This window comes from Streptomyces roseolus, from assembly GCF_014649855.1.
In the GTDB taxonomy this organism is placed as follows: domain Bacteria; phylum Actinomycetota; class Actinomycetes; order Streptomycetales; family Streptomycetaceae; genus Streptomyces; species Streptomyces roseolus.
In genome coordinates, this window is sequence record NZ_BMTV01000010.1 from 1 (window position 1) to 111,252 (window position 111,252).

Annotated in this window: 112 protein-coding genes, 1 pseudogene and 1 riboswitch (1 of these 114 only partly in view); of the genes and pseudogenes, 58 read left to right on the forward strand and 55 right to left on the reverse strand. The window is 73.9% G+C overall.

Annotated elements, in window-relative coordinates:
* Positions 1-278 precede the first annotated feature (278 nt).
* The 8 genes from IE245_RS13725 (at position 279) to IE245_RS13760 (ending at position 9,205) form a co-directional block, all read left to right on the forward strand.
* Positions 279-2,831, forward strand: a complete 2,553-nt coding sequence (locus IE245_RS13725; protein WP_189947113.1) for an alpha-L-arabinofuranosidase family protein — start codon at positions 279-281, stop codon at positions 2,829-2,831.
* A 376-nt stretch (positions 2,832-3,207) separates the two neighbouring features.
* Positions 3,208-4,047: a HipA family kinase gene (locus IE245_RS13730; protein WP_373305323.1), complete on the forward strand. Its 840-nt coding sequence runs from the start codon at positions 3,208-3,210 to the stop codon at positions 4,045-4,047.
* Positions 4,044-4,427, forward strand: a complete 384-nt coding sequence (locus IE245_RS13735) for a DUF3037 domain-containing protein (protein ID WP_189947115.1) — start codon at positions 4,044-4,046, stop codon at positions 4,425-4,427. Before IE245_RS13730 ends, IE245_RS13735 begins: the two co-directional genes overlap by 4 nt.
* Positions 4,428-4,596: 169 nt before the next feature.
* Positions 4,597-5,358 carry a 3-oxoacyl-ACP reductase FabG gene (gene fabG / locus IE245_RS13740; protein ID WP_189947116.1) on the forward strand — a complete coding sequence of 254 codons (762 nt, stop codon included), beginning with the start codon at positions 4,597-4,599 and terminating at the stop codon, positions 5,356-5,358.
* Between the two features lie 29 nt (positions 5,359-5,387).
* A complete protein-coding gene (locus IE245_RS13745) occupies positions 5,388-6,155 on the forward strand; it encodes an SDR family oxidoreductase (protein ID WP_189947117.1) in 768 nt (255 codons plus the stop codon).
* Positions 6,156-6,304: 149 nt separating this feature from the next.
* Positions 6,305-7,885, forward strand: a complete 1,581-nt coding sequence (locus IE245_RS13750) for an ABC transporter substrate-binding protein (protein ID WP_189947118.1) — start codon at positions 6,305-6,307, stop codon at positions 7,883-7,885.
* 91 nt (positions 7,886-7,976) lie between these two features.
* Positions 7,977-8,660 carry a uracil-DNA glycosylase gene (ung, locus tag IE245_RS13755; protein ID WP_189947119.1) on the forward strand — a complete coding sequence of 228 codons (684 nt, stop codon included), beginning with the start codon at positions 7,977-7,979 and terminating at the stop codon, positions 8,658-8,660.
* 71 nt (positions 8,661-8,731) lie between these two features.
* Complete coding sequence (locus IE245_RS13760) at positions 8,732-9,205, forward strand: hypothetical protein (RefSeq protein ID WP_189947120.1); 474 nt, start codon at positions 8,732-8,734, stop codon at positions 9,203-9,205.
* Between the two features lie 21 nt (positions 9,206-9,226).
* Here IE245_RS13760 and IE245_RS13765 read toward each other — a convergent pair whose 3' ends face one another.
* The 3 genes from IE245_RS13765 to IE245_RS13775 form a co-directional block, all read right to left on the reverse strand.
* Entirely contained in the window at positions 9,227-9,763 is a 537-nt protein-coding gene (locus IE245_RS13765) for a hypothetical protein (RefSeq protein ID WP_229851262.1), read from the reverse strand.
* 99 nt (positions 9,764-9,862) lie between these two features.
* On the reverse strand, positions 9,863-10,375 hold the full coding sequence (locus tag IE245_RS13770; RefSeq protein ID WP_189947480.1) for a DinB family protein: 513 nt from the start codon (positions 10,373-10,375) through the stop codon (positions 9,863-9,865).
* Positions 10,376-10,432: 57 nt separating this feature from the next.
* The gene (locus IE245_RS13775) at positions 10,433-11,056 is read right to left on the reverse strand and encodes a TetR/AcrR family transcriptional regulator (RefSeq protein WP_189947121.1); all 624 of its coding nucleotides are present in this window, start codon (positions 11,054-11,056) and stop codon (positions 10,433-10,435) included.
* Between the two features lie 139 nt (positions 11,057-11,195).
* Here IE245_RS13775 and IE245_RS13780 point away from each other — a divergent pair, with 139 nt between their 5' ends.
* Entirely contained in the window at positions 11,196-12,386 is a 1,191-nt protein-coding gene (locus tag IE245_RS13780; protein ID WP_189947122.1) for an FAD-dependent monooxygenase, read from the forward strand.
* A 58-nt stretch (positions 12,387-12,444) separates the two neighbouring features.
* Positions 12,445-13,350 (forward strand): Gfo/Idh/MocA family protein, encoded by a 906-nt coding sequence (locus IE245_RS13785; protein ID WP_189947123.1) that lies wholly within the window; start codon positions 12,445-12,447, stop codon positions 13,348-13,350.
* Here IE245_RS13785 and lnt read toward each other — a convergent pair.
* A complete protein-coding gene (gene lnt, locus IE245_RS13790; protein ID WP_189947124.1) occupies positions 13,295-14,842 on the reverse strand; it encodes an apolipoprotein N-acyltransferase in 1,548 nt (515 codons plus the stop codon). The two genes, IE245_RS13785 and lnt, sit on opposite strands and share 56 nt — an antisense overlap.
* 38 nt (positions 14,843-14,880) lie before the next feature.
* The gene (locus IE245_RS13795; RefSeq protein WP_189947125.1) at positions 14,881-15,327 is read right to left on the reverse strand and encodes a nuclear transport factor 2 family protein; all 447 of its coding nucleotides are present in this window, start codon (positions 15,325-15,327) and stop codon (positions 14,881-14,883) included.
* A 78-nt stretch (positions 15,328-15,405) separates the two neighbouring features.
* Here IE245_RS13795 and IE245_RS13800 point away from each other — a divergent pair, with 78 nt between their 5' ends.
* Positions 15,406-15,999, forward strand: a complete 594-nt coding sequence (locus IE245_RS13800; RefSeq protein ID WP_189947126.1) for a flavin reductase family protein — start codon at positions 15,406-15,408, stop codon at positions 15,997-15,999.
* Between the two features lie 69 nt (positions 16,000-16,068).
* On the opposite strand, the gene IE245_RS13805 is transcribed toward IE245_RS13800, so the two are convergent.
* The gene (locus tag IE245_RS13805; protein ID WP_189947127.1) at positions 16,069-16,944 is read right to left on the reverse strand and encodes an undecaprenyl-diphosphate phosphatase; all 876 of its coding nucleotides are present in this window, start codon (positions 16,942-16,944) and stop codon (positions 16,069-16,071) included.
* Between the two features lie 80 nt (positions 16,945-17,024).
* Positions 17,025-17,753, reverse strand: coding sequence for a TVP38/TMEM64 family protein (locus IE245_RS13810; protein WP_189947128.1), 729 nt, complete (start codon positions 17,751-17,753; stop codon positions 17,025-17,027).
* Positions 17,754-17,779: 26 nt separating this feature from the next.
* Here IE245_RS13810 and IE245_RS13815 point away from each other — a divergent pair, with 26 nt between their 5' ends.
* Both IE245_RS13815 and IE245_RS13820 read left to right on the forward strand, forming a co-directional pair.
* A complete protein-coding gene (locus IE245_RS13815; protein WP_229851263.1) occupies positions 17,780-18,577 on the forward strand; it encodes a patatin-like phospholipase family protein in 798 nt (265 codons plus the stop codon).
* An 89-nt stretch (positions 18,578-18,666) separates the two neighbouring features.
* Complete coding sequence (locus tag IE245_RS13820) at positions 18,667-19,512, forward strand: spermidine synthase (protein WP_189947129.1); 846 nt, start codon at positions 18,667-18,669, stop codon at positions 19,510-19,512.
* Here IE245_RS13820 and IE245_RS13825 read toward each other — a convergent pair.
* Positions 19,474-20,811 carry an MFS transporter gene (locus IE245_RS13825; protein ID WP_189947130.1) on the reverse strand — a complete coding sequence of 446 codons (1,338 nt, stop codon included), beginning with the start codon at positions 20,809-20,811 and terminating at the stop codon, positions 19,474-19,476. The genes IE245_RS13820 and IE245_RS13825 overlap by 39 nt on opposite strands.
* Before the next feature lie 145 nt (positions 20,812-20,956).
* Entirely contained in the window at positions 20,957-22,027 is a 1,071-nt protein-coding gene (locus IE245_RS13830; RefSeq protein WP_189947131.1) for a DUF8017 domain-containing protein, read from the reverse strand.
* Positions 22,028-22,146: 119 nt separating this feature from the next.
* Between IE245_RS13830 and IE245_RS13835 the strand changes: the two genes are divergently transcribed.
* Together IE245_RS13835 and IE245_RS13840 are read left to right on the forward strand one after the other, a co-directional pair.
* Positions 22,147-22,608, forward strand: coding sequence for a DUF4442 domain-containing protein (locus IE245_RS13835; protein ID WP_189947132.1), 462 nt, complete (start codon positions 22,147-22,149; stop codon positions 22,606-22,608).
* 280 nt (positions 22,609-22,888) lie between these two features.
* Positions 22,889-23,551: a DedA family protein gene (locus IE245_RS13840; protein WP_189947133.1), complete on the forward strand. Its 663-nt coding sequence runs from the start codon at positions 22,889-22,891 to the stop codon at positions 23,549-23,551.
* A gap of 93 nt (positions 23,552-23,644) precedes the next feature.
* Here the strand turns inward: IE245_RS13840 and IE245_RS13845 are convergent, their stop codons facing one another.
* Positions 23,645-24,172: a gamma carbonic anhydrase family protein gene (locus IE245_RS13845; RefSeq protein WP_189947134.1), complete on the reverse strand. Its 528-nt coding sequence runs from the start codon at positions 24,170-24,172 to the stop codon at positions 23,645-23,647.
* A 148-nt stretch (positions 24,173-24,320) separates the two neighbouring features.
* On the opposite strand from IE245_RS13845, the gene IE245_RS13850 reads away from it, so the two are divergent.
* A complete protein-coding gene (locus IE245_RS13850; RefSeq protein WP_189947135.1) occupies positions 24,321-25,085 on the forward strand; it encodes an acyltransferase in 765 nt (254 codons plus the stop codon).
* Positions 25,086-25,095: 10 nt separating this feature from the next.
* Here IE245_RS13850 and IE245_RS13855 read toward each other — a convergent pair whose 3' ends face one another.
* Positions 25,096-25,959, reverse strand: a complete 864-nt coding sequence (locus IE245_RS13855; protein ID WP_189947136.1) for a DMT family transporter — start codon at positions 25,957-25,959, stop codon at positions 25,096-25,098.
* A gap of 117 nt (positions 25,960-26,076) precedes the next feature.
* Here IE245_RS13855 and IE245_RS13860 point away from each other — a divergent pair, with 117 nt between their 5' ends.
* On the forward strand, positions 26,077-26,649 hold the full coding sequence (locus tag IE245_RS13860; RefSeq protein WP_189947137.1) for a helix-turn-helix domain-containing protein: 573 nt from the start codon (positions 26,077-26,079) through the stop codon (positions 26,647-26,649).
* Between the two features lie 44 nt (positions 26,650-26,693).
* The gene (locus IE245_RS13865) at positions 26,694-27,257 is read left to right on the forward strand and encodes a YbaK/EbsC family protein (protein WP_189947138.1); all 564 of its coding nucleotides are present in this window, start codon (positions 26,694-26,696) and stop codon (positions 27,255-27,257) included.
* Positions 27,258-27,302: 45 nt separating this feature from the next.
* Here the strand turns inward: IE245_RS13865 and IE245_RS13870 are convergent, their stop codons facing one another.
* Complete coding sequence (locus IE245_RS13870; protein WP_189947139.1) at positions 27,303-27,743, reverse strand: CoA-binding protein; 441 nt, start codon at positions 27,741-27,743, stop codon at positions 27,303-27,305.
* A 218-nt stretch (positions 27,744-27,961) separates the two neighbouring features.
* On the opposite strand from IE245_RS13870, the gene IE245_RS13875 reads away from it, so the two are divergent.
* The 3 genes from IE245_RS13875 (at position 27,962) to IE245_RS13885 (ending at position 33,052) form a co-directional block, all read left to right on the forward strand.
* Positions 27,962-28,588 (forward strand): YigZ family protein, encoded by a 627-nt coding sequence (locus tag IE245_RS13875; protein ID WP_189947140.1) that lies wholly within the window; start codon positions 27,962-27,964, stop codon positions 28,586-28,588.
* A gap of 250 nt (positions 28,589-28,838) precedes the next feature.
* Positions 28,839-30,011, forward strand: a complete 1,173-nt coding sequence (locus IE245_RS13880) for an exonuclease SbcCD subunit D (RefSeq protein ID WP_189947141.1) — start codon at positions 28,839-28,841, stop codon at positions 30,009-30,011.
* Positions 30,008-33,052 (forward strand): AAA family ATPase, encoded by a 3,045-nt coding sequence (locus tag IE245_RS13885; RefSeq protein ID WP_189947142.1) that lies wholly within the window; start codon positions 30,008-30,010, stop codon positions 33,050-33,052. Before IE245_RS13880 ends, IE245_RS13885 begins: the two co-directional genes overlap by 4 nt.
* On the opposite strand, the gene IE245_RS13890 is transcribed toward IE245_RS13885, so the two are convergent.
* The 3 genes from IE245_RS13890 to IE245_RS13900 all read right to left on the reverse strand — a co-directional run bounded on the left by IE245_RS13890 (position 33,042) and on the right by IE245_RS13900 (position 35,818).
* Positions 33,042-33,488, reverse strand: a complete 447-nt coding sequence (locus tag IE245_RS13890; RefSeq protein ID WP_189947484.1) for an Lrp/AsnC family transcriptional regulator — start codon at positions 33,486-33,488, stop codon at positions 33,042-33,044. The genes IE245_RS13885 and IE245_RS13890 overlap by 11 nt on opposite strands.
* A gap of 82 nt (positions 33,489-33,570) precedes the next feature.
* A complete protein-coding gene (locus tag IE245_RS13895; protein WP_373305324.1) occupies positions 33,571-35,271 on the reverse strand; it encodes a DUF885 domain-containing protein in 1,701 nt (566 codons plus the stop codon).
* A 49-nt stretch (positions 35,272-35,320) separates the two neighbouring features.
* The gene (locus IE245_RS13900) at positions 35,321-35,818 is read right to left on the reverse strand and encodes an Lrp/AsnC family transcriptional regulator (RefSeq protein WP_189947144.1); all 498 of its coding nucleotides are present in this window, start codon (positions 35,816-35,818) and stop codon (positions 35,321-35,323) included.
* A 60-nt stretch (positions 35,819-35,878) separates the two neighbouring features.
* Here IE245_RS13900 and IE245_RS13905 point away from each other — a divergent pair, with 60 nt between their 5' ends.
* The gene (locus IE245_RS13905; RefSeq protein WP_189947145.1) at positions 35,879-37,090 is read left to right on the forward strand and encodes a trans-sulfuration enzyme family protein; all 1,212 of its coding nucleotides are present in this window, start codon (positions 35,879-35,881) and stop codon (positions 37,088-37,090) included.
* Here IE245_RS13905 and IE245_RS13910 read toward each other — a convergent pair.
* The 4 genes from IE245_RS13910 to IE245_RS13925 form a co-directional block, all read right to left on the reverse strand.
* Complete coding sequence (locus IE245_RS13910) at positions 37,017-38,402, reverse strand: GNAT family N-acetyltransferase (protein ID WP_189947146.1); 1,386 nt, start codon at positions 38,400-38,402, stop codon at positions 37,017-37,019. The two genes, IE245_RS13905 and IE245_RS13910, sit on opposite strands and share 74 nt — an antisense overlap.
* A gap of 145 nt (positions 38,403-38,547) precedes the next feature.
* A complete protein-coding gene (locus tag IE245_RS13915; RefSeq protein ID WP_189947486.1) occupies positions 38,548-40,182 on the reverse strand; it encodes an alkaline phosphatase D family protein in 1,635 nt (544 codons plus the stop codon).
* Between the two features lie 163 nt (positions 40,183-40,345).
* A complete protein-coding gene (gene pdxR / locus IE245_RS13920; RefSeq protein WP_373305325.1) occupies positions 40,346-41,809 on the reverse strand; it encodes a MocR-like pyridoxine biosynthesis transcription factor PdxR in 1,464 nt (487 codons plus the stop codon).
* Positions 41,810-42,771: 962 nt separating this feature from the next.
* On the reverse strand, positions 42,772-43,608 hold the full coding sequence (locus tag IE245_RS13925; RefSeq protein WP_189947148.1) for an alpha/beta fold hydrolase: 837 nt from the start codon (positions 43,606-43,608) through the stop codon (positions 42,772-42,774).
* A 321-nt stretch (positions 43,609-43,929) separates the two neighbouring features.
* Here IE245_RS13925 and IE245_RS13930 point away from each other — a divergent pair, with 321 nt between their 5' ends.
* Complete coding sequence (locus IE245_RS13930; RefSeq protein ID WP_189947149.1) at positions 43,930-44,664, forward strand: GntR family transcriptional regulator; 735 nt, start codon at positions 43,930-43,932, stop codon at positions 44,662-44,664.
* A gap of 98 nt (positions 44,665-44,762) precedes the next feature.
* Here IE245_RS13930 and IE245_RS13935 read toward each other — a convergent pair whose 3' ends face one another.
* Positions 44,763-45,920, reverse strand: a complete 1,158-nt coding sequence (locus IE245_RS13935; RefSeq protein WP_189947150.1) for an ROK family transcriptional regulator — start codon at positions 45,918-45,920, stop codon at positions 44,763-44,765.
* A 174-nt stretch (positions 45,921-46,094) separates the two neighbouring features.
* On the opposite strand from IE245_RS13935, the gene IE245_RS13940 reads away from it, so the two are divergent.
* Positions 46,095-46,532: a hypothetical protein gene (locus tag IE245_RS13940; protein WP_189947151.1), complete on the forward strand. Its 438-nt coding sequence runs from the start codon at positions 46,095-46,097 to the stop codon at positions 46,530-46,532.
* Here IE245_RS13940 and mug read toward each other — a convergent pair.
* The 3 genes from mug to IE245_RS13955 all read right to left on the reverse strand — a co-directional run bounded on the left by mug (position 46,510) and on the right by IE245_RS13955 (position 49,417).
* Positions 46,510-47,031 carry a G/U mismatch-specific DNA glycosylase gene (gene mug / locus IE245_RS13945; RefSeq protein ID WP_189947152.1) on the reverse strand — a complete coding sequence of 174 codons (522 nt, stop codon included), beginning with the start codon at positions 47,029-47,031 and terminating at the stop codon, positions 46,510-46,512. The genes IE245_RS13940 and mug overlap by 23 nt on opposite strands.
* 62 nt (positions 47,032-47,093) lie before the next feature.
* Positions 47,094-48,536, reverse strand: a complete 1,443-nt coding sequence (gene purB, locus IE245_RS13950; RefSeq protein ID WP_189947153.1) for an adenylosuccinate lyase — start codon at positions 48,534-48,536, stop codon at positions 47,094-47,096.
* A gap of 98 nt (positions 48,537-48,634) precedes the next feature.
* Positions 48,635-49,417 carry an SGNH/GDSL hydrolase family protein gene (locus tag IE245_RS13955; RefSeq protein WP_189947154.1) on the reverse strand — a complete coding sequence of 261 codons (783 nt, stop codon included), beginning with the start codon at positions 49,415-49,417 and terminating at the stop codon, positions 48,635-48,637.
* A gap of 64 nt (positions 49,418-49,481) precedes the next feature.
* Between IE245_RS13955 and IE245_RS13960 the strand changes: the two genes are divergently transcribed.
* Positions 49,482-50,501, forward strand: a complete 1,020-nt coding sequence (locus tag IE245_RS13960; RefSeq protein ID WP_189947155.1) for a maleylpyruvate isomerase N-terminal domain-containing protein — start codon at positions 49,482-49,484, stop codon at positions 50,499-50,501.
* Positions 50,502-50,575: 74 nt separating this feature from the next.
* Here IE245_RS13960 and IE245_RS13965 read toward each other — a convergent pair whose 3' ends face one another.
* From IE245_RS13965 to bioB, 7 genes are all read right to left on the reverse strand, one after another.
* Positions 50,576-51,595, reverse strand: a complete 1,020-nt coding sequence (locus tag IE245_RS13965; protein WP_189947156.1) for a hemolysin family protein — start codon at positions 51,593-51,595, stop codon at positions 50,576-50,578.
* The gene (locus tag IE245_RS13970; RefSeq protein ID WP_189947157.1) at positions 51,592-52,932 is read right to left on the reverse strand and encodes a hemolysin family protein; all 1,341 of its coding nucleotides are present in this window, start codon (positions 52,930-52,932) and stop codon (positions 51,592-51,594) included. The genes IE245_RS13965 and IE245_RS13970 overlap by 4 nt, the downstream gene beginning before the upstream one ends.
* Positions 52,933-53,133: 201 nt before the next feature.
* A complete protein-coding gene (locus IE245_RS13975) occupies positions 53,134-53,559 on the reverse strand; it encodes a GNAT family N-acetyltransferase (protein ID WP_189947158.1) in 426 nt (141 codons plus the stop codon).
* A gap of 67 nt (positions 53,560-53,626) precedes the next feature.
* Positions 53,627-53,971 (reverse strand): VOC family protein, encoded by a 345-nt coding sequence (locus tag IE245_RS13980; RefSeq protein ID WP_189947159.1) that lies wholly within the window; start codon positions 53,969-53,971, stop codon positions 53,627-53,629.
* Positions 53,972-54,020: 49 nt separating this feature from the next.
* Positions 54,021-54,737, reverse strand: coding sequence for a dethiobiotin synthase (bioD, locus tag IE245_RS13985; RefSeq protein ID WP_189947160.1), 717 nt, complete (start codon positions 54,735-54,737; stop codon positions 54,021-54,023).
* A 19-nt stretch (positions 54,738-54,756) separates the two neighbouring features.
* Positions 54,757-56,037, reverse strand: a complete 1,281-nt coding sequence (locus IE245_RS13990; RefSeq protein WP_189947161.1) for an adenosylmethionine--8-amino-7-oxononanoate transaminase — start codon at positions 56,035-56,037, stop codon at positions 54,757-54,759.
* A 9-nt stretch (positions 56,038-56,046) separates the two neighbouring features.
* A complete protein-coding gene (bioB, locus tag IE245_RS13995; protein WP_189947162.1) occupies positions 56,047-57,297 on the reverse strand; it encodes a biotin synthase BioB in 1,251 nt (416 codons plus the stop codon).
* Positions 57,298-57,503: 206 nt separating this feature from the next.
* On the opposite strand from bioB, the gene IE245_RS14000 reads away from it, so the two are divergent.
* Positions 57,504-58,682 carry an 8-amino-7-oxononanoate synthase gene (locus tag IE245_RS14000; protein WP_189947163.1) on the forward strand — a complete coding sequence of 393 codons (1,179 nt, stop codon included), beginning with the start codon at positions 57,504-57,506 and terminating at the stop codon, positions 58,680-58,682.
* Between the two features lie 186 nt (positions 58,683-58,868).
* Complete coding sequence (locus IE245_RS14005) at positions 58,869-59,306, forward strand: ATP-binding protein (protein WP_189947164.1); 438 nt, start codon at positions 58,869-58,871, stop codon at positions 59,304-59,306.
* Positions 59,307-59,330: 24 nt separating this feature from the next.
* Here the strand turns inward: IE245_RS14005 and IE245_RS14010 are convergent, their stop codons facing one another.
* From IE245_RS14010 to IE245_RS14025, 4 genes are all read right to left on the reverse strand, one after another.
* Positions 59,331-59,774 (reverse strand): cytidine deaminase, encoded by a 444-nt coding sequence (locus IE245_RS14010; protein WP_189947165.1) that lies wholly within the window; start codon positions 59,772-59,774, stop codon positions 59,331-59,333.
* A gap of 107 nt (positions 59,775-59,881) precedes the next feature.
* On the reverse strand, positions 59,882-60,358 hold the full coding sequence (locus IE245_RS14015) for a C40 family peptidase (RefSeq protein WP_189947166.1): 477 nt from the start codon (positions 60,356-60,358) through the stop codon (positions 59,882-59,884).
* A gap of 3 nt (positions 60,359-60,361) precedes the next feature.
* Positions 60,362-60,483: riboswitch (cyclic di-AMP (ydaO/yuaA leader) on the reverse strand.
* Between the two features lie 398 nt (positions 60,484-60,881).
* Positions 60,882-61,187: a hypothetical protein gene (locus IE245_RS14020; RefSeq protein WP_189947167.1), complete on the reverse strand. Its 306-nt coding sequence runs from the start codon at positions 61,185-61,187 to the stop codon at positions 60,882-60,884.
* Positions 61,188-61,194: 7 nt separating this feature from the next.
* Positions 61,195-61,821, reverse strand: a complete 627-nt coding sequence (locus IE245_RS14025) for an ATP-dependent Clp protease proteolytic subunit (protein ID WP_189947168.1) — start codon at positions 61,819-61,821, stop codon at positions 61,195-61,197.
* Positions 61,822-61,875: 54 nt separating this feature from the next.
* Here IE245_RS14025 and IE245_RS14030 point away from each other — a divergent pair, with 54 nt between their 5' ends.
* The 8 genes and pseudogenes from IE245_RS14030 (at position 61,876) to IE245_RS14065 (ending at position 68,705) form a co-directional block, all read left to right on the forward strand.
* Positions 61,876-62,175: a type II toxin-antitoxin system Phd/YefM family antitoxin gene (locus tag IE245_RS14030; protein ID WP_189947169.1), complete on the forward strand. Its 300-nt coding sequence runs from the start codon at positions 61,876-61,878 to the stop codon at positions 62,173-62,175.
* Between the two features lie 239 nt (positions 62,176-62,414).
* Positions 62,415-62,717 carry an urease subunit gamma gene (locus tag IE245_RS14035; protein ID WP_189947170.1) on the forward strand — a complete coding sequence of 101 codons (303 nt, stop codon included), beginning with the start codon at positions 62,415-62,417 and terminating at the stop codon, positions 62,715-62,717.
* A gap of 12 nt (positions 62,718-62,729) precedes the next feature.
* Positions 62,730-63,038, forward strand: a pseudogene (locus tag IE245_RS14040) (urease subunit beta); the annotation flags it as partial.
* Positions 63,039-63,141: 103 nt separating this feature from the next.
* Positions 63,142-64,863: an urease subunit alpha gene (locus IE245_RS14045; RefSeq protein WP_189947171.1), complete on the forward strand. Its 1,722-nt coding sequence runs from the start codon at positions 63,142-63,144 to the stop codon at positions 64,861-64,863.
* Entirely contained in the window at positions 64,863-65,525 is a 663-nt protein-coding gene (locus IE245_RS14050; RefSeq protein ID WP_189947172.1) for an urease accessory protein UreF, read from the forward strand. Before IE245_RS14045 ends, IE245_RS14050 begins: the two co-directional genes overlap by 1 nt.
* A gap of 15 nt (positions 65,526-65,540) precedes the next feature.
* A complete protein-coding gene (gene ureG / locus IE245_RS14055) occupies positions 65,541-66,236 on the forward strand; it encodes an urease accessory protein UreG (protein WP_189947173.1) in 696 nt (231 codons plus the stop codon).
* Positions 66,233-66,979, forward strand: a complete 747-nt coding sequence (locus tag IE245_RS14060; protein ID WP_189947174.1) for an urease accessory protein UreD — start codon at positions 66,233-66,235, stop codon at positions 66,977-66,979. Before ureG ends, IE245_RS14060 begins: the two co-directional genes overlap by 4 nt.
* A 139-nt stretch (positions 66,980-67,118) precedes the next feature.
* Positions 67,119-68,705 carry an alpha/beta hydrolase gene (locus IE245_RS14065; RefSeq protein ID WP_189947175.1) on the forward strand — a complete coding sequence of 529 codons (1,587 nt, stop codon included), beginning with the start codon at positions 67,119-67,121 and terminating at the stop codon, positions 68,703-68,705.
* 57 nt (positions 68,706-68,762) lie between these two features.
* Here the strand turns inward: IE245_RS14065 and IE245_RS14070 are convergent, their stop codons facing one another.
* Complete coding sequence (locus IE245_RS14070; protein WP_189947176.1) at positions 68,763-69,440, reverse strand: lysophospholipid acyltransferase family protein; 678 nt, start codon at positions 69,438-69,440, stop codon at positions 68,763-68,765.
* A 98-nt stretch (positions 69,441-69,538) separates the two neighbouring features.
* On the opposite strand from IE245_RS14070, the gene IE245_RS14075 reads away from it, so the two are divergent.
* Both IE245_RS14075 and IE245_RS14080 read left to right on the forward strand, forming a co-directional pair.
* Positions 69,539-70,519: a DUF3048 domain-containing protein gene (locus tag IE245_RS14075; protein WP_189947177.1), complete on the forward strand. Its 981-nt coding sequence runs from the start codon at positions 69,539-69,541 to the stop codon at positions 70,517-70,519.
* Positions 70,520-70,590: 71 nt separating this feature from the next.
* Complete coding sequence (locus IE245_RS14080) at positions 70,591-70,941, forward strand: PRC-barrel domain containing protein (protein WP_189947178.1); 351 nt, start codon at positions 70,591-70,593, stop codon at positions 70,939-70,941.
* Positions 70,942-70,956: 15 nt separating this feature from the next.
* Here IE245_RS14080 and IE245_RS14085 read toward each other — a convergent pair whose 3' ends face one another.
* The 5 genes from IE245_RS14085 to IE245_RS14105 all read right to left on the reverse strand — a co-directional run bounded on the left by IE245_RS14085 (position 70,957) and on the right by IE245_RS14105 (position 75,576).
* Complete coding sequence (locus IE245_RS14085) at positions 70,957-71,169, reverse strand: hypothetical protein (RefSeq protein WP_189947179.1); 213 nt, start codon at positions 71,167-71,169, stop codon at positions 70,957-70,959.
* A 103-nt stretch (positions 71,170-71,272) separates the two neighbouring features.
* Complete coding sequence (locus IE245_RS14090) at positions 71,273-72,223, reverse strand: cytochrome c oxidase assembly protein (protein WP_189947180.1); 951 nt, start codon at positions 72,221-72,223, stop codon at positions 71,273-71,275.
* Positions 72,224-72,351: 128 nt separating this feature from the next.
* Complete coding sequence (locus IE245_RS14095; RefSeq protein WP_189947181.1) at positions 72,352-73,380, reverse strand: 6-phosphofructokinase; 1,029 nt, start codon at positions 73,378-73,380, stop codon at positions 72,352-72,354.
* Positions 73,381-73,568: 188 nt separating this feature from the next.
* Positions 73,569-74,297, reverse strand: coding sequence for a type 1 glutamine amidotransferase (locus IE245_RS14100; protein ID WP_189947182.1), 729 nt, complete (start codon positions 74,295-74,297; stop codon positions 73,569-73,571).
* Positions 74,298-74,328: 31 nt separating this feature from the next.
* Positions 74,329-75,576 (reverse strand): Mur ligase family protein, encoded by a 1,248-nt coding sequence (locus IE245_RS14105; protein WP_189947183.1) that lies wholly within the window; start codon positions 75,574-75,576, stop codon positions 74,329-74,331.
* 124 nt (positions 75,577-75,700) lie between these two features.
* Here IE245_RS14105 and def point away from each other — a divergent pair, with 124 nt between their 5' ends.
* Positions 75,701-76,261: a peptide deformylase gene (gene def / locus IE245_RS14110; protein WP_189947184.1), complete on the forward strand. Its 561-nt coding sequence runs from the start codon at positions 75,701-75,703 to the stop codon at positions 76,259-76,261.
* Positions 76,262-76,408: 147 nt separating this feature from the next.
* Here the strand turns inward: def and IE245_RS14115 are convergent, their stop codons facing one another.
* A complete protein-coding gene (locus IE245_RS14115) occupies positions 76,409-77,056 on the reverse strand; it encodes a TetR/AcrR family transcriptional regulator (protein WP_189947185.1) in 648 nt (215 codons plus the stop codon).
* Between the two features lie 175 nt (positions 77,057-77,231).
* Here IE245_RS14115 and IE245_RS14120 point away from each other — a divergent pair, with 175 nt between their 5' ends.
* The gene (locus tag IE245_RS14120) at positions 77,232-78,446 is read left to right on the forward strand and encodes an acyl-CoA dehydrogenase family protein (RefSeq protein WP_189947186.1); all 1,215 of its coding nucleotides are present in this window, start codon (positions 77,232-77,234) and stop codon (positions 78,444-78,446) included.
* Between the two features lie 3 nt (positions 78,447-78,449).
* On the opposite strand, the gene IE245_RS14125 is transcribed toward IE245_RS14120, so the two are convergent.
* Positions 78,450-79,049 carry a hypothetical protein gene (locus IE245_RS14125; RefSeq protein ID WP_189947187.1) on the reverse strand — a complete coding sequence of 200 codons (600 nt, stop codon included), beginning with the start codon at positions 79,047-79,049 and terminating at the stop codon, positions 78,450-78,452.
* A gap of 117 nt (positions 79,050-79,166) precedes the next feature.
* On the opposite strand from IE245_RS14125, the gene IE245_RS14130 reads away from it, so the two are divergent.
* A complete protein-coding gene (locus tag IE245_RS14130) occupies positions 79,167-80,486 on the forward strand; it encodes a phytase (protein WP_189947188.1) in 1,320 nt (439 codons plus the stop codon).
* Positions 80,487-80,494: 8 nt separating this feature from the next.
* Here IE245_RS14130 and IE245_RS14135 read toward each other — a convergent pair whose 3' ends face one another.
* On the reverse strand, positions 80,495-80,992 hold the full coding sequence (locus tag IE245_RS14135) for a VOC family protein (protein ID WP_189947189.1): 498 nt from the start codon (positions 80,990-80,992) through the stop codon (positions 80,495-80,497).
* Positions 80,993-81,116: 124 nt separating this feature from the next.
* Here IE245_RS14135 and IE245_RS14140 point away from each other — a divergent pair, with 124 nt between their 5' ends.
* Positions 81,117-82,478, forward strand: a complete 1,362-nt coding sequence (locus IE245_RS14140; RefSeq protein WP_189947190.1) for a cytochrome P450 — start codon at positions 81,117-81,119, stop codon at positions 82,476-82,478.
* Positions 82,479-82,488: 10 nt separating this feature from the next.
* Here IE245_RS14140 and IE245_RS14145 read toward each other — a convergent pair whose 3' ends face one another.
* From IE245_RS14145 to IE245_RS14165, 5 genes are all read right to left on the reverse strand, one after another.
* Complete coding sequence (locus IE245_RS14145; RefSeq protein WP_189947191.1) at positions 82,489-83,700, reverse strand: PucR family transcriptional regulator; 1,212 nt, start codon at positions 83,698-83,700, stop codon at positions 82,489-82,491.
* Between the two features lie 218 nt (positions 83,701-83,918).
* On the reverse strand, positions 83,919-84,863 hold the full coding sequence (locus tag IE245_RS14150) for a hypothetical protein (protein ID WP_189947192.1): 945 nt from the start codon (positions 84,861-84,863) through the stop codon (positions 83,919-83,921).
* 34 nt (positions 84,864-84,897) lie between these two features.
* A complete protein-coding gene (locus tag IE245_RS14155) occupies positions 84,898-86,490 on the reverse strand; it encodes a DUF6801 domain-containing protein (protein WP_308436610.1) in 1,593 nt (530 codons plus the stop codon).
* 65 nt (positions 86,491-86,555) lie between these two features.
* Entirely contained in the window at positions 86,556-87,209 is a 654-nt protein-coding gene (locus tag IE245_RS14160) for a hypothetical protein (protein WP_189947194.1), read from the reverse strand.
* Between the two features lie 86 nt (positions 87,210-87,295).
* On the reverse strand, positions 87,296-87,919 hold the full coding sequence (locus IE245_RS14165; RefSeq protein WP_189947195.1) for a hypothetical protein: 624 nt from the start codon (positions 87,917-87,919) through the stop codon (positions 87,296-87,298).
* A 614-nt stretch (positions 87,920-88,533) separates the two neighbouring features.
* Here IE245_RS14165 and IE245_RS14170 point away from each other — a divergent pair.
* The 13 genes from IE245_RS14170 to IE245_RS14230 are packed head-to-tail and all read left to right on the forward strand — an operon-like array spanning position 88,534 to position 100,447.
* A complete protein-coding gene (locus tag IE245_RS14170; protein ID WP_189947196.1) occupies positions 88,534-89,544 on the forward strand; it encodes an ABC transporter ATP-binding protein in 1,011 nt (336 codons plus the stop codon).
* Positions 89,541-90,305, forward strand: a complete 765-nt coding sequence (locus IE245_RS14175; protein ID WP_189947197.1) for an MlaE family ABC transporter permease — start codon at positions 89,541-89,543, stop codon at positions 90,303-90,305. Before IE245_RS14170 ends, IE245_RS14175 begins: the two co-directional genes overlap by 4 nt.
* Before the next feature lie 2 nt (positions 90,306-90,307).
* A complete protein-coding gene (locus IE245_RS14180; RefSeq protein ID WP_189947198.1) occupies positions 90,308-91,114 on the forward strand; it encodes an MlaE family ABC transporter permease in 807 nt (268 codons plus the stop codon).
* A gap of 1 nt (position 91,115) precedes the next feature.
* The gene (locus IE245_RS14185; protein ID WP_189947199.1) at positions 91,116-92,369 is read left to right on the forward strand and encodes an MCE family protein; all 1,254 of its coding nucleotides are present in this window, start codon (positions 91,116-91,118) and stop codon (positions 92,367-92,369) included.
* Entirely contained in the window at positions 92,366-93,424 is a 1,059-nt protein-coding gene (locus IE245_RS14190; protein ID WP_189947200.1) for an MCE family protein, read from the forward strand. The genes IE245_RS14185 and IE245_RS14190 overlap by 4 nt, the downstream gene beginning before the upstream one ends.
* A complete protein-coding gene (locus IE245_RS14195) occupies positions 93,421-94,470 on the forward strand; it encodes an MCE family protein (RefSeq protein ID WP_189947201.1) in 1,050 nt (349 codons plus the stop codon). Before IE245_RS14190 ends, IE245_RS14195 begins: the two co-directional genes overlap by 4 nt.
* Entirely contained in the window at positions 94,467-95,507 is a 1,041-nt protein-coding gene (locus IE245_RS14200; RefSeq protein WP_189947203.1) for an MCE family protein, read from the forward strand. The genes IE245_RS14195 and IE245_RS14200 overlap by 4 nt, the downstream gene beginning before the upstream one ends.
* Positions 95,504-96,736 carry an MCE family protein gene (locus tag IE245_RS14205; protein WP_189947205.1) on the forward strand — a complete coding sequence of 411 codons (1,233 nt, stop codon included), beginning with the start codon at positions 95,504-95,506 and terminating at the stop codon, positions 96,734-96,736. Before IE245_RS14200 ends, IE245_RS14205 begins: the two co-directional genes overlap by 4 nt.
* Entirely contained in the window at positions 96,733-98,004 is a 1,272-nt protein-coding gene (locus IE245_RS14210; RefSeq protein ID WP_189947207.1) for an MCE family protein, read from the forward strand. Before IE245_RS14205 ends, IE245_RS14210 begins: the two co-directional genes overlap by 4 nt.
* Entirely contained in the window at positions 98,001-98,513 is a 513-nt protein-coding gene (locus IE245_RS14215) for a hypothetical protein (RefSeq protein WP_189947209.1), read from the forward strand. The genes IE245_RS14210 and IE245_RS14215 overlap by 4 nt, the downstream gene beginning before the upstream one ends.
* Entirely contained in the window at positions 98,510-99,079 is a 570-nt protein-coding gene (locus IE245_RS14220) for a hypothetical protein (protein ID WP_229851266.1), read from the forward strand. The genes IE245_RS14215 and IE245_RS14220 overlap by 4 nt, the downstream gene beginning before the upstream one ends.
* 26 nt (positions 99,080-99,105) lie before the next feature.
* On the forward strand, positions 99,106-99,648 hold the full coding sequence (locus IE245_RS14225) for an Rv1363c family protein (RefSeq protein ID WP_189947211.1): 543 nt from the start codon (positions 99,106-99,108) through the stop codon (positions 99,646-99,648).
* Between the two features lie 58 nt (positions 99,649-99,706).
* Positions 99,707-100,447: a hypothetical protein gene (locus IE245_RS14230; RefSeq protein ID WP_189947213.1), complete on the forward strand. Its 741-nt coding sequence runs from the start codon at positions 99,707-99,709 to the stop codon at positions 100,445-100,447.
* A gap of 19 nt (positions 100,448-100,466) precedes the next feature.
* Here the strand turns inward: IE245_RS14230 and IE245_RS14235 are convergent, their stop codons facing one another.
* Both IE245_RS14235 and IE245_RS14240 read right to left on the reverse strand, forming a co-directional pair.
* On the reverse strand, positions 100,467-101,258 hold the full coding sequence (locus IE245_RS14235) for a putative protein N(5)-glutamine methyltransferase (RefSeq protein ID WP_189947214.1): 792 nt from the start codon (positions 101,256-101,258) through the stop codon (positions 100,467-100,469).
* A gap of 196 nt (positions 101,259-101,454) precedes the next feature.
* Positions 101,455-101,937, reverse strand: coding sequence for a glutathione peroxidase (locus IE245_RS14240; protein ID WP_189947216.1), 483 nt, complete (start codon positions 101,935-101,937; stop codon positions 101,455-101,457).
* Positions 101,938-101,975: 38 nt separating this feature from the next.
* On the opposite strand from IE245_RS14240, the gene IE245_RS14245 reads away from it, so the two are divergent.
* Positions 101,976-102,194, forward strand: coding sequence for a DUF6011 domain-containing protein (locus IE245_RS14245; protein WP_189947226.1), 219 nt, complete (start codon positions 101,976-101,978; stop codon positions 102,192-102,194).
* On the opposite strand, the gene IE245_RS14250 is transcribed toward IE245_RS14245, so the two are convergent.
* Positions 102,191-102,928, reverse strand: a complete 738-nt coding sequence (locus tag IE245_RS14250) for a hypothetical protein (protein ID WP_189947228.1) — start codon at positions 102,926-102,928, stop codon at positions 102,191-102,193. The genes IE245_RS14245 and IE245_RS14250 overlap by 4 nt on opposite strands.
* Positions 102,929-103,073: 145 nt before the next feature.
* Between IE245_RS14250 and IE245_RS14255 the strand changes: the two genes are divergently transcribed.
* Positions 103,074-104,144 carry an RNA ligase (ATP) gene (locus IE245_RS14255; protein WP_189947230.1) on the forward strand — a complete coding sequence of 357 codons (1,071 nt, stop codon included), beginning with the start codon at positions 103,074-103,076 and terminating at the stop codon, positions 104,142-104,144.
* A gap of 4 nt (positions 104,145-104,148) precedes the next feature.
* Here the strand turns inward: IE245_RS14255 and IE245_RS14260 are convergent, their stop codons facing one another.
* Positions 104,149-105,015, reverse strand: a complete 867-nt coding sequence (locus tag IE245_RS14260; protein ID WP_189947232.1) for an acyl-CoA thioesterase — start codon at positions 105,013-105,015, stop codon at positions 104,149-104,151.
* Positions 105,016-105,027: 12 nt separating this feature from the next.
* Positions 105,028-107,541, reverse strand: a complete 2,514-nt coding sequence (locus IE245_RS14265) for a DEAD/DEAH box helicase (RefSeq protein ID WP_189947234.1) — start codon at positions 107,539-107,541, stop codon at positions 105,028-105,030.
* Between the two features lie 132 nt (positions 107,542-107,673).
* On the opposite strand from IE245_RS14265, the gene IE245_RS14270 reads away from it, so the two are divergent.
* Together IE245_RS14270 and IE245_RS14275 are read left to right on the forward strand one after the other, a co-directional pair.
* Positions 107,674-108,465, forward strand: a complete 792-nt coding sequence (locus IE245_RS14270) for a metal-dependent hydrolase (protein ID WP_189947236.1) — start codon at positions 107,674-107,676, stop codon at positions 108,463-108,465.
* 139 nt (positions 108,466-108,604) lie between these two features.
* Positions 108,605-109,330, forward strand: coding sequence for a S1 family peptidase (locus IE245_RS14275; RefSeq protein WP_189947239.1), 726 nt, complete (start codon positions 108,605-108,607; stop codon positions 109,328-109,330).
* 72 nt (positions 109,331-109,402) lie between these two features.
* Here the strand turns inward: IE245_RS14275 and IE245_RS14280 are convergent, their stop codons facing one another.
* Both IE245_RS14280 and IE245_RS14285 read right to left on the reverse strand, forming a co-directional pair.
* On the reverse strand, positions 109,403-111,184 hold the full coding sequence (locus tag IE245_RS14280; protein WP_189947240.1) for an ABC transporter ATP-binding protein: 1,782 nt from the start codon (positions 111,182-111,184) through the stop codon (positions 109,403-109,405).
* Positions 111,181-111,252, reverse strand: partial view of an ABC transporter transmembrane domain-containing protein gene (locus tag IE245_RS14285; protein ID WP_189947243.1) — the final stretch only. Its footprint extends 1,776 nt past the window's final position; 72 of the gene's 1,848 nt are visible here — the last part of the coding sequence; the start codon falls outside the window, past its right edge; it ends in the stop codon at positions 111,181-111,183. Before IE245_RS14285 ends, IE245_RS14280 begins: the two co-directional genes overlap by 4 nt.

Below are 111,252 nucleotides of genomic sequence, written 5' to 3' on the forward strand. Positions count from 1 at the left end.
CACCCCCATCTCCCCGCCCCGCACCTTTCGGACCGCTCCTTCGCACGCGAGCACGGCCCGACGCCCGCCACGGCCCGTCGGCCACCGCGTGACCACGACGGCGCGGCCGCGGCGCGCCCCCCTACCGGCGTGCCGCGCCGCGACGGCCCGGCGGCGGCGCACACCCGCCCCCGGGCCGCGGGAGCCCGAGCACCGACGAGCGCCCCGGGTCCCGCCCTTACCGCACCGCGCACAGAGAGCACGACGCCCCCGCACCTCCCGTCTCAAGGAGAGCCGCCTTGCGCCCACGCAACCGCACCACCGGAAAGGCCGGTGTCCTCACCGGCGGCCTGCTGGCCACCTCACTGGCAGCCGGCCTCCTCACCCAGACCCCGGCGGCGGCGGACCCCGCCGTGACCGACTACACCCTCTCCGTCGACGCCGCCGGCACGGGGCCGGCGATCGACCCCACCCTGTACGGCGTCTTCTTCGAAGACATCAACAACGCGGCCGACGGCGGCCTCTACGCCGAGCTCGTGCAGAACCGCTCCTTCGAGTTCGGCCCCGCCGACAACCGGTCCTACACCCCGCTGACCTCCTGGCAGCAGACCGCGTCCGGCGGCGCCACCGGCACCCTCGAGGTCGTCGACGACGCCGAGCGGCTGAACGAGCGCAACCGCAACCACCTGCGCGTCGACCTCGCCGGCACGGGCGGCACCACCGGCCGCTTCGGCGTCGTCAACAGCGGCTACGGCGCGGGCATCGCCCTCAAGGAGGGCAGGCGGTACGACTTCTCCGTCTGGGCGCGCACGGACGCCCCGGCCGGCACCCGTCTCACGGCCGACCTGCGCACCGCCGACGGCACCGTCCTGACCGCGCCGCTCGGCGTCACCGTGCGCGGCGACCGGTGGACCAAGTACACCGGCACGCTCGTCCCCAAGGTGACCACCACCGCGGGACGGCTCGCGGTGACGGCCGCCGGCTCCGGGACCCTCCGCCTCGACATGGTCTCGCTCTTCCCCCGCGACACCTACAAGGGCCGCGCGAACGGGCTGCGCAAGGACCTCGCCGAGAAGATCGCCGCGCTGAACCCCGGCTTCCTGCGCTTCCCCGGCGGGTGCCTGGTCAACACCGGCAGCCACCACGCCTACGAGGCCCCGGACTGGGAACGCCGCCGCTCCTACCAGTGGAAGGACACGATCGGCCCGGTCGAGCAGCGGGCCGTCAACGCCAACTTCTGGGGCTACCACCAGAGCTACGGCCTCGGCTACTACGAGTACTTCCAGTTCGCCGAGGACATCGGCGCGATGCCGCTGCCCGTGGTGCCCGCCCTGGTCACCGGCTGCGGACAGAACCAGGCCACCGACGACCCGGCCCTGCTGAAGCGGCACGTCCAGGACACCCTGGACCTGATCGAGTTCGCCAACGGCCCCGTCACCTCCACCTGGGGCCGCAAGCGCGCCGAGATGGGCCACCCGAAGCCCTTCGGCCTGACCCACCTGGGCGTCGGCAACGAGGAGAACCTGCCCGACGCCTTCTTCGTCCGCTTCACCGAGTTCCGCCAGGCCATCGAGGCCGAGCACCCCGAGATCACGATCGTCTCCAACTCCGGCCCCGCCTCCGAGGGCGCCACCTTCGACCGGCTGTGGGACCTCAACCGCCGGGCCGGCGTCGACATGGTCGACGAGCACTACTACAACTCCCCGCAGTGGTTCCTGGAGAACAACGACCGCTACGACTCCTACGACCGCAACGGCCCCAAGGTCTTCCTCGGCGAGTACGCCTCCCGCGACAACCTCTTCGCCAACGCCCTGTCCGAGGCGGCGTTCATGACCGGACTGGAGCGCAACGCCGACGTCGTCAAGCTCGCCTCGTACGCGCCGCTGCTCGCCGACGTGGACAAGAACCAGTGGCGGCCGGACATGATCTGGTTCGACAACGACCGCTCCTGGGGCTCCACCAGCTACGAGGTCCAGAAGCTGTTCATGAACAACACCGGCGACCGGGTCGTGCCGAGCCGCGCCTCCGCCACCCCGTCCGTCTCCGGCCCGATCACCGGCGCGGTCGGCCTGTCGACCTGGGCCACCAGCGCCGCCTACGACGACGTCGAGGTCACCGCGGCGAACGGCGCCACCCTGCTGAAGGACGACTTCTCCGCCGGGGACTCCCGATGGACGCCGGCGGCCGGGCGCGGCACCTGGGCCGTCCGGGACGGGGCGTACGTCCAGACCGACGAGGCCGCCGAGGACACCCTGGTCACCGCGGGCGACCCGGGCTGGCAGGACTACGACCTGAAGGTCAAGGCCACCAAGAAGTCCGGCAAGGAAGGGTTCCTGGTCGCCTTCGGCGTGCGCGACACCGGAAACCACTACTGGTGGAATCTCGGCGGCTGGGCCAACACCCGCTCCGCCGTCGAGAAGGCCGTCGACGGGGGCAAGCAGACCCTGCTGGAGCACCCCACCACCATCGAGACGGGCCGTACCTACGACATCCGCGTCCAGGTGCGGGGCCGCCAGGTCACCCTCTACCTCGACGGGCGGAAGTGGGGCTCCTTCACCGACGACAAGGCCGCCGAGCCCTTCCGCCAGGTGGTGACCCGGGACAAGGGCGACCTCGTCGTCAAGGTCGTCAACGCCCAGGCCGCCGCGGCCCGCACGAGCATCGACCTCGGTACCTCCCGGGTCGCCCCGACGGCCCGGCTGACCGTCCTCGAAGGCGCGCCGGACGCGGTGAACAGCGCCGACGCCCAGCCGATCCGGCCGCGGACGACGACGCTGGAAGGCATCGGCCGGACCTTCACCCACACCTTCCCCGCCCACTCGGTCACCTTCCTGCGCGTCAGGACCAGGTAGGAGAACAGGCGGCGCGCCGCGCCGCCGCCCCGCGCCCCGGTCGGGAAAGGCCCCCCTTTCCCGACCGGGGCGCACGCGCGGGCGGCCGCGAGCGGCGAACGGGCCGGGCCGGCACCGGAGCGCGGGCGCACCGCGCCGGCCGCTCCTCGCCGAAGATCACCCTCGGTTACTATGCTCCCTTCATGCCGGAAACCGGCAGCAAGGGGCACGGCACCATCGGCGGTCTTCACCGGCGGCCTTCCGGGGGAGCGGGGAGACCGGCTCGCCGGCCGGACCCCCGGACTCTCCCAGCGCCGTCGACCGGTGACTCCCGCCCCCACGCTCCGGAGAAGTCGGCCGCGGATTGCAAGGCTGAAGAGATGGGTGGCCTGGAGAAGTGTTGGAAGAGGTCGTAGCGACCCGCTATGTCACGCCCCTGCGTGAAGGCGGCTCGCTCCCCGGGATCGTCGAGGCCGACGACCTCGGCACGTACGTCATGAAGTTCACCGGCGCCGGACAGGGGCGCAAGACCCTCGTCGCGGAGGTGATCTGCGGGCAGCTCGCCCGGCGGCTCGGGCTGCGGGTGCCCGAGCTGGTCACCCTCCAGCTCGACCCGGTCATCGGGCTCTCCGAGCCCGACCAGGAGGTGCAGGAGCTGCTCAAGGCGAGCGGCGGGCTCAACCTCGGGATGGACTTCCTGCCCGGCTCGCTGGGCTTCGACCCGCTGGCGTACGAGGTCGATCCGGCGGAGGCCGGGAAGGTCGTCTGGTTCGACGCGGTGATCAACAACGTCGACCGGTCCTGGCGCAATCCGAACATGCTCGTCTGGCACGGCGAGCTCTGGCTCATTGACCACGGCGCCACCATGATCTGGCACCACAACTGGCCGGGCGCCGCCGCCTCGGCCGCCAAGCCGTACGACGCCTCCGACCACGCCCTCGCCCCCTTCGGCCCGGACGTGGCCGCGGCCGCCGCCGAGCTCGCGCCGCTCGTCACCCGGGAGCTGCTCGACGAGGTGGCCGCCGACGTGCCCGACGAGTGGCTGGTCGACGAGCCCGGCTTCGACTCCACCGACGCCCTGCGCGCCGCGTACGTCGAGGCGCTGCTGCCGCGCGCCGCGACCATCCACGAGCGGATCACCCTCGGCCCGCGCACCGACCGCCGCCCGCAGCAGCCGCCCGGCTGGCTCGCCGAGCGCCTCGCCCCCCGCCCCGCCCAGAAGGACACCACCCCGTGACCGACCGCGATGTCTTCGAGTACGCGCTGCTGCGCGTGGTGCCGCGCGTCGAGCGCGGCGAGTGCTTCAACGCGGGCGTGGTCGTCTACTGCCGCGCCCGGTCCTTCGTCGCCGCCCGCACCCACCTGGACGAGGCCAAGCTGGCCGCGCTCGACCCGGCGGCGGACGTCACCGGCGTCCGCGCCGCCCTGCGGGCCGTCGAGGGAGTCTGCCTCGGCGGCGACGCGGCGGGCCAGGCTTCGGGGGACGACGCCGGGCGGCGCTTCCGGTGGCTGATCGCGCCGCGCTCCACGGTGGTGCAGCCGGGCCCGGTGCACACCGGCCTCACCGGGGACCCCGAGGCCGAGGTGGAACGCCTGCTCGACGTCCTCGTCCGTTAGGGCCTGTCTGACCGTTCCCGCCGGGTGACGGCGGAGTGACGGGGTGCACCCGGTGGGCCGTTGACACCGGGTGCCAGGGCTTCTAGCGTCTCGTCCAGCGGTCGTACTAAGCGGTCGCTCATGTCCCGGGGGAGAGCCCGGGACCCCCTGAGGGCGAGGAGAAGCAACCATGTCCACCACCGAGCAGCGCGTAGCCGTCGTCACCGGTGCCGCACGGGGCATCGGCGCCGCCACCGCGATCCGCCTCGCGGCCGAGGGCCGCGCCGTCGCCGTCCTCGACCTGGACGAGGCGGCCTGCAAGGACACCGTCGAGAAGATCACCGCCGCCGGCGGCCGCGCCCTCGCGGTCGGCTGCGACGTCTCCGACGGCGCCCAGGTGGAGGCCGCGGTCGCCCGTGTCGCCGCCGAGCTCGGCGCGCCCACGATCCTCGTCAACAACGCCGGCGTGCTCCGCGACAACCTGCTGTTCAAAATGTCCGAGGCCGACTGGGACCTGGTCATGAACGTGCACCTCAAGGGTGCCTTCCTGATGGCGAAGGCCTGTCAGAAGCACATGGTGGACGCGGGCTTCGGCCGGATCGTCTCGCTCTCCTCCTCCTCGGCGCTCGGCAACCGCGGCCAGGCCAACTACGCGGCGGTCAAGGCCGGCCTCCAGGGCTTCACCAAGACCCTCGCCAAGGAGCTCGGCAAGTTCGGCATCACCGCCAACGCGGTCGCCCCCGGCTTCATCGTCACCGAGATGACCGCCCAGACCGCCGAGCGCGTCGGCATGGGCTTCGAGGACTTCCAGGCCGCCGCCGCCTCCATGATCCCGGTCCAGCGCGTCGGCCGCCCCGAGGACGTCGCCAACGCCATCGCCTTCTTCGCGGGCGACGACGCCGGCTTCGTCTCCGGCCAGGTCATGTACGTGGCCGGCGGCCCGCTCAACTGACCACGGCGACGAGAGAGAAGGAGAGCGGGATGACCGCACAGGAGCCGCCGGAGCTCTCCGGCAAGGTCGCGCTCGTCACCGGCGCCAGCCGGGGCATCGGCTTCGGCATCGCCCAGGCGCTCGTCGCCCGGGGCGACCGGGTCGTCATCACCGGACGCGGCGAGGAGGCCCTCAAGGAGGCCGTGGAGCGCCTCGGCACCGACCGCGCCGTCGGTGTCGCGGGCAAGGCCCACGACACCGCCCACCAGGCCGCCGCCGTCGAGGCCGCGATGGACGCCTTCGGCCGGATCGACCACCTGGTGAACAACGCCGGCACGAACCCGGTCTTCGGCCCCCTCGCCGATCTGGACCTGGACGTGGCCCGGAAGGTCTTCGAGACGAACGTGGTCTCGGCGCTCGGATTCGCGCAGCGGACCTGGCACGCGTGGCAGAAGGAGAACGGCGGCACGATCGTGAACATCGCCTCCGTCGCCGGAATCTCCGCCTCGCCCTTCATCGGAGCCTATGGCGTCAGCAAGGCCGCGATGATCAACCTGACCCAGCAGCTGGCGCACGAATTCGCGCCGGTGGTCCGGGTGAACGCCATCGCCCCGGCCGTGGTGAAGACGAAATTCGCGCAGGCGCTGTACGAGGGCCGTGAGGCCGAGGCCGCCGCCGCGTACCCCATGGGCAGGCTCGGCGTGCCCGAGGACATCGGCGGCGCCACCGCCTTCCTGACCTCGGACCAGTCCGGATGGATCACGGGCCAGACCCTGGTCGTCGACGGCGGCATTTTCCTGAACGCCGGAGTCGGGTGACCGATTATCGGACACTTTCCGGAATTTCCTGTCCGGATTGGCCCCGGTTGCGTCTCGATCGTCTCAAGTGCCCCGCCGGGCTCGCCCATTGACCTGGCGGGGTACTGCGGTATCGTCGGCCGACCCCAGGCTGAACGAGGAGCGTGCACGTGTTCAACCGGACGAGTCTGCAGGCCGCTGCAGCCCTTGCGTCCATATCCCTGGTATCCGGATGCGGTGTTTTCTCGGATACCGAGTCCGCCGGGGAGCAGAGGATCACCATCGGGACGACGAGTTCCCCCACGACGCTCGATCCCGCGGCTTCCTGGGACAATTCCTGGGAGATCTTCCGGAACGTCTACCAGACCCTGGTGAGCTTCCCCACGGGATCCAATGTACCGAAGCCCGACGCGGCCGAATGCAAATTCACCGACGCGTCCAGCCGGGTCTTCGAGTGCACGCTCTTCGAGGGTCTCAAGTTCTCCAACGGCCACAAGCTCGACGCCGAGGCCGTGCGCCACTCCATCGAGCGCATCCGCACCATCGACGCCGAGGGCGGCCCCAACGGCATGCTCGGCTCGCTCTCCTCCGTCGAGACGGTCGGCGAGCGCACCGTCGTCTTCAAGCTGAACAAGGCCGACGCGACCTTCCCCTTCGTCCTCGCCACCCCCGCGATGTCGATCGTGGACCCGGCCGAGTACCCGGCCGACAAGCTGCGCCCGAAGGACGGCAAGATCGCCGGCTCCGGCCCGTACGTCCTCAACGCCTACGAGGTGGGCAAGCAGGCCGAGCTGACCCGCAACCCGAACTACAAGGGCTTCGCCGACCCCAAGAACGGCGGCGTGACCATCAAGTACTTCGACGAGTCGGAGGCGATGGTCAAGGCCCTGCGCGACGAGGAGATCGACGCCACCTACCGCGGTCTGACCGCGGAGGAGGTGACCTCCCTGGAGTCGGACAGCGAGGAGAACAAGGGTCTCCAGCTCGTCGAGTCCACCGGCGCCGACATCCGCTACCTGGTCTTCAACACCCAGGACGAGTCGGTGGCGAACCCGGCCGTCCGCCGCGCCATCGCCCAGCTCGTCGACCGCGACCAGCTGGTCAGCAAGGTCTACCGCGGGACCGCCGAGCCGCTGTACTCGATGGTGCCCAAGGGCATCGCCGCCCACACCACCAAGTACTTCGACACCTACGGCCACCCGGACAAGAAGAAGGCCGCGAAGATCCTGGAGAAGGCCGGGATCACCAAGAAGGTCGAACTGAACTTCTGGTACACGACCGACCGGTACGGCTCCGCCACGGCCGCCGAGTTCGCCGAGCTGAAGCGCCAGCTGGAGGAGTCCGGCCTCTTCAAGGTGACCATCCAGGGCAAGCCGTGGACCGAGTACCAGGCTGCCTACCAGCAGGGCGAGTACGCCGTCTTCGGACGCGGCTGGTTCCCCGACTTCCCGGACCCGGACAACTTCATCGCCCCCTTCCTGGGCAAGAAGAACGTGCTCGGCACCCCCTACCTGAGCCCGCGCATCACCGACGAGCTGCTGCCCAAGTCCCGCCGCGAGAGCGACCGGGGGGCCGTCACCGACGAGTTCGAGGAGGCGCAGGAGATCATGGTCGAGGACGTCCGGCTGCTGCCGCTGTGGCAGGGCAAGCTGTACATCGCCGCCCGCGAGGACATCGGCGGCGGCGAGCGCGCGCTCGACCCGCAGACGGTCATGCAGCTGTGGGAGCTGCACCGCCGCGCCAGCTGGTAGCCGGCGCCGCGGAGGGCTGCCGGGGCCCGTTGTCAGTGGGCCCCGGTAGGTTCCGTATCCGGAACTGCCGAACCACCGGAGGTTGTGGACCGTGACCGACATCAACATGCTGCCCGAGTCCTGGCGAGGCGTCCTCGGCGAGGAGCTGGACAAGCCGTACTTCGCCCGGCTCGTCGAGTTCGTCGAGCAGGAGCGGGCCGCCGGGCCGGTCTACCCGCCGAAGGACGAGGTCTTCGCGGCGCTGTCCGCCACTCCGTACGACAAGGTGAAGGTCCTGATCCTCGGTCAGGACCCGTACCACGGCGAGGGCCAGGGCCACGGCCTGTGCTTCTCCGTCCGCCCCGGCGTGAAGACCCCGCCGTCGCTGCGGAACATCTACAAGGAGATGCACGCCGAGCTCGGCCACCCGATCCCGGACAACGGCTATCTGATGCCGTGGGCCGAGCAGGGCGTCCTGCTGCTCAACGCGGTCCTCACGGTCCGCGCCGGCGAGGCGAACTCGCACAAGAACAAGGGCTGGGAGAAGTTCACCGACGCCGTCATCACGGCCGTCGCCTCCCGCCCGGACCCGGCCGTCTTCGTCCTGTGGGGCAACTACGCCCAGAAGAAGCTGCCGCTCATCGACGAGGAGCGGCACGTCGTGGTGAAGGGCGCCCACCCCTCGCCGCTGTCGGCGAAGAAGTTCTTCGGCTCCCGGCCGTTCACCCAGATCGACGCGGCCGTCGCCGCCCAGGGCCACGAGCCGATCGACTGGCGCATCCCGGACCTCGGCTGAGCCTCGGCGCGATCGGGGCCGTCGCCGGTTAGCGTCGGATCTCCACGCAGGGTGAGCGCCGGGAGGCCGCGGTGACCGAGCAGCAGCGGACGTCGGACGAGGGAGTCCTGACCAGGATCGGCCAGGCCAGGATGCTCCTCCACGGCGGCGACCGGGAGGAGGCGCGCAACCGCCTCGGCGCCCTGTGGCAGCAGCTCGACCCCGACGGGGACCCGCTCCACCGCTGCACCCTCGCCCACTACCTGGCCGACACCCAGGACGACCCCGACACCGAGCTCGCCTGGGACCTGCGCGCCCTCAGCGCCGCCGAGGGCCTGGAGGACGGACGGCTCGCCGCGCACGACTCGGCGGCCGCCCTGCGCGCCCTCTACCCCAAGCTGCACCTCGACCTCGCCGCCGACTACGCCAAGCTGCGCAGACCGGACGCCGCGCGGGCCCATCTGGAGCGGGCCCGCGCCGCCTCCGACGCCCTCGACGACGACCGGTACGGCAGAGGGGTCAGGGCTGCCATCGAGGGCCTCGACCGGCGGCTCCGCGAAGGCTGAGTCGTTCGGTGGCCGCCCGGCTCAGCGTTCGTACGCGCCCCGGCACAGCCCGCCCCGGACGGTCGCGGGGTCCAGGGCGCCGTACCGCTCGCCGAGCTCGCAGACGTCCTTCCCGGTGACCGGCGGAGCCTTCCGCAGCCGCTCCGCCAGCCGCTCCAGCTCCCGGACCTCCGGCGTGGCGGGCGGCGACACCCGTGCCACGCGCCCGGCGGGCGGCCGGACGGCGGCGGGGGCGGGGGAGGCGGAGGGGGAGGAAGGGGCCACGGGGGGCGGGGTGCGGGACGGGGCCGCGTGACCGGTGGCGCGGCGGGTCTCGCCGCGCGGCGGGGCGGCCGCGCTCCGGGCCGGCGCCGGGAGCGCCGCTTCCAGGGCCTCCCGGGCCGGGCCCTGGAGGACGATCTGCGGCTCCACCTCCTGGGGAGGGCGTACGGGGTCGGTCGCGGGCGCGGGAGACGGCGCGGGCGCCGGGGGCGGCCCGTCGACGGCGACGCACCCGGTCAGGGCGACGGCGACGGCGGCACCGGCCAGCAGCCGCGCGGGGGTTCGGGTTCCTTGCACCCGCGTCACTCTGCTGGTCCGGCGCCGGTCTTCGAACCCCTACCGGCGGGGAATGCCCCGCACGGGTGAGCGGCCGGTCACCCTCCTTGACCGGGCGGGTCAGTCGCCGGTGGCGCCGTCGATGCGTTCGCGGATGAGGTCGGCGTGACCGTTGTGCCGCGCGTACTCCTCGATCATGTGGAGGTAGATCCAGCGCAGGTTGAACAGTTCGCCGCTGCGGTGGACGCCTGCTCCGAGGTCGTCCAGGGAACGCCCGGCGGCGACCTCGCGGGCGTGGGCGATCTCGTCCTGCCAGGTGGCGTACGCCTCCGCGTAGCCGTCCTCCGGGGTGACGTGGAGGTCCCGGTCGAAGTCCTCCTCGGTGGCGTACAGCCAGGGGGCCTCCTCGCCGGCGAGGACCCGGCGGAACCAGCCGCGCTCGACCTCGGCCATGTGCCGGACGAGGCCGAGGAGGCTGAGGTCGGAGGGCGGGGCGGAGGCGGTGCGCACCTGCTCGTCGGTGAGGCCGGCGCACTTCGTCGCCAGGGTCGCGCGGTGGTAGTCGAGCCACTGCTCCAGGGCCTGGCGCTCGTCCGCGGTGGTGGACGGATCGACGCGCTCGGGTGCTGCCATGTGATCGGTGGTCATGCGGACATCGTGGCGGAAGCCCGTCGCGGCGCGCCAGGCCTTTCAGCGCGAGGGGCCGGGGAGCATCCCGCGCAACAACTCGTCGAATCCGGTGCGCAGCTCCTCGCGGCCGGGCGGGGCCGCGTGGAAGGAGCCGACGGCACAGGAGAACATCAGCCCCTCGCACCAGGCGATCAGCGAGAGGGCGTGCCGCTCCGGGGAGGACGAGCCGGCACCGCGCATCATCGCGATCACCGGGCCGCGGAAGGCGGCGCCGGCGCGGTCGAAGAAGTCGCGCAGCTCCGGGCGGCGGGTCGCCTCCAGGGCCAGCTCGTAGCGGGAGACGAGCAGCGAGCGGTGGTCGGTCAGATAGCGGTGCAGGGCGAGCGCGAGGGCGTCCGCGAGGAGCTCGGGGCTCGCGCCCGGCGGCGGCAGCTCGTCCGGGGCGAGGACCCGCGCCTCGCGCTCGGCCTGGCGGCGGACGGCCGTCTCCAGGAGGGCCTGGCGGGTGCGCGCGTGGTTGGAGGTGGAGCCCTGCGGCAGTCCGGCCCGCTCGTCCACCGCGCGGTGGGTGAGCCCGCGCATCCCGCGCTCCACCAGCAGGTCGAGGGCCGCGTCGCCGATCCGGTCGGCGCGGGTCGGGGCGGGTTCCGGAGCCGGGGCGGGGGCCGGGGTGTGCGCGGTCATGGGGACCAACCTAGGTCATGGGGCCGTCCCCCGGGCCTCCCCGCCTTCCCGTGTGACTACGGCTGTAGTACGGTCGTGGCGTCGGCTACTACAGCTGTAGTCGACGGAGCCCCGCAGCCGTCGCACCGAGGGAGCAGTCATGACACAGCACCGCGCCGTCGTCCTGGGAGCGGGCATCGGCGGCCTCACCGCGGCCGTCGGACTCCACCGGCGCGGCTGGGACGTCACCCTCCTCGAACGCGCCGCCGACCTCGCCCCCGTCGGCGCCGGCATCGCCCTCGCCCCCAACGCCCTGCGCGCCCTCGACACCCTCGGCCTCGGCGACCGCGTCCGCGACCTCGCCGCCTGGCAGGGCGACGGCGGCATGCGCTCCCCCGACGGCCGCTGGCTCGTCCGCACCGACGCCCGCGCCGCCGCCGAGCGCTTCGGCGGCCCCCTCGTCCTCCTCCACCGCGCCACCCTCGTCGAGATCCTCGCCTCCGCCCTTCCGGCGCGGGCGGTCCGCACCGGCGCGCCCGCCGCCCTCGCCCACCCCGGCGACGCCCGGACCCCCGCCCGCGTCACCACCCCCGACGGCGACCTGGAGGCCGAACTCGCCGTCGCCGCCGACGGCATCCGCTCCGCCGCCCGCACGGCGCTCTTCCCCGGCCACCCCGGACCGCGCTACTCCGGCCGCACCACCTGGCGGATCGTCACCCCGGCCCCCGCCCGCCCCTTCGCCCCCCACGAGACCTGGGGCCCCGGCCGCATCTGGGGCACCCAGCCCCTCAAGGACGGCCGGATCTACGCCTACGCCATGGCCGCCGCGCCCGCCGGGGCCCACGCCCCCGACGGCGAACTCGCCGAACTCCGCCGGCTCTTCGGTGACTGGCACCACCCCGTGCCCGAGATCCTCGCCGCCGCCGACCCCGACGAGGTGCTGCGCCACGACGTCCACCACCTCGCCGACCCGCTCCCCGCCTTCCACCGGGGCCGCACCGCGCTCCTCGGCGACGCGGCCCACGCGATGATGCCCAGCCTCGGGCAGGGCGGGAACCAGGCCATCGAGGACGCCGTCGTCCTCGCCCACCACGCCCGCGTCCCCGCCGCGTTCGACCCGGGCCCGGCCCTCGCCGCGTACACCGCCGACCGGCTGCCGCGCACCACCGCCCTGGTCCGCAAGGCGGCCCGCACCGGCGCCCTCACCCTCGTGTCCGCCCGCCCGGCCGTCGCCCTGCGCGACACGCTCCTGCGGACCGTCTGCCGCCTCGGCCCCGGTCTCGTCCTGCGCGGCTTCGACGGCGTCGCCGACTGGCGGCCCCCGGTCGCGGAGCCCTCCCGCGTAAGCTGACCAGCGCGAACGGCCCCCGTCCCACGGGCCGTCGGACCACCCCAGAGGGAGAGACCCCGTGAAGATCGGCTGCATCGGACTCGGCGACATCGCGCAGAAGGCGTACCTGCCCGTCCTCGCCACCCTCCCCGGGGCCGAACTCCACCTCCAGACACGCACCCCCGCCACCCTCGACCGCGTCGCCGACACCTTCCACGTCCCGGCCGCCCGCCGCCACCGGGACCTCGACGGGCTGCTCGCCGCCGGACTCGACGCGGCCTTCGTGCACGCCTCCACCGCCGCCCACCCCGAGATCGCCGGCCGCCTCCTCGACGCCGGCGTCCCCACCTACGTCGACAAGCCGCTCGCCTACGAGTACGCCGAATCCGAGCGGATCGTCGAACTGGCCGAGAAGCGCGGCGTCTCCCTCGCCGTCGGCTTCAACCGGCGCCTCGCCCCCGGCTACGCCCAGTGCCTCGACCACCCGCGCGAGCTGATCCTGATGCAGAAGAACCGCATCGGGCTCCCCGAGGACCCGCGCACCTTCGTCCTCGACGACTTCATCCACGTCGTCGACACCCTCCGCTTCCTGCTCCCCGGCGAGGCCGACCACGTCGACGTCCGGGCCCGCGTCCGCGACGGCCTCATGCACCACGTGGTGCTCCAGCTCTCCGGCGACGGCTTCACCGCCATCGGCGTGATGAACCGGATGAACGGCTCCACCGAGGAGGTCCTGGAGGTCTCCGGCCAGGACACCAAGCGCCAGGTCCTCAACCTCGCCGAGATTGTCGACCACAAGGGCCAGCCCAGCGTCCGCCGGCGCGGCGACTGGGTCCCGGTCGCCCGCCAGCGGGGCATCGAACAGGCCGTCCACGCCTTCCTCGACGCCGTCCGCGACGGCACCGTCCTCAGCGCCCGCGACGCGCTGCTCACCCACGCCCTGTGCGAGCGCGTCGTCCGGGACGCCCTGGAGCAGGCCTCCTGACCGCACCGGCGCCCGCCGCCGCGCACACCCCGCCGATCACGAGGCAGGCGCCGTACAGCGGCCAGTCGCCCCACCGGACGTACGCCGTCGTCGTCCCCGACAGCGGCAGTTCGCGGACGACGGCCGTGCTCGCGTCCGTGCCGACGGGCGGTCCCACGCGCCGGCCGTCGGGGCCGTACGCGGCGCTGACGCCGGTCAGCGTCGCGTGCACCACCGGGCGGCCCGTCTCCGCCGCCCGCAGCGCCGCGAGCGAGGCGTGCTGCGCGGGCGCCCAGCTGCCCTGGAAGGTGCTGGTCGAGGACTGGACGACGATCACGTCCGCCCCGTCCCGGGCCAGCCGCCGACCCATGTCGGGGAACGCGGACTCGAAGCAGACCAGCGGTCCGACCGCGGGCCGCCCCGCGCCGGGCAGCGGCATCACCACCGGCGCCGTGCCCCGTCGCCGGTCCTCCTCGGCCGCCTTCCCCACGGAGGTCGCCCAGCCGAGCAGGCCCCGGGCCGGCACGTACTCGCCGAACGGCACGAGCCGCATCTTGTCGTACCGCTCACCGGTGGGTCCGTCCGGCGTGAAGAGCAGCGCGCTCTTGTGGATGCCGGGGCGGTCCGCCCGGCGCGCGTCCACGTTCACCAGGAGCGGCGCGTCGACCGTCCGCGCGAGCGCGGTCAGCCGGGCGGCCAGCGCCGGATCGCCGGCCGGGTCCCGGCCCACCCCGCTCTCGCCCCACACCACCAGGTCGAGCCGCTGCCCGGCGAGACCCCGCGTCAGCTCCACGGCCCGGTCGAGGCGCCGCTCGGCGCCCTCCGGCCCGCCGTGCACCCCCGGCTGCACCATCGCCACCCGCACCGCGCCGGACGGGCGCGGCACCCCGACGCCCCACGCCGCCGTCCCCGCCACCAGGGCGCACGCGGCGAGCCCCGCCACCCCCACCGACCGCAGCCCCGGCACGGCGACCAGGAGCACCACCGCCGTGTTCACCGCCACCACGAGCAGGCTCACCAGCCACACGCCGCCCACCGAGGCGAGCCGCAGCGCCGCCGGCGCCTCCCACTGGCTCGCGCCGAGCAGCCCCCACGGACCGCCCAGCCCCTCCCACGACCGGACCAGCTCGATCAGCAGCCACCCCGACGGCACCGCGCACAGCGCGCCGGCGGCCCGCCCCGGAGTCGGCGCCCCGCCGAGCGCCGCCCGCACCAGCACGCCCCACGGCGCCCAGAGCAGCCCGAGCAGCACCGCCATCACCAGCAGGAACACATGGACGCTCGGCAGCAGCCAGTGGTGCACGGCCAGCAGGAAGCCGACGCCCCCGCACCACCCGTCCAGGGCCGCCCGGCGCGCCCCCGGAGCCGTACGGACGAGGAGCAGCCAGGGCACCAGGCAGACGTACGCCCACCACCACAGGCCGGGGGCGGGGAAGGCGAGGGCCGGCAGCGCGCCGCAGACGACGGCGCACAGCGACCGCACCGGCCTCGCCCGCCCCAGGGGGTTCCGCATCGTGTGCCTCCCGCCCGTCGCCTCCAGTCTGCGCCCGGCTACGGGATCCGGCGCCAGCGCTCCTCCACGACGACCGAGCGCAGCCGCCAGCCGTCGGCGGTGCGGCGGGCCGCGAAGGCGTACCGGCCGCCGCAGACGAAGTCGTCGCCGGAGGCCGTCCGCATCGGGTTGACGTAGTCGGCGCGGACCTCGGCGGCGTCGCCGGTCTCGGCGTAGCCGCCGGGCCGGTGCAGGGTCACCCGCCGGTTGACGATCAGGTGCTGGCGCACCGGGAAGAGGGCCATCGTCGCCGCCAGCCAGTCGGCGACCTCGGCGGCGGGCCCCTCGATGCCGCCGGAGCCGGAGTAGTCGGCGCGCCCGTCCGGGGTGAAGAGGGCGCGGTAGCCGGGCCAGTCGGCGTCGTCCACGGCCGCCGCGTACCCGGTGACCAGGTCGTCGACGGCGAGCCGGTCCATCACGTCCGCGAGGTCCACGCGCTGCGTCATCGCCTCAGTGTCGGGCAGCGGGCGCACGGCGCCAAGAGGCGTGCGCCCCCCGTCCCCGGCCGCGGTCATACTGGCCGGATGCGCATCGACGTCGACCCCGCCCGGACCGATCCCACCGCCGTCTACCGGCTGCTGACCGCGACGGTCGTCCCCCGGCCGATCGCCTGGGTCTCCACGCGTTCCGCCGACGGAACGGACAACCTCGCCCCGCACTCCTTCTTCACCATCGCCTCGGTGAACCCGCCGGTCGTGCAGTTCACCTCCGTCGGCCGGAAGGACTCGCTGCGCAACGTGGAGGAGACCGGCGAGTTCGTGGTGAACCTCGCCCCCGAGGGACTCCTCGAGCAGATCAACGCCACCGCCACGGACTTCCCGCGCGGCACGAGCGAGTTCGACGCCTGCGGGGTGGAGCGCGAACCGGGCCACCGGGTGAAGGTGCCCCGGGTGGCCGCGTCGCCGGTGGCCCTGGAGTGCGAGCTGCACAGCACGCTGCGGATCGGGGACTCGACCGTGGTCTTCGGGCGTGTCGTGCACGTCGCCGTCGACGAGGCGTTCCTGGACGACGGCCACCCCGAGGTCACCCGGATGCGCCCGCTGACCCGGCTCGGGAAGAACGAGTGGGGCACCCTCGGCGGGGTCAGGGAGCTCGCCCGGATCCCCTACCAGGGCTGAGGAACGAACCGGGGGCGGGTCCCGCGAGACGCGGGACCCGCCCCCGGCGGGGCTCTGCGCCCTCGGAGGTCAGTGGCCGGACTCGCCCGCGTGCGGGCTGAGGACGTCCGTGCCGACCAGGACGAACAGCAGGACGCCCAGCGCGATGCGGTAGTACACGAACGGCATGAACGACTTCGTGGTGATGAACTTCATGAACCAGGCGATCACCGCGTAGCCGACGCCGAAGGCGACGATCGTCGCGAAGACCGTCGGCCCCCAGGAGACGTGTCCGCCCTCGGTCGCGTCCTTCAGCTCGAAGACGCCCGAGGCGAGCACGGCGGGGATCGCCAGGAGGAACGAGTACCGGGCGGCGGACTCGCGGGTGTAGCCCATCAGCAGACCGCCGGAGATCGTCGCGCCCGAGCGGGAGACGCCCGGGATGAGCGCCATCGCCTGGCAGAAGCCGTAGATCAGGCCGTCGCGGACGCCGAGGTCCTTGAGCGTCTTGCGCTCCCTGACCACCCGGTGGCGCCCGCCGATCTCGTCGCGGGCGGCGAGCCGGTCGGCGATGCCGAGCACGACGCCCATCACGATGAGCGTCGTGGCGATGAGCCGCAGATCGCGGAAGGGGCCTTCGATCTGGTCCTTGAGCGTGACGCCGAGGACGCCGATCGGGATGGAGCCGACGATCACCAGCCAGCCCATCTGGGCGTCGTGGTCGGAACGCATCGACTTGTCCTTCAGCGAGCGGAACCACGCCGAGAGGATCCTGCCGATGTCCTTGCGGAAGTAGATCAGGACGGCGGTCTCCGTGCCGATCTGCGTGATCGCCGTGAAGGCCGCGCCCGGGTCCTCCCAGCCGGCGAAGGCGGCGGTGAGCCGGAGGTGCGCGCTGGAGGAGATGGGAAGGAACTCCGTCAGCCCCTGGACGAGTCCGAGGATGAACGATTCGAACCAACTCATGGGGCTTGGGCCGTCCCGTATGTACGTGTGCGGTCAGAAGGTCGAGCGCAGCGTACCGCCCCGAGGTGACGTGTTCGTGATCAGGTGGCGTCGGCCGTCGCGGGCACGGCCGGCCGGCGCAGGGCGTGCCGCTTCCGCCAGGCGACCACCGCCGCGGCGAGCCCCGACACCACGATGAACCCGGCCGAGAACAGGAACGCCGGCGAACCGGGCTCGCCCGCCCGGGCACCGGCCACCACGTACGCCGCCGTGTTCGGCACCGTGCCGATCGCCGTCGCGAGCAGGAACGGCACGTACCCCATCCGCGAGACCGCCGCGCCGTAGTTGGCCGCGGCGAACGGCACGCCCGGGAAGAGCCGGATCGCCAGCATCGAGCGGAAGCCGTGCCGGCTCAGCTGCCCGTCCGCCGCCCGCAGCCAGCGCCCCTTGAGCAGCGGCCGCAGCGCGTCCTGGCCGAGGACCCGGCCCAGCGTGAACGAGATCCCCGCGCCCAGCACCGTCCCCGCCACCGCCGCCGTCAGCCCGTACGCGGTACCGAAGAGCGCCCCCGCCGCCAGGTTCAGGACCGGGCGCGGCACGAACGCCGCCGTGCACAGCCCGTACGCCAGACCGAACAGCAGGACCGCGCCCGCGCCGCCCGTCCGCGGCCACCCCGAGGCCAGCAGGCGCTGCGGCTCGAACAGCACCACCAGGGTGCCCGCGGTCAGCAGGACCACGGCGAGCAGCGCGAGGCGCGACCGGGGCGAGGACAGGGCCCGGGAGCAGCGGACGGCGAACGGGGCCATCGGCCGGGGCGCGGGAGCGAGCATCCGGGGAGAGTAACGGAGACCTCCGTATGATCGCCGTAATGTGCGCCATGTCCGACCCCGGCCGGCCGCTCGACGACACGCCGGGGCAGCCCCCGTACGCCGTCCCCGGGCCGCTCCCGGACGGCGTCCCCGACAGCGGGCTCGCCGACGTCGTCCTGGCCCGGCTCACCACGCTCTACCCCGCCGCCGGGAACCCCTTCCGGGCGCAGGAGATGGTCGCGTACATGAAGGGCGCGGCGCCCTTCCTCGGCATCCGGTCGCCGGAGCGCCGCGCCCTCTCCCGCGCCGTCCTCGACGGCGTCCCGCGCCCCGGCGAGGCCGCCCGGCGGGCCGTCGTCGCGAAGCGGCTCGGCGAGGCCACCGACTGGCCCGGCGCCGGCCGGCTGCGGCTCACCGCCGTCGACGCGGAGAGCGGCGCGCTCGGCGTGTTCGACGGCGGCCCGGACGGGGTGGGGCTCGTCGACGCGGTGACCGCGAGCTGCGCCATCCCGGGCGCGTGGCCGCCCGCGAGCCTCGCCGGACGGCGCTGGATCGACGGCGGCATCCACTCCACCGCCAACGCCCACCTCGCCTCCGGCCGGAAGCGCGTGATCGTCGTCGCGCCCAGCGCCATGGGCAGCAAGGCCGTGCACTCCCCGGCCCGCCAGGCCGCCGACCTCACCGCCGCCGGCAGCCGCGTCGTCGTGATCACCCCCGACGCGGACTCCAAGGCCGTGATCGGAGCCCGGGCGCTCGACCCCGCCCAGCGGGGCGCCGCCGCCCGCGCGGGACGCGCCCAGGCCGCCGCGCACGCGAAGGCGGTCGCCGCCCTCGGGGCACGGTGACGGCGGATGCGGTGACCGGAGGGCGCGGTGGGGGGAGGGGCCGTGCAGGGCGGGCGCGGGCATGATCCGCGCGGGAGGACAATGAAGGGGTGAACGAGCAGATTCCCGTCCTCCGCGAGGTCGACCTCGGCACCGCGCGCCTCATGCCCGACGTGGACCGGGAGCGGGCCTGGCTCCTCACCGTCGACGGGGCGCCGCAGTCCTACGTCGACCTCGACGACCCCGGCCACCTGGAGTTCGAGTACGCCCGCCGGCTCGGCCACGTCGTCGACGGCGCCGCCGACGAGGGGGCGCCGCTGGACGTGCTCCACCTCGGCGGCGGGGCGCTCTCGCTGCCGAGGTACGTCTCCGCCACCCGGCCCGGTTCGCGCCAGGACGTCGTCGAGGCCGACGGCGGGCTCGTCGCCCTGGTCGCCGAGCACCTGCCGCTGCCGAAGGGCTCCGGCGTCACCGTGCACACCGCCGACGCGCGCGCCTGGCTGGAGGCGGCGCCCACCGCCTCCGCCGACCTCGTCGTCGGCGACGTCTTCGGCGGCTCGCGCGTCCCCGCGCACCTGACCTCGCTCACGTACGCCCGCGAGGTGCGGCGGGTGCTGCGCCCGGGTGGGACCTACGCGGCCAACCTCGCCGACGGGGCGCCGTTCGCCTTCCTCCGGGGCCAGCTCGCCACCTTCGCGGCGGTCTTCCCCGAACTGGCCCTGATCGCCGAGCCGGCGGTGCTGCGCGGCCGGCGGTTCGGGAACGCGGTCCTGGTCGCCTCCGACGAGGCGCTCGACGTGCCCGGGCTCACCCGCCGGGCGGCCGCGGACGCCTTCCCCGCGCGCGTGGAGCACGGGGAGGCGCTGGCGCGGTTCACCGGGGACGCGGCCCCGGTCGAGGACGCGGAGGCCGTCGGCTCACCCGCGCCGCCCGAGGGCGCCTTCGGCATCGGCTGACCCGGCCTGCGCGGGGAGGGCGTCGAGCGTCGTGCCGCCGCCCGCCACGGGGGCGGCCTCCTGAGGCGGACGCCGCGTCAGGTTGCGCACGTCGGGGACCAGCAGGACGAGCCCGGTGACCAGGGTCATCAGGGCCGCCGCGCCCCACAGTGAGGCGGTCCGGCCGAAGGCCGACTCGGCCGGCCCCGCGAGGGCGGTCGTCAGCGGCAGCAGCGCGGTGGAGCCGAACCAGTCGTAGGCGGAGACCCGGGACAGCTTCTCCTCCGGGATCTCCTGGTGCATCGTCGTCATCCAGGAGACGCCGAAGATCTCCATCGCCACCCCGCTGGCGAACATCACCACCGTCAGCCCGATCGCGGGCAGCGGGACGGCGAGCGCCGCCGAGGGCAGCGCGATGGGGAAGACGCCGAGGGTGCCGACGAGGAGCATCCGGCGCGGCTTCCACCGGGTCATCAGGACGGCGCCGGCGACCGTGCCCACGCCGTACCCCGCGAGCGCGATGCCCCAGGGGGTCGCGCCGCCGAGTTCGTCCCGGGCGACCAGCGGCCCGTACACCGACTCGACCGCGCCGATGAGCCCGACGACGACGGAGAACTGGGCGACGATCGACCACAGCCACGGACGGCCGATGAACTCCTGCCAGCCCTCGCGCAGATCGGCGAGGAGTCCGCCGCCGGGCTTGCGCTCCGGGATCCCGCTGACGTCGAGGAAGGCCCGCAGGGCGCCCGCCACGGCGAAGGCGGCCGCGTCGACGGCGAGGACCCAGCCGGGGCCGACGAAGGCGACGAGCGCGCCGCCGAGCGCGGCGCCCCCGATGCCCGCGCCGTGCATCGCCATCCGGTAGAAGGCGAAGGCCCGGCTCGCCTGCTCGCCCGAGACGCTGGACATCAGCATGCCCTCGGCCGCCGGGTTGAAGAAGGCCTGACCGGCGCCGCAGAGCCCGGTGAGCACCATCATCTGCCAGATCTCGGCGGTGCCGGAGAGGACCAGGACGGCGAAGACCGCCTGGGAGGCGAAGTTCAGCGTGTTCGCCGCGACCATCACGCGGTGCCGGGGGATGCGGTCGGCGACCGCGCCGCCGATGAGCAGGAAGAGGACGAGCGGCAGGAAGCGTGCCATCGCGACGACGCCGACGTCGCCCGCGTCGCCGCCGGACTCGAAGACGGCCCAGGTGGTGGCGATCAGGGCGCCGTTCGCACCGAGGCTCGTCACGATGGTGGCGGCGGTGAGCAGCACGTAGTTGCGCCCGGCCCACGCGGGGCGGCGGGTGGAGCGGGGGGAGGCGGAGCGTATCGTCACTGGGGGACTATCCCCGCCTCCTCCCCGAACTGCCAAACCGATGACCGGATGCCTGGCCGGGCCGGGCGCCGACCCGGGCGCCGGACCCGGTGCCGGACGGTGCCGGTCCCGGCGCCGGGACCGGGCGGGACGCCCTGCCGGACGCTCAGGGGCTCTTCGTGAGGCGGACCGTGGAGAGGATCTTCTGCATCGTCGCGTCCGGGAGCTCGTCCTTCACGCCGTCCGCCGCGTAGAGCACGAAGGCCGCGGGGTCGTTCTTGGCGTTGAGGAAGGCGAAGGCCATCGACTTGCCGTCGGTCTCGCACTTGTTGCGCTTCTTCACGCCGGGGGCGGTGGCCGTGGCCATGCTCCCCTTGAGACCGGACTCCGTGGTGTACGGGACGGGCGTGCTGATCTTGATGCTGCTCTCCGGCATGTGCTGGGCGAACGCGGCCCACACCCACATGCCGGCCTGGCCGCGCGCGGCGGAGGCGGTGTCCTTGGCGCCCTGGGTGCCCTTGGTGCCGGCGCCCGCCAGCCCCGAGTACTCGGGGCTGCCGTTCTTGTCCGAGTCGAAGGCGCACCACTTGCTCTTGAAGTCGGCGGGCCCGGACATGACGACGAGCGGGCTGCCGTCGCCCTTCTTCGCGTCCTCGAAGCCGACGCTCATGGTGGGCTTGCCGACCTCCCACTCCGGCGGCACGTCGAAGAGGGTGCCGTAGGTCGGGTTGTGGACGACCTTCCAGCCGGGGATCGTCGGCTGGAACTCCTCGCCGGCGCCGCGCGGGTTGTCGATCTCGGAGGTCGGCGCCTCCGACGGCTCGTCCGAGGCCGTCGCGGGGGAGGAGGGGGCCGAGGAGGAGGAGGCGGCCGGCTTGTCGGCGACGACCTTCTCGTCGTCCTCGCCCAGGACGAGGAAGGCGGTCACGCCGCCCGCGACGATCACGGCCGTGGCGGCGACGATCGCGACGAGCGTGGTCCGCTTCCGGCCGCCGCCCGGGCCCTGCGGCGGGACCGGGCCGGGCACCTGGTACTGCGGCACGGTCGGCTGCTGGTACGGGTTGTGCTGCGCGTATCCCTGCTGCGGGTACTGCGGGTAGCCGCCCTGCTGCGGGAACGACGGCTGCGTCGGCTGCTGGTACGGGTTCGGCTGCTGGTACCCCGGCTGCTGGTACGGGTTCTGGTTCGGGTCCTGCGGGTTCTGCTCGCCCCCGGGCGGCTGCTGTCCTGGCCACATGGGCCGTAACGATAGAGGGGCGGCGCCGGACCGGCCACGCCCGGCCCCGCCCCGGGCGCGCGCGCTCCGGTCCGTGAAGGCATGGCCAAGACATCTACTCACGGGTAACATCGCGGTCCATGAGCGCAGACCAGAAGTCCGTCGGCGAGATGCTCGCCGCCACGGTCCCCATGGCCGGAACCCTCAACCTGGAGTTCCTGGAGACCACCGCCGAGCGCGCCGTCGTGCGCCTGCCCGACCAGCCCGCCTACCACAACCACGTGGGCGGCCCGCACGCCGGCGCGATGTTCACCCTCGCCGAGTCCGCCAGCGGCGCCATCGTCCTCGCCGCCTTCGGCGACCAGCTCGGCCGCGCCGTGCCGCTCGCCGTCCAGGCGGAGATCGCGTACAAGAAGCTCGCGATGGGCGTCGTCACCGCGACCGCCACCCTCGGCCGCCCGATCGCCGACGTCGTCGCCGAACTCGACGCCGGGGAGCGCCCGGAGTTCCCGGTCCGCATCGACATCACCCGCGAGGACGGCGCCGTCACCGGTGAGATGACCGTCCTGTGGACGCTGAGGCCCCACGACTCCGGCAAGTGAGCCGCCGGCAGGGACCGCCTCCCCGCCCCCGCACCCTCGTCCCGGGTGCGGGGGCGGCCGCGTCCCGGGGACGCCGGGAGCGGTCCCGGGCCTCGACGCGCCCCGGGCCCGCCCCGGGGACGCCGTGCGCGGACCGGCCGCGGCCCCTCCCGGGGCCCCGGGCCGTGACCGGGGCCCGTCCGGGCCGACCGGGTAGGCTGCCCCGGCGTGCCCGACGCGGGGCGCGCCACCGCAGCGGCCCGCGACCGGGGCCGTGCCGGCTCAACGGGAGGAACCCGCGTTGCACGTCCAGGAGTGGCTGGAGACGATCCCGGCCGTCGCCGTCTACGCGCTGGTGGGGGTGGTGATCGGACTGGAGAGCCTGGGCATCCCGCTCCCCGGCGAGATCGTCCTCGTCAGCTCGGCCCTGCTCGCCTCGCAGCACGGCGACATCGACCCGTGGGTGCTGGGCGGCTGTGCCACCGCCGGCGCGATCATCGGCGACTCCATCGGGTACGCCATCGGCCGGAGGGGCGGCCGTCCGCTGCTCGCCTGGCTCGGCGGGAAGTTCCCCAAGCACTTCAGCGAGGCGAACATCGCGCTCGCCGAGCGCTCCTTCCAGAAGTGGGGCATGTGGGCGGTCTTCTTCGGCCGCTTCATCGCCCTGCTGCGGATCTTCGCCGGCCCGCTGGCGGGCGTCCTGAAGATGCCGTACTGGAAGTTCCTCGTCGCCAACGTCTTCGGCGGCATCCTGTGGGCGGGCGGCACGACCGCCGTCGTCTACTCCGTCGGCATCGTCGCCGAGGCGTGGCTGAAGCGCTTCTCCTGGCTGGGCCTGGTGCTCGCCGTCCTCGTCGGCGTCACCTCGATGCTCGTCATCAGGAACCGCGCCAGGAAGGCGGCCGCCGAGGCGCGTCCGCGGCCGGAGCCGGAGGCCCTGCGGGAGCCGGTCGCGGCGGAGTGAGCGCGCGGCGCGTCCGTACGTGACGGAGGGCGGCATCCGGGAGCGTTCCGGGTGCCGCCCTCCGTCGTCACGCGCGGAAGGGGACGGGCGTGGTCAGTCCTCGAACGCCTCGGCGTGCGTCTTGGCCAGGTGGAGGTACATCTCGGCGTTCAGCCGGATGCCCGCCCGCTCCTCCTCGGTCAGCGCCCGGCGGACCTTCGCGGGGACGCCGGCGACGAGCGAGCCGGGCGGGACCTCCATGCCCTGCGGCACCAGCGCCTGCGCCGCGATCAGCGAGCCCGCGCCGATCCGGGCGCCGTTGAGCACCGTCGCGCCCATGCCGACCAGGACGTCGTCCTCGATGACGCAGCCGTGGACGGTGGCGTTGTGCCCGATCGTGACGCGGTCGCCGATGGAGACGGGGAAGCCGGGGTCGACGTGGACGGTGCAGTTGTCCTGGACGTTGGAGTCCTCGCCGACGGTGATGGGGCCGCAGTCGGCGCGCAGCACCGCGTGGTACCAGATTCCGGCGCGCGCCCCGAGCGTCACCTCGCCGAGCACCACCGAGGTCGGGGCCGTGAAGGCGGTCGGGTCGACGTTCGGCTCCTTGCCGCCGACGGCCTTGATCAACGCCTCTGCCATGGGTCTCACTCCTGGGGTCCGTACGGCCCGTGCGGCCGTGGTGGTGTCGCGCCAACCGGTGTTCCGACGGCACCTTATGCCGGGCCCATGACGGACATCACAGGGGACGGCGCCGACCGGCCCGGACGCCGCCGACTACGGTGTCGGGGTGCCCAGAAACGGAAACACGTTCTCGTCCCTGACCGCCTGGCGGCGCCGGCTCGTCGCCCACGCCCTCCAGGGCGGTCTGCGCTGGGCGCAGCAGGCGGGCGCGGTGACGGCGGAGCACCCCGGGCGGCTGCGGTTCCGGCGGCTCGGCGCGGGCACCCGGCTCGCCTTCCCGCAGGGCACGGTCTTCGGCGAGCGGTGGATCGAGATCGGCGAGTGCTGCATCATCGCCGAGCAGGTGACCCTGACCGCCGGGATGCTGCCGGGGCTCGACCTCGGCACGGAGACGGTGCTGACCCTCGGCGACGGCGTCGTCCTCGGCCGGGGCAGCCACGTCATCGCCGACACGACGATCACCATCGGCTCGGACACCTACTGCGGTCCGTACGTCTACATCACCTCGACGAACCACAGCTACGACGACCCCCACGAGCCCATCGGCCGCCAGTGGCCCCGCTCCGAACCCGTCTCGATCGGTCCCGGCTGCTGGCTGGGCACCGGCGCGGTGATCCTGCCGGGCGCGCGGATCGGCCGGAACGTCGTGGTCGCGGCCGGCGCGGTGGTCCGCGGCGAGGTGCCCGACCACGCGGTCGTGGCGGGCGCCCCGGCCAGGGTCGTGCGCCGCTGGGACCCGGAGCTGGGCTGGCAGCCGCCGCTGCGCACGCCGGCCCCGCGGCCGATACCGGAGGACGTCACCTCCGAGCAGCTGGCGGCGCTGGCGGCCTGGGAGGTCGAGCAGGAGCAGGCCGAGGCGCCGTCGGCCTGAGGCCCGCGGGTCAGCCGCCCGCGATGAGGACCGTGCCGACGAGCGCGAGCCCCGCCCCCGCCGCCTGGACGGCGCGCAGCCGCTCGCGGAGCACGCCGAAGGCGGCGAGCGCGGTCACCACCGGGTAGAGGCTGGCGAGCACGGCGGCCACCAGGACCGGGCCGCGCTGCGCGGCGAGCGCGTACGTGCCGTTGGCGGCGACGTCGGCGAGGCCCACGAAGGCGAGCGCCGGCAGCGCGCCGCGGATCACCCGGAAGCCCTCCTCGGGCAGCGCCCGGCCGCCGCGCCGCACGGAGAGGTACAGCGCGCCGCCGCCGACGGCGACGTTCGTGACGCGCTGCGCGAAGAGCGCGAGGAAGAGGCCGGTGACCGTGGTCGAGGCCTCGGCGATGAGCGCCATGACGGCGCCGAAGCCGAAGGCGGCGAAGAGCGTGAGGACGACGGCCTGCCGCTGGACGGGGGCGCCGCGCAGCTCGGGGCCGCCGGCGAGGACGATGCCCACGATCGCGGCGACGAGGCCGCCGACCTGGAAGAGGCCGGGCCGGTCGCCGAGGACCAGGCCCACGGTGACCGGGACGACCACGCCGAGCGAGCCGAGCGGCGAGACGACGCCCATCGGGCCGAGCGCGAGGGCCTTGTAGAAGGCGAGCATCGCGGCGGGGCCGACGACGCCGGCGGCGACCGCGTACCAGAGCTCGGGTCCCGCCTCGGTCCAGGCGCCCGTCGCGAGGACGACCGCGCCGAGGACGAGGACCGCGAGGACCTGCGAGACCACGACGACGGTGAGGGCGGGTACGCGCCGGGTGAGCAGTCCGCCCCCGAAGTCGGCGAGGCCCCAGAGGAAGGCGGTGGCCAGGGCGAACACGGCGGTCATGAGTTCCTCGCAGGCGGGTACGGGCGGAGCCGGGGCAGTACAGTGCGGTGCACGATCGGGTGCGCTTCACCGTAGTGCAGTGCATTGAACTCTGTCATTCAGAATATTGGACGGAATGTGTCGGACCTCGACCAGCTGACCCAGGCGCTCGCCCGCAACCTCAAGCGCTGGCGCAACGAACGGGGCTTCACCCTGGACGCGCTCGCCGCCCGGGCCGGCGTCAGCCGCGGCATGATCATCCAGATCGAGCAGGCCAGGACCAACCCGAGCGTCGGCACCACCGTGAAGCTGGCCGACGCCCTCGGCGTCTCCCTGACCACCCTCCTCGACCACGAGCAGGGCACCCACGTCCGGCTCGTCCCCCCGGAACAGGCCGTCCGCATGTGGTCCACCCCGGCCGGCAGCCGCACCACCCTGCTCGTCGGCACCGAGGCCCGCGGCCCCCTGGAACTCTGGTCCTGGACCCTCGTGCCCGGCGAGGGCAGCTCCTCCGACCCGCACCCGCACGGCACCACCGAGCTGCTCCACGTCACCGCCGGCGTGCTCACCCTCGTCGTCGACGGCGTCGAGCACGCCGTCCCCGCCGGCACCTCCGCCGTCTTCGAGGCCTCGGCCCCGCACACGTACCGCAACGACGGCGACGAGACCGTCGAGCTGACCATGGCCGTCTCGGTGCCGCCCGTACGCTGAGACGTCCGGCCGTCCGGCGGGCGGGAGCCGCTAGCGTGGCGCGCATGCGCGCACCCATCGGAGACTTCGACGACGCCCTGCCCGCCCCCGACTGCCTGGACCTCCTCACGCCGCCCGTCGCCGCGGCGGTCCGCGCCTGGACCGGACCGGTGCCGGCCGAGCAGATCCTCTACGTCGACACCGACCCGGCCATCGCCGACACCGCCGTCTTCGTGGAGCACCACGGCCCGTCCCTCCTCGACCGGTCCGCGAACTGCGTCGTCGTGGCCGGGAAGCGCGGCGAGGCGACGACGCTCGCCGCGTGCGTGGTGAAGTCCGCCCACCGCGCCGACGTCAACGGCGTCGTCCGCAGGGAACTCGGCGCCCGCAAGGTGAGCTTCGCGCCGATGGAGACCGCCACCGGCGACAGCGGCATGGAGTACGGCGGCATCACCCCCGTCGGCCTCCCCGCCGCATGGACGCTCCTCGTGGACGCCGCAGTCGTCGACACCCCCTGGGTGCTCGTCGGCAGCGGCCGCCGCCGCGGGAAGCTCATCCTCCCCGGCAAGGCCTTCGCCCAGCTCCCCGGCGCCGTCGTCCTGGAAGGGCTCGGCCGGCCCGTGGAGTGACGGCCCGTGGGGTGACGGTCCGTCGGCGGGCCGCTCCCCGGCGCCTCAGCCCAGGCGCGGGATCTCGATCGCGGGGCAGCGGTCCATCACCATGTCCAGGCCCGCCTCCGTCGTGCGGGCGTACGCGGCCTCGTCGACGACGCCGAGCTGGAACCAGACCGCCTTCGCGCCGGCCTCCCGCGCCTCGTCGGCGACCGCGCCGGCCAGCGAGCTGTTGACGAACACGTCCACGACGTCGACCGGGAACGGGATGTCGGCGAGGGAGGCGTAGCCCCGCTCCCCGTGCACCGTCTCCGCCTTCGGGTGGACCGGCACGATCCGCTTGCCGAAGCGCTGGAGCACGGCCGCCACCCCGTACGCGGCGCGCTCCCGGTTCGCGGAGAGGCCCACGATCGCCCAGGTGTCGCCCGTGCCCGTCAGGATCCGGCGGGCGACCTCCTCCTCGGAGCGCTCCGCAGCCTCGGTGGTCGTGGTGTCGACGCTCATCCCAGATGCCTTCCTTACGTTCCGTACGGCCCTTTCCCCGGTACGAACCCGCCGTGCCCCCGGATCCTTCCCGCACCGGGCCCGGCGGGGACACGGCGGGCGGCCCGGGCCGGACGCCGTCCCCGGCCGCCGCGACGTGCCGGGAGTCACCCCGCCCGTCGCCGGCCCCCGGTCCCGGGCGGCGCCGACCGGGACCGTACGGCACGTAGGCTGGCGGGATGCAGGAGCAGTACCGCACGCTGGCCCACGAGGGCGTCCACGAGACCGAGATCAACCGCTCGCGCTTCCTCTGCGCGCTCGCGCCGGTCGCCGACGAGCGGGAGGCCCAGGAGTTCGTCGCCCGGATCCGCCGCGAGCACCCCACGGCCACCCACAACTGCTTCGCCTACGTGCTCGGCGCCGACGCCTCCGTGCAGAAGGCCAGCGACGACGGCGAACCGGGCGGCACCGCAGGCGTCCCCATGCTCCAGATGCTGCTGCGCCGCGAGATGCGGTACGTCGCCGCCGTCGTCACCCGCTACTACGGCGGCGTGAAGCTCGGCGCGGGCGGCCTCATCCGCGCCTACGGCGGCGTCGTCGGCGAGGCGCTCGACGCCCTCGGCACCCTCACCCGGCAGCGCTACCGGCTCGCCACCGTCACCGTCGACCACCAGCGGGCCGGAAAGCTGGAGAACGACCTCCGCTCCACCGGCCGCGCCGTGCGCGACGTGCGCTACGCCGAGGCCGTCACCCTCGAGATCGGACTCCCCGACGCCGACGTGCCCGCCTTCCGCGCCTGGCTCGCCGACGTGACCGCCGGCACGGCCACCGTGGAACTCGGCGGCGAGGCGTACGGCGACGCCTGAGCCCGCTTCCCGCCGGCAACTCTCCGGTGCGGCCCCGGCCACCGCCCCCGCCGGGATAGCGTGGTGGGCGGACGGCACGGGAGGGGATACCGGATCCAGAATCCGGGACCCGGGATCCAGAATCCGGGACCCGGGATCCAGAATCCGGGATCCAATATCCAACGTCCGGGACACAAGATCCTGGATCCAGAATTTCGGATCCAGTAACAGGGGCGAGGAGCGGCACGCGCATGCGGGGTGGGACGACGACGTGAGGTTCCTGCACACCTCGGACTGGCACCTCGGCCGGTCCTTCCACCGCGTCGGCCTGCTCGGCGCCCAGACCGCCTTCCTGGACCACCTGGTCGCCACCGTCCGCGACCGCGAGGTGGACGCCGTGCTCGTCGCCGGGGACGTCTACGACCGGGCCGTGCCGCCGCTGCCCGCGGTCGAGCTGTTCGACCGGGCGCTGCACCGCCTCGCCGAGGCCGGCGTGCCCACGGTCATGATCTCCGGCAACCACGACTCGGCCCGCCGCCTCGGCGTCGGCGCCGGACTCCTCGGCCGCGCGGGCATCCACCTGCGGACCGACCCGGCCGGCATCGGCACCCCCGTCGTCCTCGCCGACGCCCACGGCGAGGTCGCCCTGTACGGCCTGCCGTACCTGGAGCCCGCACTCGTCCGGGAGCAGCTCGGCGCGGCGAGGTCCGGGCACGAGGCGGTGCTGGCCGCCGCCATGGACCGGGTCCGCGCCGACCTCGCCACCCGCCCCGACGGCACCCGCTCGGTTGTCCTCGTGCACGCCTTCGTCGCGGGCGGCGCGCCCAGCGACAGCGAGCGCGACATCACCGTCGGCGGCGTCGCGGCCGTCCCCGCCGCCGTCTTCGACGGCGTCGACTACGTGGCCCTCGGCCACCTCCACGGGTCCCAGACGCTCACCCCGCGGGTGCGCTACTCCGGTTCGCCGCTCGCCTACTCCTTCTCCGAGGCCGACCACCGCAAGACCATGTGGCTGGTCGACCTGGACGCCGACGGCGGGATCGCCGCCGAGCGCGTCGACTGCCCGGTGCCCCGCCCCCTCGCCCGCCTCCGGGGCCGCCTCGAGGAGCTGCTCGACGACCCCGCGCACGAGCGGCACCGGGACTCCTGGATCGAGGCCACCCTCACCGACGCCGTCCGGCCCCACGACCCGATGGCGCGGCTCACCGCCCGCTTCCCGCACACGCTCAGCCTCGTCTTCGACCCCGAGCGCGCCGACACCGACTCCCTCGCCTCCTACGCCCAGCGGCTCCGCGGCCGCAGCGACCAGCAGATCGCCGAGGACTTCGTGAGCCACGTCCGGGCCGGCGGCGGCCTCGACCCGGCCGAACGGGCCGTGCTGCACGGGGCCTTCGACGACGTCCGCGTCGAGGCCGCCACCACCGAACGGGAGGCCGGCCGATGAGGCTGCACCGGCTGGAGATCACCGCCTTCGGCCCCTTCGGGACCACCCAGACCGTCGACTTCGACACCCTGTCCGCCGCCGGGCTCTTCCTCCTCCACGGACCCACCGGCGCGGGCAAGACCTCCGTCCTCGACGCGGTCTGCTTCGCCCTGTACGGGAGCGTGCCCGGCGCCCGCCAGTCCTCCGGCGCCACCCTCCGCTCCGACCACGCGCCCGTGGACACCCTCACCGAGGTGCTGCTCGACCTCACCGTCGGCGGCCGCCGCCTGGAGATCGTCCGCAGGCCCGCCCAGCCGCGCCCCAAGAAGCGCGGCGGCGGCTTCACCATGGAGAAGGCGCAGAGCACCCTGCGCGCGTACGACCCCGCCACGCGCGCGTGGACCGGACTCTCCACGTCCCACCAGGAGATCGGCGAGGAGATCACCCAGCTCCTCGGCATGAGCCGCGACCAGTTCTGCCAGGTCGTGCTGCTCCCGCAGGGCGACTTCGCCCGCTTCCTGCGCGCCGACGCGGAAGCCCGCGGCAAGCTGCTCGGCCGTCTCTTCGACACCCGTCGCTTCGCCGCCGTCGAGGAACGCCTCGCCGAGCTCCGCCGCGCCGCCGCCCACCGGGTCGAGGAGGGCGACGCCCGCCTCCTCGCCCTCGCCCACCGCATGGCGCAGGCCGCCGGGGGGCTGCCCGCCGCGAGCACCCCCGTCGACGGCAGGCCGGGCGAACCGGGCCTCGCCGACGCCGTCCTCGGCTGGGGCGCCGTCGCCCGCACCGAGGCCCGCGAGGCCGCCGACATCGCCGCCGTCCGCCTCGCCGCCGCGGAGCACGCCGAGGGCCTCGCCCGCGCCGCCGCGGCGGAGGCCCGGGACCTCGCCGCCCGGCAGGCCCGGCACGCCGAGGCGGTGCGCCGCCAGGAGGCGCTCACCGCCCGCGTCCCGGAGCGGGACCGGGACCGGCGCGCCCTCGACCTCGCCCTCAAGGCCGAACGGGTCGCCCCCGCGCTCGCCCTGCGCCACGAGGCCGCCCGCGAACACGCCGGGGCGCTCGCCGTCCGCGACGCGGCCCGCGCCGAGCTGCCGCCCGAGCTCGCCGAGTCCCCGGCCGAGCACCTCTCCACCCTGGAGAACCGGCTCCGCGAGCAGCTCGGCGGGCTCGCCGCCGCCCGCCGCGCCGAGAGCCGCGCCGCCGAACTCGCCGCGGAGCGCGCCCTCCTCGACCGGGAGGCACGCGCCGACGAGGAGGCCCTCCAGGAGGCGGCCGGCTGGCTCGCCGACTGGGAGCCCCGGCGCGCCGCGCTCCAGCAGGCCGTCGACACCGCGCAGGAGGCCGCCGCCCGCGTCGAACAGCTCGCCGGCCGCCTCGAACCCCTCCGCCTCCGGCTCGCCGCCGCCCGCCGCCGCGACGCCCTCGCCGAGGACCTGGCCCGGGCCGAGGAGCGGTACGCGACCGCCCGCGAGCACCGCAACACCGCCCACGAGACCTGGCTCGACCTCAAGTCCCGCCGGCTGCGCGGGATCGCCGCCGAACTCGCCGCCACGCTCACCGACGGCGACCCCTGCCAGGTGTGCGGCTCCACCAGCCACCCGGCCCCGACCGCTCCCACGGCCGGCCACGTCGACCGGGCCGCCGAGGAGGCCGCGTACGCCCGCTACACCGAGGCCGACGAGCGCGGCCGGGCCGCCGAGCGCGCCCTCGCCGGCACCCGCGAGGCGCTCGCCGCCGCCCGCGACGAGGTGCGCTCCCTGGGCACCTCCGGACCCTCGGACGGCCAGCCCGCCGTCGCCGAACTCGCCGAAGAGGCCGCAGAGCTGACCGCCCGTCACGTCGAGGCGCACGCCCTCGCCGGCCGCACCCACGCGGCGCGCGAGGCGCTCGCCCGGGCCGAGCGCGAGCACGAGGAGCGGGTCGCCGCCCAGCGGGACGCCGAGCGGCGCGTCGCCGCCCGCACCTCCCACCGCGAAGGCCTCGAACGGCAGCGGGCCGAGCTCGCCGAGGAACTGGCGCGGGGCCGCGGCGCGTTCGCCACCGTGGCCGAGCACGCCGGGCTCCTGGAGCGCCGCATCGCCCTCCTGGTCGGCGCCGCCGGAGCCGTACGCGCCGAGGAACTGGCCGCCGACCGCCTGAAGAAGGCGGACGCCCAGCTCTCCGACGCCGCCTACCGGGCCGGGTTCACCACCCCCGCCGAAGCCTCCGCCGCACTCCTCGACGAGCACGGCCGCCGCGCCCGCCAGCACCGGCTCGACGTCTGGCAGGCCGAGGCCGCCGCCGTCGCCGACCGGCTCGCCGAGCCCGGCGTCGCCGAGGCCGCCGCGCTGCCGCCCGCCGACCCGGCCGGGGCCGAGGCCGCCCACGCGGCCGCCGAGCGCGCCCTGCGGGCCGCGGGCGCCGCGCTCACGGCGGCCCGCGAGCGCGTCGCCGGACTCGCCTCCCTCGCCCGCCGGGCGGAGGAAGAGGCGCGCCGCCTCGGCCCGCTGCGCGCCGAGCACGACCGGGTGGCCCGGCTCGCCGGCCTCACCGCCGGCACCTCCGCCGAGAACGAGCGCCGGATGCGCCTGGAGTCGTACGTCCTCGCCGCCCGGCTCGAACAGGTCGCCGCGGCCGCCTCCGCCCGCCTCCAGCGGATGTCCTCGGGCCGCTACACCCTCGTCCACTCCGACGCGCGGACGGGGACCCGCCGCAGCGGCCTCGGACTGCACGTCGTCGACGCCTGGACCGGCAACGAACGGGACACCGCCACCCTCTCGGGCGGCGAGACCTTCTTCGCCTCGCTCGCCCTCGCGCTCGGCCTCGCCGACGTCGTCACCGACGAGGCCGGCGGCGTCCGGCTCGACACCCTCTTCATCGACGAGGGCTTCGGCAGCCTCGACGACCAGACCCTCGACGAGGTACTCGACGTCCTGGACTCGCTGCGCGAACGGGACCGGAGCGTGGGCATCGTCAGCCACGTCGCCGACCTGCGCCGTCGGATCCCCGCCCAGCTGGAGGTCGCCAAGGACCGGCGCGGCTCCTCGGTGCGCCTGCGCGTCGGCGGGGACGGGCTCAGCGGCTGACGGAGCGGCGGGGGAGCGGCGAGGAGTAGACGACGCTGGTCGTCACCGAACCGAGCGTGCCGATCTTCCCGGAGATCTCCTCCAGGTGGCGCATCGACCGGGCGGCGACCTTGATCACGAAGCAGTCGTCGCCGGTGACGTGGTGCGCCTCCAGGATCTCGGGGGTGACGGCGACGAGGTCATGGAAGGGCTTGTAGTTGCCGGTGGGGTAGCGCAGCCGTACGAAGGCGAGGATCGGCAGGCCGAGCCGCTCGTGGTCCACCACGGCGGTGTAGCCGGTGATCACCCCGGCGTCCTCCAGCCGCCGCACGCGCTCGGTCACCGCGGAGGGCGACATCGAGACGGCGCGGGCGAGGTCGGCGTAGCTGGCCCGGCCCTGGGCCTGGAGGGCGTCGAGGATCCGCCAGTCGGTGGCGTCCGGCGCGTAGTCGTTCAGGGGACCGTTCATGGCACCAGAGCCAACAGGGGTTTCCCCGGCGGATCAAGCCGACTGCCGGGGAAACCCTCCGAGGGCCGGGTCAGAGCCGGGAGATCTCGTCCACCAGGTCGTCCAGGCCCAGCGGCCCCTGGCTGAGCGCGGCCATGTGCCAGGCCTTCGCGTCGAAGGCCTCGCCGTGCGCCTCGCGGGCCCGCTCGCGGCCGAGCAGCCAGGCCCGCTCGCCCAGCTTGTAGCCGATCGCCTGCCCCGGCATCGACAGGTACCGGGTCAGCTCGCTCTCCACGAACGCCGGAGGCCGGCTGCTGTGCCGCTGGAAGAACTCCTGCGCGAGGTCCGGGGTCCACCGCTCGCCCGGGTGGAACGGCGAGTCCGCCGGGATCTCCAGCTCCAGATGCATGCCGATGTCCACGATCACCCGGCAGGCCCGCATCATCTGCGCGTCCAGGTAGCCGAGCCGGCGCTCCGCGTCCGGCAGGAAGCCGAGCTCGTCCATCAGCCGCTCCGCGTACAGCGCCCAGCCCTCGGCGTTGGCGCTGACCATGCCGATGGTGGCCTGGTAGCGGGAGAGGCTGTCGGCGACGTGCGCCCACTGCGCGATCTGCAGGTGGTGGCCGGGCACGCCCTCGTGGTACCAGGTCGACACCAGGTCGTAGACCGGGAAGCGGGTCTGCCCGTCGACCGGCAGCCAGGTCCGGCCGGGGCGCGAGAAGTCCTCGGAGGGACCGGTGTAGTACGGGGCGGCGGCGCCGCCCGCCGGGGCGATGTGGGACTCCACCTTCCGCACCCGCTCGGCGAGTTCGAAGTGGGTGCCGTCGAGCGCGTCGATCGCCTCGTCCATGAGCCGCTGGAGCCACTCGCGGACCTCGTCGACGCCCTCGATGTGGGTGCCGTGCTCGTCGAGGTGGGCGAGGGCCTCCCACGGGTCGGAGCCGGGCAGGATCCGGTCGGCCTCGGCCACCATCTCGGCGCGCAGCCGGTGGTACTCGGACCAGCCGTACGCGTAGGCCTGGTCGAGGTCCAGGTCGGTGCCGTTGAAGTAGCGGCTCCAGCGCCGGTAGCGCTCGCGGCCCACGGTGTCGGGGGCCCCGGCGACGGCGGGGGCGTACACGTCGCGCATCCAGTCCCGCAGCGCGGCGAGGGCGGCGCTCGCCTCCGCGGCGGCCGCGGCGAGCTCGGTGCGCAGCTCCGCCGGCAGCGCGTCCGGGCGCTCGGCGGCGTACTCCTCGAACCAGCCCGGCCCGCCGTCCCGGCCCGCCCAGTCGGCGAGCTGCTCCACGAAGGTGGCGGTGGCCCGCGGCCCGCCGTACAGCTTGCGCTCCAGGCCGAGCGCGAGCGAGGCCCGGTAGCCCTCCAGGGCGGCCGGAACGGCCCGCAGCCGCTGCGCGACGGCCGTCCAGTCGTCCTGGGTGTCGGTGGGCATCACGGTGAAGACGAGCCGGAGGCTGTGCACCGGCGAGTGGATGTTGCTGACCGCGCACAGGCCCTCGTCGGCCTCGTGCACGGCCAGTCCGGCGGTGAGCCGCTCCCGGAGCAGCCGGGCGCAGCGCCGCTCGGCGTCGCCGTCAGCGCCCGGGGTCCGCTCGGCCTCGTCGAGCAGGGCGAGGGTCCGGCGGGCGAGCTCGGCCACGGCCTCCTGGCCTGCGGGCGAGAAGTCGGGGAGGCGGCCGGCGCACTCCCGGACGCCCAGGTGGGTGCCGGTGATCGGGTCGAGGGCGATGAGGTCGTCGACATAGGCGTCGGCGACCTGACGGGGCAGCTGGCTGCGGGAACTCTCTGGCATGTGACTCATCCTGGTGCCTCCGCCGTGCTCCCGTCACCCTCGTCCGGTCTCACACGGCTGACAAGGACGCTCCCGCGCCGGGCGGCAGCAGGGGGCCGCACTCCCACTGCTGGAAGATCAGCCGGGTCTCGACCCGGGCCACCTCGCGCCGCGAGGTGAACTCGTCGAGCACGAGTCGTTGCAGGTCGGCGGGGTCGGCGACGGCCACGTGCACGAGGTAGTCGTCGGGTCCCGTGAGGTGGAAGAGCGCCCGGGACTCGGGCAGGGCCCGGATCCGGTCGACGAACGGACCGATCAGTTCCCGCCGGTGGGGCCGGACCTGGACGAGCAGCAGCGCCTCCAGACCGCGACCGAGTTTGGCCGGATCCAGTCGGAGCTGGTGGCCCAGGATCACCCCGGTGCGGCGGAGCCGGGCCACCCGGTCCAGGCAGGTGGAGGGGGCGACGCCGACCTCGGCGGCGAGTTCGCGGTAGGTGCTCCGGGCGTCGTTCTGCAGAAGGCGGAGAATGTGCAGATCGACCGCGTCCAGTACGACAGATTCGGCCATCTGCCGAACGTAGCACGGAGATCTGCCGCTACTTACCGGTATCCGTTCACAGTGCGGGCCATGGACGCCATGGATCACGCCCCTTCGGCCACCCCGAAGGCGCTCGCCACCGAAGCCGTGCACGCCGGCCGGGAAGACCTCGCCGCGCTCGGGCTGCACGCCCCGCCGCTCGACCTGTCCACCACCTATCCCTCGTCCGACGCCCGCGGGGAGGCCGCCCGCATCGACGAGTTCGCCGCGACCGGTGCCCGGCCCGACGGCCCGCCCGTCTACGCCCGGCTCGACAACCCGACCACGGCCCGCTTCGAGGACGCCCTGGCCCGCCTGGAGGGCACCGAGGCCGCCGTCGCCTTCGCCAGCGGCATGGCCGCGCTGACCGCGGTCCTCCTGGCCCGCGCGAGCCAGGGCCTGCGGCACGTCGTGGCGGTCCGCCCGCTCTACGGCTGCAGCGACCACCTCCTGGACGCCGGCCTGCTCGGCACCGAGGTCACCTGGACCGACCCGGCGGGCGTCGCCGACGCGATCCGCCCCGACACCGGCCTCGTGATGGTGGAGTCCCCGGCCAACCCGACGCTGGCCGAGGTCGACATCCGCGCGGTCGCCCACTCCTGCGGCTCGGTGCCGCTCCTGGTCGACAACACCTTCGCCACCCCGGTCCTGCAGCGCCCGGCCGGCCTCGGCGCGCGGATCGTCCTGCACAGCGCCACCAAGTACCTCGGCGGCCACGGCGACGTCATGGGCGGCGTCGTCGCCTGCGACGAGGAGTTCGCCCGCGAGCTGCGCCGGGTCCGCTTCGCCACCGGCGGGGTGCTCCACCCCTTCGCCGGCTACCTGCTGCTCCGGGGGCTGTCCACCCTCCCGGTCCGGGTGCGGGCCGCCTCGGCGACCGCCGCCGAGCTGGTGCGCCGGCTGGCCGGCGACCCGCGGGTCGCCCGCGTCCACTACCCGGCGATCGGCGGGGCGATGATCTCCTTCGAGGTGTACGGCGACCCGCACGAGGTGATCGCCGGCGTCCGGCTCGTCACCCCGGCGGTCAGCCTCGGCAGCGTCGACACCCTGATCCAGCACCCGGCGTCCATCAGCCACCGCATCGTCCACGAGGGCGACCGCAGGGCGGCCGGCGTCAGCGACCGGCTGCTGCGGATGTCGGTGGGCCTGGAGGACGTCGAGGACCTGTGGCGCGACCTCGACGAAGCGCTCAGCGCTCGGTCCGACGGGCCGGCGGCCGGGACGGCTCGCTCCGTCGCGGTGCCGGCTCCAGGCGGGCCGTGATCACCAGGGTGCCCTCCTCGATCTGGTAGTCGAGGGGCAGGCCGAGCGCCCGCATCGCCGCGACCATGCCGGTGTTGGAGGCCTGGGTGACGGCGTAGACGCTCTCGCATCCGGCCTCCTCGGCCATCGCCACCAGCCGGCCGAGGAGTTCGGAGCCGATCCCGCGGCGCTGCCAGTCGTCCTCGACGAGCAGCGCCACCTCGGTCTCGTCGCCGTCCCACAGCAGGTGGCCGAGGGCGACGAGCCGTCCGGAGGCGGTCTGCACGGCGAGGGTGCGGCCGAAGCGGGGGCTCAGCAGGTGGTCGAGGTACCGGTCCGCGTCGCCGACAGGACCGTGGTAGCGCAGGCCCAGGGTGCGCGCCGAGCAGCGCTCGTGCAGGGCGCGGGCGGCGGGCAGGTCGCGCTGGTCGGCGCGGCGGACGGTGATCTCGTTGCCCTCGGGGAGGGTGAAGACGTCCTGGCTGCGGGGGACGCGGGGGCCGAGCCGCGCGTCGAGCTCGACGAGGGCGCGGGCCCGGGCGAACTCGGTGGGGGTGAAGGGGAGGTGGGGCCGTTCGATGAGCAGCGTGCCCCCGCCGGGGTCGCGCAGCTTCATCACGGTCTCCTCCAGGACGCCCTCGACGGGGGTCTCCTCGCCGGTGGGCCGCCCGGTGAGGGAGACCGCCGGGATCGAGTGCAGGGTGCACCGGCCGAGGAGCCGGCGCAGCGCGAGGGGGAGTTCGGCGGCGTCGAGCGCGGTGCGGGTGGCGAGGCCCAGGACGCGGGTGGGGACGTCCACGAGGTCGTGGGCGTCGGCCCGCTCGGTCCAGGTGTCGCGTCCGCCGGCGGCGGCGGTCTCGCGGGCGAGGTCGGCGGCGGAGAGGCCCGCCGGGGCGCGGAGCAGGAACTCGTCGACCGTGCCCCGGGTCAGCGGGTGCGTCTGGAGGGTCAGGATGTCGACGCCGAGCCGGGCGAGGACGGTGCACAGCGCGGCCAGGCTGCCGGGGGCGTCGTCGACCGTGGTCCTCAGCCGCCACAGCGCGGTGCCGGTGGACTCCGGCGCTCCGGCCGGGGCGGGCGCGGGGGTCGGGGCGGAGACCGGTGAGGGTGGGGCATGGCTGTGCCTCCGCGCCCACCAGGTGTGGAAGCCCGCGGTGGCGACCAGCGCGATCGCCGAGAAGACCAGCAGGTAGGGGCCCTCGGGTCCCTTGACGATGGTCTTGGCGATCGTGTCGGCCACCACCACGGCGGTGAACAGGGCCGCGAGCTCGATCAGGTCGTGCCGCCAGTGGTGCGGGCGGCGGGTGCTCTTCGAGGACGTCACGTCGGTCATGACTTCACTGTGACCGAGTGGTGTTGCGTGATCACGAACGCTTTGTGACTGGCGGGTTAAGTGGCGATCTGGCGCATTTCAGTCCGATTCAGTCCACTTCTGTCGTGCCGTGACCGGTCCCCCGACGGAGTCCTTTCCCGGGAGGTCACTGCCCCACCAGCCCCGGCCGCAGCACCTTCGTGAACAGCACCGCGTCGTCGTCCGCGCGCAGCCGCACCGTCAGTTCCCCGCTCCCGCCGTCGATGTCCACCTCGCCGAAGTACTGCGGACTCTCCATCGGCGACACGTTCGCCCGCTCGGGCGCCCGCACGAAGACCCGCTCCGGGCCGAAGGTGTCGTCGAGCCGGCTGGCCGGGAAGCCGCCCGCGGCCAGCGGGCCCGACACGAACTCCCAGAAGGGCGCGAAGTCCTGGAAGGCGGCCCGCTCCGGCGCGTAGTGCTGCGCCGAGGTGTGGTGGACGTCCGCGGTCAGCCACACGGTGCCGGTGATCCGCCGGTGCTTGACGAACCGCAGCAGCTCGGCGATCTGGAGCTCCCGCCCGAGCGGTGCGCCGGGGTCGCCCTGCGCGATCGCCTCGAAGGCGGTCGCCCCGTCCGGGACGACGAGCCCGATCGGCATGTCGGCGGCGAGCACCTTCCACACCGCCCGGGAGGCCGACAGCTCCCGCTTCAGCCAGGCGAGCTGCTCCGCCCCGAGGATGCCGGTGGCGTCGTCGGCCTGCCGGCCGGGCGAGTTGGCGTTGCGGTACGAGCGCATGTCGAGCACGAAGACGTCGAGCAGCGGCCCGTACCGCACCACCCGGTGCATCCGGCCGCCGCTCCCGATGCCGGCGCCGGGCCGCAGCGTGGAGACCGGGTAGTACTCGGAGAAGGCGCGGGACGCCCGGGCGGCGAGCACGTCCACGTCCTTCTCGGTGTAGCGCGGGTCGTCGAGGATCTGTCCCGGATACCAGTTGTTCCGCACCTCGTGGTCGTCCCACTGCGCCACCGTCGGCACCTGGGCGTTGAAGGCCCGGACGTTCCGGTCCAGCAGGTTGTAGCGGAAGGCGCCGCGGTACTCGTCGAGCGTCTCGGCGACCTTCGCCTTCTCCGGCGTCATCAGATTGCGCCACACCCGCCCGTCGGGGAGCGTCACCGACGGCTGCAGCGGACCGTCCGCGTACACGGCGTCACCGCTGCACAGGAAGAAGTCGGGGTCGAGGCGGCGCATCGCCTCGAAGGCGCGGAAGCCGCCGATGTCCGGGTTGATGCCCCACCCCTGCCCGGCGATGTCCCCGGACCAGAGGAACCGCACGCCGTCCCGGCGCCGCTCCGGGGCCGTCCGGAAGGTGCCGGTGACCGCCTCGCTCGTCCGCCGCGGGTCGTGCGGATCGGCCAGGACGACCCGGTAGTGGATCCGCTCGCCGGCCGGCAGCCCGTGGAGGGGGGTCGTCCCCGTGAAGTCGGTGCCCGGACCGATCAGGGGGCCGGCGTGCCGGCGGACCCGGCGGAACGACTCCGTCGCCGAGGTCTCGACGATCATCCGGGCCGGCCGGTCCGACCGCACCCACACGAGCCCCGAACGGGCGGTGACGTCGCCGGCCTGGACGCCCCACCGCGCCTCCGGGCGCCCGGACAGGGCGAAGGCGGGCGCCGCGAACCCGGCGCCGCCCAGGGCGAGTCCGGCGGAGACCGCGAGCGAGCCCCGCAGCACACCGCGGCGCGCGGGCCCGGAGCCGGGCGCCGGCGCGGGCACGGGCACGGACGAGGGGGCGGCGGGGTCGGAACCGGTCGGGTTCATGGTCATGCGGTGCCTCCGAAGGCGCGTCAGGGGGACCGGACGTCACGGCGGCCGGACGTCGGGGCCGGTCACCGGTGCGTGGGTCCGCACCGGCCGCCCCCTGCCTAGCCGCCGGGAACGGCGCCCGCGCGAACCCCGCGTGAACAGCTCGCCCCGAGCCCCCTCACCGGCCGCCGAGCGCCTCCGCCGTCCGCCGCATCCCCTCCGCGATCACCGCCGGCGCCAGGTGCGCGTAGCCGATCACGAGCCGCACCGCCCCGTCCGCCGGCCGCGCCGTCCCGTACTCCTCCAGCGGGCGCAGCACCACCCCGGCACCCGCCGCCCGTTCCACGAACCGTGCCGGGGGCCCGTACCGGGCCGGCAGGCACGCGATGACGTGCAGCCCCGCCGCGATGCCGGTCACCGACGTCCCCGGGAAGTGCCGGGCGAGCGCGGCGAGCAGCGCGTCCCGCCGCTCGCGGTACGCCCGCTGGCAGCGGCGCAGCTGCCGGTCGTACCCGCCGCTCGTCACCAGGTGCGCCAGCGCCGCCTGGTCGAGCGCCGGATGCCCGAGGTCCATGGTCCGCTTCCGCTCGACGACCTCGTCGACCAGCGCCTCCGGCAGCACCATCCAGCCGAGCCGCAGCCCCGGCGCGAGCGACTTGCTCACCGAGCCCGTGTACACGACCCGTTCCGGATCGAGGCCCTGGAGCGCGCCGACCGGCGCCCGGTCGTACCGGAAGTCGCCGTCGTAGTCGTCCTCCAGGACGTGGCCGTCCACCGCCCGTGCCCAGTCCAGGAGCATCCCGCGCCGCTCCGCCGACCACGCGATCCCCGACGGGAACTGGTGCGCCGGCGTCACCACCACGGCCCGCACGTCCGACGCGGCGAGCGGCCCGGGACGCAGCCCCTCCGCGTCGATCGGCAGCCAGGCCGTGTCCAGGCCCGTGGCCGCGAAGAGCCGGCCGTGTTCCGGGCTGCCGGGGTCCTCCACGCCCACCGCGCGGTGCCCGCGCGCCCGCAGGACCGTGCCGAGGAGCGTCGTCGCCTGCGCCACCCCGGAGCACACGACCAGCCGGTCGGGGTCGGCGACCACGCCCCGCCGCCGGGCGAGCAGCGCCGCGAGAGCGGCGCGCAGCACGGGCAGCCCGCGCGGGTCCGGGTAGCCGAGCGCGCTGTGCGGCAGTTCGGCGAGGACCGCGCGCTGCGCCGCCGCCCAGGCCGCGCGCGGGAAGAGGGAGAGATCGGGGGTGCCGGGCCGGAAGTCGGCGCACACCCCGGGCGCGGGCACCGGGGGACCGTCCGGGGCCGCGGCCGCCGCCCGCCCCGTGCGCACCGTGCCGCCGACCCAGGTCCCCGAGCCCCGGCCGCTGCGCAGATAGCCCTCGGCCGTCAGCTGCTCGTACGCTTCCGTCATCAGGCCCCGGGAGACCCCCAGGTCGGCGGCGAGCGCCCGGCTCGACGGCAGCCGGGTGCCGGCCGCGAGCCGCCCCGAGCGCACCGCCTCGCGCAGTGCCTCCTGGAGGGCCCGGCCCCGTCGGCGGGCGGGCTCCCCGGCCGCCGGAAGCAGCAGCTCCCAGGCGGGCTGCGCCCCGCTGTCGCGGGCGGGCGCTCCCGCCGTGCCCGAACCGGTCCCCGAAGGCGTCACGGCCGAAGTGGTCCCCGATGGCGTCATGGAAGTGGACCTTAACCGGGACCGCCCGGCTCCCTAGCGTCAGTACCATGAACGCGAACGCCTTGCGCGGGGTTCTCCTCGTGACCCTCGCCTACGCCCTCGTCGGAGCCTCCTTCACCGCCAACGGCCTGCTCGGCGACTACCCGTACGCGGGCGGGCAGGCCCTCCGGTACGGCGCCGCCTGTCTCCTCCTCCTGCCGCTGCTCGGCCGCGGCGGGCTCGCCCACCTGCGGCTCCTCGGCGCCCGCCAGTGGGTACGGATCGCGGCCCTGGCCGCCGTCGGCATGATCGGCTTCAACCTCGCGGTTCTCGCGGCCGAGCGCACCGCCGAACCCGCCGTCCCCGGGGTCGTCGTCGGCTGCGCGCCGATCGTGGTCGCCGTCCTCGTCCCGCTCCTCGAAGGACGGCGGCCCGCGCCGCCCGTGCTGTACGGGGCGCTGCTCGTCGCCGCCGGCGCCTTCACCGTGCAGGGATGGGGGCGCACCGATCCGGCCGGGCTCGGCTGGTCGCTGGCGGCGCTCGCGGGCGAGGTCGGCTTCACCGTCCTCGCGGTGCCGGTGCTGCGCCCGCTCGGGCCCCGACTGCTCACGGTCGCCGTCTGCGGGGTCGGCGCGGTGGAGGCCGCGCTGCTCGGGCTCGTCGTGGACGGGGCCGGTTTCGTGCGGATGCCGACCGGGGTGGAGGCGGGGGCGCTGCTGTGGCAGGCGGTCCTGGCGACCGTCGTCGGCTTCGTCCTCTTCTACATGGGGGTCCAGCGCATCGGCATGGAGCGCGCCACGCTCTACACCGGTGCCATCCCGGTGGCGGCGGCGCTGAGCGCGGCCGTGGTCGGCCAGGCCGCCCTCGGGCTGCCGCAGGCGGCCGGCGGCCTGCTGGTCGGCGCCGGGGCCGCGCTCGGCACCGGGCTGCTGACCCGGCGGAAGGCGGCGACCGGCTCAGCCGGTGGCGCTGCCGTCGAGGACGACGCGCGCCACGAGCGCGGGGTCGTCGTTCATGGGCACGTGACCGCAGCCGGGCAGCCGCACGAGGCGCGCGCCGGGCAGGGTCCGCTTGGCGCGGACGCCCTGGCGGCGCGGGAGGAGCCGGTCCCGGCCGCCCCACGCGAGGGTGACCGGCAGGGAGGGGAGGTCGTCGCGGAAGAGGACGGTGCGGCCCGCCGCGAGGGTCTCGTCGAAGCCGGTGGCCCCGCGCAGCGCCATCGTCTCGGCGGCGGCCGCCTCGGGTGAACGGCGGCCCGGCCGGGCGTAGATGGCGCTGGTGAGCAGGGTCCGGCCGGCCGGGGTGCGGGAGAGCCGGCCGATGAGGGGGACGGGCATCGCCCGGGCCGAGGCGCGCATCGCGCGCAGGGTCGTGAAGGCGTACCGGCGCTCGGCCTCGGACCAGAATCCGGCGGGGGAGAGGGCGGTGACCGAGCGGACGGCCTTCTCGCGGCCGAGCTGGAGGGCGAGCAGTCCGCCGAGCGAGTTCCCCGCCACGTGCGGGCGTTCGGCGCCGACGGCCGCGCAGAAGGCCGTGAGCACCGGCGTCACGGTCGACAGGTCGTAGGCGCAGCCGGGCGGGAGCCCGTCGGAGGCGCCGAAACCGGGCAGGTCGACGGCGATGACGTCGCGCTCGGCGGCCAGCACGTCGAGGACGGGTTCCCAGGCCTGCCAGTGGTGTCCGATGCCGTGGAGCAGGAGCAGCGGTTCGCCCGCCCCGCGGCGCTCGTACGTCAGGGACGTGGTGCGCGGACCCCGCGGGGTCTCGAACTCGAACGCGATCCGTGCAGGCATGCCGACTCCCTCGCACATCGTCTTAGACGTCCTGTCAGCAAGCATTGCCGGTCGGTAGGCGCGAGTTCAAGAGCCGTGCGCCGACGAGTCCGAGGCCCCGTCCGCCGACCCGGCGGACGGGGCCTCGTGCTGCGCGCACCTCACGGAGGTGCGAACGTCCTGTGAACGATCAAGGTCAGAGGGTCACATTTCCGGACGTTCGGCGGAGGATTGGTCTTGACCAAGGTGGTGGCTCGCCTTATCGTCGCAGAGTTAGTGCAGGAACCTTTAATAAACAAGGGCGCGGAAACGCCGCGGGACACGGCGAATTCGGAGGACAGGGTGGGGACCACGCAGCTGGAAACGGTCCAGGAACCGAAGTACCAGCACCTCAAGACGGTGATCGGCGAAGCTCTCGACTCCGACTTCGCGGTCGGCGAGATCCTGCCCAACGAGCGCGAGCTCGCGGCCCGCTTCGGCGTCGCCAGGGCCACGCTCCGCCAGGCCCTGGAGCAGCTGGAGCTGGAAGGGCGCCTCCAGCGCCGGCGCGGTGTCGGCACCACGGTCGCGCCCCCGCGCGTCGGCGTCGACGTCTCGACCACGCAGCAGGCCTGGCCCGGTGTCGGCGACGACGCCTGGCAGGCCCAGGACTCGGTCCTCGGGACGGCGCCCGCCGCCGTCGCCCGCCTCCTGGAGGCCCCGGCCGGCGCGTCCGTGCACGTGGTCCGCCGGGTGCGGCTCAGCCAGGGGCAGGCGGTCGCCGCCGAGCTGCTGTACGTGCCCGCCGGCTCGGTCGCCGGGCTCACCGCCGACGCCGACGGGTCCGCGAGCGCCCCCGCCGTGCTGCGCGAGCTCCAGCACCTGGCCCTGGACGGCCAGGACCGTTCCGTGGAGCTGGGTTCCGCGCGCGCCGACGACGCCAAGGAGCTCGACCGGCTGCCGGGCTCGCCGGTGCTCGTCGTGACGACCCGTTACCTCTCCGGAGGCCGTACCGCGGCCGTCTCCGTCGCCACCTACCGTGCCGACACCTGCCGCCTCACCTTCGGCGACTCCGCCGACCTGGCGATGGCCTCCTGACCCCAGGAGCGCCCGCCGCCGCGAGCGGTACGACGAAGATCCGGCCCCACCGGGGCCGGGTCTTCGTCGTACCGGGTCGTCGTGCGCGGGCGGGACGCTCAGCGGCGGGCCGTCACTCCGCCCTCGACCGCGAACAGCTGCTCCTCGACGTGGTCGAGGGCGAGCCGCAGCGCGCCCGTCCCGACGGCGGCCTCGCCGAGCAGCGAGAGCACCACCCGCGGCGGGCGCAGGCAGAAGCGCGCCAACTCCTCGCGGAGCGGCGGGAGCACCCCGTCCAGGCCGGCCGCCCAGCCGCCGACCACGACCAGTTCCGGGTCGAGCGCCAGGACGAGCGCGCCGACGTCGTGCACCAGCCGCTGGGTGAACCGCTCCACGGCGGCCCTGGCCCGCGCGTCGCCCTGCCTGGCCAGCGCGAAGACCTCCGCCACCGCCTGCTCGTCCAGCGGGTGCAGCGGCTCGTCCGTCGTCGACAGCAGGTGTTCCGGAGTCACGCCCCGCCCCAGCAGGTGCAGCGCGCCGATCTCGCCGGCCGCGCCGCCGTACCCGCGGTGCAGCCGGCCGCCGATCAGCGAACCCGCTCCGGGGCTCAGCCCGGCGAGGACGAAGACGATGTCGTCGGAGTCGGTCGCGGCGCCCTTCCAGTGCTCGGCGACGGCCGCCGCGTTGGCGTCGTTCTCCACGATCACCGGGCAGCGGAAGGAGCGGCGCAGCCGCTCGCCCAGGGCCAGTCCCGTCCAGCCGGGGAGGGCGGTGCCGAGCCGGACCGTCCCGTCGGCCTCCACGATGCCGGGGGTGCCGACGCCGACCGCCCGCAGGCTGGACCGGGGCACCCCGGCCCGGCGCAGGACGTCGGCGACGACCGCGCGCACCTTGTCGAGCCGCTCGTCCTCGGGCGCGGTCTCGGACACCTCGCGGGCGCCGGCGCCGATGATCCGGCCGTCCAGGCCGGAGAGGAGCGCGGCCACGCGGTGCGGACCGATCTCGATGCCGAGCAGATGGCCGGCCTCGGCGCGGAAGCGGAACCTGCGGGCCGGGCGGCCCTGACGGCGGGCCTCGCCCTCCTCGGGCGCCACCTCGACGACCAGACCGCCTTCGATGAGACCCTCGACGACGCCTTCGACGGTCGGCCGCGACAGGCCGGTGATCCGGGTCAGGTCCGTCAGCGTGCGCGCGTCGGAGCCCCGCAGCGCATGGAGCACCACGGCGGAATTGATCCGCCGCAGCAGAGACGGATCCCCGCCGGTCAGCCGCCCCACCGTGTGTCCTCCCAGCTCGTGCCCGTCTCAGCCGGATGGTACTCAATGGTTCCGGAAGCGGCGACAGCCGCCCCCGGCCCGTGTCCGCGACGTGCCCGCGACGTGTCCGCGCCGGGACCCGGGGGGCGGGCTGACGGGAGGCCACCTGTCAGTGGGGGGCGGTTCACTGGGGCCATGACGACGACACGACTCCTGTCGGAGCTCGACTCGCTGCGGACGCGGGCGTTCCCCGCGTCTCCGGAGCGCTCCGGCGACCTCGACAGCGGGCCCGGCTTCCACGTCGCCGCGCTGGCCACCAGCGAGGACTTCTGGGAGTCCGGCCCCGAGCGCCGGGAGGCGGTCGAGGAGCGGTACGAAGCGGAGCGCGACGGGCTGGCCGCGGTGCTCACGGCCCGCTGGGGCGAGCCCGACCGGATGAGCCTGTGGCCGCTGCACGCCCGCGGCATGGAGGGGGAGGAGCTGCCCGAGCCCTGGGGGGTGCTCTGCGCGCACGTCCCCGACCTGGTGCTGTGGCGGATCGGCGCCCGTCGGCTGGGGCTGGGGATCTCGCAGTGGGACAAGGAGCTGCCGTTCCAGCTCCTCGCCGTCGTCACCGAGGCGGATCCGCCGTAGCGGCCGCCGGCGGCAGGCCCGCGGCCTCCCTGAGGCGGGCGTACTCCTCGGCCATGGTCCGCGTCGTCCAGTGCGCGTTGAGCCCGCTGGGATTGGGCAGCGCCCAGATCCGGGTCGTGCCGATGGCCCGCTCCTGCGGGCCGATCGCCGCCTTCGGTTCGCCGAAGGCCGTGCGGTAGGCGGTGACGCCGACGACCGCGAGCCAGCGGGGCTTCAGCCGCAGGACCTTCGCGGTGAGGATCCGGCCGCCCTCGACGTACTCCTCGCGGCTCAGCTCGTCGGCGCGCGCGGTCGGCCGGGCCGCGACATTGGTGATGCCGAGCCCGTACGCGAGCAGTTCGTCCTGCTCGTCGGGGCGCAGCAGGCGCGGGGTGAAGCCCGACAGGTGCAGCACCGGCCAGAAGCGGTTCCCGGGGCGGGCGAAGTGGTGTCCGGTCGCGGCGGTCATCAGGCCCGGGTTGATGCCGCAGAAGAGGACGGCGAGGCCGCCCCCGGCCACGTCGGGGACGACGCGGTCGCGAGCGGCCTCCAGCTCCTCGCGGGTGAACCGGCGGGCGCGGGTCAGAGGATCGCCCCGGGGGTGTACGCGGCGGCCTCCGGGTGCTGCTTGACGAGCTCCTCGATCCGGGAGACGACGGTCGCGACCTGGTCGGCGGCGGCACCGGTGAAGGAGAGCTTGTCCGCCATCAGCTCGTCGAGCCGCGCGCGGTCCAACGGGATGCGCTCGTCGGCGGCGAGCTTGTCGAGCAGCTCGTTGCGCTCGACGCCCTGCTCGCGCATGGCGAGGGCCGAGGCCACCGCGTTCTCCTTGATGGCCTCGTGGGCGAGCTCGCGGCCCACGCCGGCGCGGACCGAGGCCATGAGCACCTTGGTGGTGGCGAGGAAGGGGAGGTAGCGGTCGAGCTCGCGGGCGACGACGGCCGGGAAGGCGCCGAACTCGTCGAGCACGGTGAGGAAGGTCTCCAGGAGGCCGTCCAGCGCGAAGAAGGCGTCGGGCAGGGCCACGCGGCGGACCACGGAGCAGGACACGTCGCCCTCGTTCCACTGGTCGCCGGCCAGCTCGCCGGTCATCGAGGCGTAACCGCGCAGGATGACCATGAGGCCGTTGACGCGCTCGCAGGAGCGGGTGTTCATCTTGTGCGGCATCGCGGAGGAGCCGACCTGGCCGGGCTTGAAGCCCTCGGTGACCAGCTCGTGGCCGGCCATCAGGCGGATGGTCTTGGCGAGGGACGACGGCGCGGCGGCCAGCTGCACCAGGGCGGTGACCACGTCGTAGTCGAGCGAGCGCGGGTAGACCTGGCCGACCGAGGTGAAGGCGTGCGCGAAGCCGAGGTGACCGGCGATCCGCTGCTCCAGCTCGGCGAGCTTGCCGGCGTCGCCGCCGAGCAGGTCGAGCATGTCCTGGGCGGTGCCCACCGGGCCCTTGATGCCGCGCAGCGGGTAGCGGCCGAGCAGCTCCTCCAGGCGGGCGTACGCCACGAGCAGCTCGTCCGCGCCGGTCGCGAAGCGCTTGCCGAGGGTGGTGGCCTGCGCGGCGACGTTGTGCGAGCGGCCGGCCATGACCAGCTCGCCGTACTCGGCGGACAGCTTGCCGAGGCGGGCGAGGACGGCGACCGTGCGGTCCCGCACCAGCTGCAGGGAGAGGCGGATCTGGAGCTGCTCGACGTTCTCCGTGAGGTCACGGGAGGTCATGCCCTTGTGTACGTGCTCGTGGCCGGCGAGGGCGTTGAACTCCTCGATCCGGGCCTTCACGTCGTGCCGGGTGACCTTCTCGCGCTCGGCGATGGAGCCCAGGTCGACCTGGTCGAGCACCCGCTCGTAGTCGGCGATCGCCGCGTCCGGGACCTCGATCCCGAGGTCCTTCTGGGCGCGCAGCACGGCGAGCCACAGCCGGCGCTCCAGCTTCACCTTCTGCTCGGGGGACCAGAGGACGGCGAGCTCCGCGGAGGCGTAGCGGCCGGCCAGGACGTTGGGGATACGGGGCTTCACAGTCGCAGCAGTCACGGGTCCAGAGTTTACTGGTGATTTCTGCAGGCCAGCGCCGTGGCCCGGGCTGGAGCTTGCTACGAGACCCAGGTCACGCCGCCGGCCGTCCCCGCCGGTCAGACCTCGGACCGCGTCTCGTACGGCAGCAGCTCCGGCCGCTTGGGCGGGCGGCCGTCGCCGGACGAGCGGCCGGTGAGCCGGCGGCCGATCCACGGGCCCAGGTGCTCCCTCGCGAACCGGGCGTCCGCGACGCGCCGGGTCACCCAGCCGGCCCGTACGGCGGCGGGCAGCGGCTCCCGCCAGTCGTGTCCGGGAGCGAGCCCCAGCGTCTGCCACACCGCCTCGGCCACCCGCCGGTGGCCCTCGGCGGTGAGGTGCAGCCGGTCCACGTCCCACAGCTGGGGGTCGGCCAGGACGGGCGCCCCGTACAGGTCGACGACGAGGGCGCCGTGCCGGGCGGCCAGGTCGTCGATGTGGGCGAAGAGCTCCTCCATGCGGGGGCGGAAGCGGTCGAGCACCGGGCCGTTCCGGCCGGGGCTGCGCATCAGGACGAGCTGCCCGCAGGACGGTGTGAGGCGTTCCACGGCCTCGGTGAGGAGGCCCTTCACGCGGCCCATGTCGACCTTGGGCCGGAGGGTGTCGTTGAGCCCGCCGACGAGGGTGACGACGTCGGCCTCCATCCCTGCGGCCAGGGGGACTTGCTCCTCGACGATCTGGCCGATGAGCTTGCCGCGCACGGCGAGGTTGGCGTACCGGAAGCCGGGCGCGCGGGCCGCGAGCCGGCCCGCGAGGACGTCCGCCCACCCCCGGTAGGAACCGTCGGGCCTCAGGTCCGACATACCCTCGGTGAAGCTGTCCCCGACGGCGACGAGACTGTTGTACGTGGCATTGATCTCCATGGCGGAGCCGATCATACCGCGCGGTATGCGCGGTCGCCGAGGAGAACCCGGGAGGGGAAACCCGATGAGCGACGCGCTCCTGAACGCGCTGGCCGAGGCACTGGCCGGGCTGGTGACCGCGGTCGAGACCAGCGACGAGGACGTCCTCGACCCCGACACCGCCGTGAAGTGGCTGGAGGACACCGGACACGTCCTCCGCGGCCTCGGCGCCGCCGACCGGCACGCCCTCGACCGGCTCTTCCGCGAGGCCGCCCTCCGGCAGCCGCCCGGCCCCCGGCGCGCGCACCTGCTCCTGGTCTCCGAGGGCTTCGGGCTCGACGAGGACCCCCATCTCGCGGCCGTCGACGCCGTCGCCGACCACGCCCTCCGGTACGCGCACACCGTCCGCGGCGCCGACCCGGCGACACCCGTCCCGACCTGCCCCGGCTGGACGCTCGGCGACCTCACCCGCCACCTCGGCACGATCCACGGCTGGGCCGAACACCTGGTGACCGCCCGCCCCGCCACCCGGGTCCGCCCGGGGGACCTGGCCCTCGACCCGCCGGCCGACCCGGCCTCGTACCCCGGCTGGTTCGCCGCCCGCGCCGAGGGCTTCGCCGCCGCCGCCCGCGCGGCCGACCCCGCGGCACCGGTCTGGTCGCCGGGAGCGGAGCCGTACGTCCGCCACTACCCGCGCCACGTCCTCGCCGAGACGGTCGTCCACCTCGCCGACGCCGAGATCGCGCTCACCGGCACGGCCCGGCCGCTCGCCCCCGGCCCGGCCGCCGAGGCCCTCGACCACCACCTCGCCACCGCGCCCCACATCCCCTGGATCGCCGAGCCGCTCGCCCACCTCGACCGCGACGGCGCCGTGCTGCGCCTGGACGCGCGCGACAGCGGCGCCGCCTGGACGCTCGTCCTCGGCGGCGGCGGCTTCGCCTGGAGCCGGGGGAGCGGCGGCACCGAGCCGACCGCGACCGTCACGGCGGACGCCGGCGACCTGCTGCTCCTGATGCACCGGCGGTACGACGCCGACGATCCCCGCTTCACCCTCGCCGGCGACCGCGGCCTCCTCGACGACTGGCTCGCGGCCGGCGCGCTCTGAGCGGTGCCGTACGACGGGAAGGGCCCCGGGAACCGAGTTCCCGGGGCCCTTCCCGCGCGGCGTCGGGGCCGGCGTCACGGCGCCAGAGGGCGCCCCACCAGCTCGCGGAGGACGTCCTCCATCGTCACCAGGCCGGCCAGCTTGCCGTCCTCGTCGAGCACGCCGGCCAGGTGCGTCCGGCTGCGGCGCATCGCCGTCAGCACGTCGTCCAGCGGCGTCGCCGCCCGCACCCGGGCGATCGGCCGCAGCGCCGACACCGGGAACGGCAGGTCGCGCGGGGTGATGTCCAGGGCGTCCTTCACATGGAGGTAGCCCAGGATCCGCCGGTCGGAGTCGACGACCGGGAAGCGGGAGAAGCCGGACTCGGCCGAGAGCGCCTCCAGCTCCTCCGGAGTGGCGCCCACCCGCGCGTACCGCACCGCCTCCACCGGCATGACCACGTCCCGGACCGGGCGGCGGCCCAGCTCCAGGGCGTCGTGCAGCCGCTCCGTCGCGCGGTCGTCGAGCAGCCCGGCGTCGCTCGCGTCGGAGACCATCCGGGCCAGCTCGTCGTCCGAGAAGGTCGCCGACACCTCGTCCTTCGTCTCCACCCGCAACAGCTTGAGCAGGGCGTTCGCGAAGGCGTTGATCGTGAAGATCACCGGCCGCAGGGCGCGGGCCAGGGCGACCAGCGGCGGGCCGAGGATCAGCGCCGTCTTCGCCGGCTCGGCGAGCGCGATGTTCTTCGGGACCATCTCGCCGAGCAGCATGTGCAGATAGGTGGCCACGGTCAGCGCGATCACGAAGGAGATCGGGTGGACCAGGCCGTGCGGCACGCCGACCGCGTCGAAGACGGGCTCCAGGAGGTGCGCGATGGCCGGCTCGGCCACGATGCCGAGCACCAGGGTGCACAGCGTGATGCCGAGCTGCGCCGCCGCGAGCAGCGCGGAGACGTGCTCCAGGCCCCAGACGACGCTGCGGGCGCGCCGGTCGCCGGACTCGGCGAGCGGCTCGATCTGGCTGCGCCGGACCGAGATCAGGGCGAACTCGGCGCCGACGAAGAAGGCGTTCACGACCAGCGTGAGCAGACCGATCAGAAGCTGGATCGCGGTCATCGGTGGTCCTCCCCGCTCTCGTCCTCGTCCTCGGGGAGCGGCGCGTGCATCAGGACGCGCGCGGCCCGCCGCCCGGAGGCGTCGACCACGTCGAGGCGCCAGCCGCCGATCTCCATGGTGTCGCCGACGGCCGGGATGCGGCCCAGGCCGGTGGCGAGGACGCCGGCGAGGGTCTCGTACGGCCCGTCCGGCACCTTCAGGCCGATGCGCTCCAGCTGGTCGGTGCGGGCGGCTCCGTCGGCCGACCACAGGAGCCGGCCGTCCTCGTCCGCCCCGGCGCGCGCCAGGTCGGAGGTCTCGTGCGGGTCGTGCTCGTCGCGCACCTCGCCGACGACCTCCTCGACGATGTCCTCCAGGGTCGCGACACCGGCCGTGCCGCCGTACTCGTCGATGACGACGGCCATCGTCTGCTTGCCGGAGAGCCGGTCGAGCAGTTTGTCCACGGTCAGCGTCTCGGGCACGAGCAGCGGCTCGCGCGCGATGTCGCCGACGCGACGCAGCCGCCGCTCGTCCGCCGGTATGGCCAGGACGTCCTTGATGTGGGCGATGCCCACGACGGTGTCGAGGTTGCCCCGGTAGACGGGGAAGCGGGAGAGGCCGGTGGCGCGGGTGGCGTTGGCCACGTCCTCGGCGGTGGCCTGGACCTCCAGGGCGGTCACCTGGACGCGCGGGGTCATCACGTTCTCGGCGGTCAGCTCGGCGAGGTTGAGGGTGCGGACGAACAGCTCGGCGGTGTCCGCCTCCAGCGCGCCCTCCTTCGCCGAGTGGCGGGCGAGCGCCACGAGCTCCTGCGGGGAGCGGGCGGAGGCCAGCTCCTCGGCCGGCTCCATGCCGAGGCGGCGCAGGATCCGGTTGGCGGTGTTGTTGAGGTGGCCGATCAGCGGTTTGAACGCGGCGGTGAAGACGCGCTGCGGGGTCGCGACGACCTTGGCGACCGTGAGGGGCGAGGAGATCGCCCAGTTCTTGGGGACCAGCTCGCCGACCACCATGAGGACCACGGTGGACAGGGCCGTGCCGAGGACCAGGCCGATCGAGGAGGCCACGGAGTCGGAGAAGCCGAGCGCCTCGACGGGGCCCTTGATCAGCGCGGCGATCGAGGGCTCGGAGAGCATGCCGACGACCAGGTTGGTGACGGTGATGCCGAGCTGGGCGCCGGAGAGCTGGAAGGTGAGCGACTTGACGGCCTTGAGGGCGCCGGCGGCGCCGCGCTCGCCGCGCTCCACGGCCGCCTCCAGCTCGCCCCGCTCGACGGTGGTCAGCGAGAACTCCGCCGCCACGAACGCGCCGCACGCGAGCGACAGGAGCAGCGCCACCAGGAGCAGGAGCACTTCGGTCATCGGTTCACCTCCGTCCCATGATCGGTCAGCGGGGCACGGAGTGCGCGATGTCGGCTGTGTCGATGTCGGCTACTGGGAGGCTCGCCCATGGGCGGACGTTCACACCTTTCGGTCGTCTCGGTCGGTCTCTCGGCCGTCCGAAGGAGATCTCATGGTAAAGGATCGGCAAAGCGACTGACGGATTGCCCGGTGGACGGTCCGTCACCCGGCGAAGGGCTTCACCCAGCGGCGCCACTGGTCCTGCCGCGCGTACCCCGCCGCACCCCAGGCGTGGTGCGCCCGCTCGTTCTCCTCCAGGACCATCGCGTCCGCCCGCCGCCCGCCCAGGGCGGCGAATCGTTCCTCCGCCGCCGCGAGCAGCGCCTTGGAGATCCCGCGCCTGCGGTACGAGGGGTGCACCGCGAGCCGGTAGAGCGAGGCCCGCCAGCCGTCCCAGCCGGCGATCACGGAACCGGCGATCCGGTCGCCGTCCACGGCGAGGATCAGCGCCTCGGGGTCACGCGCGAGGAGCCGCTTCACCCCGTCGAGGTCGTCGGATATGGAGGTGCCCTCGGCGGACTCCCGCCAGAAGGAGAGGACGGCCTCGGCGTCGGCGGGCACGGCGGCACGGAGCGTTGTCTCGATCACGGCCCGATCCCATCACGCGGGCACGGAGCCCGGCCAGCGGGTTCCGCACCGTGGACGCGGCCGCCGGTCACCCCGTGACGAAGCAGAACTCGTTGCCCTCCGGGTCCCGCATGACCTGGAAGGAACCCTGCTCGTCGGTGACGGGACCGCCGACGCGGACCGCGCCCAGCGGCGCCACCTCGTCGGCCGCTGCCTCCGGATCGTCCACCTCCACGTCGAGGTGGAGCCGGTTCTTCACGGCCTTGCCCTCGGGCACCCGCTGGAAGGCGACGCGGACGAAACCGGGCGGCTCCACGTACGACCAGTCGGGACTCCGGTCGACGGGCTCCCCGCCGAGCAGCCCCGCCCAGAAACGGACCAGCGCGGCCGGATCGCCGCAGTCGTACACGAGCTCCTGTACCTGTGCGCGCATCCCCTCACCCTAGGGGAGGGGACGCGCGCCGGGAGGGGACGCGCGCCGGTCAGGCGCCGGCCGCGCGCCCGAACGCCCCCGCGTCCCACGTGCCGCCGAGGGCCGGGGCGAGCCAGCCGGCCGCCGCCGACCGGAAGGCCGCCGGGGCCAGCGCGCCCGAGCCCTCCGGCACCGCGCCGAGCAGCGGCGCGCCGGCCGCCTCCGGCAGGTCGGCGAGATTGCACCGCGCGGCGAGGTCCGGCTCCGCCGGCCAGCTGCCGACGACGACACCGAGCTGCTCGATCCCGCGCGCCCGCAGCGCCTCGGCCGTCAGCGCGGTCGAGTTCAGCGTCCCGAGCCCGGCCGGCGCCACCACGAGGACCGGCGCGCCGAGCAGCCGTGCCACGTCGGCGAGCGTGCCGCCGTCCTCGTCGAAGCGGACGAGCAGCCCGCCCGCGCCCTCGACGAGCACCAGGTCGTGCCCGTCGGCGAGCGCCCGCGCCGCCTCCGCGGCCCGCTCGGGCCCGACCGGGGCCATCCCCGCCCGCCGGCTGGCCGTGCCCGGGGCCAGCGGCTCCGGGTAGCGGGCCAGCTCGGCGGCGGTCTTCGCGCCCGAGAGCCGCACGGCCTCGTCCGCGTCGCCCCGCTCGCCGGGCGCGAGCCCGGTCTGCGCCGGCTTCAGGACCGCCACCGAACGACCCGCGGCGACCGCCGCGGCGGCGACGGCCGCCGTGACGACCGTCTTGCCGATCTCCGTACCCGTCCCGCTGACGACGACGATGCCCATGCTGTTCCTCTCCTGCCGCTCAGCCCGCGGCCGCGGCGGCGCGCACCGCCGCGCAGATCCGGGCCAGGTCGGCGTCCTCGGTGACGTACGGCGGCATCGTGTAGACGAGGTCCCGGAAGGGACGCAGCCACACGCCCTCCCGGACCGCCGCCCGCGTGGCCGCCGCCATGTCGATCTCGTGGTCGAGCTGGACGACGCCGATCGCGCCGAGCACCCGCACGTCGCGGACGCCCGGGATCGACCCGGCGCCGGCGAGGCCCTCGCGGAGCCCGCCCTCGATCCGCTTGACCTCCAGCGCCCAGTCCCGGGACAGGAGCAGGTCGATGGAGGCGCAGGCGATCGCCGCGGCCAGCGGGTTGCCCATGAACGTCGGCCCGTGCGCGAGCACCGGCACCTCGCCCCGGGAGATGCCGTCGGCCACGGCGCTCGTGCACAGGGTCGCGGCCATCGAGAGGTAACCGCCCGTCAGCGCCTTGCCCAGGCACATCACATCGGGGGAGACCCCGGCCTGGTCGGCGGCGAACAGCGTGCCCGTGCGGCCGAAGCCGGTCGCGATCTCGTCGAAGACGAGGAGCACGCCGTGCGCGTCGCACGCCTCCCGCAGCACCCGCAGGTACCCGGGGTCGTGGAAGCGCATGCCGCCCGCGCCCTGCACCACCGGCTCCACGATCACCGCGGCCAGCTCGTCCGCGTGCCGCGCGACGGTGGCACGGAGGAGCTCCGCGTACGACTCCTCGTACGCGGCCGGCGGCTCGTCCACGAAGAGCTGTTGCTGGAGCACGCCCGACCACAGCCGGTGCATCCCGCCCTCGGGATCGCACACCGACATCGGCTGCCAGGTGTCGCCGTGGTAGCCGCCGCGCCAGGTCAGCAGCCGCCGCTTGCCGGGACGGCCGAGCGAACGCCAGTACTGCAGGCACATCTTGGCGGCTACCTCGACCGCCACGGAGCCGGAGTCGCTGAGGAAGACGTGCCGCAGCGGCTCCGGGGTGATCTCGACGAGCCGGGCGGCGAGCCGCACCGCGGGCTCGTGGGTGAGCCCGCCGAACATGACGTGGCTCATCCGGCCGAGCTGCCCGCGCGCCGCCTCGTTGAGCACCGGGTGGTTGTAGCCGTGCACGGCCGACCACCAGGAGGACATGCCGTCGATCAGCTCGTCGTGTCCCTCGGCCGGTTCGGCGAGCCGCAGCCGCACCCCGGACGCGGACGCGACCACCAGCGGCTCCGTACGGCCCGGCATGGGGCCGTACGGATGCCACACGTGCGCCCGGTCCAGGGCGAGGAGTTCGTCGTTGCGCATCGTCACCCGTTACGTGTTCGGGGCGAGGTCCGTGCCGGCGCCGCGGCGGCGCACCGCCACCAGGTCGGTCCGGGCCTCCGACGCCGCGGCCGGCACCTCGGCCGGGGCGTCGGCCGGAGCCGCCGCGTGGCCGCCGCACGGACCGCAGCCGCCGGCCGCCTCCCCGTGCCCGCCGCAGCCGGCCGACGCCTCGGAACCGCAACCGCCCGCCGACGCGTGCGAACCGGAGCCGCCGCCGGCCGCCGCGAGCGCGTCGGCGCGGTGGGCGGGGAGCGTGGTGGTGCCCGCGCCCTCCACCTCGAAGCCGGCGTCCGCGATCATGTCGAGGTCGGCCTTGCCGGCCTGGCCCTCGCTGGTCAGGTAGTCGCCGAGGAAGATCGAGTTGGCGATGTTCAGCGCCAGCGGCTGCATCGACCGCAGGTGCACCTCGCGGCCGCCCGCGATCCGGACCTCCACGTCGGGGCAGACGAAGCGGACCATGGCGAGGATCCGCAGGCAGCGCTGCGGGCTGAGGTTCCACTCCTTCGCCAGCGGCGTGCCCTCGAAGGGGATCAGGAAGTTGACCGGCACCGAGTCCGAGTCGAGCTCGCGCAGCGCGAACACCACGTCGACCAGGTCCTCGTCGGTCTCGCCCATGCCCGCGATCAGGCCCGAGCAGGCCGAGAGGCCCGCCGCGTGCGCCTTCTGCACGGTGTCCACCCGGTCCGCGTAGGTGTGGGTGGTGGTGATCTCGCCGTACGTGCCCTCGGAGGTGTTGAGGTTGTGGTTGTACGCGTCCGCGCCGGCCGTCTTCAGCCGCTCGGCCTGGCCGTCGGAGAGCAGACCGAGGCAGGCGCACACCTCGACGCCCTCGTTCTGCTCCTTGATCGCCTCGATGGTCCTGCCGACCCGCTCGACGTCCCGGTCCGTCGGACCGCGGCCGCTCGCCACCAGGCAGACGCGCTTGGCGCCGCCGGCGATGCCGGCCGCCGCCGCCTGGGACGCCTCGTCCGGCTTCAGCCAGGTGTACTTGAGGATGTCGGCCTTCGAACCGAGCCGCTGAGAACAGTACGAGCAGTCCTCCGGGCACAGCCCGGACTTCAGGTTGACCAGGTAGTTCAGCTTCACCCGCCGCCCGAACCACTGACGGCGCACCTTCCCGGCGGCCGCCACCACATCGAGCAGCTCGTCGTCGGAGGTCGCCAGCACGGCGAGCGCTTCTTCACGGGTCGGCGTCTCGCGCCGCAGCCCCTTCTCCACCAGCGTGTTCAGCAGGTCCATAAGGGCTGATCCTTGCCTACGGCACACCCCCGGGCCAAGGAGGATCTGAACAAACGGGCGTGATCGAGGTGTGTGTATGACCACATCCCGACCTCGGCCTCCTGCCGTTAGGGTCTGTGCGCTGCCTACAAAAGGCGTCGACCCCTGGCGCCGTACGGGTGCCGGCCCGAGGCGCCCGCCCCCGGTGCCGACCGAAGGAACGCCGCATGCCCCAGGCCCAGCCGACCCCGCCCGCGCACCGCGCCGCCTTCGACTGGACCGGGGCGGAGGCCCGCCGCCGGGCCGAGGCCGGCCTGGTCAGGACCCTGCGCCCGCGCCCGGCGGACTCGGACCTCCTCGACCTGGCGGGCAACGACTACCTCGGTCTGACCCGGCATCCCGAGGTGACCGGCGCGGCCGCCGGGGCCGCCCGCCGCTGGGGCGCCGGCGCGACCGGTTCGCGGCTCGTCACCGGCACGACCCGGCTGCACACCACGCTCGAAGAGGAACTGGCCGCCTTCTGCGGCTTCGAGGCCGCCCTCGTCTTCTCGTCCGGCTACACCGCCAACCTCGCCGCGCTCACCGCGCTCGGCGGTCCCGGCGCGCTGATCGTCTCGGACGCCGCCAACCACGCCTCGATCGTGGACGGCTGCCGGCTCGCCCGCGCCGAGGCCGAGGTCGTCCCGCACGCCGACCCCGACGCCGTACGCAAGACGCTGGAGGCGCACGAGGGACGGCGGGCACTCGTCGTCAGCGACTCGGTCTTCTCCGTCGACGGCGACCGGGCCCCACTGGAGGAGCTCGCCGCCGCCTGCCGCGCGCACGGGGCGGGGCTCGTCGTCGACGACGCGCACGGCTTCGGCGTCCTGGGCGCGGGCGGCCGGGGCGCGCTCCACGGCGCCGGGCTCGCGGGCGACGAGGACGTGGTGGCCACCCTCACCCTCTCCAAGTCGCTGGGCAGCCAGGGCGGTGCGGTCCTCGGCCCGGCCCGGGTGATCGAGCACCTGGTCAACGCGGCGCGCACCTTCATCTTCGACACCGGCCTGGCCCCGGCCGCCACCGGCGCGGCCCTCGCGAGCCTGCGGCTGATCGCCGCGGACCCGGGGCTCGCCGAGCGGGTCCGCGCGGTCGCCGGGACGCTCCACCGGAGGCTCACCGAGGCCGGGTTCGTCTCGGCCCGACCGGACGCGGCCGTGGTCTCGGTCCACGCCCCGGGGCCCGAGGAGGCCCTGCGCTGGGCGGCCGACTGCCGCGAACAGGGCCTGTCCGTGGGCTGCTTCCGGCCCCCGTCGGTGCCGGACGGCATCTCGCGGCTGCGGCTGACGGCCCGGGCGGACCTCACGGACGCGGAGGTCGAGCGCGCGGTCGCCACGATCGTGCGGACCGCGCCGGCCGGGGCCCGCTGAGGACCGCGCGCACCCCGGGCCCCCGATGCCGCCCACGCGCCGTCGACAGGCCGAGAGTTCACCGCTTCGGGCGACAGAACGGGGCATATCTCGGGAGAACGACCCACCCGGATGCCCGATCGGTGGCAGGCTGACGCGGAGCGCGAGCCGGGGCGACGTCCCCGGCGGGAAAGGGACCACGTCGCCATGGCAGATCACCAGGAAGCATCCGTCACCCTGCCCAGCGATCCGGCCGCGGTCGCCACGGCGCGGAGGTTCGTGGCGGAGGTGCTCGGCCGCTGGGGTCTGGACGACGACGGCGACACGGCGGACTCGATCCGGCTGATGGTCTCGGAGCTGGCCACCAACGCGGTGCTGCACACCTTCGGGCAGTCGCCCACCTTCACCGTCGAACTCCGGCTCGACCGCGAGGAGGTGCTGCGGATCGGCGTCACCGACAGCCATCCGCGCTTCCCGCGCCGGCTCCCGGCCGCCGTCCAGCAGGACAACGGCCGCGGCATGTCGATCATCCGGACCCTCGCGGCGGAGGCCGGCGGGCGGCTCTCGGTGACGGCGACCGCCGAGGGAGGCAAGACGGTCTGGATCACGCTGCCCTGGGCCGCGGCAGCCGTTCCGGCCTGCTGAACCGATGCGCCGGGACCGGACCGCTCACTCGGAGTGCTGCTTCGTCGAGGGCCACGCGCCGCCGGCGAAGTGGGGCGCCCAGTAGTAGGGATTGACCTCTTCGAGTCTGCGGGCGATCCAGCGGGTCGGGTCCTCGGGGTCGGGGACGCCGACCTCCACGTCGGGACCCCAGAGCGCGAGGCGCTCCTGGCAGACGCCGCACGGCGGCAGGATGACGTGACGGCCGTCCTCCGGGTCGCGGAAGACGCAGACGGACGCGGTCACCGCGCGGTCGAGGGTGTACGCCTGGCAGTAGGCGCCGGTCTCCTGGCACAGGGTGACGCTCGCGTGGATGTTGTCGAAGCCGACGCTCGTCAGGATCCGTCCGTCGTCGAGACGGACGGCGGCGGCCCCGCCGGGCTCCTCGGGGGGCCAGCGGCGGTCCAGCTGGGCTATGGCGGCGTCGACGAGTTCCTGATCGAGTGTCATGGCCGCATCCTATGAGCGGGGCGTGAAGAGGTGGGGGGAAGAGCGCCCGCGGTGAGGGGTGCGGCGGCGCCACCGCACCCGGGGACACCACCGCGGGCGCCGGTGGGTCAGCGCACGCGGCCGTAGGAGACCTTCGAGGACCAGATCCGGTCGAGCTTCACCCAGGAGCCGGTCTTGGGGGAGTGCCAGATCTTGCCGCTGCCGGCGTAGATCCCCACGTGGTAGACCCTGCCGCCCGAGTGGAAGAAGACCAGGTCCCCCTTCTGCCTGCTGCCGGCGGAGATGTGCCGGGTCTTGTTGTACTGCTGCTGCGCGGTGCGGGGCAGCGTCTTTCCCGCCTTCTTGTACGCGTAGAGCGTCAGCCCGGAGCAGTCGAAGCGGGTGGGGCCCGCCGAGCCGTACCGGTAGGGCGCGCCCTTCTTGGACGCCGCCACGTTCAGGGCCTTCGTCGCGTGGGAGGTGGCCGCCTGGGCCTCGGGAGCGGCTCCCGGTGCGAGGAGCGTGCCGCCGACGGCGGCGAGGGTGAGAGCCGAGACGGCTCCGGCCCGGGACAGCAGGGACGGGACATGCATCTGCGCAGTCATGCGCAACCCTTCGTCAGCCGCCTGTGAAGGATGACCTGTCGGGTTCGGGCAGGCGAAGATGCCCGGCCGCGGCTGCGGCTTCACCCCAAGGGACGGTCACGCCGGGGATACGGCGCGATCGACCCGTACTGCTCGGGTCCTCCACTCCTGCCGGTCCAATCCTGTCGACCAGACGTCCGGGACGGCGGCAGGACTCGGCGTCCGCCCGGACCGCCCCGCCTGGGTGGCGGGGGCTTGTCGTCGTCGAGGATCTTGTCCCACGAGACGGTCGAAAACCGAGTGGAAACAACGTTATGTGAGGCTCCTCACGACTGATCCATACGGGTGGACAAGAGGGTTTCGTGATCGTCGAGGTTTGGCCGACGAGCCCCGTACCAGCACCGGAATGCCCGATTCCGCCAAATGCGTACACCTGTTGTGCAACTCGCACACTTCATCTGTCGATCGCGCGACTACGCCGGACGGGGGAGCGATCCTGCGTCCCGTGTCGGCCGTACGGGGCTCGACACGACACGACGGAATGTCAATTGGCCCGTGTGTCGGGCACCGTGACGCGGGCGGCCCGCCGCTCGCCGTCCAACACCCGCAGCGCGCAGGCCAATGTCGTGGCGTGCACCTCGCTCTCGCCCCGCAGGTGCATGAGCGCCAGGGCCTCGCGCAGCGCCTCCGCCCGCCCGACCAGCGCCTGTGCGGCCCGCAGGGCCCCATAAGTATGCGAACCCCTGGATGGATTGATCTTTCCCAGGAGGTCGACGACTTCGAGGTACGCGTCGATCAACTGCCCCTCGGCGCGCGTCAGCGCGGGCAGCGGCGGAAGCTCCGGCACCATCGTGGCCTCACCACGCCGCCGGCGCGCCGGAACCGGCCCGGCGCGTGCCGACGACGGTGTCGACCAGGCCGTACGCGAGCGCCGCCGGCGCGTCCAGGACGGTCAGGCGCTCGGTGTCGGCGGCGACCTCGTCCGCCTCCCGCCCGGTGTGCGCGGAGAGGAGCTCCGTCATCACGCCGCGCAGCCGGAGCAGTTCGCGCGCCTGGAGGTCCAGGTCGGAGAGCTGCCCGGCGAACGGCTCGTCGAGGACCGGCTGGCGCAGGGTCACCCGGGCTCCGGGCAGCATCATGCGCTTGCCGGGCGCGCCCGCGGCGAGCAGGACCGCCGCCGTGGAACCGGCCTGGCCGAGGCAGGTGGTCTCCACGTCGCTCACCAGGCCGCGCATGGTGTCGTGGATCGCGGTCATCGCGGTGACCGAGCCGCCGGGGGAGTTGAGGTAGAGCGCGATGTCCCGCCCCGGATCCGCGTGGTCCAGGTGGAGGAGCTGGGCGATCACGTCGCTCGCGGCGACGTCGTCGACGGCCGTGCCGAGGAAGACGATCCGGTTCTCCAGGAGCTTCGCGTACGGATCGAGGGTCCGGGTGCCGTACGAGGTCCGTTCCGAGAACTCCGGCAGTACGTGACGTGCCTCCATGGGGCCTCCTTCTGTCAAAAATGTACAGGACGTACAGGCCGTAAGATGAGGAGCATGACCTACGAGATCCCGGTGACGCAAGCGCGGGCGGAGCTCGCCGACCTCATCAACCGCGTCGTGTACGGCGACGAGCGCGTGGTCGTGACCCGGCACGGGAAGCCGCTCGTCGCCCTGGTCTCCGCCGCCGACCTGGAACGACTCGAGAAACTGGAGGCCGAGGCGCGGGACGCCGCCGAGGAGCCGGTGATCCGTTCCGTCTCCGGGACCGGGCTCGTCGGCGGTCCCGGTTCCGCCACCGGTGAACAGCGCCGCTTCGGCATCGCCGCCCACCACCGCGACCCCGGCGCCGGCTGACGCGACCGGACGCGCCGCCGCACGGTCCGTCCGGCCGTCCGGCCGTCCGGCCGTCCGGCCGTCCGGCCGTCCGACGATCATGAAATCGCAAAGCAGGAGTTAACGCGCCGGAAAAACTTCCGCCCTAACGTGCAATGTCCGGCCGTCCACCGCATCTCCGCCGTTCAACAGCGTGTTGACGGTCGGTAGGGTCCGCAGCTGTCCGGGTGCGGCCCGGTGGACGACTGTGAGGTGGAAGAGTGCAGCTGAGCCCGCACGAGCAGGAGCGCCTGCTCATTCACGTGGCCGCCGACGTGGCGGAGAGGCGCCGTGCGCGCGGGGTGAGGCTCAACCACCCCGAGGCCGTCGCCCTCATCACCGCCCACATCCTGGAAGGCGCCCGGGACGGTCGCACCGTCGCCGAGCTCATGGCCTCCGGGCGCAAGGTGCTCTCCCGCGCGGACGTCATGGACGGGATCCCCGAGATGATCCACGACGTCCAGGTCGAGGCCACCTTCCCCGACGGCACCAAGCTCGTCACCGTCCACGACCCGATCGTCTGACGGGGGCCGCCGATGATCCCCGGAGAGATCCTCCACGCGGACGGGCCCGTACCCCTCAACGAGGGCCGCCCCGTCACCCGCCTCACCGTCCTCAACGCCGCCGACCGGCCCGTCCAGGTCGGCTCCCACTACCACTTCGCCGAGGTCAACCCCGGTCTCGACTTCGACCGGACGGCCGCGCGCGGTCTGCGCCTGCACATCGCCGCCGGCACCGCCGTGCGCTTCGAGCCCGGCATCCCCGTCGAGGTCGAACTCGTGCCGATCGCCGGCCGCCGGATCGTCCCCGGCCTGCGCGGCGAGACGGCCGGGCCCCTGGACGCGCCGACCGCGCCCGGCCCCCTGGACGCGCCGACCGCGCCCGGCCCCCTGGACGCGACGACCACGGCCGGCCCCTCGGGCGCCGCGGTCCCGAACGGAGACCCCCGTGCCTGACCTCCACCGCGCCGTCTACGCCGACCTGTTCGGCCCCACCACCGGCGACCGCGTCCGGCTCGCCGACACCGACCTCCTCGTCGAGATCGAGGAGGACCGCTGCGGCGGACCCGGCCGGGCCGGCGAGGAAGCCGTCTTCGGCGGGGGCAAGGTCATCCGCGAGTCCATGGGCCAGGCCCGCACCACCCGCGCCGAGGGCGCCCCCGACACCGTGATCACCGGCGCGGTCGTCATCGACCACTGGGGGATCGTCAAGGCCGACATCGGCGTCCGCGACGGCCGGATCACCGCCCTCGGCAAGGCCGGCAACCCCGACACCATGGACGGCGTCCACCCCGCCCTCGTCATCGGCCCCGAGACCGAGGTGATCGTCGGCAACGGCCGGATCGTCACCGCGGGCGGAGTCGACACCCACATCCACTTCATCTCGCCCACCGTCGTCGAGCAGGCCCTCGCCACCGGCATCACCACCCTCGTCGGAGGCGGCACCGGCCCCGCCGAGGGCACCAAGGCCACCACGGTCACCCCCGGCCCCTGGCACACGGCCCGGATGTTCGAGGCCCTCGACACCTTCCCCGTCAACATCGGCCTCCTCGGCAAGGGCAACACCGTGTCCCGCGAGGCGATGCACTCCCAGCTGCGCGGCGGCGCCCTCGGCTTCAAGATCCACGAGGACTGGGGGGCCACCCCCGCGGTCATCGACGCCTGCCTCGGGGTCTGCGAGGAGACCGGCGTCCAGCTGGCCATCCACACCGACACCCTCAACGAGGCCGGCTTCGTCGGCGACACCCTCGCCGCCATCGCGGGCCGGACCATCCACGCGTACCACACCGAGGGAGCGGGCGGCGGGCACGCGCCGGACATCATCACCGTGGTCTCCGAGCCCCACGTGCTGCCCAGCTCGACCAACCCGACCCGGCCGCACACCGTCAACACCATCGAGGAACACCTCGACATGCTGATGGTCTGCCACCACCTCAACCCCGCCGTCCCCGAGGACCTCGCCTTCGCCGAGTCCCGGATCCGGCCCTCCACCATCGCCGCCGAGGACGTCCTCCACGACCTCGGCGCGATCTCGATCATCTCCTCCGACTCCCAGGCCATGGGCCGCGTCGGCGAGGTGATCCTGCGGACCTGGCAGACCGCCCACGTCATGAAGAAGCGGCGCGGCGCCCTCCCCGGGGACGGCCGCGCCGACAACCACCGCGCGCGCCGCTACGTCGCCAAGTACACGATCAACCCGGCCGTCGCCCAGGGCATGGACCACCTCGTCGGCTCCGTCGAGCCGGGCAAGCTCGCCGACCTCGTCCTGTGGGAGCCCGCCTTCTTCGGCGTGAAGCCCCTCGTCGTCCTCAAGGGCGGCCAGATCGCGTACGCGCAGATGGGCGACGCCAACGCCTCCATCCCCACGCCCCAACCGGTGCTGCCGCGGCCGATGTTCGGCGCGCTCGGCCGGGCGGCCGCCGCCGGCTCCGTCAACTTCACCGCGGAGGCGGCGATCGAGGACGACCTGCCGCAGCGGCTCGGCCTGGCCAAGGAGTTCGCTCCGATCCGCTCCACCCGCCGCGTCACCAAGGCGGACATGCGGGAGAACGACGCCGTGCCCCGCGTCGAGGTCGACGCCGACACCTTCACCGTCACCATCGACGGCGAAGCGGTCGAACCCGCCCCCGCCGCGGAACTTCCGATGGCCCAGCGCTACTTCCTCTTCTGATGACGCGCTCGGCCCTCCTCGTGCTCGCCGACGGCCGGTTCCCCGCCGGCGGGCACGCCCACTCCGGCGGCGCGGAGGCCGCCGTCAAGGCCGGCCGCGTCCGCGACGCCGCGAGCCTGGAGGCCTTCTGCCGCGGGCGGCTGCACACCGCCGGGCTCACCGCCGCCGGTCTCGCCGCCGGCGCGGCCCTCGGCCTCGACCTCCACGAGCTGGACGCCGCCGCCGACGCCCGCACCCCCTCGCCCGCGCTCCGCGCCGCCGCCCGCCGGCTCGGCCGGCAGCTGATGCGGGCCGCCCGGGCCACCTGGCCGGGACCCGGACTCGACGCGCTCGCCGCCGCGTTCCCGCGCGGCGCGCACCAGCCCGTCGTCCTCGGCGTGACCGCGCGGGCCGCCGGCCTCGGTCCCGAGGACGCCGCGCACTGCGCCGCGTACGAGGCGGTCGGCGGGCCGGCCACCGCGACCGTACGGCTCCTGGGCCTCGACCCGTACCGGGCGACCGCCGTCCTCGCCCGGCTCGCCCCCGAGATGGACGAGGTCGCCGCCCGGGCGACCGCCGCCGCCCGCGAGGGCGTCGACGCGCTGCCCGCCGCCTCCGCGCCACTCCTCGACATCACCGCCGAACAGCACGCGGCCTGGCCCGTGCGCCTCTTCGCCTCGTAACACGGGAGTACGTCCATGCACCTCGACCACGGCCACACCCACCACGGCGCGATCTCCGCCGACGCCCGCCGGCCCGACGGCACCCGGCGCGCCCTGCGCGTCGGCCTCGGCGGCCCGGTCGGCTCCGGCAAGACCGCGACCGTCGCCGCGCTCTGCCGCGCCCTGCGCGACACCCTCTCGCTCGCCGTCGTCACCAACGACATCTACACCCGGGAGGACGCCGAGTTCCTGCTCCGCGAGGCCGTGCTGCCGCCCGAGCGGATCCGGGCCGTCGAGACCGGCGCCTGCCCGCACACCGCCATCCGCGACGACATCTCCGCCAACCTGGAGGCGGTCGAGGAGCTGGAGGACGCGGTCGGCCCGCTCGACCTGATCCTCGTCGAGTCCGGCGGCGACAACCTCACCGCGACCTTCTCCCGGGGCCTCGTCGACGCGCAGGTCTTCGTCATCGACGTCGCCGGCGGCGACGACATCCCCCGCAAGGGCGGCCCCGGCGTCACCACCGCCGACCTCCTCGTCGTCAACAAGACCGACCTCGCCCCGTACGTCGGCTCCGACCTCGGCCGGATGGCCCGCGACGCGGCCGAGCAGCGCGGCGAACTCCCCGTCGTCTTCACCTCGCTGCGGTCCGAGGAGGGCGTCGGGCCGGTCGCCGCCTGGGTGGGGGAGCGGCTCGCCGCCTGGACGGCCGCCCCGGCGCCCACCGCGTGAGCCTCCGCGCCACCGCCCGGATCGCCGCCGGGGCCGACGGCTCCCTGCCGGTCCTGGAGAGCGACGGGCCGCTCGCCCTGCGCCGCACCCGTGCCGCAGCCCCCGGCTGGTCGCGGGTGACGGTGGTCGGCGCGATGAGCGCACCGCTCGGCGGCGACCGGCTCGCGATCGAGACCGAGGTACGGGACGGGGCGCGGCTGCGGGTCGACTCGGCCGCCGCCACGCTGGCCCTGCCGGGCCGCGACCCGGCCCCGGCGGCGTACGACCTCCGGCTCCGCGTCGGCGCGGCGGCGTCCCTGCGCTGGCTGCCCGAACAGCTCGTCAGCGCCCACGGCTCCCACCTGCGGGTGCGCACCGCCGTCGAGCTCGCCCCCACCGCCCGCCTGGTGCTGCGCGAGGAACAGGTCCTCGGCCGGCACGGCGAACCGCCCGGCACCCTGGTCTCCCGGCTCACCGTCCGCCGCGCCGGCCGGCCCCTGCTCGACCAGGAGCTCGCGTACGGCCCCGGGGCCCCCGGCGGCTGGGACGGCGGCGCCGTCCTCGCCGGTCACCGCGCCACCGGTCAGCTCCTCGTGGTCGAACCGGCCTACGGGGAGGAGCCGCCGGCGGCGCGTCCGCTCGGCGAGCACGCGGTGCTCACCCCGCTCGCCGGACCGGCGGCGCTCGTCACGGCCGTCGCCCCCGACGCGCTGGCCCTGCGCCGGATCCTCGACGCCGCCCTGGCCGAACTCGCCCCCGAATGAGACGGATCGGGGTGTACCGCTCAGCGGACACCCCGATCCGGTTATGGGTTCGGCAAAGAAACTGGCGTTCGGACTGACGTGGCGCCCTCGTTGACGAAAGGATCACTCGAACAGACGACCACCTACAGGGGGAGGACCTTTGAGACGACGTACGGCAGTGCTCGGCTCCGCCGGCACGCTCATCGCCGCCACGCTCGTCGCGGGAGCGCTCGCGGCTCCGGCGGCCAGTGCCGACAGCGGCGAGCGCCACGGCCGCGACGCCGAGGCCTACGGCGTCGCGCTCGCCGCGGACCGGGCCGCCCGCGCCGGGATCGACTGGCAGGACTGCCCCGAGGACTGGGGCCTGGAGAAGCCGATCCAGTGCGGCTGGGTCACCGTCCCCGTCGACTACGCCCGTCCCGACGGCAAGACGATCAAGATCGCCGTCGACCGGATCGGCGCCACCGGCACCCCGGCCGAACGCCAGGGCGCGCTGCTCTACAACCCCGGCGGCCCCGGCGGCTCCGGCCTGCGCTTCCCGCGCCGCGTCACCACGAACCACAAGGTCTGGACGAACGTCGCCAAGGCCTACGACTTCGTCGGCTTCGACCCGCGCGGCGTCGGCAAGTCCGCCCCGATCTCCTGCGTCGACCCGACCGAGTTCGTCAAGGGACCCAAGCTCGACCCGGTCCCCGACAGCGAGGCCGACAAGCGCGCGCAGCGCAAGCTCGCCGCCGAGTACGCCGAGGGCTGCTTCGAGAAGAGCGGCGACATGCTCCCGCACATGACGACGCCGAACACCGCCCGCGACCTCGACGTCATCCGCGCCGCCCTCGGCGAGAAGAAGCTCAACTTCGTCGGCGTCTCGTACGGCACCTACCTCGGCGCCGTCTACGGCACCCTCTTCCCGACGCACGTCCGCCGCATGGTCCTGGACAGCGTCGTGAACCCCTCGACCCGGTCGATCTGGTACGAGGCCAACCTCGGCCAGGACATCGCCTTCGAGGGCCGGCTCACCGACTGGATGACCTGGGTCGCCCAGAACGACGCCACCTACCACCTCGGCTCCACCCTGCCGGAGGTCCGCCGGCAGTGGGACACCCTGCGCGCCGCCGCCAAGAAGGAGCCGCTCGGCGGCAAGGTCGGCCCGGCCGAGCTGATCGGCTTCTTCCAGAGCGCCCCGTACTACGACTCCATGTGGGCCCCCGTGGCCGAGGCCTGGAGCGCGTACGCCGCCGGCGACCCGCAGCCGCTCATCGACAACGCCGCCGCGGACCTCACCGACACCGCCGGCAACATCGCCTCGGAGAACGGCAACGCCGTCTACACCGCGGTCGAGTGCGCCGACGCCCCCTGGCCGACCAGCTGGAAGAAGTGGGACCGGGACAACTCCCGCCTCCACGCGCAGTACCCGTTCATGACCTGGGCCAACGCCTGGATGAACCTCCCCTGCGCCACCTGGAAGGTCCCGAGCCACAAGCCCGTGCAGGTGAAGACCGGCAAGGGCCTGCCGCCGGTGCTCATCGCCCAGGCCGAGCGCGACGCCGCCACCCCGTACGAGGGCGCCGTCGAGCTCCACAAGCGGTTCAAGGGCTCGCGCCTGATCACCGAGAAGGACGCCGGTTCGCACGGCATCACCAGCCTCGTCAACCCGTGCCTCAACTCCAAGGTCGACGCGTACCTGCTGAGCGGGAAGCTCGACGCCACGGACCAGACGTGCGCCCCGCACGCCGCCCCGCGGCCGTAGCCGCCGACTGACGTGAGGAGGGGCCGTCGCCACCCGGCGACGGCCCCTCCGCCGTGCTCAGGACCCGTCGGCCTTCACCACGGCCGCGTACTCGTCCACGTACTCCTGCCCCGACAGCCGCATGATCGCGTACATGATCTCGTCCGTGACCGCCCGGACCACCGCCCGCTCGTCCGCCGAGTCCGCGAAGCGCGAGAAGTCCAGCGGCTCCCCGAAGCGGATCGTCACCCGCCGGATCCGCGGCACCACCCGCCCCGGCGGCTGGATCTCGAAGGTGCCGACCATCGCGCACGGCACCACCGGCACCCCCGCCGTCAGCGCCATCACCGCCACCCCCACCTTGCCCTTGTACAGCCGTCCGTCGTGCGAGCGGGTGCCCTCGGGGTAGATCCCGAGGAGCTCGTCCCTCGCCAGCACCCCGAGCCCCTCGCGGATCGCCGCCCGCCCCGCCTCCTTGCCCGAGCGGTCCACCGGGATCTGCCCGGCCGCCCGGAAGAACGCCGCCGTCAGCCGCCCCTTCAGCCCGGGCCCGGTGAAGTACTCCTGCTTCGCCAGGAAGGTGATCCGCCGGTCGAGCACCACCGGCATCAGGAAGTGGTCGGAGAAGGAGAGGTGGTTGCCCGCGACGATCGCCGCACCCTCCTCGGGGACGTGCTCGATCCCCTCCACCCTCGGCCGGAACAGCAGCTTGAGCAGCGGCCCGAGCAGTACGTACTTCAGCAGCCGGTAGAACACCGAAAAACCCCCGTTCGTCGTCCGTCCCGCCCGTTGTAACCCCCCGCCCGCCCGTGGTCCACTGGTCGGAGTGGCCCGACTCACCCGGGAGGCCGAAAATGCCAGGCGCCCCCGCACCCCGGGGACCCCGCCGCCTGCTCGCCGCCCTGCTCTGCGCGGCGGCCGCGGCCGGACTGTACGGCTGCTCGGACTCCGGCCCGGGGGAGCCGGACCGGACCGGCACCGCCCCGAGTGCCGTCTCCCCGCTCACCGGACTGCCCGCCCGCACCGGCCCGGTCCTCGCCGTGAAGATCGACAACGTGGCCGCGGCCCGCCCCCACACCGGCCTCGGCGCCGCCGACCTCGTCTACGTCGAACAGGTCGAGGGCGGCGTCACCCGCCTGCTCGCCGTCTACTCCTCCCGCCTCCCCGACAGCATCGGCCCCGTCCGCAGCGCCCGCGAGTCCGACATCTCCCTGCTGCGCCCCTTCGGCAATCCCGCGCTCGCCTACTCCGGTGCCCAGCGCGCCCTGAACCCGCTCCTGGAAGCCGCCCCGCTCGACCTCGTCCACCAGTCGAACGCCCCCGGAGCCTTCCGCCGCTCCCCGGACCGGCCCGCCCCGCACAACCTGTACCTGCGCCCCGAGCGCGCCCTGGCCGCCGCCCCGGACGCCTCCGACGTCCGGCCCGTCGGGTTCCGCTTCGGCGCCGCGCCCGCCGGCGGCACCGCCACCACCACCGAGACCGTCCGCTTCCCGGCCGCCCGCTACGCCTTCACCTGGTCCGCCGCCGACCGCGGCTGGCGCGTCGCCATGGACGGCCGCCCCGCCACCACCACCGACGGCGGCCCGCTCACGCCCGCCACCGTCGTCGTCCAGCGGGTCACCGTCCGCCCCTCCGCGTTCCGCGACGTCAACGGCGCCGTCTCCCCGTACACCGAGACCACCGGCACCGGCACCGCGACCGTGCTGCGCGACGGCCGTGCGTACGAGGCCCGCTGGTCCCGCCCCGACCCGGCCGGCGGCACCGCCTTCACCGCCGACGGCCGCCCCCTCGCCTTCGCGCCCGGACAGGTCTGGATCGTCCTCGCCCCGCGCTGACCGGCGGATGAACGCGCCGGGCGGGGGCAGTCGCGGCACACGAGGCGACCGAGCCGGCGAGGAGGCGTGCCATGAGCACCGGCATGTGGGGTTACGCGGAGTCCTCCGGCCACGTGCCGGGCGACACCCTGATCGGCTACGCCGTGGAGGCCACCGACGGCGGCATCGGCAAGGTCGACCGGCACACCGAGGACGTCGACCGGTCCTACCTGGTCGTGGACACCGGCCCGTGGATCCTCGGCCACAAGGTCGTCCTGCCCGCCGGTCTCGTCGGCCGCGTGGACCGGGAGAACGAGACCGTGCACGTGAACTGCACCAAGCGGGAGGTGCGCGAGTCGCCCGACTTCGAGTCCGGCCGGAACGAGGACGACGTCACCTTCATCCGGCTCGTCGAGCAGTACTACGGGAACCGGCACATGTGACGACGGCCCGGGCCGTCAGCGCGGCGCCGGACCCGTCCCGCCCGCGCGTGGCCCGCGCCCCGCGACCGACTCGGTGCTGTCCGCCGCCGCCATCCCGATCGTCGCCACCATCAGCACGATCCAGCCGAACCAGAGCCAGCCGCTGCTCCCGAGCGCCACCGTGTACGCGCTGATCAGCACCAGCGCGGCGCAGGTGACGATCGTCATCGCCTTCGTGGAACCGGACATCTGCCCGCCCTCCTCCCGACCGGGGCCAGGGAAGCCTCCCTGCCATGGTGACCCCCCGCGGGGGGCGGGCGCTACTCCCGTGCGGGGATCCGGCGGGGGCGGTTCAGCGCCCGCGCCCCTGCAGCGAGGCCAGGTACGCGTTGTACTCCGCCAGCTCCTTGTCGCCGTCCCGGTCCGCCTGCCGGTCCTTGCGGACCGCCTGCCGCTGCTCGGAGTGGTACCACTGGTAGACCAGGGCGATCAGCACGAGCACCGAGGGGATCTCGCTGAACGCCCAGGCGATGCCGCCCGCGGCGTTCTGGTCGGCGAGCGCGTCGATGCCGAGCGAGGCCGGAGGGTTCTCGTACGCCTTCACCATCGGCTGGGACGCCATCATCATGGCGATGCCGAAGAAGGCGTGGAACGGCATGCCGGCGAAGAGCTCCAGCATCCGCATCACGTAGCCCGGCCGGTGCGGACCCGGGTCCACGCCCATGATCGGCCAGAAGAAGACCACGCCCACCGCGAGGAAGTGGACCATCATCGCGATGTGCCCCGGCTTCGACGCCATCAGCGTGTCGAAGAGCGGGGTGAAGTAGAGGCCGTAGAGGCTGGCGATGAAGATGCCGATGGTGAAGACCGGATGCGTGATGACCTTCATGTACCGGCTGTGCAGCAGCTTGAGGAGCACCTCGCGCGGGCCGAGCGAACCGCGCCCGGCCACCGGCAGCGCCCGGAGCGCCAGCGTCACCGGCGCGCCGAGGAGCAGCAGGATCGGCGAGACCATGGAGATCATCATGTGCTGCACCATGTGCACGCTGAACATGACCATGCCGTAGTCGTTCAGCTTGGTGCACATCACCAGGGCGACGGACAGCACGCCGGCGGTGAAGAGCACGGTCCGGGAGACCGGCCAGGCGTCCCCGCGCCCGCGCAGCCGGGCGACCCCCCACCCGTACAGGCCGAGCGCCACCAGGCACCCGACGAGGAAGAAGAGGTCGGGAGAGAACTCCAGGCCCCGCCCCAGCGTGAACGGCGGCAGATCCGTGGTCATGCCGTGCCCGCTGTGATCCATCGCTTACTCCTGGAGCCCATTGCGCGCCGAGCCCGTTTCGCGCTTGTTGTCCGCACCAGACTAGAACCGCCCCCGGTCGCGCTCGCGACCGGGGGCGGGTGTCGGGCGCACGGGGCGCGCGGGGGTGCTCAGAGCACGCACTCGGCCTCGTCGTAGCGGTCCTCGGGGACCGTCTTCAGGGTCTCCACGGCCTGCGCGAGCGGCACCATGACGATGTCGGTGCCGCGCAGCGAGGTCAGCATGCCGAACTCGCCGCGGTGCGCCGCCTCGACGGCGTGCCAGCCGAAGCGGGTGGCCAGGACGCGGTCGTACGCGGTGGGGGTGCCGCCGCGCTGGACGTGGCCGAGGATGACCGGGCGGGCCTCCTTGCCGAGCCGGCGCTCCAGCTCGACGGAGAGCTGGTTGGCGACGCCGGTGAACCGCTCGTGGCCGTAGATGTCGGTGCCGGCCGTCTTGAAGTCCATGGACGAGCCCTCGCGCGGCTTGGCGCCCTCGGCGACGACGACGATCGCGAAGCGCTTGCCGTCCTCGAAGCGGGCGCCGACCCGGGAGGTCAGCTCGTCGATGTCGAAGGGGCGCTCCGGGACGACGACGGCGTGGGCGCCGGCGGCCATGCCCGAGTGCAGGGCTATCCAGCCGGTGTGACGGCCCATGACCTCGACGACGAGGACGCGCTGGTGGGACTCGGCGGTGGTCTTCAGCCGGTCGAGGGCCTCGGTGGCCACGGTCACGGCGGTGTCGAAACCGAAGGTGACGTCGGTCGAGGCGATGTCGTTGTCGATCGTCTTCGGGACGCCGACGATGGGGAGGCCCGCCTCGGAGAGGAGGTTGGCGGCCTTGAGGGTGCCCTCGCCGCCGATCGGGATGATCGCGTCGAGACCGAGGTCGGCGACGTGGCCCCTGGCCCGCTCGACGCCGTCGACGAGGTGCGCGGGCTGGACCCGGGAGGAGCCGAGGATGGTGCCGCCGCGGGCGAGGATGCCGCCCACCGCGTCGAGGTCCAGCTTCCGGTAGTCGGCCTCCAGGAGGCCCTTCCACCCGTCGTGGAAGCCGATGACCTCGTCCCCGTGGTCGACCACGGCCCGGTGCACGACGGACCGGATGACGGCATTCAGACCGGGGCAGTCTCCGCCGGAGGTGAGCACACCAATGCGCATAGCCCAAAAACCTTTGCAACGTGGGCCGACTCCCGGACCACGTCGTCCGGCTGGATCCCCGCCACCCTATCGTTGCCGGGTGGCGGGGCCGAACCGGATGTCCGCAGATTGGACACCGTATTTACTTACGAATCCAATGTGCGCCAGCCCGCTCAGAAGTGCGCTTCCGCGGGGCTGGTGACAGTGCCTCAGGCGGGCTGCGCGGCGGCGGCGATGCGCTCGGCGCGCAGCGCCTCGTACCACCGGTCGTCGGTCGGCGGCAGCGCGTTCACGTCGAGGGCCAGCTTCAGGAGCAGGTCCGCGATCTGCGGGTTGCGGGCCATCACGGGGCCGTGCATGTAGGTGCCGAAGACGGTGTCGTTGTACGCGCCCTCGGTGCCGTCGCCGGTGCCGTTGCCCCGGCCGATGACGGTCCGCGCGAAGGGGCGGGCCGTCGGGCCGAGGTGGGTGATGCCCTGGTGGTTCTCGAAGCCGGTCAGCTGGGGGAGGCCCAGCTGCGGGTCGATGTCGGCGAGCACGTCGCCGACGCAGCGGGCGCCCTCGCCGCGGACCGTGGTCACGTCGAGCAGGCCGAGGCCGGGCTCGCGCTCCCCGAGGTCGTTGATGAACTCGTGGCCCAGGATCTGGTAGCCGGCGCAGACCGAGAAGATGATCGCGCCGTTGGAGGCGGCCCGGGGAAGGCCGCCGTCCCGGCGCAGCCGCTCGGCCGCGAGCCGCTGCGGCCGGTCCTCGCCGCCGCCGATCAGGTAGATGTCCCCGGAGGTGGGGATGGGCTGGTCGCTGCGGACGTCGACGCGCTCGACGGCCAGGCCGCGCTGGCGGGCGCGGCGCTCGACGACGAGGACGTTGCCCTGGTCGCCGTAGGTGCTGAGCAGGTCCGGGTAGACCCAGACCACACGCAGGCTGCTGTCACTCATGCTGCAAGTCCTTCTGCGAGTCGGGGCGGGGTCAGTTGCCCACGCGGCGGCGGACGTCCTGGAACGCGGTGTAGTTCGCGATCAGCTCGATCTGCCCGGGCGGGGCCATGGCGACGGCCTCGTCGAGGGTCTCGCAGACGCGGAAGTCGACGCCCGCGACCTCCAGGCGGACCGCCAGGTCGAGCCTGCGGTCGCCGATCACCATGATCGGGTGCCCGGCGAGCCGCCCGTAGTCGACGTCCCACAGCCAGGAGGTGTCGGTGCCGTCGGCGCCGCGCGCGTTGACCGAGAGGATCACCGGCGTCGGCGGCCGGTCGATCAGCGAGAAGGTCTCCAGCCAGCCGGCCGGGTTCTTCGCGAGCAGCAGCCGCAGCTGACGGTCCTGGAAGGTGACCACGTCGTAGCGGCCGGCGACGGCCTGCACCTGGTACATGCGCTCCAGGGCGACCTGCGGCGGCACGCCGAAGACGGCGGCGACGGCGGCCGAGGTGGCGGCGTTCGCCTTGTTGGCGCGGCCGGGCAGCTGGAGCCGGATCGGCCAGGCCGATCCGTGCGGGTCGAGCACGTGGTCGCCGCTGAGCGCCCAGCTCGGGGCGGGGCGGCGGAAGCCGCACTCGCCGCAGAACCAGTCGTCGCCCGGGCGCTGCAGGACGCCGCCGCAGGAGGGGCACGACCAGGCGTCGTCCTTCCACTCCTGGCCGACCGCGACCCACACCACGTTGGGGGAGGAGGAGGCGGCCCACACGATCAGCGGGTCGTCGGCGTTGGCGATGACGACGGCCTTGGAGCCGTTGAGGCCCTCGCGCCACTTCTCGGCGAGCATCCGCGTCTCGGCGGCGCGGTCGAGCTGGTCGCGGGAGAGGTTGAGCAGCGCGATCGCCTTGGGGGTGGTGTCGCGGGCGACGCCGGCGAGGTACTTCTCGTCGACCTCGATCACGCCGTACCGGGCGTCGCCGCCGCCGGCGAGGGCGGAGGTGATGCCGGCGGGCATGTTGGCGCCCAGGGCGTTGGAGACCACGGGGCCCGCGGCCCGCAGGGCCTCGGCGATCAGCCGGGTCGTGGTGGTCTTGCCGTTGGTGGCGGACACGAGGACGACGTCCAGGTGCTGCGCGAGCCGTCCCAGCAGGTCGGGGTCGAGCTTGAGCGCCACCCGGCCGCCGATCACCGATCCGCTGCCGCGGCCGGCCGCCCGCGACACCGCGGCGGCCGCCCGGCCCGCGGTCACGGCCAGCTTGGCGCGGGGCGTCAGCGGCTCTGGATTACCGGGGTGTCCTGACATCGTCCTTGATCCTCCTTGCGTCGGTCAGGGCTCAGCCTATCGAGAACCGGCCAGGAGCCCGAACCGCGGCACCGTGCCGACCGTATGAAATGAGGAGGTCACGGCGGACCGTACCCTTACCGCCATGCGAAACCGCCCCATCCCCGGCAGCTCCGGCGCCGTCCGGACGATGACCCTGCTCGGCGACCCCGTGCTGCACGCGCCCTGCGCCCCCGTCACCGAGTTCGGCCCCGAACTCGACCGGCTGGTGGAGTCCATGTTCGCCACGATGTACGCGGCGCACGGCGTCGGGCTCGCGGCCAACCAGGTGGGCGTGGGGCTGCGGGTCTTCGTGTACGACTGCCCGGACGACGAGGAGGTCCGTCACCTGGGGCACGTGGTGAACCCGCGGCTGGTCGAGGCGGACGGCGACGTGTACCGCGGCCCCGAGGGCTGCCTCTCGCTGCCGGGCCTGGAGGCGCCGGTGGCCCGCTTCGACCGCGCGGTGGTCGAGGGCGTCCGCACGGACGGCACCCCGGTCCGCGTCGAGGGCACCGGCTTCTTCGCCCGCTGCCTCCAGCACGAGGTGGACCACCTGGAAGGCCACGTCTACGCGGAGCACGTCACCGGGTGGCGGAGATCACGACTCCTGCGCGCCATCCGCAAACAGCCGTGGGGCGGGGGCGCGTCCGCCCTGGAGGCGTAGGCCGTTCCTTTCCCGGCACGGCTCCGAAGGCGACCGCCCGGGATCGCCGGCCCCGCGGGCCCGGCGCCCCGGGCACCCCCGAGACCGTTCCGGCCGCCGGCCCCCGGCCGGCTTCGGGAGCGTGCTCCTGGAAACCCGGGCCGTCCGCTAGAAGCCCGGGCCGTCCGCGCGGTCGTCGGCCTCGGCGAGGCGGCCCCAGAGGAGGTCCGCCAGGGCGCGGACGAGTTCGGCGCGGGAGCAGGGGCGCTCGCCGAGCCACCAGTCGCCGGCGGCGTGCATCATGCCGACGATGCCGTGGCCCCAGATCCGGGCCTGCGCCTCGGCGGCCGGGCCGAGGTCGACGCGCTCGGCGATGACCTGGCCGAGCTCCTCGCCCATGCGGCGCAGCAGCGGCGCCGAGTGGCGGCCGACGTCGAAGCCCTGCTCGGCCTGGTGGGTCTCCTCGGCCGGGTGCATGAGGAAGCGGTAGACCTGCGGCATCGCCTCGATGGAGGCGAGGTAGGTGTCGAGGGTGGACTCGACCCGGCGGCGCCGGTCGGCGGGGGCGTCGAGCGCGGCCCGCAGCGAGGCGAGGAGGGCGTCGGTGTGGCGGGTGGCGAGGGCCCGGTAGAGGCCGCCCTTGTCGCCGAAGTGGCGGTAGAGGATCGGCTTGGTGATGCCCGCCTCGGCCGCGATCGCGTTCATGGATGCCTTGGGGCCGTCGCGGAGCACCACCCGGTCCGCCGCCTCCAGCAGTTCGCGCCGCCGCTGCTCGGCGCTCTTCTGCTGGTCGGTGGTCCGGTGTGCGATGTCCATAAGCGTGTCTCCCCGCCCGTGCGATGACCTGAGGCTGTCGCAACGTAACACCCGACCGGCATGCTGTGCCGAACCGCCCGATCGCCCTTCGCGGGGAAGGACCCGCAGGTTGACAGCCGTACCCGCCGGTAACAGACTGGGTGTTACCGCAAGTAACGTACTGCTGGGAGGGAACATGGCCGAGTTCACGTTCGAGCTCAACGACGACCAGAAGGAAGTCCGTGACTGGCTCCACGGCTTCGCCGCGGACGTCATGCGGCCGGCCGCCGCCGAGTGGGACGAGCGTGAGGAGACCCCCTGGCCGATCATCCAGGAGGCGGCCAAGCTCGGAATCTACTCCCTCGACTTCTACGCCCAGCAGTTCTTCGACCCGACCGGCCTCGGCGTCCCGATGACCATGGAGGAGCTCTTCTGGGGCGACGCCGGCATCGCCCTCTCCATCGTCGGCACCGGCCTCGCCGCCGTCGGCGTCCTCGCCAACGGCACCGAGGAGCAGATCGGCACCTGGGTGCCGCAGATGTACGGCGACGCGAACGACGTCAAGGTCGCCGCCTTCTGCTCCTCCGAGCCCGACGCCGGCTCCGACGTCGCCTCCATGCGCACCCGGGCCGTCTACGACGAGGCCAAGGACGAGTGGGTGCTCAACGGCACCAAGACCTGGGCGACCAACGGCGGCATCGCGGGCGTCCACGTCGTCGTCGCCGTCGTCGACCCGGAGCTCGGCTCCAAGGGCCACGCCTCCTTCATCGTGCCGCCGAACACCCCCGGCCTCTCCCAGGGCCAGAAGTTCAAGAAGCACGGCATCCGAGCCTCGCACACCGCCGAGGTCGTCCTGGAGGACGTCCGCGTCCCCGGCTCCTGCCTGCTCGGCGGCAAGGAGAAGCTCGACGAGCGCCTCGCCCGCGCGCGCGAGAAGGCCAAGTCCGGTGGTGAGAGGGTCAAGAACGCCGCCATGGCCACCTTCGAGGCCTCCCGCCCGGCGGTCGGCGCCATGGCCGTCGGCACCGCCCGCGCCGCGTACGAGGTCGCCCTCGACTACGCGAAGACCCGCGTGCAGTTCGGCCGCCCGATCATCGAGAACCAGGGCGTCGCCTTCCAGCTCGCCGACATGGCCACGCAGATCGACGCGGCCCGCCTGCTCGTCTGGCGCGCCTCCTGGATGGCCACCGCCGGCAAGCCCTTCACGAACGCCGAGGGCTCCATGTCCAAGCTGTACGCCAGCGAGGTCGCCAAGTCCGTCACCGCCCAGGCCGTCCAGATCCTCGGCGGCAACGGCTACACCCGCGAGTACCCGGTGGAGCGCATGCACCGCGACGCCGCCATCTACACCATCTTCGAGGGGACCAGCGAGATCCAGCGCATGGTCATCAGCCGGGCCGTCGGCAGGTAGTCCTCAGCCGAACCAGACGATCAGGCGGACGTTCTCGTCACCGTGGACGGCCGCCAGATCGCCCATGAGCGCCCAGACCGGGCCCCAGCGGTCGCCGTCCGGCGGGGCGAACATCCGCGCCGTGTACACCACCGGCCGGTACACCGCCCCGTCCAGCGGGACCTCGCCCCCGGGCGGCCACTCGTACGGCCACAGGTCCTCGCCGAACAGCTCCTCCGCCGCGTCCAGGACGGCGAGCGGCGTCCAGGCGACGTGGTCCAGGACGAGCTCGCCGTCCGGCCCCGGCACCCACACCCCGACGTGGTTGCCGTCGGCGCGGTCGTTCAGCGGCGCGTCCCAGTCGACAGCCGCCACCTCGGCCCAGGTGGCGTACGAATGGCTGTGGTTGACCTCGTCGTCGGGGATGTCCGCGGAGGCGCCCGGCGGGAGGCCCCGCATGTCGAAGAGCGGCCGCTCGATCTGGAGCCCGCTGCCGCCGTACCCGAACAGGCACTCCCGCGCGTCCCGGTCGCGCACCAGCGCGCAGTCCGGCAGCCGGTCCCGGACCTCCCAGCGGCCCTCGGCCCCGCGCACCTCTATCGCGCCCTCGATGTCCGTCCCCATGAACCGGATGCTAAACGGGGGGCTCGGACGGTCGCGCGGAATTCACGGGTCCGCAAGGCCCGCTCCATTCCGCCTCCGTAGCGTCTCGGCCGTCCGAGAAAGCTACCGAGGAGTACCGTGAGCGCCTCCGCTCTGACCGCCCTGGCCGCCGCACTCAGCGTCGTGGCCGCGGTCCCCGCCACCCCCCAGCCCGTCGGCGTCACCGCCCGCGTCGAGACGCCCGTCGTGTACGACGACGAGGCCGGCGGCAACGCCGACGCGGACGACCCCGCCGTCTGGGTCGACCCCACCCGGCCCGGCCGCAGCCTCGTCATCGGCACCCTCAAGGAGGGCGGCCTCGACGTGTACGAGCTCGACGGCCGCCGCCTCCAGCACATCGCCGCCCCGCCCGCCCCGGGCGAGGACGCCGCCCCCGGACGGTTCAACAACGTCGACCTGGTGTACGGCTTCGAGCTGAACGGCCGCCCCACCGACCTGGCCGTCGTCAGCGACCGCGGCCGCGACCGGATCCGCGCCTACGCCATCGACCCGGCCGCCCTCGCCGCCGGCCGCGCCCCGCTGCGGGACGTCACCGCCGCCGACGTCACCCCCGTCTTCGCCGGCAGCGAGGCCGAGGTCGACGAGCAGACCACCGCCTACGGCCTCTCCGCCTACCGCGACGGCGACGACGCCTACGTCGTCGTCTCGCAGCGCGAGCGCAGCCGGCTGCGCCTGCTCGAACTGGAGGACCGAGGCGGCCGGGTCGGCTACCGCACCGAGGACACCCTCGACCTGCCCCGGTCCTTCACCCTCCCGAACGGCACCGCCTGGCGGCCCTGCGCCGACCCCGGCGAGCTGCCGCAGGTCGAGGGCATGGCCGTCGACCAGGAGGAGCACGTCCTCTACGCCGCGCAGGAGGCCGTCGGCCTCTGGCGCGTCGAGATCGACGACGAGGAGTTCGAGCGGCCCGAACTCCTGGACCGGGTCCGCCAGTACGGCACCCCGTGGACCTACGACGAGGCCGAGGAGGAATGCGTCCTCGACACCGCGAACGACCCCGGCTTCGGCGGTGAGCACCTGAGCGCCGACGCCGAGGGCGTCACCGTCTACCACGGCGGCGACGGCACCGGCTACGTCCTCGCCTCCAGCCAGGGCGACGACACCTTCGCCGTCTACGCGCGCGAGGGCGCCCACGCCTACCTCGGCTCCTTCTCCGTCACCGACGGGCCCGCCACCGACGGGGTGCAGCACTCCGACGGCGCCACCGTGGTGAACGTGCCGCTCGGCTCAGCCTTCCCGAAGGGCCTGCTCGTCACCCACGACGGCGAGGCCACCCCGGCGGACGGCGACCGCGAGGGCACCAACTTCAAGTTCACCCGCTGGGACGACGTCGCCGGGGCCTTCCCCGAGCCGCTGACCGTCGACACCGACTCCTTCGACCCACGCGACGCCGACTGACCGCGCGGTCACACCACGCAGAACTCGTTGCCCTCCGGGTCCTGGAGCACCACCGCGTAGTACTCCATCCCGTGCGGCTCGTCCATCACGCGCAGCACGGTCGCGCCGAGCGCGGTCAGCCGGGCCACCTCCCCGTCGACTCGCGCCCGGCGCACGGAGAGCGGCACCCCGCGCCCACCGCCGACCTTCAGGTCCAGGTGGACGCGGTTCTTCACCGCCTTCGGCTCCGGGACCTGCTGGAACCAGACCCGCGGCCCCGCCCCCGCCGGGTCGACCAGGGACTCCGGCAGGTCCCCCGCCCCGTCGCCCAGCTCCTCCTCCGGCACCCCGGACGCCGCCCAGTACTCCCGCCAGCTCCCGTACCCCTCCGGCGGGGGCTCCGGCACGTACCGCAGCGCCTCGGCCCAGAAGGGTACGAGGCGGGCCGGATCCGCGCAGTCGACCGTGAGCTGGAGGGTCAGTGAGGGGCGCTCGCCCGGTGCGTCGTCCGTGAGGTTCTCGTCCATGACGCCGAGCCTCCCAGAGGCCACTGACAACGGGCCGGAACCGGATGCCCCGTCAACGGAAGCTACCCATCGGTCACTTCGTGCGGGACAATCCCCACGGCGCCGCGACCAAGGGGGAAACCACATGGCCACCGAAGCACCCGTCCTCTCCGGACTGCCCGTCCTCGGCTCGATGTTCGACCTCAGGAACGACTCGCTCGGCACCTTCCTGCGCGCCCGGCGCGAACACGGCGACGTCGTCCGCATCACCGCCGGCCCGCCCGGCGCCCGGGCCGAGGTCTACGCCGTCTTCTCCGCCGAGGGCGCCCAGCAGGTCCTCGCCGGCGAGTCCGCCAACTTCCGCAAGGACAACGCCTTCTACCAGGAGGTCCGCGAGTCCTTCGGCAACGGGCTGCTCACCAGCCAGGACGAGGACTACCTGCGCCAGCGCCGGCTCGTCCAGCCGCTCTTCACCAAGCGCCGCGTCGACGGCTACGCCGACGCCGTCGCCGCCGAGGTCACCACCCTCCTCGCCGAGTGGGAGGCCTCCGGCGCCACCACCGTCGACGTCCTCCACGAGTCGACCCGGCTCGCCCTGCGCGCCGTCGCCCGCATCCTCTTCGGCACCGACGTCGACTCCGCCGTCGAGGTCGTCGAGCGCTGCTTCCCCGGCGTCGGCTCCTACGTGCTCAGCCGCGGCTACGCCCCGGTCAGGATCCCCCGCGACTGGCCCACCCCCGGAAACCGCCGCGCCGCCGCCCTCCACCGGGCGCTCTACGAGGAGTGCGACCGGATCATCGCCGAGCGGAAGGCCGGCGGCCGGACCGAGGAGGACGGCGACGACCTGCTGTCCCTGCTCGTCCGCGCCGAGTCCGCCGAGGACGGCGCCTTCGACGCCACCGAACTCCGCGAGCAGGTCCTCGTCTTCCTGCTCGCCGGCCACGAGACGACCGCCACCTCCCTCGGCTTCGCCCTCCACCTCCTCGCCCGCCACCCGGAGGCCCAGCGGCGCGCCCACGAGGAGGTCGACCGGGTCCTCGGCGACCGTGCCCCCGGCGCGGCCGACCTCGACCGCCTCCCGTACGTCACCCGGGTCCTGAAGGAGGCCATGCGGCTCTTCCCCGCCGCGCCCGTCATCGGCCGCCGGGCCGTCGCCGCCACCACCGTCGGCGGCGTCGCCGTCCCGGCCGGCGCCGACGTCGTCGTCGCCCCCTGGGTCACCCACCGGCACCCCGCCTACTGGGAGGACGCCGAGCGCTTCGACCCGGACCGCTTCACCCCCGAGGCGGAGGCCGCCCGCCCCCGCTACGCCTGGTTCCCCTTCGGCGGCGGCCCCCGGGCCTGCATCGGCCAGCACTTCTCGATGCTGGAGTCGGTGATCGCGCTCGCGGCGATCCTCCGGCGCCACGGCTTCGAGGCCGTGGACACCGAGGTGCCGGTCGCTCCCGCGATCACCCTCCAGGCCGCGGGACCGGCCCGCTGCCGGCTCGTCCCCCGGACGGCGTGACCCCCGGAGGTCAGTCGGCGGCCCGCCGGCCGTGGAGGTGGAGCGAGCGCAGCGCCGCCTCCAGGGCGAAGCGGCGCTCCGGGTCCAGGAGCCGGTCGCCGAAGTGGTTGTCGAGGTTCCGCAGCCGGTAGCGGACGGTCTGGGCGTGCACACCGAGCAGCTCGCCGACCTGCTCGGCCGGGGCACGGGTGGAGACGTGCACCCGCAGCGTCTCGATGAGCCGCTCGCGGCGGGTGCCCGACAGGCCGTCCAGCGGCGCCAGTTCGCGCTGGGCCAGCTGGGCGGTCAGCGCCGGGTCGGAGAGCAGCCACAGCGTCGTCAGATGGTCCTCGCAGGCCACCACGGGCGCGTCCGCGACGATGCCGTCGTCGACGAGCTGGAGGACCCGCCGCGCCCAGCGCAGCGAGTGGGCGGCCTGCGCCGGCGGCACGGTGAGCCCGAGGACGGCCGGGGTGCCGGCCAGGGCCGCGTCGAGCATCGCCCGGCGCTCGGCGGTCGGCGGCCCCGGCACCAGCAGATGGGGGTGCGGCAGGCTCAGGTCGGCGAGGACGTCCCGGTCCAGCCGGTCGGGCACCACCCGGGCGGCCGGCGGCCGCAGGACGACCAGGGTGCACTCGGCGGGGAGCTGCCAGGACGCCTCCCGGCACAGCTCGGCGACGGCGGCCCGGGGCAGCGGCGGCCCGGCGACGACCAGGTGCAGCAGCTTCCTGCGCAGCGCCGCCACGTCGGAGACCGCCCGGGTCCGGACGGAGACGTACCCCTCGCGGGAGAGGGACTCCAGCTCGTCCACGTACGCGAAGAGCGCGTCCGCGAAGGCGAGGATCAGGGTGGGGGAGAGGTTGTAGGTGCGTCCGATGCTCTTGGCGCGCCGCAGGGCGACGCGGGCGCCGAGGCGATAGGCGCCCAGTAAGGAGTCCAGGGCGCGCCCCTCGTACGCCTCCACCCGGCCGAACTGGCGGAGCAGCTCGTCGCGGAGGGTGGAGTTCGTCCCGGGGGTGTCGACCCGGTCCACGAAGGCGGCCAGGGCCTGCTCGACGCCCTGGCGGATGGCGTCGCAGTGGGGGCCGTTGAAGAGGTGGGTGTACACGGGGTAGGCGCGCTCGATCTCGAAGCCGATCTCCTTGACGAGACCAGGGATCTCCGGTCGCATCAGGGCGGCGAACTCCCGCGGCAGCGGATCGAGCGGCTCACCGAGCTCCGGTGACTGTGCGATGGAGGGCATGGACCGATCCCTTGCTCTGCTACGTGACCGGTGGGGGAGCGGCGCTGCGGCGCCCGGCCGGGTTGGCGGACGCCGCAGGAGCCATCAGGTACGTACCGATGTGGATTCGCCGAAAAGCTAGGACACCTCGTGTGTGCTGTACACAACTTGAGCAAGAGTCATGTACGCGAGGTGGCCGTACGGGGCCGAGTCGGCCGGTAATGACTCCTGAGTGGCCGTTAGTTGACGGCCGAGTGCCAGTTGCGCGAGAAGACCTTGCCGGCGTCGGGGGCGAGGACACCGGGGGCGAACAGACCGGTGAGGTGGGTCTGGGTGTCGTTCAGCAGGAGCTTGTTCTTCCCGGCTCCGGCGGGCAGCCCCGTCTTCAGGTTGACCGCCGCGTCGATGATCCCGAACCAGCCGAGGCCGCAGCCGCTGGCGCCGGGCACGGCGAAGCCGTCGTCGTACTGGGTGGCGCCGAGGAGGTCGAGGCGGCTCATCTCGCCTTCCTCGTTGGCGGTGCCGTCGCCGTCGAAGCGCGTGACGCCGAAGCCGGGCGCCGTGAGGTTCTTCGGGCGGAGCAGGATCGGGTTGCTCTTGGACCCGATGTAGCAGTTGTCGCCGAGGAACGGGTTCTGCAGGCGGATGCGGACCGGGATGGTCACGATCGGCTGGTCGGTGAGGACGCCCGCGATCTGGTCGAACTCGGAGGGCGTGCCGACCGACTCCATGGTCGCGGTGATCTTGTTGAGCTTCGCGTCCGACAGCTGCCGGCAGATGTCCGTGACGAACGGGATGTCGCTCGGGCACATCAGCCCCATCAGGCCGCCGGGGACGGTGGCGGAGTCGGCGATGAGGGCGCCTCCGGCCGGGGCGACGACCGAGTTGGTGCCGTCGGCGTTCTGCACGACGCCGATCTGGAGGTTGGTCTTCCCGGTGGGCACCGTGGTGTTGCCGAGCTTGATGGAGCCGCTGAGGGAGTACGACACGACGCACTGCGGCGAGGTGTCGAGACCGTCCGTGGAGATCATCGGGGTGGCGTCGACGGGACACCGGGTGGACGGCGCCCAGCCGCCGTTGAGCACCGGGGTGGCGGCCGTCGCCGTGCCCATGGAGGCGAAGGCGCCGAGCGCGGTGAGCGCGGAGACGGTGGCGAGCTTGGTGCGGGCGGTGACGAGGGGCATGGCGGGCCTTTCGGTCGGGGGTGGCGCCCGGGGCTCAGCGCTCGGGCTTGGGGACGACGAGGGGCTGGCGGTCCTCGGTGCACTGGTCCGGAGGCGGGGTCTCGATGCCCACGGAGCAGGTCTGGCCCTGGATCTGTTTGACGTGGTTGTCCGGCCCCGAGATGGCGGCGGTCAGCAGCCGGTCGAGGTCCTCGCCGTCCGCGCCGCAGTCCTTGAAGGGCGGGATGGTGACGGTGCCGGTGAGGGGGCCGCCGCCGGTGAGGACGTAGCCCTCGGCGGGCTGGCCGTAGGGGATCTTGCCCAGGCCCAGCAGGACCAGGTGCTTCCCGGGGAACTTGTCGGGCTCGGGCTCGGGCGAGGTGAGCGGGGCCGACGTGCGGCAGGAGGGGCCGACGTCCAGGTCGACGCCGTTCACCTTGACGTCGAGGACGCGGAGGACGAGCGGCGCCCGGACGGTGTTCTCCAAGTGGTTGTCGAAGGTGCTGAAGATGACGCGGACCAGGGTGTCGATCGTGATGGGTCCGACCTGCTCCAGGACCATGGTCGCCGTCACCGGCTGGAAGTCGAAGGTCAGGAAGGTGGCGGTGAACGGCGGGGTCTGCTTGCGCCCTTGGTAGGAGAGGTTGCCCGGGGAGAGGGTGGTGAAGTGGAACTCGCCCTCCGGTGGCAGGGTGTCCGGTATCTGCATCTCGCCCTGCTCGATCAGCATGCAGGTCACCGGAATGAGCGAGGCGCCGTTCAGCTTCCGCACGTTGGCGTAGCCGGTGACGTACGCGGACAGCGACATCGGCGTCGGCTTCTCGGTGACGCAGGGCGGCGCGTCCGGCCGGGGCGCCGGCGTGCCGGGTGCCTCCTCCTCGGCCGTCGCGAGCCCCCTGCCCCCCGGCCGGGGGCCCGCCCCGGGGGACGTCGGGACGTCCGGCGTCGCGCGGGTGGTTCCGGGCGCGGTCGGCGGGGCCGGCCGGTCCGTGGGGAGCGACGGGGACGGCGAGGAGGGCGCCGTGGTCGAGGGCGGCGGGGCCGACGGCGTACCGGTCGAGGCGCCGGCACCGACCGGGACCCGGGCGAGCACCGTACGGCCCTCCGCGTCCGGGGCGGGGACACAGGCCGCGGACAGCGACGGGGGCGTGGTGGCCGCCCCGTCGGCCGCGCTCGGCGCGAGGTCCACGGCGAGCGCCCCGGCGGTGAGGACCAGCTCGCCGGCCGTACCCGTGGTCAGGGACGGCGCGTCTCCGGTCGTGGTGAGGACCAGGGCCCCCTCGGCGGGCACGGCGACCGGCTGTGCCGTTCCGCTCCAGGTGACCTCCGTACGCTGCTCGTCCTGCGCCACGCCGACCGCGAGGCGCGTCTCGGCCCGTACGGCGGTGGCCTCGGGCGTGGTGAGGCCGGCGACGGCCGCGGCCGGCAGCTCGACGGTCGTGGCGACGTCGACGGGACGGATCTCCTCGCCCGCGGAGGCCCGTTCGGGGAAGGCGGCCGTGATCCGCACCGTCACCTGCTGCGGCCCCGAGGGCAGGGTGCAGACGTACGGCAGCGCGGCGTCGACCTCCACCGTGCCGACGGCGACGGCGGCCGCGGGGAGCAGCGGGGCGAGCGCCACGAACGCGGCGATCGTCGCGCCGCGCACGCGCGCACGGGTGGGGCGTGGTGTGGGCCGGGGGCCTGGCATCTGGTGCTCCGCTCGGAGGGGGCTCAGGGGTGGGTGCCGACGATCGCCGGGGCGAGAGTGGTGCCCGTCGTTCTGACCAGGTAGTCGGCAGTGATGATCAGGCTGGCGCCGACCGGCGCGGCGTCGCCGCAGCCGGCCTGGGACACGACGGTCAGGCCGCCGGTCGTACCGGTGACGGCGAGCTTGCCCGTGGCGTTGGTGTAGGTGGCGGGCAGCTGTCCCCGGACACGGAAGGTGCAGGCGCCGACCGTCCCCCTGAGATCGACGTCTCCGAGGTGACCTTGCGTCACGCCGGTGGAGGCGGTGTGGTCCCGGGCGGCGATCGCCCAGGGCGTGGCCGGGGCGAAGGTCACATGGCCGAGGACGCTGGTGCAGGGTGCCCCGGGGGCGCCGAACGCGACGGCATGGAGAGTGCCGACCGTCGCCGGGTTGCCGGTGGCGCTTCGGAGGCTGCCGGAGAAGGACGACCGGGAGCACGCAATGGCGATGCCGTTGCCCGGCACGAGCTCGATCATCATGACCACGTTCGCGGTGTTGGCGGCGGATACGCCAACCGGCGACGGGGTCACCGTCCAGACCGTCGACGGCGCCGCCGTCGCCGGCGGGACGGCGAGGACGCACGCGGCCGCGGCCGCGGCCGTCGCGACCGCGGCGCGTCTTCCGAGCGGCTTCTTCATGGTGCGGGTCTCCTCGGAGCGGGTGCGGACAGGCCCGCGTCCGCCCGGCCGGGGGGCCGGCCGGACGGACGCGGAGACCTGGTGCCTTACGGGTTGGAGCCGACGATCGTCGGGATCGCCGTGCCCACCTTGAAGAGGTACGTGCCCTTGAAGGTCGGCTTCGCGCCGAGCGGCACCGCCGCGCCGCAGCCGGCCGACTCGACGACGGTGAGCTCGCCGGCGAGGCTGTTGACGGCGAGCGCGCCCGTCGAGTTGGTGTACGTGCCGGACGCCTTGCCCGTGACGCGGAAGACGCAGGCGCCGACGGTCACCTTGGCGTTGACGTTGCCGACGTACCCCTTGGTGACGCCGGCGGCGTAGTCCTGCGCGACGATCGTCCAGGGGGTGGTCGGGACCGTGGTCACCGGGCCCAGGACGCTGGTGCAGGGCGCGCCGGAGGCGCCGAAGGCGATGGAGTTGATCTTGCCGACGACCGCAGGGTTGCCGGTGGTGCTCGCGCCGGTGCCCGCGCCGTTCGACTTCGTACACGTCATCGCGAGACCGTTGACGCTGAGGACGATGTTCCCGCTGTTGACGGCGGTGATGTTGGCCGGGTTGGGGCTGACGGTCCAGACCGTCGAGGGCACCGCGGAGGCGGGGCTGAGGGTGAGGGCGAACGCGGCCGACGCGGCTCCCGCGACCACGGCGATGTTTCTGATCGGCTTCTTCATGACTCTGGGACTCTCCTTGGGGATTGACCGGCAGAGGGTGCTTCGTGGGGGTGCTGCGGTGGGGGCAGAGAGGCCGGCGGCCTGACGCTTTCCCTGCCGCGAAACGAGACGTTACTTGCGGGAAACTTAGCCGAACAATGGCGTGAACCATGATTCTTTGAACTTGTTGTATTGCCTGTCAAGAGGGTGAGCGATGGCGGGAATCCGCTTGGTTCCGTGGTGCGCAATGTCGACAATTCTGATCGATCATGCGAGGTCGGAGGGGATTTTCGTACTCCCGCCCCGAGCATTCCTCGGGCCGGTGACAAGCCGGCGCTCTGAATTGTCTCCCGCCTGATAAAAAGACCCGGCCGGGGGCCTGTTCCGTGAAAACTCCGGATCCGGTATTGCCCCGCGAGGTTACTCAGTCGTAGCGTTCCCGGGAGCCGACGCTCAGTCGCAGGTCGGCGCCCTCATCTGTCGCCCAGGAGACAAGTCGGGAGACCGGTTTGTCTGCGCGGTGACAAACGCGGAAGCGGATCAATGAGTTTGCGCCACAGCTATTGTCCGGGTGATCCGGAACGGCCTACCGTGCGCCCGCGGCGCATGCGTCACGCACGTCTGCTGGAGGTGAGATGGGAATCGAAGTAGCCGTCGAGGGGCTGACCATGTCCTTCGGCAAGCAGAACATCTGGCAGGACGTTTCGCTGACGTTGCCGGCCGGAGAGGTGAGCGTCATGCTCGGCCCTTCCGGAACCGGGAAGACGGTCTTCCTGAAATCGCTCATCGGACTGCTCAAACCCCAGCGGGGCCGCGTCCTCATCAACGGCGTCGACATGGTCGGCGGCCGGGAACGGGACATCTACGAGACCCGGAAGCTCTTCGGCCTCATGTTCCAGGACGGCGCCCTCTTCGGCTCCATGACGCTCTTCGACAACATCGCCTTCCCGCTGCGCGAGCACACCCGCAAGCGGGAGTCCGAGATCCGGCGCATGGTCATGGAACGCATCGAACTCGTCGGCCTGCTCGGCGCCGAGGGCAAGCTGCCGGGCGAGATCAGCGGCGGCATGCGCAAGCGGGCCGGCCTGGCCCGCGCGCTCGTCCTCGACCCGCAGATCGTGCTCTGCGACGAACCCGACTCCGGCCTGGACCCGGTGCGCACCGCGTACCTCTCCCAGCTGCTGATCGACCTCAACGCGCGGATCGACGCGACGATGCTGATCGTCACCCACAACCTCGACATCGCCGCCACCGTCCCCGACAACATGGGGATGTTCTTCCGGCGGAACCTCGTCACCTTCGGACCGCGCGAAGTCCTCCTCACCAGCGACGAACCGGTCGTCACCCAGTTCCTCGCCGGCCGCCGCGAGGGCCCCATCGGCATGTCCGAGGAGAAGGACGCCGCCGCCCTCGCCGCCGAGGCCGACAGCGCCGCGGGCCGCCCCGACGGGCCCCGCGTCATCGTCCCGCAGCTGGAGCCCTCGCCGGGACTGCCCCCGCGCGCCGCCGTCGTACGCCGCCGCGAGCGGGTCCTCGGCATGCTGGACACCCTGCCGCCCGCCGCCCGCGCCGCCATCGAGGACACCTACGCGCGGCAGGCCGCGGCGCGGACCGTGCCGACCCCGTCCCCCGGGGGCGGCGCGTGATCGGCGGGGCGCTGCGGCAGACCGGCCGCCTCTTCGCGCTCGCCGCCGAGGTGACCCGGGCCGTCTTCCGCAGGCCCTTCCAGTTCCGGGAGTTCATCGAGCAGTTCTGGTTCGTCGCCGGCGTCACGATCCTGCCGGCCGCGCTCGTCTCCATCCCGTTCGGCGCCGTGATCGCCCTTCAGGTCGGCTCGCTCACCCAGCAGCTCGGCGCCCAGTCCTTCACCGGCGGCGCCTCCGTCCTCGCCGTCATCCAGCAGGCCAGTCCGCTCATCGTCGCCCTCCTCATCGCCGGCGCGGCGGGCTCCGCGATCTGCGCCGACCTCGGCTCCCGGAAAATCCGCGAGGAGCTGGACGCGATGGAGGTCATGGGCGTCTCGCCGGTCCAGCGGCTCGTCGTCCCGCGCGTCCTCGCCACCATGGCCGTCGCCGTCCTCCTCAACGGCCTGGTCTCCGTGGTCGGCACCCTCGGCGGCTACTTCTTCAACATCGTCCTCCAGGGCGGCACCCCCGGCGCCTACCTCGCCAGCTTCTCCGCCCTCGCCCAGCTGCCCGACCTGTACATCAGCGAATTCAAGGCGCTGGTCTTCGGGTTCATCGCGGGCATCGTCGCCGCCTACCGGGGACTCAACCCGCGCGGCGGCCCCAAGGGCGTCGGTGACGCCGTCAACCAGGCCGTCGTCATCACCTTCCTGCTGCTGTTCTTCGTGAACATGGTGCTGACGGGCATCTACCTCCAGATCGTCCCGCCGAAGGGAGGCTGACGGTGGCCTCCCCGCTCGGCTGGCTCGACCGCTCAGGAGACCAGCTCCTCTTCTACGTCAGGGCCCTGCTCTGGGTCCCCCGGACCCTGCGCCGCTACCTCAAGGAGGTCCAGCGGCTGCTCGCCGAGGTCGCCTTCGGCTCCGGCGGCCTCGGGGTCGTGGGCGGCACCATCGGCGTGATGGTCGCCATGACCCTCTTCACCGGCACCGTCGTCGGACTCCAGGGCCACGCGGCGCTCGAACAGATCGGCACCGCCGCCTTCACCGGCTTCGTCTCCGCCTACTTCAACACCCGCGAGATCGCCCCGCTCGTCGCCGGCCTCGCCCTCTCCGCGACCGTCGGCGCGGGCTTCACCGCCCAGCTCGGCGCGATGCGCATCAACGAGGAGGTCGACGCCCTCGAAGGCATGGGCGTCCGCTCCATGCCCTATCTGGTCACCACCCGGATCATCGCGGGCGTCGTCGCCATCGTCCCGCTCTACGCGGTCGGCCTGCTCTCCTCCTACCTGGCCTCCCGGACCGTCACGGTCCTCTTCAACGGCCAGTCCCAGGGCACGTACGACCACTACTTCAACCTGTTCCTGTCCCCGACCGACGTCCTGCTCTCCATCCTCAAAGTGCTGATCTTCAGCGTGATGGTGATCCTCGCCCACTGCTACCACGGCTTCCGCGCCGCGGGCGGCCCCGCCGGCGTCGGCATCGCCGTCGGCCGCTCCGTGCGCAACGCCATCGTGCTGATCAGCGTCACCGACTTCTTCCTGTCGCTGGCCCTCTGGGGCGCGACCACGACCGTGAAGGTGGCGGGGTGACATGAACGCTCCACGAGGCCAGACCCTGCGCCGCCGCTCCGCCGGCGTCGTCTTCCTGCTGGTCCCCGCGCTGCTCGCGTGGCTGGCCGTCGCCGTCTACGACAAGAAGTTCACCGACTCCGACCCGGTCACCGTCGAGACCGGCAGCGTCGGCAACGAGATGCACCTCGGCGCCGAGGTGAAGCTCCGCGGCGTCGTCGTCGGCGAGGTCCGCGCCATCGACGCCACCGACACCGGTGCCCGGCTCACCCTCGCCATGAAGCCCGGCGCCCTCGGCCACGTCCCCTCCGACGTCCGCGCGCAGATGCTGCCGACCACCCTCTTCGGCGAGCGGTTCGTCGCGCTCGTCCCGCCCGCGAACCCCTCGTCCCGGCCGCTCGGCCCCGGCGACGTCATCCCCGAGGACCGCTCCGGCAACGCCATCGAACTCCAGCAGGTCCTCGACGACCTGATGCCCCTGCTCACCGCCGTCCAGCCGCAGAAGCTCTCCGCCACCCTGTCGGCCGTCTCCCAGGCCCTCGAAGGCCGCGGCGAGAAGCTCGGCGACACCCTCGCCCGGCTCGACGCCCACCTGAAGAAGTTCAACCCCCAACTGCCCGCCCTCACCCGGGACCTCAAGGAACTCGTGAAGGTCAGCCACCTCTACGCGGACGCCGCCCCGGACATCCTCACCGCGCTCACCGACTTCACGACCACCAGCGGCACCCTCGCCGAGCAGGAGGCCGCGCTCTCCGGCACCCTCGGCGCCACCACCCGCACCGCCCAGGACCTCACCGCCTTCCTGCTGAAGAACAAGGACACCGTCATCCGGCTCAGCGCGACGAGCCGGCCCACCCTGGAACTGCTCTCCGAGTACTCCTCGTCCTTCCCCTGCACCCTGGGCACCCTCGCCCGGTTCGTGCCCGCCATGGACAAGGCGCTCGGCAAGGGCACCGACCGGCCGGGACTGCACGTCGACGTCACCGCCGTCCCCGCCGGGGGCGCGTACGTCCCCGGCCGCGACACCCCCCGGTACGGCTCCGGCGGCGGCCCCCGCTGCCACCCCGTGCCCTACCTCGGCGTCCCCGTCGCCCCCGCCGCCCGCGCCTCCGCGGCGGCCGACCAGGACCTCGGCCCCGCCAACTCCCCGCAGGAGAACGACCTCGTCACCGAACTCCTCGCCCCCGCCGCCGGCAAACACCCCGGCGAACTGCCGGAGTGGAGCAGCCTGCTCGCCGGCCCGGCCTTCCGCGGAACGGAGGTGACCCTGCGATGAAGGCGAAGGAAGCGGCGTACTCACGCCGCCGCGGACTCACCGGCACGGTCCTCAAGTCCCTGGCGTTCGTCCTGGTCACCGCGGTGGCCACCACCGTCCTCGGCCTCAGCATCGCCGACACCGGCGTCGGCTCCGCCACCCACGCCTACAAGGCGCTCTTCACCGACGTCACCGGCCTCGTCGCCGGTGACTCGGTGCGCGTCGCCGGCGTGAAGGTCGGCGAGGTCACCGACGTCCGCGTCGTCGACCGGCGCCTCGCCCAGGTCACCTTCGAGGTCCGCGAGGACCGCCCGCTGCCCCGCTCCGCCACCGCCGGCATCAAGTACCTCGACATGGTCGGCCGGCGGTACGTCTCCCTCGGCCGCGGCAGCGGCGAGCTCACCGGCACCCTCGCCGAGGGCGACACCATCCCGCTCGACCGCACCACCCCCGCCCTCGACCTCACCCTGCTCTTCAACGGCTTCAAACCGCTCTTCGAAGGCCTCTCGCCCGCCGACGTCAACGACCTCGCCGGCTCGCTCGTCCAGGTCCTCCAGGGCGAGAGCGGCACCGTCGACAGCCTGCTGCGCCACATCGGCTCCCTCACCGGCACGGTGGCCGCCAAGGACAAGGTCGTCGGCGAGGTCGTCACCCACCTCAACACCGTCCTCACCACCCTCAACGACCGCGAGGCCGGCTTCGAGGACCTCGTCGTCACCCTCCAGAAGCTCGTCACCGGCTTCAACACCGACCGCAAGCCCCTCGGCGAGGCCGTCCGGGCCATGGGCGACCTCACCACCACGACCGCCGGACTCCTCCACGACGGGCGCGCCCCCCTCAAGAAGGACATCCGCGAACTCGGCAGGCTCTCCACCACCCTCGGCGACCACACCCCCGGCATCGAGCGGTTCCTGGACCGCACCCCCGGCAAGCTGACGGCCCTGGCCCGCCTCTCCTCGTACGGCTCCTGGTTCAACCTCTACCTCTGCGAGGCGCGCGTGAGCGGCGTCACCACCTCCGACGGATCCAAGCCGCCCACCGGCATCGCCGTCACCGAACCGAGGTGCCGCGGATGAGCCTGTTCGGCCGGATCAAGCCGGTGAAGGAACGCAACCCCATCGGGGTCGCCGTCGTCGGACTCGTCCTCCTCGGCCTCCTCGCCGCCCTCGCGTACCACGCCGACCGGCTGCCGCTCGTCGGCGGCGACACCACCTACAGCGCCGACTTCTCCGAGGCCGCCGGGCTCGACGCCGGGGACGAGGTCCGCGTCGCCGGCGTCAAGGTCGGCGAGGTCACCGGCGTCGCCCTCGACGGCCCCAAGGTCAAGGTGACCTTCGAGGTCGGCGACGCCTGGGTCGGCGACCGGTCCACCGCCGCCATCGCCATCAAGACCCTCCTCGGCGAGAAGTACCTCGCCCTCGACCCGCTCGGCTCCGCCCGCCAGGACCCCGGGAGCCGCATCCCGCTCTCCCGCACCACCTCCCCGTACGACGTCACCCAGGCCTTCCAGGACCTCAGCGGCACCATCGACGACATCGACACCGGGAAGCTCGCCGAGAGCTTCCGCACCATCTCCGACACCTTCAAGGACTCCCCGCCGCACGTGCGCAGCGCCGCCGACGGCCTCTCCCGGCTCTCCCTGACCGTCTCCAAACGCGACAACGAACTCGCCCGCCTCCTGGAGAACAGCGCCACCTTCACCCGGACCCTCAAGGACAAGAAGTCCAGCTTCGAGGTGCTCCTGGAGGACGGCGGCTCCCTCCTCGGTGAGCTTCAGAAGCGCCGCGACGCCATCCGCGCCCTGCTCAAGGGCAGCCGCGCCCTCGGCACCGAACTGAGCGGCCTCGTCGGCGACAACGACAAGCAGCTCGGCCCCACCCTGAAGGCCCTCGGCCGGGTCACCGACGTCCTGGAGAAGAACAGCGGACAGCTCGACAAGACGCTCGCGCTCGTCGGCCCGTACTACCGGCTCGTCGGCAACACCCTCGGGAACGGCCGCTGGTTCGACAGCTACCTGTGCGGCGTGGTCCCCCGGAACTACCTGCCCGAGGGCTCACCGCCCACGACCGGATGCATGCCGCCGAAGCAGCAGGCCACGGCGAAGGGGAACGGCACACGATGAGCAGCACCAGGAAACCCCTCGTCATCGGGCTCGCCCTCGCGGTCCTCGCCGCCTGCGGCCTCGTCACCGTCCGCGCCCTCGACGAGGACGGCATCCGGGTCACCGCCTGGTTCGACCGGGCGATCGGCATCTACGCCGGTTCCGACCTGCGCGTTCTCGGCGTCCGCGTCGGCGAGGTCGAGTCCGTCGAACCCCGGGGCACCCGGGTCCGCGTCGCCCTCCGCCTCGACGAGGACGTCCGCGTCCCCGCCGACGCCCGCGCCCTCGTCGTCGCCCCCAGCATCGTCGCCGACCGGTACGTCCAGCTCAGCCCCGCCTACAGCGGCGGCCCCACCCTCGACGACGGCGCCGAACTCCCCGCCTCCCGCAACCGCACCCCGGTCGAGATCGACCAGCTGTACGCCTCGATCACCGACCTCGGCGAGGCGCTCGGCCCCGAGGGAGCCAACGCCGCCGGAGCCCTCACCGAACTGCTCGACACCGGGGCGAAGAACCTCAAGGGCAACGGCGCCGCCATCGGCACCTCCATCGACCGCTTCGGCAAGGCGGCCAAGACCCTCGACGGCAGCAGCGACGACCTCTTCGCGAGCCTCGGCCGGCTCCAGAGCTTCACCACCATGCTCAAGGAGAAGGACACCGAGGTCCGCACCGCCCAGGAACGCCTCGACGAGGTCGTCGGCCACTTCGCCGAGAACAAGGACGACCTCGCCGGCGCCCTCAAGGAACTCGGCAGGGCCCTCGCCCAGGTGAAGACCTTCATCAAGGACAACCGCGGCGAACTCAAGAAGAACGTCGACCGGCTCGTCCCCCTCACCCAGACCCTCGTCGACCAGCGCGCCTCCCTCGCCGAGGCCCTCGACGTCGCCCCGCTCGCCGCCGGCAACCTCGTCAACGCCTACGACGAGACCACCCGCACCGTCCACGGCCGCGCCAACCTCAACGAGATCAGCATGGGCGGACCGCTGCTCCCGCTGCCCGTCGCCGGAGGCTCCGCGACCGGCTCCACGCCCACCACCCCCGCAGAGGAGGACCGGTGAGACGCCCCCGCCTGCCCTCGGCCAGGGCCGCCGGCGCCGCGGCCGCCGGCGCGGTCGCGCTCGGCCTCGGCCTGGCCCTCGCCGTCGGCGCGCTCCCCGTGCCGTCCGTACGCTTCGACGGCATCCAGGACCTGCCGCTGCCCGGCGGCGCCGACCTCGGCGACCACCCCTACACGGTCACCGCCGAGATCGCCGACGTCCTCAGCCTGGTGCCGCAGTCCGCGGTCAAGGTCAACGACGTCGCCGTCGGCCGCGTCACCGCCATCGAACTGGACCCCGGCACGTGGACCGCCCGCGTCACCCTGAAGATCAACGGAGACGTCCGGCTGCCCGCCGACGCCGGCGCCCGCGTCGAGCAGTCCAGCCTCCTCGGTGAGAAGTACGTCCAGCTGGTCGCCCCGGCCGCGGCCGCGCCACGCGGCGGGGTGCGCCCGGCCGCCGCCCGTCGGGACACCGGCGCCCGGCTCACCGACGGCAGCGTCATCCCGCTCGCCCGCACCAGCCGCAACACCGAGGTCGAGGAGGTGTTCGGCGCCCTCTCCCTCCTGCTCAACGGCGGCGGCGTCAACCAGCTCAAGACCATCACCCGCGAACTGAACGCGGCGCTCGGCGGACGCGAACCCCAGGTCCGGTCGATGCTGGAGCGGGTCGACACCCTGGTCACCACCCTCGACGCGCACCGCGGCGACATCACCCGCGCCCTCGACGGCCTCAACCGGCTCTCCACCACCCTCGCCGGCCGCAAGAAGGACGTGGACACGATCCTCACCGACCTCTCGCCCGGCCTGAAGGCCCTGGAGAACCAGCGGGGTTCCCTCATCACCATGCTCCGCGCCCTGGACACCCTCTCCGGAGTCGCCGTCTCCACCGTCGAGGCGAGCAAGAAGGACATGATCGCCGACCTCAAGGCCCTCGCCCCCACCCTGACGGCCCTCGCAGACGCGGGCGCCGACCTCCCGGACTCGCTCCAGGTCCTGCTCACGTACCCCTTCACCGACGAGGTCATGAAGGGCATCAAGGGCGACTACCTCAACACCTACCTCCACCTCGCCGCCGCCCCCGGCACCGAGGTGATCCCGCCCCTCGTCCCGAAGACCGACCCCACGCCCACCCCGACCCCCGCCCCCAGCGACCCCCTGCCCCTGCCGGCCCTCACACCGAACCGAGCGGACGAACCGAAGCGACCGACCACGTCGAGCGAACCGAAGGACGGAGGCGAACGCCGGTGATCACCCGTGCCGTACGGCTGAAGAACCTCGCCTTCCTCGTCATCGCCGTCACCGTCCTCGCCTTCGTCGGCGTCCGCTACGCCGATCTCGGCCGGTACGCCGGAGTCGCCGACCACTACACCGTCCGGGTCCATCTCGCCCGCACCGGCGGACTGTTCACCCACTCCGACGTCACCTACCGGGGCGTCTCCGTGGGCCGCGTCGGCGCCCTCGACCTCACCGCCGACGGCGTCGTCGCCGAACTCCGCATCAAGAAGTCCGCGCCCAGGATCCCCGCCGACGCGCAGGCCGTCGTCGCCGGGCTCTCCGCCGTCGGCGAGCAGTACATCGACCTGCGCCCCGAGAGCGACGGCGGCCCCTTCCTCGCCGACGGCGCCCGCATCGAACAGTCCGACACCCAGGTGCCCGCCCCCGTCACCGACGTCCTCGGCAGCATGAACGCGCTCACCCGCTCCGTCCCCCTGGACTCGCTGCGCACGGTCGTCGACGAACTCGGCAAGGCCTTCGAGGGCCACGGCGACGACCTCCAGGTCCTCCTCGACAGCGGCAGCGCCTTCGTCCAGGCCGCCGACCGCTCCCTCCCCGCCACCACCCGCCTCATCCGGGACGGCGAGGTCGTCCTGCGCACCCAGGCCGAAGAGAGCCGCGCCATCCGGGACTTCGCCGGCGGGGCCCGCGAACTCGCCGCCACCCTCAAGGGCTCCGACGCCGACCTGCGCCGGCTCCTCACCGTCACCCCCGAGGCGGCGGGCCAGGTCAGCGGCCTCCTCGACGACCTCGACCCGAGCCTGAGCGTCGTCCTCGCCAACCTCCTCACCACCTCCGAACTCGCCCTCACCCGGCAGCGCGGCATCGAGGAGCTCCTCGTGACGTACCCGGCGGCCGTCTCGGCCGGCGCCACCGCCGTCGACGGCGGCCGCCTGAACATCGGCCTCGCCGTCACCTTCTTCAAGCCACTGCCCTGCACCTCCGGCTACGGCGGCACGCGCTACCGCAACGGCCTGGACCTCGGCACCGCGCCGGCCCTCAACACCGGCGCCGCCTGCACCGCCCCCGCCGCCACCGGGACCAACGTCCGCGGCTCCGCCCACGCGCCCAAGGGCGACGCCGCCCCCGCCCCGGCACGCGTCCCCGGCTCCCTCGCCCAGCGCCCCGACCGCGCCGCGGGCGGCGAGCGGCCGCTGCCCGGCGCCCTGGCCCTCCCGGGCCAGGCCGACGGCCCGACCGACCTGGCCGGACTCCTCGGCGTCCCCGGGAGCGCCCGATGAGGCGGGGCCGGCTCCTCGCCGCCGGCGCGCTCACCGTCGCCCTGGGCTTCTGCGCCACCGGCGCCTGGACCTACACCCAGGCCCGCACCGACCAGGAGCTCGCCTTCGGCCGCGAACGGGACGCCGCCCTCGCCGAGGGCCGGCAGCGCCTCACCGTCCTCCACACCCTCGACGCCTCCACCCGCGAGCACGCCGCGGCGGGCATCGAGGCCTGGCGCGACGCCTCCACCGGCCCCCTCCGCGCCGAACTCGCCCGCACCGAGCCCGCGGCGGGCCCCTCGGCCCGCGCCACCGTCACCGAGGCCGCCCTCACCGCACTCGACACCCGCGCCGGCACGGCGAAGCTCATCGCGACCGTACGGGTCGACGTCACGCCCCGAGGGGGTGCGGCCACCAGCGACCGCAAACGCCTGGAGGCCGTCCTGACCCGCACCGGCGAGTCCACCTGGCGGGTGTCGGCGCTCAGCGCCGTCCCCGTCGCCGGAACCGAGGAGGCCACCCCCGAATGACCGCGACACGGACGGCCCCGGAGACGGAACCCGCCACCACCGAGGAGACCGGGCCCGAGCCCCGCGCCTCCCGGTGGCGCACGGCCGCCCTGGCCACCGCGCTGACCGCGCTCCTCCTCGGCGGCAGCGCCTTCTTCTACGCCGCCCACCAGCTCCGGACCACCCCCTCGGCCCGGAACCAGGCCCTCACCGACACCGCCGCCACCGCCCGCGTCGGCGGCGACGTCGGCGAGGGGCTCGCCCGGATCTTCTCCTACACGCCGACCAGTTCGGACGCCGCCGAACGCAGCGCCGGCACCGTCCTCGCCGGCCGTGCCGCCCGGCAGTACACCGAGCTCTTCGCCCAGGTCCGCGAGACCCTCGTCGCGCAGCGCGTCACCCTCTCCACCCAGGCCGTCCGCACCGGCGTGATCGAACTCGACGGGGACGGCGCCCGCCTCCTCGTCTTCCTCGACCAGGTCTCCCGGCGGGACGAGGGCGCCCCCACCACCGCGGCCGCCCAGCTCACCGTCACCGCCCGGTTCCAGGACGACCGCTGGGTCATCACCGACCTCAGGACCCGCTGACGATGAGCGGGAGACGGGAGCACCCCATGACACGCGCCGTCCGCCCCCGGGCCGGCGCCCGGCCCGTCCTGGCCGCGGCCCTCGGCCTGACCCTCGTCGCGGGCGGCTTCGCGGCCTGGACCGGCCAGGCCTGGTACGCCGCCGCCCACGACGACTCCGCCGCGTACGCCGCCGAACGCGACCGGGCGCTCGCCGCGGGGGAGCAGGCCGTGCAGAACCTCAACACGCTCGACCACCGGCAGACCGACCGAGGTCTCGACCTCTGGGAGTCGTCCACGACCGGCGAACTGCACCGGCAACTCGTCGACGGACGCGAGGAGTTCGAAGGGCAGGTGAAGGCGGCGAAGACGGTGACGACGGCCCGGGTGCTCGCCGGCGCGGTCACGGAGCTCGACGACCGCGCCGGACGCGCCCGGCTGCTCGTCGCCCTGCGCGTCACCGTCACCACGCCGGACCGCAAGAGCACCGACAAGGACAGCCGCATGCTCGGCGAACTCACCCGCACCGACGGGCAGTGGAAGCTCAGCGGTCTGGGGCAGGCCCCCGTCGGCGGCACCGCGACCGGCTGACCGGGACAGGGCCCGGGCCGCACCGCGAGAGCCGCCAGCACCCGAAAGGAACCACACCATGCCGACGCCCCGCCACCACCTCAACCGCGAGCGCCGCCGCCAGGCCCGCGCCGACCAGTCGGCCCCGGGCCCCGAGGGCCCCGTGGGCCTCCTGACCGAGCCCGCGCCGGCGACGCGACGGCGAACGGCGGCGAAGCCCGTACGAGAAGACCGCGAGCAGAAGGAAGAAGGGAAGGCGAAGGAGAAGGAGGCGGCGGCGCGTGCGCGGCACCGCACCCCCCTCCTCCTCGTCCTCTGCGCCCTCACGCTCCTGCTCGGCGGCTTCGCGGGGTGGGCGCACGGCAGGGCCGGCGAGCTGCGCGACGACCCGGCGCGGGCCAACACGGCCCTCACCGACCCGGCGCGGACCAGCGAGATCAAGGGCCGGACGGCCGAGGCCGTCGCCGCCCTCTTCTCCTACGACCACACCGACGCGGCCGCCTTCGACCGCGCCGCGAAGACCTTCCTCACCGGCAAGGCCGTCGAGCAGCACCGGACCCTGTTCGCCGGGGTGCTCGCGCAGGCCGCCGAACAGAAGTCGGTCATCACCACGACCGTCACCGACAGCGCGGTCGAGCGGATCGACGGCGACCGCGCCCGCGTCCTCGTCTACGCCGACCAGAGCAGCGTCAGCACGGCCGGAACCGCGCGGAAGAAGGACCGGGACCAGGGCGCCTACGCGGGCGCCATGCTCGCGGTCGACATCGTCCTGCGCGACGGGAGCTGGCTGGTCGAGGGCATCGACACCTTCGGCCGCTGAGCGGGCCCGACCGGGCGGCTCAGCCCTCCCGGGTCGCGACGAGCACGGTCGCGTACCGCTCCTCGCAGACCTCGAACCGGGGCGTCAGGCCGTGCGCGGCGACGGCCTCGGCCGCCGCCCCGGTCTGCCGCTCGCTCGTCTCGACGAAGAGCCGCCCGCCCGGCGCCAGCCACTCCGGCGCCCCGGCGGCCACCCGGCGCAGCACGTCGAGCCCGTCGGCGCCGCCGTCGAGCGCGACGAGCGGCTCGTGCTCGCGCGCCTCGGGCGGCAGCAGCCCGACCTCCTCGGTCGGTACGTACGGCACGTTGGCCACCAGGATCTCCACCCGGCCGCGCAGTTCGTCCGGCAGCGGCGCGAAGAGGTCGCCCTCGTGGACCCGGCCGCCGCGCGGCTCGACGTTCCGGCGGGCGCAGCGGACGGCGGCGGGCTCGATGTCCGCGGCGTGCACCCGGGCGCCCGGGACGGCCGAGAGCAGCACCGCGCCGGCGGCGCCGGAGCCGCAGCACAGGTCGACGCAGAGCGCGCCGGGCGCGGCGAGCGCGACGGCCCGCTCGACGAGGAACTCGGTGCGCCGCCGGGGCACGAAGACGCCGGGGTCGACGGCGATCCGGAGCCCGCCGAACCCGGCCCAGCCGACGACGTGTTCCAGGGGGAGCCCGGCGGCACGCCGCTCGACGAGCAGGTCGAGCGCGGCGGCGTCACGGGCGGCTTCGATGAGGAGTTCCGCCTCCTCCTCGGCGAAGACGCACCCCGCGGCGCGGAGCCGGGCGACGGTGGCGGAGCGGAGGGGGACGATGGGGTCGAGCGACATGGGGACCTTCCGGGAAGCCGTGCGGAGGCTCCCGCGGCCGCTACGACCGAGCCGGTGGTACGGCCGCCGAGGGGGAGCTTCCTGCCTGTGCGGTGCGGATCGAACCCACCTCCTCCGGTTGCCGTGTGCAGAGCCCGATGATCGTACCCCAGGGGCCGCGCAGGACGGTCGCCCGGCGCGGCCCCCGGGGGCGGTCTCAGACGAGGAGCGCCTCGATGGCCGCGACGACCTCGGGGGCCTCCGGCTCGGTGCGGGGACGGAAGCGGGTCACGGTGCCGTCGGCGGAGACGAGGAACTTCTCGAAGTTCCACTGCACGTCACCGGCCTCGCCCTCGGCGTCGGCGACCTTCGTCAGCTCGGCGAACAGCGGGTGCCGGCCGTCGCCGTTCACCTCGGTCTTCTCCAGGAGCGGGAAGGTCACGCCGTACGTCGTCGAGCAGAAGGACCGGATCTCCTCGGCCGAGCCCGGCTCCTGCCCGAGGAACTGGTTGCAGGGCACGCCGACGACGGTGAGGCCGCGCTCGCCGTACGTCTTCTGCAACCGCTCCAGGCCCTCGTACTGCGGGGTGAGACCGCACTTGGACGCCACGTTCACGACCAGCACGGCCTTGTCCCGGTAGTCGGCAAGGGAGACCGGTTCGCCGGCCAGGTTCTTCAGCGGGATGTCGTACAGACTCATGGGGGAGCTCCTCGTCGAGACTAGGGTGAGATGACAACATGAGTGAAGAACCGCTGGCAATCGCGGTCGATTCCGCCGAGGGCGCGTCGCGGCGCACGGTCCGCTGCCGCCTCTGCGGCCGCCCCCTGACCGGCGCCGGCTCCCGCCGCACCGGCCTCGGCCCCACCTGCGACGCCAAGCTCCACCCGCCGGCCCCCGACATCCGCACCCGCCGCCACGAGGTCGAGCAGGACCCGCTCCCGGGCCTGGACCGCTAGCCGGCCCCGGCGACCAGCTCCGCGTACGCCGGCCACCGCTCCTCCTCCCCGAGCGCCAGCAGCGCGACCTTCCGGGCGAGCAGCGGATCGGGGTGGCCGGCGAGCCGGGCGGGGGCGTGCTCGACGAGCCAGGCCTGGAGCTCGGGCAGGAGGACGCCGTCCAGGTCCGCGTACCAGGGCAGGACGGACGAGTCGTCGTTGAGCAGGTCGTCGATCCGGTACGCCACCCAGTCGCCCAGGTGCCGGTCCGCCGTCCCGCCCCGGGGCGCGGCGGCCCAGACGTCGTGCACGGGCGCGAGCGACCGGTGGATCTCCACGCACAGCTCCCACACCGCCCCCGCCCCGTACGCGGGCTCGGGGTCGGCGAGCGTCTCCCGCCACCACACGTCGAGGAAGCCGGCGATCGCCCCGGCCTGCTCGGCGGGCCACTCCTGCCACCGCACCCGGCCGAGGCCCGCGGGGGCGTACCCCATGCCGGAGAACCGGCCGTCGGCGACGCAGGCGAGGAACTCCGGCAGCACCCGCCGCAGCAGCGCCGGGTGGTCGTCGAAGTGGTCGGGCGTCTTGTGGAAGAACAGGCGTGCCAGGTCGTCGCCGAGCGGCGCCCGGGGTATCGCGAGGAGCGCCAGCTCCTCCGCCCCGTAGCAGTGGAGGCACCCCTCGGCGGGAGCGGTCATGCCGCCGAAGACGGCGTCGACGCGGCGGAGGGCGGCGGTCAGTGCGGGAGAGGCCACGGCGTGGTCCTGTCGGGACTCCGTCCGGGCCGGGCCCGGCGAAGATCGCGACGATACCAGCCCGCAAAAGCGGTGGGCAGGGATTTCACGGCCCGTCAGGGTGGGCGGCGATGAGACCGAAACCCGAGCATCCGGAGCACTGAAGATGTCCACCCTGCGCGTCACCGCCGAAGTCCTCACCGTCCACCCCCATCCCAACGCCGACGCCCTCGAACTGGCCCAGGTCGGCCTCTACCGCGCCGTCGTCGCCAAGGGCGCCTACCGGACCGGCGACACCGCCGTCTACATCCCGGAGCAGGCCGTGCTGCCCGCCGCGCTCGTCGACGAGCTGGGGCTGACCGGGCGGCTCGCCGGAAGGACCTCGGACCGGGTGAAGGCGGTACGGCTGCGCGGGGAGCTGTCGCAGGGGATCGTCTGCCGGCCGGGCGCGCTCGCCGGGATCGACCTGGACCGGGCCGCCGCCGACGGCACCGACTTCGCGGAGGCGCTCGGGATCACCAAGTGGGTGCCGCCGGTACCGCCCACCATGAGCGGGGACGTGGAGGCGGCGCCCGAGCTGCTGCCGTGGGTCGACATCGAGAACCTGCACCGCTATCCCGGCATCTTCGAGCCCGGCGAGCCGGTCGTCCTCACCGAGAAGATCCACGGCACGGCCTGCCTGCTGACGCACGTCGCGGGGGAGGGCCGGACGTACGTGTCCTCCAAGGGCTTCGGCGCCAAGGGGCTCGCCCTCCGGGAGGACCCGCGCAACCTGTACTGGCGGGCCGTCCACGCGCACGGCCTGCCCGCCGTCGCCGAGCGGCTCGCCGCCCGCCTCGGGGCGGCCCGGGTCGGCTTCTTCGGGGAGGTGTACGGCTCCGGCGTCCAGGACCTGGCCTACGGCGCCGACGCCCGCCGCGAGGCGATCGGCTACGCCCTGTTCGACGTCTCCGCCGAGATCGACGGCCGGGTCCGCTGGTTCGACCCGGCCGAGGTCCTGGAACCGGGCGAGGTCCCCCTCGTACCGCGCCTGTACGAGGGCCCCTACGACCCGGACACCGTCCTCGCCCACGCGAGCGGCACCGAGACCGTCTCCGGGCGCGCCGCCCACCTCCGGGAGGGCGTCGTCGTCCGGCCGGCCGTCGAGCGGTACAGCCCGGTCACGGGCGGCCGGGCCGTCGCCAAGGCGGTCAGCCCGGCCTACCTGACCCGCAAGGGCGGCACCGAGTACGAGTGACCGGTCAGCCCAGGGAGCGGAACAGGCCCTCCTGGACCACCGAGACGAGCATCCGGCCCTCCCGGTCGTAGATCCGGCCCCGGGCCAGCCCCCGGCCGCCGGTCGCGACCGGGGACTCCTGCTCGTACAGGAACCACTCGTCGGCCCGGAACGGGCGGTGGAACCACATCGCGTGGTCCAGGGACGCCATGTCGAAGCCGCGCGGGCCCCAGAGCGGTTCGACCGGGATCCGTACGGCGTCGAGCAAGGTCATGTCGGAGGCGTACGTCACCGCGCAGGTGTGCACCAGCGGGTCGTCGCCCAGCGGGCCGACGGCCCGCATCCACACGGCGCTGCGCGGATCCGCGCCCTTGACCTCGTCCTTCGTCCAGCGCAGCCGGTCGACGTACCGGATGTCGAAGGGCTGGCGGCGGGCCATCCGCTCCAGCGCCTCCGGCAGCGCCCCGAGGTGATCGCGGATCTCGTCCGGCAGCTTCGGCAGGCTCTCCGGGTCCACCAGGTGTCGGGGCGGCAGCTGGTGCTCGAAGCCCGCCTCCTCCGGCAGGTGGAAGGAGGCCGTCAGGTTGAAGATCGTCCGCCCCTCCTGGACCGCCGTGACGCGCCGGGTGGTGAACGACCGGCCGTCCCTGACCCGCTCCACCTGGTAGACGATCGGCACGCCCGGGCGGCCCGGCCGCAGGAAGTAGGCGTGCAGCGAGTGCACCGGCCGGTCCGCGTCCACGGTCCGCCCGGCCGCCACCAGGGCCTGCCCGGCGACCTGCCCGCCGAAGACCCGCTGCAGCGACTCCTGCGGGCTGCGGCCGCGGAAGATGTTCACCTCGATCTGCTCCAGGTCGAGCAGGTCCACGAGCCTCTCGGCGGGATTGGTCACCACAGAACTCCTCTACAACTGTCCGACCGACGTCACGCGGACGACCGCCCGGCCCTCCTCGTCGGAGGCCGCCAGGTCCACCTCCGCGCTGATGCCCCAGTCATGGTCGCCGTTGGGGTCGGCGAAGGTCTGCCGGACGCGCCACAGACCGTGCGCCGCGTCCTCCTCGATGGCGAGCAGCTTCGGGCCGCGCGCGTCCGGGCCGGTGCCCAGGTCGTCGTACTCGTCCCAGTACGCGTCCATCGCCTCGCCCCAGGCGTCCGCGTCCCAGCCGGAGTCGGCGTCCATCTCGCCCAGCTCGCCGACCTTGTCGAGCGCCGCCAGCTCCACCCGCCGGAACATCGCGTTGCGCACCAGGACGCGGAAGGCGCGGGCGTTCGCCGTGACCGGCTTGACCTGGTCGGCCTTCTCCTGCGCCTCCTCGGCGGTCTGGACCTCCGGGTTGGCGAGCTGTTCCCACTCGTCGAGCAGCGAGGAGTCCACCTGGCGCACCATCTCGCCCAGCCAGGCGATCAGGTCCTCCAGGTCGTCCGTCTTCAGGTCGTCCGGGATGGTGTGGTCGAGCGCCTTGTACGCGCTCGCCAGGTAGCGCAGCACGATGCCCTCGGTGCGCGCCAGCTCGTAGTGGGAGGTGAACTCCGTGAAGGTCATGGCCCGTTCGTACATGTCACGGATGACGGACTTCGGGGACACCGGGTGGTCGCCGACCCACGGGTGCGACGTCCGGTAGACGTTGTACGCGTGCCAGAGCAGCTCCTCCAGCGGCTTCGGGTACGAGATCTCCTGGAGCCGCTCCATCCGCTCCTCGTACTCGACGCCGTCCGCCTTCATCTGTCCGACGGCCTCGCCGCGCGCCTTGTTCTGCATGGCGGCGAGGATCTGGCGCGGGTCGTCGAGCGTCGACTCGACGACCGAGACCATGTCGAGCGCGTACGAGGGGGACTCCGGGTCGAGCAGGTCGAAGGCGGCGAGCGCGAAGGTCGACAGCGGCTGGTTCAGCGCGAAGTCCTGCTGGAGGTCGACCGTGAGCCGGATGTGGCGGCCCTCGGCGTCCGGGGTGTCCAGCTGCTCCACCACTCCGCCGTCGAGCAGCGAGCGGTAGATCGCGATGGCCCGGCGGATGTGCCGCAGCTGGTTGCGGCGCGGCTCGTGGTTGTCCTCCAGGAGCCTCCGCATCGCCTCGAAGGCGTTCCCCGGGCGGGCGATCACCGACAGCAGCATGGTGTGGGTGACCTTGAAGCGGGAGGTCAGCGGTTCGGGCTCGGCGGCGATCAGCTTCTCGAAGGTGGTGTCGCTCCAGGCGACGAAGCCCTCGGGGGCCTTCTTGCGGACCACCTTGCGGCGCTTCTTCGGGTCGTCGCCCGCCTTCGCCAGCGCCTTCTCGTTCTCGATGACGTGCTCGGGGGCCTGCGCCACCACGAAGCCGGCGGTGTCGAAGCCGGCCCGGCCGGCCCGGCCCGCGATCTGGTGGAACTCGCGGGCCCGCAGGGTGCGCACGCGGTTGCCGTCGTACTTGGTGAGGGCGGTGAAGAGCACCGTGCGGATCGGCACGTTCACGCCGACGCCGAGGGTGTCCGTCCCGCAGATCACCTTGAGCAGGCCGGCCTGCGCCAGCTTCTCCACGAGCCGCCGGTACTTCGGCAGCATGCCGGCGTGGTGCACGCCGATGCCGTGGCGGACGTACCGCGAGAGGTTCTGGCCGAACTTGGTGGTGAAGCGGAAGTTGCCGATCAGCTCGGCGATCCTGTCCTTCTCCTCACGGGTGCACATGTTGATGCTCATCAGCGACTGCGCCCGCTCGACGGCCTGCGCCTGCGTGAAGTGCACGATGTAGACGGGCGCCTGCTTGGTCTCCAGGAGCTCGGTCAGCGTGTCCGTGATGGGCGTGAGCCGGTACTCGTACGAGAGCGGCACCGGCCGGGTCGCCGAGCGGACCACCGAGGTGGGCCGGCCCGTGCGCCGGGTCAGGTCCTTCTCGAACATCGACACGTCGCCGAGCGTCGCCGACATCAGGACGAACTGCGCCTGGGGGAGTTCGAGCAGCGGGATCTGCCAGGCCCACCCCCGGTCCGCCTCGGCGTAGAAGTGGAACTCGTCCATGACGACCTGGCCGATGTCGGCGTCCTTGCCGTCGCGCAGCGCGATCGAGGCCAGCACCTCGGCCGTGCAGCAGATGACGGGCGCGTCGGCGTTCACGGACGCGTCGCCGGTCAGCATGCCGACGTTCTCGGTGCCGAAGATCTTGCACAGGTCGAAGAACTTCTCCGACACCAGCGCCTTGATCGGCGCCGTGTAGAAGGTGACCTGGTCGTTGGCGAGCGCGGTGAAGTGCGCGCCCGCCGCCACCAGCGACTTCCCGGACCCGGTGGGGGTCGACAGGATGACGTTGGCCCCCGACACCACCTCGATCAGCGCCTCCTCCTGCGCCGGGTAGAGCGAGATGCCGCGCTCCTCGGCCCAGGCGGAGAAGGCCTCGAAGAGGGCGTCGGGGTCGGCGGTCGGCGGCAGCTGATCGATAAGGGTCACCCTCCCATCTTGCCTGCATTCCGCTCGGATGAGGGAACCGGCCGCCGGACGTGAAGATCACGCCCGATAGGCTGGTCCGTCGACCGGTCGTCAATTCGGCGCCGGCAGGGGAGAAACGGGGCGACACCGACCATGATGGGACCGGCGCACTCGCTGTCCGGCGCGGCGGCCTGGCTGGGCGTCGGAGCCGCCGCGGCCGCCTTCGACCACCCGATGCCCTGGCCGGTGCTGCTCGTCGGCGCGCTGCTGTGCGCGGGCGCGGCCCTCGCCCCCGACCTGGACCACAAGTCGGCGACCATCTCGCGCGCCTTCGGCCCCGTCTCCCGGGGCCTGTGCGAGATCGTCGACAAGCTGTCGTACGCCGTCTACAAGGCGACCCGCAGCCCCCGGGACCCGCGCCGCTCCGGCGGCCACCGCACCCTCACCCACACCTGGGTGTGGGCGGTCCTCATCGGCGGCGGCTGCTCGGTCGCGGCCGTCACCGGCGGTCGCTGGGCGGTCCTCGCGATCCTCTTCGTCCACCTCGTGCTCGCGGTCGAGGGCCTGCTGTGGCGGGCCGCCCGGATGTCCAGCGACATCCTGGTGTGGCTGCTCGGCGCGACCAGCGCCTGGATCCTCGCGGGCGTCCTCGACCAGCCGGGCAACGGCTCCGACTGGCTCTTCACCGGCGCCGGGCAGGAATACCTGTGGCTGGGCCTGCCGATCGTCCTCGGCGCCCTCGTCCACGACGTCGGCGACGCGCTCACCGTATCCGGCTGCCCGATCCTGTGGCCGATCCCCATCGGCCGCAAGCGCTGGTACCCCATCGGCCCCCCGAAGGGCATGCGCTTCCGCGCCGGCAGCTGGGTCGAGCTGAAGGTCCTCATGCCGGCCTTCATGGTCCTCGGCGGGATCGGCGGAGCCTCGGCCCTCGGATTCCTGTAGGGGTCTCGTGCCCCTGCCCGGGGGATAGCACGGTGTTATGGACGAACGGGATTACCCCGGGATCCGACGCGTGACGACGCTGGTTCCACCCACTCCCCCCACAGGCGGCGCCTCCGCGCGCCGTCGGAGACGAGGAACCTTGCGTACGCACCGCATATGGGCGTCCGCCGCTGCCGCGGCGCTCTCCGTGCTCGCCCTCTTCGCGCCCTCCGCCACCGCGGCGGAGCAGGCCCCCGCCCGCGCCGACGCCGCGGCCGTCCAGCCGATCATCGGCGGCGGCTACGCCCAGAGCGGCCCCTGGGCGGCCAGGCTCTTCTCCAACGGCCGGGAGACCTGTTCCGCGACGATCATCGCTCCCACCTGGATCCTGACGGCCAAGCACTGCGTCACCGGTGGCGGGCTGTCCTTCCGGATCGGCAGTCTGGACCAGCACAGCGGCGGGACCGTCGCCAACGGGGTCCAGACCTACACCCACAGCTCCGACCTCGCCCTGGTCCGCCTGGACCGCTCGGTGACGGCGTCCTACGCCCGGCTCGGCCAGCCCGGATCCGTGAGCGTCGGGCAGACCGTTCAGGTCTACGGCTGGGGAGCCACCTCCCAGTGCGGCTCCGAGGCCACCTGCCAGTCCCGCTACCTCAAGGTCGCCAACGTGACGGTGACCGGAGGCTGCCGTGACGCGTACAACGGCTCGGCCATCTGCGCCCGCCGCGGCGACGGCATCACCGCCGGCGGAGACTCCGGCGGCCCGATGATGGCGAACGGCGTCCAGGTCGGGGTCGCCTCCACCAGCGACCGCCAGACCACGACCGCGTACACCAACGTCACGGCCTACCGGTCCTGGATCCAGTCGATCGCGGGCGTCTGACCGCCGCCCGGCCGGGCCGTCCGCCGGCGGCCCGGCCCGGCCCGGGCCGCCGGCGGACGGCCGGTCAGCCGGTCAGCCGTGCCAGGACCGCCACAGCGCCGCGTACGCGCCGTCCGCCGCCACCAGGTCGTGGTGGTTGCCCAGCTCGCTGATCCGGCCGTCCTCGACCACCGCGATCAGGTCGGCGTCGTGCGCGGTGTGCAGGCGGTGGGCGATCGCCACCACCGTCCGCCCGTCCAGGACCTGCCCCAGCGAACGCTCCAGATGACGGGCCGCGCGCGGGTCGAGCAGCGAGGTCGCCTCGTCCAGGACCAGCGTGTGCGGATCGGCCAGCACCAGCCGGGCCAGCGCGACCTGCTGGGCCTGCGCCGGGGTCAGCGCCCGGCCGCCCGAACCGACCTCGGTGTCCAGGCCCGCGTCGAGCGCCCGCGCCCAGCCCTCCGCGTCCACCGCCGCCAGGGCCGACCACAGCTCGGGGTCCCCGGCCTCCGGGCGGGCGAGCAGCAGATTGTCGCGGAGCGTGCCCACGAAGACGTGGTGCTCCTGATTGACCAGCGCCACGTGCTCGCGGACCCGCTCGGCCGGCATCCGGGCCAGCTCGGCCCCACCGAGCGTCACCTCGCCGGCGCGCGGGCCGTAGATGCCCGCGAGGAGCCGGCCCAGCGTCGACTTGCCCGCCCCCGACGGGCCGACCAGCGCGAGCCGGGTGCCCGGCGCCACCGTCAGGGACACCCCGTGCAGCACGTCCACGCCCTCCCGGTACCCGAAGCGCACATCGGCCGCCTCGACCGACCGCCCCTCGGGCCGCACCGACGCGTCCCCGGGTTCCGGCTCGATGTCCCGCACACCCACGAGGCGGGCCAGCGACACCTGAGCCACCTGCAGCTCGTCGTACCAGCGCAGCACGATCCCGATCGGGTCCACCAGCATCTGGGCGAGGAGCGCGCCCGTCGTCAGCTGCCCGACGTCCATCCAGCCCCGGAAGACGCAGAAGCCGCCGATGGCGAGGACCCCGCACAGCACCAGCGTGTGCGTCAGGTTGACCACCGGGAACAGCACCGCCCGCAGGTAGAGCGTGTACCGCTCCCACCGGGTCCACTCCCGGACCCGCCGGTCCGAGAGCGCCACCCGGCGCGCCCCGAGGCGGTGCGCCTCGACCGTGCGGCCCGCGTCGACCGTCTCGGCCAGCGCGGCCGCCACCGCCGCGTACCCAGCCGCCTCCGAACGGTAGGCGGACGGCGCCCGCCTGAAGTACCAGCGGCAGCCGGCGATCAGCAGCGGCGCGGCGATCACCACCGCCAACGCGAGCGGCGGCGCGGTGAACGCGAGCCCGCCGACCAGCAGCCCCGCCCACACCACGCCGACGACGAGCTGCGGCACGGCCTCGCGCATCGCGTTGGCCAGCCGGTCCACATCGGTGGTGATCCGGGAGAGCAGATCGCCGGTGCCCGCCCGCTCCAGGACCCCCGGCGGCAGCCCGACCGCGCGGACCAGGAAGTCCTCCCGGAGGTCGGCGAGCATCTCCTCGCCGAGCATCGCCCCGCGCAGCCGGACCAGGCGCACGAAGAACGCCTGCACGGCGAGCGCGACGGCGAACAGCGCGACCGCGGGCCCCAGATGGAGCTCCCGCGCGCCCTCGGCGAGCCGGTCCACCACCTGGCCGAGCACGTACGGCCCCACCATGGAGGCGGTCACGGCCACCGTGTTCACGCCGACGAGCACCGCGAACGCCGTGCGGTGCCGGCGCAGCAGCTCGCGGACGTAGGCCCGCACGGTCGCCCCGGCGGCGACGGGCAGGGTGGTGGCGGTCGTCGGGGCCGCCGGGTCGTACGCGGGCGGCGCCAGGCCGATCATGCCGTCTCCCCTTTCCGTGCTTCGTGTCCGGCCGCGGTGGTCGCGGCGAGTTCGGAATCGGTGCCGTC

Coding starts and splice junctions, on each gene's coding strand:
- IE245_RS14080 (WP_189947178.1), top strand. CDS start 70,591: ATGAGCACCGGCATGTGGGGTTACGCGGAGTCCTCCGGCCACGTGCCG.
- ureG (WP_189947173.1), top strand. CDS start 65,541: ATGCACCTCGACCACGGCCACACCCACCACGGCGCGATCTCCGCCGAC.
- IE245_RS14015 (WP_189947166.1), bottom strand. CDS start 60,358: ATGACTGCGCAGATGCATGTCCCGTCCCTGCTGTCCCGGGCCGGAGCC.
- IE245_RS13885 (WP_189947142.1), top strand. CDS start 30,008: ATGAGGCTGCACCGGCTGGAGATCACCGCCTTCGGCCCCTTCGGGACC.
- IE245_RS14125 (WP_189947187.1), bottom strand. CDS start 79,049: ATGGGGACGGACATCGAGGGCGCGATAGAGGTGCGCGGGGCCGAGGGC.
- IE245_RS13980 (WP_189947159.1), bottom strand. CDS start 53,971: ATGCGCGCACAGGTACAGGAGCTCGTGTACGACTGCGGCGATCCGGCC.
- IE245_RS13940 (WP_189947151.1), top strand. CDS start 46,095: ATGACGACGACACGACTCCTGTCGGAGCTCGACTCGCTGCGGACGCGG.
- IE245_RS14085 (WP_189947179.1), bottom strand. CDS start 71,169: ATGTCCGGTTCCACGAAGGCGATGACGATCGTCACCTGCGCCGCGCTG.
- IE245_RS13925 (WP_189947148.1), bottom strand. CDS start 43,608: ATGCCTGCACGGATCGCGTTCGAGTTCGAGACCCCGCGGGGTCCGCGC.
- IE245_RS13800 (WP_189947126.1), top strand. CDS start 15,406: ATGCGCATCGACGTCGACCCCGCCCGGACCGATCCCACCGCCGTCTAC.
- IE245_RS14000 (WP_189947163.1), top strand. CDS start 57,504: ATGCCCCAGGCCCAGCCGACCCCGCCCGCGCACCGCGCCGCCTTCGAC.
- IE245_RS14235 (WP_189947214.1), bottom strand. CDS start 101,258: ATGTCGCTCGACCCCATCGTCCCCCTCCGCTCCGCCACCGTCGCCCGG.
- IE245_RS13895 (WP_373305324.1), bottom strand. CDS start 35,271: ATGCCAGAGAGTTCCCGCAGCCAGCTGCCCCGTCAGGTCGCCGACGCC.
- IE245_RS13835 (WP_189947132.1), top strand. CDS start 22,147: ATGAGCGCAGACCAGAAGTCCGTCGGCGAGATGCTCGCCGCCACGGTC.
- IE245_RS14030 (WP_189947169.1), top strand. CDS start 61,876: ATGACCTACGAGATCCCGGTGACGCAAGCGCGGGCGGAGCTCGCCGAC.
- IE245_RS13815 (WP_229851263.1), top strand. CDS start 17,780: ATGATCGCCGTAATGTGCGCCATGTCCGACCCCGGCCGGCCGCTCGAC.
- IE245_RS14195 (WP_189947201.1), top strand. CDS start 93,421: ATGAGCCTGTTCGGCCGGATCAAGCCGGTGAAGGAACGCAACCCCATC.
- IE245_RS14145 (WP_189947191.1), bottom strand. CDS start 83,700: ATGCCCTCCATCGCACAGTCACCGGAGCTCGGTGAGCCGCTCGATCCG.
- IE245_RS14280 (WP_189947240.1), bottom strand. CDS start 111,184: ATGATCGGCCTGGCGCCGCCCGCGTACGACCCGGCGGCCCCGACGACC.
- IE245_RS13900 (WP_189947144.1), bottom strand. CDS start 35,818: ATGGCCGAATCTGTCGTACTGGACGCGGTCGATCTGCACATTCTCCGC.
- IE245_RS13955 (WP_189947154.1), bottom strand. CDS start 49,417: ATGGAGATCAATGCCACGTACAACAGTCTCGTCGCCGTCGGGGACAGC.
- IE245_RS14165 (WP_189947195.1), bottom strand. CDS start 87,919: ATGAAGAAGCCGATCAGAAACATCGCCGTGGTCGCGGGAGCCGCGTCG.
- IE245_RS13905 (WP_189947145.1), top strand. CDS start 35,879: ATGGACGCCATGGATCACGCCCCTTCGGCCACCCCGAAGGCGCTCGCC.
- IE245_RS14255 (WP_189947230.1), top strand. CDS start 103,074: ATGTCCACCCTGCGCGTCACCGCCGAAGTCCTCACCGTCCACCCCCAT.
- IE245_RS14025 (WP_189947168.1), bottom strand. CDS start 61,821: ATGGAGGCACGTCACGTACTGCCGGAGTTCTCGGAACGGACCTCGTAC.
- IE245_RS14150 (WP_189947192.1), bottom strand. CDS start 84,863: ATGCCCCTCGTCACCGCCCGCACCAAGCTCGCCACCGTCTCCGCGCTC.
- IE245_RS14270 (WP_189947236.1), top strand. CDS start 107,674: ATGATGGGACCGGCGCACTCGCTGTCCGGCGCGGCGGCCTGGCTGGGC.
- IE245_RS13805 (WP_189947127.1), bottom strand. CDS start 16,944: ATGAGTTGGTTCGAATCGTTCATCCTCGGACTCGTCCAGGGGCTGACG.
- IE245_RS13970 (WP_189947157.1), bottom strand. CDS start 52,932: ATGACCGAAGTGCTCCTGCTCCTGGTGGCGCTGCTCCTGTCGCTCGCG.
- IE245_RS14190 (WP_189947200.1), top strand. CDS start 92,366: ATGAAGGCGAAGGAAGCGGCGTACTCACGCCGCCGCGGACTCACCGGC.
- IE245_RS14105 (WP_189947183.1), bottom strand. CDS start 75,576: ATGTCAGGACACCCCGGTAATCCAGAGCCGCTGACGCCCCGCGCCAAG.
- IE245_RS14010 (WP_189947165.1), bottom strand. CDS start 59,774: ATGACACTCGATCAGGAACTCGTCGACGCCGCCATAGCCCAGCTGGAC.
- IE245_RS14115 (WP_189947185.1), bottom strand. CDS start 77,056: ATGGACATCGCACACCGGACCACCGACCAGCAGAAGAGCGCCGAGCAG.
- IE245_RS13775 (WP_189947121.1), bottom strand. CDS start 11,056: ATGACCGCGCACACCCCGGCCCCCGCCCCGGCTCCGGAACCCGCCCCG.
- IE245_RS13865 (WP_189947138.1), top strand. CDS start 26,694: ATGCGCGCACCCATCGGAGACTTCGACGACGCCCTGCCCGCCCCCGAC.
- IE245_RS13830 (WP_189947131.1), bottom strand. CDS start 22,027: ATGTGGCCAGGACAGCAGCCGCCCGGGGGCGAGCAGAACCCGCAGGAC.
- IE245_RS13845 (WP_189947134.1), bottom strand. CDS start 24,172: ATGGCAGAGGCGTTGATCAAGGCCGTCGGCGGCAAGGAGCCGAACGTC.
- IE245_RS14005 (WP_189947164.1), top strand. CDS start 58,869: ATGGCAGATCACCAGGAAGCATCCGTCACCCTGCCCAGCGATCCGGCC.
- IE245_RS14185 (WP_189947199.1), top strand. CDS start 91,116: ATGAACGCTCCACGAGGCCAGACCCTGCGCCGCCGCTCCGCCGGCGTC.
- IE245_RS14170 (WP_189947196.1), top strand. CDS start 88,534: ATGGGAATCGAAGTAGCCGTCGAGGGGCTGACCATGTCCTTCGGCAAG.
- IE245_RS14240 (WP_189947216.1), bottom strand. CDS start 101,937: ATGAGTCTGTACGACATCCCGCTGAAGAACCTGGCCGGCGAACCGGTC.
- IE245_RS14095 (WP_189947181.1), bottom strand. CDS start 73,380: ATGCGCATTGGTGTGCTCACCTCCGGCGGAGACTGCCCCGGTCTGAAT.
- IE245_RS13795 (WP_189947125.1), bottom strand. CDS start 15,327: ATGACGCAGCGCGTGGACCTCGCGGACGTGATGGACCGGCTCGCCGTC.
- IE245_RS14245 (WP_189947226.1), top strand. CDS start 101,976: ATGAGTGAAGAACCGCTGGCAATCGCGGTCGATTCCGCCGAGGGCGCG.
- IE245_RS14090 (WP_189947180.1), bottom strand. CDS start 72,223: ATGGATCACAGCGGGCACGGCATGACCACGGATCTGCCGCCGTTCACG.
- IE245_RS13960 (WP_189947155.1), top strand. CDS start 49,482: ATGAGCGACGCGCTCCTGAACGCGCTGGCCGAGGCACTGGCCGGGCTG.
- IE245_RS13745 (WP_189947117.1), top strand. CDS start 5,388: ATGACCGCACAGGAGCCGCCGGAGCTCTCCGGCAAGGTCGCGCTCGTC.
- IE245_RS13870 (WP_189947139.1), bottom strand. CDS start 27,743: ATGAGCGTCGACACCACGACCACCGAGGCTGCGGAGCGCTCCGAGGAG.
- IE245_RS13855 (WP_189947136.1), bottom strand. CDS start 25,959: ATGACCGCCGTGTTCGCCCTGGCCACCGCCTTCCTCTGGGGCCTCGCC.
- IE245_RS13780 (WP_189947122.1), top strand. CDS start 11,196: ATGACACAGCACCGCGCCGTCGTCCTGGGAGCGGGCATCGGCGGCCTC.
- IE245_RS14020 (WP_189947167.1), bottom strand. CDS start 61,187: ATGGTGCCGGAGCTTCCGCCGCTGCCCGCGCTGACGCGCGCCGAGGGG.
- lnt (WP_189947124.1), bottom strand. CDS start 14,842: ATGCGGAACCCCCTGGGGCGGGCGAGGCCGGTGCGGTCGCTGTGCGCC.
- fabG (WP_189947116.1), top strand. CDS start 4,597: ATGTCCACCACCGAGCAGCGCGTAGCCGTCGTCACCGGTGCCGCACGG.
- IE245_RS13875 (WP_189947140.1), top strand. CDS start 27,962: ATGCAGGAGCAGTACCGCACGCTGGCCCACGAGGGCGTCCACGAGACC.
- IE245_RS14225 (WP_189947211.1), top strand. CDS start 99,106: ATGACACGCGCCGTCCGCCCCCGGGCCGGCGCCCGGCCCGTCCTGGCC.
- IE245_RS13965 (WP_189947156.1), bottom strand. CDS start 51,595: ATGACCGCGATCCAGCTTCTGATCGGTCTGCTCACGCTGGTCGTGAAC.
- IE245_RS14120 (WP_189947186.1), top strand. CDS start 77,232: ATGGCCGAGTTCACGTTCGAGCTCAACGACGACCAGAAGGAAGTCCGT.
- IE245_RS14200 (WP_189947203.1), top strand. CDS start 94,467: ATGAGCAGCACCAGGAAACCCCTCGTCATCGGGCTCGCCCTCGCGGTC.
- IE245_RS14215 (WP_189947209.1), top strand. CDS start 98,001: ATGAGGCGGGGCCGGCTCCTCGCCGCCGGCGCGCTCACCGTCGCCCTG.
- IE245_RS14140 (WP_189947190.1), top strand. CDS start 81,117: ATGGCCACCGAAGCACCCGTCCTCTCCGGACTGCCCGTCCTCGGCTCG.
- IE245_RS13910 (WP_189947146.1), bottom strand. CDS start 38,402: ATGACCGACGTGACGTCCTCGAAGAGCACCCGCCGCCCGCACCACTGG.
- bioB (WP_189947162.1), bottom strand. CDS start 57,297: ATGGACCTGCTGAACACGCTGGTGGAGAAGGGGCTGCGGCGCGAGACG.
- IE245_RS14220 (WP_229851266.1), top strand. CDS start 98,510: ATGACCGCGACACGGACGGCCCCGGAGACGGAACCCGCCACCACCGAG.
- IE245_RS14050 (WP_189947172.1), top strand. CDS start 64,863: ATGACGCGCTCGGCCCTCCTCGTGCTCGCCGACGGCCGGTTCCCCGCC.
- IE245_RS14230 (WP_189947213.1), top strand. CDS start 99,707: ATGCCGACGCCCCGCCACCACCTCAACCGCGAGCGCCGCCGCCAGGCC.
- IE245_RS13990 (WP_189947161.1), bottom strand. CDS start 56,037: ATGCGCAACGACGAACTCCTCGCCCTGGACCGGGCGCACGTGTGGCAT.
- IE245_RS13810 (WP_189947128.1), bottom strand. CDS start 17,753: ATGCTCGCTCCCGCGCCCCGGCCGATGGCCCCGTTCGCCGTCCGCTGC.
- IE245_RS14160 (WP_189947194.1), bottom strand. CDS start 87,209: ATGAAGAAGCCGCTCGGAAGACGCGCCGCGGTCGCGACGGCCGCGGCC.
- IE245_RS13770 (WP_189947480.1), bottom strand. CDS start 10,375: ATGGCAGCACCCGAGCGCGTCGATCCGTCCACCACCGCGGACGAGCGC.
- bioD (WP_189947160.1), bottom strand. CDS start 54,737: ATGGGCATCGTCGTCGTCAGCGGGACGGGTACGGAGATCGGCAAGACG.
- IE245_RS13915 (WP_189947486.1), bottom strand. CDS start 40,182: ATGAACCCGACCGGTTCCGACCCCGCCGCCCCCTCGTCCGTGCCCGTG.
- IE245_RS14075 (WP_189947177.1), top strand. CDS start 69,539: ATGCCAGGCGCCCCCGCACCCCGGGGACCCCGCCGCCTGCTCGCCGCC.
- IE245_RS14135 (WP_189947189.1), bottom strand. CDS start 80,992: ATGGACGAGAACCTCACGGACGACGCACCGGGCGAGCGCCCCTCACTG.
- def (WP_189947184.1), top strand. CDS start 75,701: ATGCGAAACCGCCCCATCCCCGGCAGCTCCGGCGCCGTCCGGACGATG.
- IE245_RS14100 (WP_189947182.1), bottom strand. CDS start 74,297: ATGAGTGACAGCAGCCTGCGTGTGGTCTGGGTCTACCCGGACCTGCTC.